Source organism: Vibrio sp. CUB2 (assembly GCF_001557945.1).
Lineage (GTDB): Bacteria > Pseudomonadota > Gammaproteobacteria > Enterobacterales > Vibrionaceae > Vibrio > Vibrio owensii.
This window is the reverse complement of the sequence record NZ_LNRB01000018.1, coordinates 1-115,343: the sequence shown is the minus strand read 5'-3', so window position 1 is coordinate 115,343 and position 115,343 is coordinate 1. Positions and strand designations below refer to the sequence as shown.

The following is a 115,343-nucleotide window of genomic DNA, read 5'->3' as shown; positions in this document are numbered from 1 at the left end:
GTTAGTTCAACAAAGCCAGCATAGCCAATCACCTCAATAGATGGGCTGATACGATTGCTCATACCACGGGCTTCAATATCGCTTTGTAGCGCAAACACTGATGGACCTTTTACCTTGCTGAACGCCTTATGCTGAGGGTTCGCAGCGTACACGGCATCTTCAATCAACAAGACATCATCTTGCTCACTGTACAGTGCCATTGCATCGTCTAACGCAGCTACGGATTTGATGATATGTAACATGGCTTCCTCAGAATGACAGCAGTTTGCCCGCTTGTTGCAGTTTAGCTTTTAGTTGCTCAGTATTTAGAGCCTCTGCATCAATGACTAAATCGGCTTGAGCCACGCCACGCTCGGCAAGCGAATCAGCACAAACAAACACTTGCTCAATGTCGTACAAGTCGAACAACTTCAGCATTGGTGCGTAGTCTTTGCTTAAGATGCCGTTAGGCTCTTGTCCAAGCAGTAACTGATAAACACCATCGCCAACAAATAGGACGGTGATGTCTTCACAGTACGCAGATGCCGCTAGCAGCGCATCCACACCTTCACGTCCTGCATTACTACCATGAGGTGCGCTACGAAATAGGTAAGTTAGCTGACTCAAAACTGCACCACTCTATCTTGGGTTAACATGGCTTCGGCTAAGCTCCCCAAACCGGCTTGCTCGAACCCTGTAGCTAGGTTGTTCTGTTCAATACCGTGTTGATTCGCTTCATCTTCGCTGATGATACCGCGACGCAATGCCGCTGCCACGCACGTTTCCAAGCGAACATCATGCTGCTGTGCGAGTGATTGCCATGCTTTGGTTAGGTCAAACTCGTCGTTGGCAGGCACGCTCAGAGCCGTACCATTGGTGACGCCATCTTGGTAAAAGAACACACTCACCAGAGTATGTCCTTGTTCAATTACCGCTTGTGCGAATTGGTATGCGCTGCGTGCCGATTGACTGCCGTAAACAGGACCATTCACGACCAGCGTGTAAGTTAATCCACTCACGCTTATTCGTCCTCAGTTTTACGCTGACGAATGTATAGGTACACGGTGTGTTTAGAAATGTTCAGACGGTCTGCGACACGGTTGATGGCGTCTTTGATGTCGAAGATGCCTTTGTCGTACAACTCCATGACGATCTGACGGTTTTTGGTGTTGTTCGATACGGATTTGTCGGCGTTGATCTCTTCAATCGTGCGCTCAACCGTTTGGTCTACAAGTTCTTCAACATCGCTTGCGAAGTTAACAGAAGACGCCGCTTCTTTCGCTTCTTGCGTTGGCATGAACGATTGAAGGACTTGAGAGAAAGGTGCATCAAGGTTGACGTTGATACAAAGCAGACCAATCACGCGGTTTTCGCCGTTACGAATAGCGACAGTGATCGACTTCATCAATACGCCGCCTTTTGCGCGGGTAAAGTACGAACGCGAGAAGTTACGCTCAGAGCCTTCGATGTCTTTCAACATCTTAAGCGCTAAATCTGTGATAGGAGAGCCCACCTGACGACCAGTGTTCTCGCCGTTAGCGATTTTGATTGCAGAGGTATTGAGATCTTCGAGTGAGTGAAGAACGATTTCACAGAAAGGACCGATCAGACTGGCAATGCCGTCCACGACCGCTTCGTAAGATCTCAAGATGATTTTATCGTGCTCGGTAAATGGCATCACGTTGACAGATTCCATTTCGAGCAACATTTCCGCATTTATTGTTTCTGTAGTTGTCATAAGCCTTCGAGCGAAAAATCAACAAATTGGTGTAAGTTTATCAGAAAATTTGAAAGGCAACCTAGCAAACTCACCAACTAGTGACCTAGAACAAAAAAGGTCCGCAAAACGGACCTTTTTTCATCAAGTTATCGCTAACTGTAATTATTGAGCAGCGTTGTCGTTCTCAATTTTTAGTAGCTCAACTTCGAATACTAGCGTTGAGTTAGCAGGGATGCTTGGTGTGTCTTGATCACCGTATGCTAGCTCTGGCGGGATAACGAATTTGAACTTAGAACCCACAGGCATTAGCTGAACACCTTCAGTCCAACCTGGGATTACGCGGTTTAGTGGGAATGTTGCTGGTTCGCCACGATCGTATGAGCTGTCGAATTGAGTACCGTCGATCAGAGTACCTTTGTAGTGTACTTGAACAGTATCAGTGTCTTTTGGCTTCTCGCCTTCAGCTGGAGTCTCAACTTGGTATAGAAGACCAGAATCTGTCTTCACTACGCCTTCTTGTTTCTCGAACTCAGCACGGAAGTCATCGCCAGCTTTCTTCGCTTCAGCTGCTTTTTCAGCCGCTTGCTTTTGCATAGTTTCAGCAACGCGCTTGTCTAGAGATTCTAGAGCTGCACGAGTTTCTTCTTCGTTTAGCGCTGCTTTGTCTTTAAATACGTCTTCGATACCTTTAAGAACTAGGTCTTTGTTTAGGTCGATGCCAATCTCGCTTGGTTTCTCAATGCTAGTGCTTAGGTAGTTAGCAAATGAAACACCGATTGCGTAAGCCGCTTTGTCATCGTCGTTTTTAAAGTGAACTGCTTTACCAGTTTCTGCTTGAACTTGTTCTGCTTGAGGTGCTGCTTCTGGTTTTGTTTCTTCTTTTTGACAACCTACCGCTAGCATTACTGTTGCAGCAAGTAGCGACACTTTTAAAACTGATTTCATTAAATTCTCCCAATAATGGCTTAGCCACTGGTTGTTGTGCACAAATCTTCTATGAGACTAGTGAAGACAATCGTTATACCAATATACTAGCTATATGTCTTAAGACACAAACCGGATTATTAGATGTGATGCAAAGAATTTCTCATTTATTCCTATATTTAATTGTCATCACCACGTTAAATGGATGCTTTTTTACCGATCGCGATGTTCAACGTTGGTCACTCGAACCACAAGGTTCCACCAGCTTTGCGCTCAGTCGAGATGGTCGATTCGCGCTGCTGTACTCCAAAGAGCACCAATTGGTTCTTTGGGATTTGGAGCAAAACAAACAACTCGCAAAGCTGGGTGAACTCGATCAAGCCGCCAACGTGGTCTCCCATATTCGCATTTCGGACAATGGTCGTTATGCAGTCACAGCGAGCCAAATGAACTTCGCTGTGTGGGATCTCGGATGGACTCAAGCCGAAGGACTTTGGTCTATCGATGACGCGCTGATTCGAGACGTTGATATCACCAGTAACGGAGAACAAGTGTTGCTTGGCTTGTCCAACGGTAAAGCGATTCACGTCAACTTAGTCACTGGTCGCAGACTAGAGTTCCTTGCGCACCAAGAAAAAGTCAATTCTGTGGCGATATCTCCCAATGGCCGCTTCGCCTTAACGGGGGGTAATGACTACAAAGCGTATCTGTGGGATACCGAAACAGGCCAAGTACTGCGCAGCTTTGAACACGAACAACGCGTGGTAAGAGTCGCACTTCAACGTGATGGGAAACTGGCCATGACATCCGATGGCGGTAATCAAGCCATCATCTGGGACTTAGAAACTGGAGAAGAAGTGACACAGCTCAGCAGTTGGTCTCGTCAGTTGATCTTCTCGACGGCACGATTCTCAGACGATGGCCGCTTATTAGTTACAGGAACGCCTTCAGGGCGCGTGATGGTATGGGATACTCACACGGGTAAACGAGTGGATAGATTTGAAGTCGAGCCGAAAAAAGATACTCGCCCTCCTCGTGCGGTCGTGTATGATGCAGCCTTTGATTCCAAGCAACGTATAATTACTGCCACTTCTGCGGGCATTGCCCAAGCTTGGCAGCTAGAGAACGGATCATGACAGAAAAACTTATTCAGCAATTGGAAGCTCGCATTAATGACTTAGAGTGTCAGCTTGCGTTCCAAGAACAGACGATTGAAGATCTGAACGGTGCCTTGTCACAGCAACAACTGCAAATCACCAAGATGCTCGATCAGATGAAATACGTGGTAGGTAAAGTGAAGAATATGGATTCGTCGAATTTGGCCGATCCATCAGAAGAAACACCGCCACCACACTACTGATTCATCCGAATCCCGGTGCAGTAACTAACACAAAGCCCAGACTCTTATCTGGGCTTTGTTGTCTTTAAGAAAGCGAATCGCTACTCGTCCGAGTATATGTTTACGCTCAACTCACCTTGCGTGTTGATCCCTGCTCGGTACATACCAGAACTGTTCATCGCAAAGTGCAACTCACCTTGTGCATCGATTGCAATTAGACCGCCCTCTCCGCCCATCTCTTTAAGTTCACCTTGGATGATATGTTCACAAGCCGTGTGGACGTTTTCTTGTAAATAACGCATGCGTGCTGCAACGTCTTCCGCCACTCGTTTACGAATAAAGAACTCGCCGACACCTGTAGTGGAAACCGCAACAACGCCATTCTCTGCCACCGTGCCGCACCCAATCAGAGCGGAATCTCCCACTCGCCCGTATTTCTTGTTGGTCACACCACCAGTGCTGGTTGCTGCGGCTAAGTTGCCTTGTTGGTCCAATGCCACAGCGCCGACGGTACCGTGTTTACGATCATCTGGGTAACGGGACTCGGAAAGAGCAAACAAGCCTTTCTCACGCATAGAAATCAGTTGTTCATAACGACGATCAGTGAAGAAGTAATCTTGCTCTGTGTACTCATGGCCTTGTTCGAAAGCAAATTTCTCAGCGCCCTCGCCGACTAACAGCACATGGTGGCTGTTTTTCATTACATCACGAGCGAGCTCGATGGGGTTCTTAATATGACGAACACCGGCAACAGCACCTGCCGCTTGGTTTCTACCATCCATTACAGACGCGTCCATTTCTACCATTTCATTATGGGTAAGAACCGAGCCTTTACCTGCGTTGAAATTAGGAGAGTCTTCAAGAACTTTAACCGCAGCAACCACAGCATCCAACGCTTCGCCGCCTTTTTCTAGAATTTGATGGCCCGCTTTTACCGCGGCCTCTAAATCCGCCAAGATGGATTGTTGCAGTTCATCACTCATCTGTTCACGTAAGATAGTGCCCGCACCACCATGAATCGCAATCGAGAAGGGTTTCGTCATCACTTTGTCCAACTATTATTCCTTGTATGATTTGCACTACACCCTAGATAAACAAAAAGCGCAAGTTGAAACCTCAACTTGCGCTTTCCAAAGCTTTTCTAGATTAGTTTATCTAGTGAAGAGCGTGCGATTAGTGAGAACCGCAACCGCCGCCGCCACAACATTCGTGGTCGTCGCCTTTCTCTTCGCCACCACAGCAGCCGCCTTCTTTGTCGTCACCGCCGCAGCAGCCACCACCTTGGTGGATGTGACCGTGCTCGATCTCTTCAGTTGTTGCTTCACGAGTAGCCATTACTTCTACTTCGAAAGTTAGAGTTTGGCCAGCTAGCATGTGGTTGCCATCTACAACAACTTCGTCGCCGTCTACTTCAGTTACTTCTACAGGGATTGGACCTTGGTCAGTATCTGCTAGGAAACGCATGCCAACTTCGATTTGGTCAACGCCTTGGAATACGTCTGCAGGAACACGTTGCACTAGTGCATCGTTGTGGTCGCCGTACGCATCTTCAGGAGCTACTGTTACTGAGAACTTGTCGCCAGCCACTTTGCCTTCTAGTTCGTTTTCAAGACCAGTGATCAGGTTGTTGTGACCGTGTAGGTAATCAAGAGGCGCGTCAGCTGTTGATTGATCAACAACAACACCGTCTTCCAACATTACTTTGTATGCAAGGCTTGCAACAACGTTCTTTTCAATTTTCATACTAACTCCAGGGAGATTAATTGACCTAACCAGAATGGGGTTAAGTACCGAGATGGTAGTATTATGGGGATCAATTAACGAAGTTCAATTACTCAGGCTTAAAAATCCCAATCATTTCTTGTTCTGAGTGTTTATTTTTTTCTACAGATTGCGGTTTACGCTGCTCGGTAAAATCACAGTCAACACACTCAACCAGTTCGATGTTGTTCTCGATCCACCAGCGTAGGGTATCCTGCTGGCTGCATTTCGGGCAGCTTGCACCCGCGATAAAACGTTTCTTGGCTTTCACTTTTATTCCTTTTCCCGCTTGATGCTGCGCGGGTACTACTTCCAATGATTTGGCGACTGTTGGTCGCTTTCCATTTCGCGACCAAAGATTTCTTCTAGTTCTTTACGTGCTTCTTTCGAGCGTTGAGCAAGTTCTTTGTCCTCATTGTGCTGAGGTAACAAGTCCTTGAGCATAGCATTATCTAACTTACGAAAATGTGCTTCTGCCCGCTTTGCTTGATACGGGTGCATGCCTAATTCTACGAGCGCTTGACGACCTAGATCTAAGGCGCCTAAAAAGGTTTCACGCGAGTAATTTTGTACGCCGTGATTCATCAACTGATACGCTTCCACACGGCTGCGAGCACGGGCGAGGATTTTTAATTTCGGGAAGTATTCACGGCAAATGTCGACAATCGCCATGACCTCATCTGGTGAGTCGGTACAGATCACTAAGGCTTCTGCTTTATCCGCACCTGCGGCACGTAACAAATCAATCTGAGTCGCATCACCATAAAACACCTTATAGCCGTATTTACGCAGCAAGTGGATTTGGCTCGCGTCACTTTCTAGTACCGTTACTTTGATCTTGTTGGCGTACATCAAGCGTCCGACAATCTGACCAAAACGACCAAAGCCTGCGATGATCACTCGTGGTCGACGATCAACAACATTGCTGGCCACGCTCTCTTCTTCTTGGTTCAGAGTATGAGCAAACCATTTTTTCTGTCCCATGAGCAGCAGTGGTGTCGTCACCATCGACAAACTCACCACGACCAGTAAGAAGGAAACTTGCTCTTTAGTTAAGATACCTTCTTGGCTTGCTGCGGTGAAAATCACAAACGCAAACTCACCACCTTGGCTCAAAATCGCCGCCATACGGCTACGTGATTTAGCACGGACTCGAGCAGTGCGAGCTAAGACATACAGCACCAAACCTTTGACGACAACAAGGGCAATCACGGCACTAATTATCGCGAACGGTTGGAGTGCTAATAAGCCCAAATTCACCGCCATACCAACAGCGATAAAGAACAAGCCAAGCAGCAGACCTTTAAAAGGTTCAATCGCGATTTCTAGCTCATGACGGTATTCACTTTCTGCCAACAGCACGCCCGCAAGGAAAGTGCCGAGTGCCATCGATAGCCCCAGCTTTTGCATCGCAACAGAGATACCAAGTACCACTAGAAGAGCGGCAACGGTGAAGAGTTCACGCACGCCACTCATCACAACAAAACGGAACAGAGGACGTAAAAGGAAATGGCCGCCCACTAATAACGCAGCCACACTGCCTAGTACCCAAATGGCATCTAACCAATCGCCACCACCTTGCCCACCAGCAAGTAATGGCAGCATAGCGAGCATAGGGATCACGGCAATGTCTTGGAACAACAGCACCGCAAAGCCAGACTGCCCGGTTTCTGTGCCGGCTTGCCCCTGCTCTTCTATCACTTTTAGTGCAATTGCCGTCGACGAGAGCGCCAAGCCCATACCAATGACGAGGCTGACTTGCATGCTCAACCCAAACAAGCTGACGATACTGCCGATTACTGCCGTGGTCACGATGACTTGAGCGCCACCTAAGCCGAGTATCGGCCCACGCATTTGCCATAATTTTTTGGGGTTCAGTTCCAAGCCAATTAAGAACAGCAGCAACACCACCCCGAGTTCAGCAAAATGGAGAATCGCATCCACATCGCTGATCAACCCCAGCCCCCAAGGGCCAATTAAAACTCCTGCAATCAGGTAACCGAGTACCGATCCCAAACCAAGTCGCTGAGCAATCGGTACGGCAACAACAGCAGCAGAAAGAAAAACGACGCTACTTTGAAGAAACTCACTGGTCATCGCCATGTTGGCCTCCTTGCTCTCCCCACTCTCTCAGGGGATGATTGAGCCATTGACGATACTGCTCTGCATGCTGATAACGCTCGATATCCGAGACATTACGCGACCAATACAACACTAAAGGTTCCATCCAGTGCATCTGACATAGTGCCGCAGTCAACTCGAACGGTTGCAGGATTTGCTCAAGTGGGTACTTGTTGTAACCCATAGGACTAAATGCATCCTCTTTACCGCCAGTAGTAATCACACTGCGCCAATACTTACCTTCTAGTGCGCAACCATCGCCAAACGCAAAGCCTTTGCCTAACACACGATCCATCCACTCTTTTAGCAACGCTGGGCAGGAGTACATATAGAGGGGATGATGAAAAACGATCACATCGTGTTCCGCCAACAAGTGGTGTTCATAGTTAACATCGATAAAGAAATCAGGGTACGCACCATAAAGATCGTGCACCGTGACATGATCAAGCGATTCGATTTTTTTAATCATCACTTGATTAGCAATGGAGTTTTGCGGCTCTGGGTGAGCATAAATAACCAGAACTCTTGGGGGAATAGACGCTGCAACAGCCAAATGGTCGTCCTTGTGTTGATTTCCTAGTAAAAATTATCGTTATCAGATTGTTATACTTTTTTGTATAGCATAATGCAATTAAAGCTCAGAGATCGACTTTTCCCGCCAATACCCCTACTATTCATCGCGAGATCAACGACCAAGAAACGCGCACTGCGCAAAGTGAATTAAAACTCTATGATTACCTTCTCTGATATTCAGTTACTGCGTGGCGGTAAACCTCTTTTAGACCAAGCTTCTGCAACCATTCACCCAGGCGATAAAGTGGGTCTGGTTGGTAAAAATGGCTGTGGTAAATCGACTCTATTCGCACTACTGAAAGACGAATTGTCGATTGATGCAGGCTCATTTAGTCAGCCGCAGCATTGGGAGTTGGCATGGGTAGCACAGGAAACCCCTGCACTAGACCGCAGCGCAATTGAATACGTTATTGATGGTGACCGAGAGTTCCGTGATCTTGAAGCCCAACTGGCGATCGCCGAGGAGAAAGACAACGGCACACTGGTTGCGGAGATCCATGGCAAGATTGAAACCATTGGCGGTTACAGCATTCGCGCACGTGCTGCCGAACTGCTTGACGGCCTAGGCTTTAGCCAAGAGCAAATGGGCTGGAACCTAACTCAGTTCTCGGGTGGTTGGCGTATGCGCCTTAACTTGGCTCAAGCGCTGTTGTGTCGTTCTGATCTACTGCTACTCGACGAACCAACCAACCACTTGGATTTGGACGCGGTAATGTGGCTAGAGCGCTGGCTACAAAACTACCCTGGCACGCTGATTCTAATCTCGCACGACCGTGACTTCTTGGACCCGATCGTTGGTCGTATCATTCACATCGAGAACCAGCAGCTGAACGAATACACGGGTAACTACTCGTCATTCGAAAACCAACGCGCACAAAAAATGGTGCTGCAACAAGCGATGTTTGAGAAGCAACAGAAACAGATGTCGCACATGCAAAGCTACATTGACCGCTTCCGCTACAAAGCATCAAAAGCGCGCCAAGCACAAAGCCGAATTAAAGCGCTGGAGCGTATGGAGAAGGTACTGCCAGCGCAGTTCGATAACCCATTTAGTTTCCAGTTCCGCGATCCTGCAGCGCTGCCAAACCCAATAATGATGATGGATGAAGTATCGGCAGGCTACGGTGACAACCTGATCCTAGAGAAGATCCGCCTTAACCTTGTTCCGGGTAGCCGCATTGGTCTACTTGGTCGTAACGGCGCGGGTAAATCAACCTTGATCAAATTGCTGTCTGGTGAGCTAAAAGCGCAAGGCGGCGATCTGACTTACTCGCAAGGCGTGAAGATCGGTTACTTCGCTCAGCACCAACTAGAAACACTGCACCCAGAAGAAACACCGCTGCAGCACATGATGCAAATCGCACCGGATCAAACCGAACAGCAGCTACGTGATTACCTAGGTAGCTTTGGTTTCCAAGGTGATAAAGCACTTGAGAAAGTTGCACCGTTTTCTGGTGGTGAAAAAGCACGTTTGGTATTGGCATTAATTGTGTGGCAGAAACCGAACCTATTGCTACTCGATGAACCGACCAACCACTTAGACTTGGACATGCGCCAAGCACTGACCATGGCATTGCAAACGTTCGAAGGTGCGATGGTAATTGTTTCGCACGACCGCTACCTATTGCGTGCAACCACAGATGATTTGTACCTTGTGCACGATCGCCAAGTCGCACCATTCGACGGTGACTTGAGTGATTACTACAAGTGGTTGACCGAGCAACAAAAAGCCGAGCGTAAAGAAGCACAAGCGGCTCAGCCAGTTAAAGATAACGCCAACAGTGCAGCGGCGAAAAAAGAGCAAAAGCGACGCGAAGCAGAATTTCGTAAGCAGACCGCACCAATTCGCAAAACGCTGACACAGTTAGAAAACAAAATGGATAAGTTAGGTGAAGCTCTAGCGAAAGCAGAAGAGCAATTAGCGGATAACTCGCTGTATGAAGCCGAAAACAAGGCTAAACTTAACGAAGTGTTGGCGCTTCAAGCTTCTAGCAAAGCAGATCTTGAAGAAGTAGAAATGGAATGGATGTCTGCCCAAGAAACACTCGAGCAGATGGAACTAGAGTTTAATCAATGACAAACGAGCACGCAGAATACACTCTTACCCTAGAACACCTTTGGCAGTTCAGTCTGCAATTTTATGGTGTGCGAGAAGTGAAGGAAGCGTGCTTATCATTGCAAAACAACTACCACGGCAACGTGAACCTATTACTGCTGCTCAGATGGCTCGATGAGCAGCAGGTGATTTTCCAAGAGCAAGACTGGCACTTGGTGCAAGGCTGTCTTGGTCGAAGCGAAACCCTACTCCACTCTTACCGCGAACTTCGTCGCCACCTCAAAGCGCAAGTCAACGACGCACTTTATCGTGAAGCATTGCAGTTCGAATTACAGCTCGAAAAGCAGCAGCAATCAGACTTAGTTGACTGTGTTAACTCACTTCAATTAGTCAAAAACGATGGTGACCCACTGACGCTGAGATATTGCCGCCAATTGGGTGGAGAGCATTTGCAACAGGCGTTCTCAATTCCCGTTCCGAACATTCACCATCCATAAATCCGTCATAAACCAGTAAAATATCTATACTAAAGCTATAAAGGATTATATTAATAAGTTCTTCAGCGAACATTGAAGGACCATATAAGAGCAGTTAGGTATGACACAATTTTTCGCAGCCGCCGGGATTAAGAACCCGCATCTTCAGACGCTATTACCGCGCTTTATCCGCAAAAAAGCGTTGTTTACGCCTATTTGGCAAACACTCGATACACCAGATGGTGACTTCCTCGATTTGGCATGGTCACAACAGCCAGATTCCGAAGCAGCACGCAACAAACCTATCTTCGTTCTATTCCATGGCTTGGAAGGTTGCTTCTATAGCCCGTATGCGAACGGTTTGATGAACGCCTTCTCTAAATCGGGTTGGCTGTCGGTCATGATGCACTTTCGTGGTTGCAGCGGTAAACCAAACAAGAAAGCCCGCGCTTATCATTCTGGCGAAGTGACCGATGCTCGCTTCTTTCTTCAGCAGCTCAATCAGCAGTTTCCCAATAACCCAAAAGTCGCGGTAGGCATTTCTCTCGGTGGGAACATGTTGGCGAACTACTTAGCTGAGTACAAAGATGATCCAATCTTGAGCGCAGCAACCATTGTGTCTGCACCACTGGATTTGGCTGCGTGTGCTAACCGTATTGAGCAAGGCTTCTCCAAGGTCTACAAGCGCTACCTACTCTCTTCGCTCAAACGCAATGCACTGCAGAAACACGACTTAATCCAAGGTGAACTCGCCTTGTCGTATAACTCAATCAAACGCGTGACGCGCTTATACGAATTCGACGATCTGATCACTGCCCCTTTGCATGGTTTTAAAGACGCGCAAGATTATTACGATCAGTGTTCTGGCTTAAGCAAGCTGCAACAGATCACCTTACCAACCCTGATCATCCACGCTAAAGACGATCCGTTTATGACCGAAGAGGTGATCCCAAAATTCGTGTTGCCAGACAACATCGATTACCGACTTTATGAACATGGTGGTCACGTTGGCTTCCTGACAGGCACCGCATTAAAACCTAAATTCTGGTTGGAAGAAGCCTTGCCTTCATATTACGAAAGTATCGCTGCTGACTACCTTTCTGCTGTATCCGTACCGCGAACACAGTAAACTACTGGGCGTGCCAGACATAAGGCTTCTGCACGCACTAAACATCATAAAAGTTTGAGGTATTTATGATCATTCCATGGCAAGACATTGCGCCAGAGACATTAGAAAACCTGATCCGAGAATTCGTGCTACGTGAAGGCACCGACTACGGCTCAGTCGAAGTTTCACTGCAAAGTAAAATCGATCAGGTCAAATCCCAATTAGAGAAAGGCGAAGCGGTCATCGTATTTTCTGAGCTTCATGAAACGGTTGATATCCAACTAAAAGCAAAGTTTTAGACCCTTCACATTTTACCGTATCCCACTCGATGACAAGGGCTTGTTACGTGCTATAGTGGGTTATCGACCGTGCAGCATACGTGTGCTGCACTTTACAGGTAAGTAATTTTCGACAAGGTTTGTCATGTCAGCGAAACACCCAATCATTGCGGTTACTGGTTCGTCCGGTGCCGGCACAACCACCACTTCTGAAGCCTTCCGTAAGATGTTCAATATGATGAACGTCAAACCAGCGTGGGTTGAAGGTGACAGCTTCCACCGCTTTACACGTCCAGAGATGGATGTCGAAATCCGCAAAGCACGTGAGCAAGGCAAACACATCAGCTACTTTGGTCCTCAAGCCAATGACTTTCCGGGCCTAGAAGAGTTCTTCCGTAAGTTTGGTGAAGATGGCACTGGCAGCGTGCGCCGCTATCTGCACACTTTTGATGAAGCCGTTCCATACAACCAAATGCCGGGCACCTTTACGCCTTGGCAAGATCTGCCAGAAAACAGCGATGTACTGTTCTATGAAGGTTTACACGGTGGCGTGGTAGATGGTGATGTCAATGTGGCGCGTCACGTCGATTTTCTGATTGGCATGGTGCCTATTGTGAACTTGGAGTGGATTCAAAAGTTCGTTCGTGACACACGCGATCGTGGTCACTCAAGAGAAGCGGTGATGGATTCGATCGTGCGCTCTATGGACGATTACCTAAACTACATTACCCCGCAATTTTCTCGCACACATATCAACTTCCAGCGCGTACCGACCGTCGATACGTCTAACCCACTTAACGCCAAAGGCATCCCAAGTTTGGATGAGAGTTTTGTGGTGATCCGCCTACGCGGTATCAAGAATGTCGACTTCCCGTATTTGTTGGCGATGATTGATGGCTCATTCATGTCTCGCCATAACACCATTGTGGTTCCTGGCGGCAAGATGAGCTTTGCAATGGAGCTCATAGTAAGGCCGATTCTGCAACAACTCATCGAAACAGGGAAAATTGGCTAAAAACCTCCCTACTGGAGTGTTTACTTTTCATACCGTGATCATGTGCACAGTTTTGCTTACAAAATCTCAATCATGGCACGATTAAAATCAAGAAATCGTTTTCGAAAAAGGATACTATTTCTAACCGAAACACAAGAGAGCTTGCAGCATATAAAAAGTGCTCTTATTCTAGTAGGCCAATTCAGGCTTAGCTAAAATATGGATAGCGCAAGCGTACCCTGCAGAGGAAGTGAGATATTATGGTTCTAGGTAAACCTCAAACCGACCCAACATTAGAGTGGTTTCTTTCACACTGTCATATTCATAAGTACCCATCAAAAAGCACGCTAATTCACGCGGGCGAAAAAGCAGAGACTTTGTACTACATCGTTAAAGGTTCTGTTGCGGTTCTTATCAAAGACGAAGAAGGTAAGGAAATGATCCTTTCTTACCTAAACCAGGGCGACTTCATTGGTGAACTTGGTCTATTCGAAGAAGACCAAGAGCGTACAGCTTGGGTTCGCGCTAAATCTCCTTGTGAAGTGGCTGAGATTTCTTTCAAGAAATTCCGTCAACTTATCCAAGTTAACCCAGACATCCTAATGCGCCTTTCTGCGCAGATGGCTCGTCGTCTACAAGTTACTAGCCAAAAAGTGGGTGACCTAGCGTTCCTAGACGTAACTGGTCGTATCGCTCAGACTCTTCTGAACCTTGCTAAACAGCCAGATGCGATGACGCACCCAGACGGCATGCAAATCAAGATCACTCGCCAAGAAATCGGTCAAATCGTTGGCTGTTCTCGTGAGACAGTAGGTCGTATCTTGAAGATGCTAGAAGAGCAGAACCTAATTTCTGCGCACGGTAAAACTATCGTTGTTTACGGGACTCGTTAATCTCGATTAACGTTTAAAAAATTTAAAAGCCACCAAATGCAAGTTTGGTGGCTTTTTCTTTTTTGGAGTCGGGAACGGAAAGCAAAGAATCGAGAGTCGAGAACACTGCGTTCCGAGAGCGGACTTCGTCCTACGAGATAAAGCCCTCTCAGATTTCGAGTTTTCAACTCTCTCGAAGCAAAGCGTTCCCGCATCTCCAGTGCGTAGCACGTTCTCGATTCTTCTTTAACCGTTAGTACTCTCGAAGATCTTATCTGCCGATGCAGCCACAAATCCTGGGTACAACTCACCGTTATCCATTGGGTAGCGCTTAGCAAACTCGTAGAAGCCTCCAGGAATCACCTCAACGCCTTCAGTAAAGGTCACTGGCACTTTGTCTGCCATAGTCGATGATTGCTCTAGTAACACCTCTGGCGTGCCTTTTACTTCACCGCCATTCTCGTTGATGGTGAACCCTACTGTACGTAGGTGGTCGTTCACTTGCTTTACTTCTTCATGCTGGTTGAGTTGATTCACACTCACTGTGAAGTGGTTCGCTCCGTAACCGTGCGCAGCAAGCCAAGAAGCGTATTCACTCTCTTTCGCCAAAGTTTGGAAGTCAGCATAACTAAGGTCCCACAAACGTCCGCCGTACAAGAAGTCACTGCCTGTCAGTTTAGAAGCATCAACCTGCTCTACCAGTTTATGAACAATGGCTTGTAGCTCTGGTGAGCACTCATCCACTTTCAATTCACTGATGAAGACTTTTGGTTGTTTCGGATCTGGGTGCTCAAAATGTTTTGCCACCAGCTTTTTGCTTTCAAATACGTAGTCACCACAGGCTTTGTAACCCACCGCTAGGAATGGCTTCGCTAACGTTTCAATGCCTAGGGGAGCGACATTAAACGTACGTAGCGCAATATGGTCATTAATCAGAGGCTCATCTTCTTGAAGAAGTTGATGGACTTTAGCAGCGGAAGGGCAAAGACGTTGAATGTAGTCTTGCCATAGCGATTCAAATAACACATCGGGCGTCATAACGACTCCTTGTTATGAAATGTAGAGTTAGGGGTAAGAGGAAGTTGACCGCTCGTTCACAGCCCTAAAGCTGTCCAGAATCACGAACGAGCGGCCATCAACCTGTGACGGTATGTGTGGCATAAGTGCCAGTCAGTCAACACGCTCTGGAGAGTCTTAAGCTCGCCTTTGGCGTTTGCCAGCGCGCTTACCAGAATCCTAACTTGGTAAATAGCTCCGGCAGAGAGAAGCGGCGATACTTTGTCACCGCTTCGTATTTCTCTATTACAGGCTTACACCCGGGCTCAATGTGGCAGGCAAGACCGTCTCTTGTCCTTCCATTGATGCCATTGGGTACGCACAGTAGTCTGCTGCGTAGTAAGCGCTTGGACGTAGGTTACCCGACGCACCCGGACCACCAAATGGTGCATCACCGCTTGCACCTGTTAACTGACGGTTACGGTTCACGATGCCAGCACGAATGTGGTCAACGAAGTATTCCCACTCTTGATCGTCGGTTGAAACCAGACCTGCAGAAAGACCAAAGCGCGTATCGTTCGCCAGTTCTACCGCTTTCTCTAGCCCTTCGTAGCGCACCACTTGCAGAAGTGGACCGAAGTACTCTTCATCTGGCAACTCAGCAATGTTCGTCACATCGATGATGCCTGGAGAAACAAACGCCGCTTCGCCCGCTTTCGCTTCGATCAAGCTTTCACCACCCAGTGCTTGCAAGTTCGCTTGAGCATCGAGGATGAACTTAGCTGCCGCTACCGAAATTTGCGGTCCCATGAAAGGCGCAGGCTCTGCAAATGGTTGGTCTACGCGAATATTGAGTGTCGCTTCCACCAGCTTAGTAATGACGGCATCACCCTTGTCGCCAAACGGAATGTATAGACGACGAGCACAGGTACAGCGTTGTCCTGCACTGATGAAAGCAGATTGGATAATGGTGTAAACCGTTGCGTCTAGGTCGCCATAGTTATCCGAGATAACCATCGGGTTGTTGCCACCCATTTCAAGCGCCAGCATTTTGCCCGGCTGACCAGCAAACTGACGATGGAGAACATGACCTGTGTTTGCACTCCCGGTGAACAGCACGCCATCAATGCCTTTCGCATCCGCTAGCGCAATACCAGTTGCTTTCGCGCCTTGGACTAGGTTAATCACACCTTTTGGTAGACCGACCTCTTCCCACAGCTTCATAGCGAGTTCACCTGTCCATGGCGTTTGCTCAGACGGTTTGAAGACTACGGTGTTACCTGCCAGTAGTGCTGGCACGATGTGACCATTTGGCAAGTGACCTGGGAAGTTATAAGGACCAAACACCGCCATCACACCCAATGGGCGATGACGCAATACAATTTGGTTGCCTGCAGCTTCACGTGTCGCTTCACCCGTACGGTCGTGGTAAGCACGAATAGAAATCGCGATTTTACCCGCCATCGCTGCCGCTTCGGTGCGTGTTTCCCAGATTGGCTTGCCCGTTTCTTTGGCAATTACTTCGGCGATTTTTTCGCTGTTCTCTTTTACTTTCTCGGCAAAAGCCAGCACGATCGCTTCACGCTCTGCAAATGGGCGCTTCTTCCAATCAACAAACGCTTCACGCGCCGCAGATACCGCTTGGTTAACCTGCTCTGCTGTTGCGCCGTTACCTTGCCAGATCACTTCTTGGTTGTAAGGCGACAGAGACGTAAATGCTTCACCCTGACCTTGTACCCATTCACCTGCAATCCAATGTGTCATTGTTTCTATCCTTAAATTCTGTCGTCAGTTACTGCGGAAGAAGGCGAACAAAATCCCCTTCCTCAACCAAGAGTGCATCCGCCAATTCTGGTGCAAGCACTACGCTTTGCGTTTCTGCGTCATACGCTGCTTTTGCTGCGGCGGCACGGAAGTTCTCGAATGACGAGTTACACATCAAGAAGTCTTGTGTGCTGGTGTGCTCCGAGATTTTGACTTGCGCGCGGAATGAGTGGCGTACCGATTCGATATTTCGTAGGTCACATTCTACTGTTGGGCCACCATCGAAAATGTCGACGTATCCACGGTTGGTAAAACCTTCACGCTCAAGCAGTTTCAATGCTGGACGCGTGTTGTCGTGCACTTTACCAATCACAGCTTGTGCTTCTGGGCTCAGTAGGTTGATGTAGATTGGCAACTTCGGCATCAGGTCGGCGATAAAGCCTTTCTTACCGATACCAGTTAGGTAATCCGCAAGCGTAAAATCGATAGAGAAGAAATGCTCTTGAAGCCACTGCCAGAATGGCGAGTTACCGTTCTCGTCTGATACACCACGCATTTCAGCAAAGATGGTTTCCGAGAAACGCTCTGGGTGCTCTGCCATCATTAAGAAACGACACTTGGACATCAGACGTCCGTTCAAGCCACCACGAAATTTCTCACGTAGGAACAAGGTACAGATTTCGCTGTTACCCGTGTAGTTGTTACCAAACGTCAGCAGCTTAACCACGTTGTTTACGCCAAGCTTTGGTGACGAGTGCACCACTTTACTGATGTGGTAAGAATAAAAAGGCACATCCCAGCCAATCGAAGCTTCAATACCTGTGGTACCTGCCACCTCACCAGTTTCAGATTCAAAACCCACCATTAGGTAGCCTTCATCACCGGCTTCCTTCACGTCAGGTTTGCCAAAACTGTATTCTGAGTGTTTGATTCGATTGGTTAACAGTTCTTCGTTAACCGGTAGAGATGTAAATCCATGACCTGACTCAACCGCACAGGTGTGCAGCGCGTCATAATCCGACATTGCGATAGGGCGAACTACTAGCATCAATACTCCCTCCAGATGCAAGAAGATCCTAACTATATTGTAGGAACAATACCCCCATCAGAGATCCTTGATGGGGGTTCTAAGTTGACGATAAGCTGAGATCGCGCTTAAACCAGCGTTGCGATCGCTTTATCTAGCTTCGCCAAACCTTCTTCAATTTCTTGTTGTGTGATAACGAGTGATGGTGTGAAACGTACGACATTGGCACCCGCAACCAATACCATGAGACCTTGTTTACCTGCAGCAACCAGTACGTCACGCGCACGACCTTGCCACTCTTCATTAAGTGCAGCACCAAGCAGTAGACCTTTACCGCGCACTTCAGAGAAGATGTTGTATTTCGCGTTAATCTTCTCCAGACCTTCACGGAACATCGCTTCACGTTCTAATACGCCAGCCAGTACTTCTGGTTTTGTCACTTCTTCAACAACCGCTTCTGCAACCGCACACGCTAGCGGGTTACCGCCGTAAGTTGAACCGTGCGTGCCCACTTTCATGTGCTCAGCCAGTTTTGCCGTCGTTAGCATCGCACCGATAGGGAAACCGCCACCCAGTGATTTCGCTGTGCTTAGAATGTCTGGCGTGATGCCCAGGCCTTGGTATGCATAGAAGTGGCCTGTACGACCGTTACCAGTTTGCACTTCATCAAAGATCAGCAGTGCGTTGTGCTTATCACACAGCTCGCGAACCGCTTGAGCAAACTCAGGTGTTGGTGGAATGATGCCGCCCTCACCTTGCAGAGGCTCCATCATTACCGCACAAGTGCGATCAGACATGTGGGCTTGTAGTGCTTCGATATCGTTGTAAGGAAGGTGTGTCACATCGCCCGGCTTAGGACCGAAACCGTCTGAGTAAGCCGCTTGACCACCAACCGTTACCGTGAAGAAAGTACGACCGTGGAAACCTTGTTTGAATGCGATGATTTCAGATTTCTCTGTACCATGAACGTCTGCTGCGTAACGACGTGCTAGCTTTAGTGCCGCTTCGTTTGCTTCTGCGCCAGAGTTAGCAAAGAACACGCGCTCAGCAAAGCTGACTTCTGTTAGCTTCTTCGCCAATCGCAGTGCTGGCTCGTTAGTCATAACATTACTTAGGTGCCAAAGCTTGTTACCTTGCTCAGTCAATGCGTTCACCATAACTGGGTGACAATGACCAAGACAGCTCACCGCAATACCACCAGCAAAGTCGATGTATTCATTTCCGTTCTGATCCCAAATGCGTGAACCTTCACCTTTTACAGGGATCATTTCCATCGGGTTATAGCAAGGTACCATTACCTCATCGAATAAACCGCGCTCTACTTTGTTTTCCGTTGTCATTGCACATTCCTTCTTGATACCGCATGCCTAGCAGATAAGCGAATTTAACCGGCACTCTTTGCCAGCAAATAATGTTTTGCATTTAAGCTATTGCGGCATTGTATTTACATTTAATTAACCATTTCAATAGTGATTTATTCTTTTCGCTTTGGAGCGCAACCACCCATACTCACTATCTATGATTATTTATGCACTAAGAAACGCAAATAGAGAAGCGATTTTTTATAAAAGTTATGTATGACAAGGGTTAGAAAGAAAGGAGAAAAATGAATAGCCGCCACCAAATAGACGGAACGCATAGTTTTGCATTCCCATTCTTAGGCGAAAAACATGAAGAATTTGTTAAGAAAGGTGATCGCGATCAGATCGCTTTGCGCGCAAGAAAGTTTGCAAGCAGCTCGTGACCTTGTTCTGTCTTAATCGACTCAGGATGAAACTGTACTGCGTCAATTGGCAGGGTTTTATGCTGATAACCCATGATTTCATCCATAGATCCGTCAGGCAGTTCAGTCCAAGCAGTCAATTCAAACACATCAGGTAATGTGCCGTTTTTCACCACCAGAGAGTGGTAGCGGGTTACCGTCAGTGGGTTATTAAGATTTTTAAACACACTGCGACCGTTGTGACGAATTGGTGAGGTCTTACCGTGCATCACTTGTCGAGCACGTACCACTTCCCCTCCAAACACCTGCGCAATCGCCTGATGGCCAAGGCAAACGCCCAAGATAGGTAACTTACCAGCAAAGTGTTCAATGGCTTGTAGAGAGATACCCGCTTCGTTAGGGGTACATGGCCCTGGAGAGATCACCAAATGAGTTGGGTTGAGCGCCTCAATACCTTGGATGTCGATTTCATCGTTACGCACCACCTTTACGTCTGCACCAAGCTCGCAGAAGTATTGGTAAAGGTTGTAGGTAAAAGAGTCGTAGTTATCGATGATCAACAACATAAAGGGTCGGTTGCTCCAATCCGTTTTGGCAATGCTTACGTAGTGAATCGCCACGTTCGTGACAATCAAGGGCGGTATTTTGCTATACCAAGCAAGAAAGGCAAGTTTTTGCTGAATAAAAAGGCCAGCATAGGCTGGCCTTTGGTCTTTACAGCTATTTAGGAACTGTTTGTCAGGAAATAAATTCGTTTAGCGGCGACGGCGGAATAAGCCTAGACCTAGCAGCGCAATTAGCGCGCCAAAGCCAAATGAACCACCATCATCATCGTCTGATGGGTTAGTGCTCGACGGCTCTAGCGTAACATCGCGAGAATCACTGAACTTAACGGTGTTACCGGTAGAGTCTGTCACTTTCTCTTCTAGAACGTACTGGCCTTCCGTTGGTGCTTTGTCGAACTCCACACTCACGCTACGAGCATCAATGTCCGTTTGTGTCAGAGTTGCACTCGCTTCGTAACCATCAGCATCAGACGTTGACGACGCCGCTTGAGTTGCCTCCGTTAGGCTTACTGTCACGATATCACCGACAACTGCGTTTGGTGGCAGACGAACTTCCACTGCTAGGTTTTCACCTGAGCTTGGTAGATCGATGTCTGTATCTGGGAAATCAATCGCGATGATCACAGGATCGTGGTCAGACGCCGAGAACGCATCTTTGTACTTCGGCATATCACCTGTGTACTTGCTGCTGTATTCGAACAAGTTACTTTCTAGTGAGTTGATGTGCCAATCTTCAATCGCCACCACTTTTTGTGCCAAGCTGTTGCTCGCCAACGCGTGGTCTAGGTTACCTAGCTCACCAGAGTAGGTGTATGAGAAGGTGTCTGCGCCGTGAAGTACCGTGTTCAGGTTATGGTAACCGTAGCCTTTTTCAATTTTGGTCTTCTCCACTTGAAGTTCACCACCACCTATGGTTGTGTAAGCTGCTGTGTAAATGTCACGGCCGTATTTCTCTTTCGAGTAATCAGTCAGTGTAAGCAGAGGGTCTTCCATGCCATACGCATTTAGGTCACCCATTACTAGCACGTCACCTTCAATGCCTTTCAGAGCATCACCCACAACGTTGGCTGCAGAAACACGGAAGTTGTTACAGTTGCCTTGCAGATCCGCTGGCTCAGAGTCTTCTACGCCCGCAATCCACTCTTCAATACATTCAGAACCTTTCGATTTGAAGTGGTTAACAACAACAGACAGATCTTTACCTGTCTCTTTCACCGTGAAGGTTTGTAGCAAGCTATGACGTTGGTATTTGTCGTAAGCTGGGTTGCCTTCCGCATCGTCACCACGCGTAATAGTGTTTTCTTCGATGTGCTGCTCTGGCGTCACAATCACTTTCGCCGCTTCTTTTGGCGTCACTTCGTTTGCACGGTATAGGATCGCTACCATGATCGCATCGCTACCAAAGTATTCGTCTTGGTATTTGTCTTGATCCGCGATTTCAACGTAAGTGTAATGATCTTCTGCATCTTCGATTTCAGCATTCAATGCGTCAACCAAGTTCTTCACTGCACTGCTGTCACCAAAGCCGTTGTTCTCGACTTCCATCAAACCAATGATGTCAGCGTCCATCTTGTTCATCGCCGCAACGATTTTCGCTTGTTGGATCAGGAACTCGTCTAGGTTAGTCGCACCGCGGTTTTGTCCGGTTGGGTTTTCATGACCACTGTCAGCCACAGAGTTGAAGTAGTTCAGGACATTGAAGCTGGCGATACGCAAATCTGAATCCGCAATTGCTGGAGCATCTTTACGAGCCACGTCGAAGTCTTCACCTGAAGTCACGAAGTTGGTGTTATCGACTTCATTGGTCGCAATCAGGCGGTATTCATTGTAGCTGTAAGCCACCACGCCCTGCAGACCTTCTACTCGCGAACCAAGGCGAATGTGCTGCTCAGAAGAGCCATCTTGGTCTGCATCTTTCGCAAAATCTGGGTAGTAAGGGATTTGGCCGTTTGGTGCTTTGCCATCAGATTCTAGGTATACGCGGTTCGCTGCGTTGTCTTTTGCTAGCTCAACGGCAGCGTCACTCTCTGCTGCGTGCAATTGAGTCGGCTTAAACAATGGCGCTTCATGAGACAACATCATGTTGTTACGACGTGAATCGTAGTCGTAAGAGAAGTTGCGAGTTACAAACAGGTCACTTGCCGAGGTCAGTTCAACTTGCATGCCTTCATGACGCTCTAGCGCATCACGTAGTGTCTCACCTTCTTTGATAACAAGATCGGTAACTCGAGGAATATCCGATGTGCCAGTTTTCACATAGCTGTTAGCATCAGAAGCTAGCTGAGTATTGCTGTAGTACTCTTGAACTTTACCTTTAACACAAACAACGTCACCAGCTTTTAGCTCCGTGTCTGCCGCATCGGTATGAATGAACAAACCTTCTGAGGTCTTGTCGTTGTTATCACTTTCTAGTGCTTGTAGGTAGAAACCTTTGGTTAGGCCAGTGGTAACAGCAGTCACGACACCAGTTACGAAATGATCTTCGTCAGTAATGTATGGGTAACCATCAATGAATGGAGACGTATCGCCTTCACCTTGAATATCTTGGATGGTAGTGAAGTTAGGTTGCTGACCGTCTACTTCACAAGCGAATGGTGCTGGTGGCTCAGTCGCATTTAGCTCACCAAGGCCGTCAATGTTGTCTTTCTCAAATACCGTCCACTGAGATGCATCATAAGTAGCAGAAGGGGTTAGTGCATCACTGTTACGAACTAATGTGGTGTCTTTACCAAAATCTACGTCACCCATCACACCGATGATGTCGTGTACTTCACCATCTTTAAGCAGTGCGATCGGGTCATCACCGTTAAAGTTCGCGACGCTTTTATCTGTAATATCCGCGATAGCTTTGATGGCATCGCTCGCGTCACCATGCGCCAGTACATACACTTGGTTCGCTTGTAGCGTCACTTGGCTAAGATCGAGTGTGCTACCCCAAGTACCGCTACCGTTTGATGATTTCGCTAGCTCGTAACCGGTTAGCGTTACCGCTGCATCGCCTGTATTCGCGATCTCTACTGCTTTGTTGTATGAACCACCTTCTACATACTGAGAGATGATAATTTCTGCATTAGCGTTAGCACTAAGCGCGCTAGCAATCGTCAGTGCCAGTAAAGAGGGTTTGATTAACGTATCCATTGTCGTACCTGATATTTATTTAAATGCAAACTAAGCCCTAAGCAGAGCCCACCATTTGCGCCTACTATCAGGTTTATTTATGAAATAAATAAGAAAGACCAGTAAAAGCCGTGAAATAAATCACATGTGGATACGTAAAATTATGCCAGGGCTGTTCATTTAAACAGTTTTTGTAACAAATACAGTAACTAAACCAATAAAGGACTAGAATTAGACTTATTACTCAGTTTTATATTTCTCAACATGTTATGTGAATATCTGGCTATTTATTTTGAATTCACTTGATTCTAGTAACCCAAACCAAATATTAATCAATGCTAATTTAGAATAACAAAACTTATTATTTCCTTCCTTTTTACCGTGTGAATCAAAATAAGCTTTCTGGTTATTTAAGCTCGTAGATCTCTAGGCATAAAAAAAGCTCCACCGATGGTGGAGCTCTTAAATTCTGAATGCTTTTTAGCAACTATGGGCGAGCAACAAAACCTACTGCTTCGTACGCTTTCTTCAACGTTTCAGCCGCACGTGCCGATGCTTTCTCAGCGCCTTGCTTCATCACTTCGTTCATGTAAGCGCGGTCAGCACGAATGCGGTGGTATTCAGCTTGAATAGGCTCAAGCATAGTAACTAGAGCTTCACCAACGTCTTTCTTGAATGGACCGTACATTTCAACGCCTTGGTATTTCGCTTCAATCTCTTCAAAGCTCATACCTGTTGCCGCAGAGTACAGACCCATTAGGTTAGAGATACCTGCCTTGTTGTCCCAATCGTGAGCGATACGCGGTGGCGTTTCTGTGTCAGTTTGCGCTTTGTTGATCTTCTTAATGATCGACTTAGGCTCTTCCAATAGCGTGATAACGTTCTTACGGTTGTCATCAGATTTTGACATCTTCTTGGTTGCGTCTTGAAGACTCATTACACGCGCGTTTACCGTCGGAATGTAAGGCTCTGGAACTTGGAAGATTGGCTGCTCTGGTGAGTAGATGTTGTTAAAGCGGTTAGCAATATCACGCGCTAGCTCTAGGTGTTGCTTCTGGTCGCTACCTACAGGCACTTGGTGCGCACCGTACAGCAGGATGTCTGCCGCCATCAGTACTGGGTAGTCAAACAGACCCACGTTTACATCACCAAACTGGCTTGAGCTGTCGTTTGAGTAACGTGCAGATTTGTCTTTAAACTGCGTCATACGACCCAGCTCACCCATTTGGGTGTAACAGTTAAGAAGCCAACCAAGTTGAGCATGCTCTGGTACGTGTGACTGAACAAATAGCGTGCTCTTCTTCGGGTCAACACCAACTGCCAGACAGATCGCCAGTGCGTCTAGAGTCGCTTCATGCAGCGCTTTAGGGTCCTGACGAACCGTAATCGCGTGAAGGTCTACCACACAGTATTGGCAATCATAATCGTCTTGCATCTGCTGCCATTGACGTAGAGCACCCAAGTAGTTACCGATACTTAGTTCACCTGAAGGTTGAACACCACTCAATACAATGGGTTTGCTCATTAGAATGATTCCTTTGACTTCTTAATCTAATTAAATGAAAAAAACCGTGCAGTAATAGGTGCACGGTTTACTCAGTGTACTCATTAACGAGTATTTTGGAAGCTCTTTTGTAGCCGTTATGCAGAAACCGCTACAACGTCCAATAATTCTGCCAAACTGTCAGCGACGAAATCTGGATTTGATACAGAAATAGGTTCACCGTGGTTATAACCATATGTCAGACCAAATGAGGCGCAACCTGCGTTCTTCGCTGCAAGAATGTCGTTTTTCGAGTCGCCAACCATCAGCATTTCACTAGGTTGAATTTGGTGTTTTTCCATCAACCAGTTCAGTGCTACTGGGTTTGGTTTTTTCTCTGGGAATGCATCACCGCCAAGAACATCAACGAAGTATTTTGCGATGTCGTGCTTTTCCAAAACGTCAGGCACAAACTTTGAAGGTTTGTTGGTCACCAACGCCATAACAAAGCCCGCTTTATGCAGCTCTGCTAGTGTCTCTTTTACCGTTGGGTAAAGGTGACTTAGCTTGTGACCGCTTTGCTCGTAGTAATCATCAAACAGTACACGCGCTTTTGCACGAAGCTCTTCGCTCAACTCTGAGTTGATCGTCAGGCTTTGGCTTAGTGAGCGTCCAATCAGTACGTCTGCGCCGTTACCAACATAGTCACGAACTTGTTCTTCTGAAACAGATGGAAAGCCAAGTGCTTGAACGGCTTGGTCTGCCGCAACCGCTAAATCCGGCACGCTATCAAGCAAAGTACCGTCTAGGTCAAAGGCAATGAATTTAATGTCTTGTTGAGTCATAACTTCCCTGAAGATTTTTATTTATAAATCGGTGAAAACGACAAAGGATGGCACCCCATCCTTTGTTTTTATCATTATGTCTGACTTTGCAGTAACTGTTTGTTTATTAAATTTTTTAGCAATTACTTTGCAGCAATACGCTGACGAACCGCTTCAAACAAACAAATACCTGACGCCACTGATACGTTCAAACTAGAAACGCTACCAGCCATTGGGATCTTAATCAAATCGTCACAGGTTTCACGAGTTAGACGACGCATACCGTCACCTTCTGCACCCATTACGATAGCAAGAGGACCCGTCAGTTTTGCTTGGTAAATGTCGTGCGTTGCTTCGCCCGCCGTACCAACAAACCAGATACCTTGCTCTTGCAGTGTACGCATAGTACGAGCCAAGTTGGTCACTCGGATCAATGGCACGACTTCAGCTGCACCACAAGCCACTTTGCTTACGGTTGCGTTCATCGGAGCAGAACGATCTTTCGGTACGATGATCGCCGCTACGCCAGCTGCGTCTGCATTACGTAGGCAAGCACCTAGGTTATGCGGATCCGTCACGCCATCCAATACCAATAGTAGCGGTGATTCATGCTGCGCTAGGATGCCATCAATGTCATTTTCATTAAGCTGTTTCGCAGCTTTAACACGAGCGATGATGCCTTGGTGGTTAGCACCGTGCGCTTTGTCATCTAGCGTTTTACGTGTCATTTGTTGAATCGAAACACCACAAACCTGAAGATCGTTCAGGATTGGCATTAGACGATCGTCTTGGCGGCCTTTTAGGACGTATGCTTCGATAAAACGCTCTGGTTCGCGTTCTAATACCGCTTTCACTGCGTGAATGCCGTAAATAAATTCGTTACTCATTGTTTAACCTGTTGTTCTGGTCGTCTTGCCTTCGCCAATCTACCCCCCTTTAAATCCGGACTAGATTGGCGCTTCAGCCTACTCAGCGTCGCTCTTGGTGCGCTTAGTCTTTCTCGGCTTACTGTGTGGCTTTTTCTTGCGTGCTTTCTTCGGCTTTTTCGTACCTTCAGCGTCACCGCGCTTCGCGCTACCTTTGCGAGCACTGCCTGCTTCCGCAGGTTCTGGGTGCTTGGTCGGTTCAATCATCGGCTTCGCGCGAGTACCGCCTTTGGTTGCCGCACGTTTTTTCTCTTTTGCTTTGCGTTTGGCATCTGCTGCGCGTTTCTTCGCAGTCTTACCTTTGCCGCGTAGCTTACGGCTTGTTTCGATTAATTCAAAGTCAATTTGCTTGTCATTTAAGTTAACCGCAAGCACTTTCACTTTCACCGCATCACCTAGGCGATAGATGTTACCGAAGCTTTCACCGATAAGTCTTTGACCAATAGGATCAAATTGGTAGTAGTCGTTCGCGAGCGTCGAAATGTGCACCAAACCATCGATATGTAGCTCAGTCAGACGAACAAAGAAACCAAAGCTGGTTACATTGGCAATAACACCATCCAGCTCGTCGCCAACATGGTCTTGCATGTATTCACACTTCAACCAATCAGCCACTTCACGAGTTGCGTCGTCTGCACGGCGCTCTGTCATCGAACATTGCTCACCATAGAAGTCCATATCGTCAAACGAGTAGTGGTAACCGCCAGTTGGCGTCCAACGATCTTGGTTGCGACCTTCTTCTTTAGCAATCAGATACTTGATTGCACGGTGCAGTAGCAGGTCTGGGTAACGACGAATTGGCGACGTGAAGTGTGCGTAACGTTTCAGCGCTAGACCAAAGTGACCGGCATTGTCTGCGTTGTAGACCGCTTGCTTCATTGAGCGCAGCAGCATGGTTTGAATCAGTTCTTTATCCTGACGTTCTGCGATCTGTTTTACCAAATCAGCGTAGTCGGTTGGTGATGGCTCTAGACCACCTTTAAGATCCAGACCTAGCTCACTGAGGAAGTCACGGAAACCCTGCAGGCGCAGTTCACCCGGAGATTCGTGAACACGGTACAACGCTGGCTCTTTCGCTTTCTCAACGTAAGACGCTGAAGCGATGTTCGCTAGGATCATACATTCTTCGATGATCTTGTGTGCGTCGTTACGAATCACTGGCTCGATGCTTTCAATCTTACGATCCGCGTTGAAGATGAACTTAGCTTCAACGGTTTCAAATTCAATCGCACCGCGGTTATCACGCGCTTCTTTAAGTACTTTGTACATCGCGTGCAGCTCTTTAAGGTGAGGAACGACAGCGTGATAACGCATGCGTAGCTCTTCATCCCCTTCTAGAATCGCGCCCACTTTGTTGTAAGTCAGACGAGCGTGCGAGTTCATCACGGCTTCGTAGTGCTTGTAGCCCGATAGTTTACCCGTCTCTGAGATGGTCATTTCACACACCATACACAGACGATCAACTTGTGGGTTAAGTGAACATAAGCCGTTTGATAGTACTTCAGGTAGCATTGGCACTACTTGAGATGGGAAGTACACCGAGTTACCACGGTTGATGGCTTCTTTATCCAGCGCAGAGTCTGTACGTACGTAGTAACTTACGTCAGCAATTGCGACCCATAGACGCCAACCGCCGCTCTTTTTCTTCTCACAGTAAACCGCATCATCAAAGTCACGAGCGTCTTCGCCATCAATGGTTACTAGCGGCAAGTCACGTAGATCGACACGACCTTCTTTTGCTTCTTCCGGAACTTCTTCGCCCAGATTTTCGATCTGTTTATCGACGGCTGCTGGCCAATCGTGTGGAATTTGGTGGGTACGGATTGCTATTTGCGTTTCCATGCCCGGCGCCATGTTCTCACCAAGAACTTCAACCACTTTACCCATCATGCCACGTGAGCGAGAGCCGCGATCAGTAATCTCAATAACGACCACGTTACCCATACGAGCACCTGCTTTGTGCTCATTTGGGATCAGAATATCTTGGCTGATGCGAGAGTCATCTGGCACAACGTATGAGTAGCCGTATTCAAGGAAGAAACGTCCCACGCTCTGCGTGTTGCGCTCTTCTAATACGCGAACAAGACGACCTTCACGACGACCACGCTTGCTATTATCAGTTGGTTGCACCAACACGTAGTCACCATGGATGATGTGCTTCATCTGATGGTGTGGCAGTACAATGTCATTATCCTTGCCGACACTGCCTTCAGGACGAACCCAACCATGACCATCTTTGTGGCCAATTACGTAACCTTTCACCATCTCGAGTTTTTCTGGTAGCGCATAGCATTGACGGCGCGTAAACACGAGCTGTCCATCACGCTCCATTGCACGCAGTCGACGGCGTAAGCCTTCGTATTGCTCTTCACCTTCGAGCTTTAATGCTTCGAACAAATCATTGCGATTCATCGGCACACCAGCTTGCTGCAGAAACTCGGTGATGAACTCTCGGCTTGGAATTGGATTTTCGTAATTTTTGGATTCACGATCTGCGAAAGGATCGTTTGGAATATTGTCTGACATAGGCACGCCTATCTAGCAAGGAAGGTATAGAGCTAGTATATCCGAGTCTCTCGATAAGCTACAGAAATTGCTTTAAAAAAGAGTGTCAGTAAGAAGATTTATAAAGCGTTAAGAAGACTAAGGACGAGCAAGTAAGATCAGCAGTTCAGAATTATCACTTAATAGCTCTTCAATCGTGCAACCATCCAATTCAGCCAAAAACGCCATTTTCGCTTTTGCTAACTTTTCTTTTAGACGACAGGCTGGCGTGATGTGACAAAACTCTACGGAGCAATTGACCAAATCTAATGGCTCTAAATCGCGCACCACACCACCAACTGTGATTTCTTTAGGTGCTTTCAGTAATCGAATACCACCATTTTTACCGCGTACCGTATGCACATAACCAAGTTGACCAAGACGGTTGATCACTTTCACCATATGGTTACGTGATACACCAAATAAATCAGTCACTTCGGTAATATTTGTTAGCTCTTCTTTTGGCAATGAAGCCAAGTAAATCAAGGTTCTGAGCGCATAATCGGTAAAGCTAGTTAACTGCATGTTGCTATCCTCTGTAGTAGCAAAATTGTAATTCTTTTCTTGATCGAAAGATACATTTGAGATACAACTTTAAACATGCATTACAAATACAACTTTAAATAGGAAGCCATTATGCTCAGCAACCAAACCATTGATATCGTGAAAGCAACCGCACCACTTCTTGCAGAAACCGGCCCGAAGTTAACGGCGCACTTTTACGATCGCATGTTCACCCATAACCCTGAGTTGAAAGACATTTTCAACATGAGCAACCAGCGTAATGGTGACCAACGTGAAGCTCTATTTAATGCAATCTGCGCTTACGCAACCAACATCGATAACCTACCAGCACTACTTGGTGCTGTAGAGAAAATCGCGCACAAGCACACCAGCTTTATGATCACTAAAGATCAGTACCAAATCGTTGGTACACATCTACTTGCGACGATCGACGAGTTGTTCTCTCCGGGCCAGGAAGTGATTGATGCATGGGCAGAAGCTTATGGTGTGCTGGCCAACGTGTTTATTCAACGAGAAGAGCAAATCTACCAAGAGAACGCAGCGCTTCAAGGTGGCTGGCGTGGCCTACGCGAATTTGAGTTGGTGGGCAAACAGCTTGAGAGCGAAAACATCTGTAGTTTTGTTTTCAAACCAACCGATGGTGAAGTGGTTTCTGAGTACAAGCCGGGTCAATACCTAGGTATCTACATCAACAGTGATAAGTTCGAAAACCAAGAGATTCGCCAATACAGCCTCTCCTCTGCGGTTCAAGAGAACACTTACCGTATCTCTGTGAAACGTGAAGAAGGCGGTAAAGTATCGAACTTCCTTCACGATGAATTGAACATCGGCGATAAAGTGCAACTTGCGGCACCTGCGGGTGATTTCTTTATGGATGTGGACGCAACTACACCGGTTGTTTTGGTGTCAGCGGGCGTAGGTCTAACTCCAACTCTATCGATGCTTGAGAGCCTTTCTGAGCACCAAGCGCCGGTAACCTGGGTGCATGCTGCAGAAAACGGTCAACAACACGCATTCAAACAGCACGTAAACCAGCTCGTGAATGCTAAAGAGAACATGAACTCGTTGGTTTGGTACAACCAACCAACAGCAGAAGACAAGATTGGTGAAGACTTCCACTTCACTGGTTTCGTCAACCTAAATGAAATTGAAGCAGCCCTTAAGCAAGACAACGTACAAGTCTACTTCTGTGGTCCGGTTGGCTTTATGCAGCACGTCGCGAAACAATTGCTTGAGCTTGGCGTAGCGCAAGAGCAGTTCCACTACGAGTGCTTCGGTCCACACAAAGTCGTTTAATCACCTGCGAGTACGCTTCGGGAAAAACAACAAAGCCCACATGATGTGGGCTTTGTTGTATCTATTGGCAGAGCTTTATGAAGTTACTGGTATTTTAAGAGTACACCTACCAGAAGGTGTCGCGGCGTTTGGCGCGCGCAATAATGTTTTGTGGCATACGTTGCTCAAGACCGTTTCTCAGCATCGCAATACGTTTGTGCTTTCTTTGGTCGGCAGTCACCGAGTTATATAACCAACGGTAAGCATCTTCGTAGTCCAACGGACTACCGTAATCACGTAGCAATAGCTCAGCAAGATGAATACGCGCATTCAAGTTACCCATTGCAGCTGCCTCGCGCAGGTATGGGATCGCTCGTTCTTTATCTTGTTGGACTAATGTACCACGAGAGTAATAGCGACCTAGCTGCTCTAGTGCAGCAGGCAAACCTTGGTGTGCTGCGTTTTCCATGTAATAAAGACCAAGTTCGACATCTTGATCAACACAAACGCCCCACGCCAACATATCACCATAAAGGAATTCATAAGACGGCAAGTTAATGCGCGTCGCACGTGCCACGATATCTTCCACTAACTGGCAGTTATCAGCGCGCACGCGTTCTAAATGCTTATTCTGCTCAATAAGCTTTATAAGCTCTGCTTCGGTGTAGATGGGGACAGGCGCCCCTACATCGGCAACATTTGCCTTAGCCGATGTCGCACTCAGCATCAATAACAGTGAAGCAGCCACTGTTCGTAACTTCATAAATGTACTCTTTAAGGTATCTAAGAAACCAAAGATCAGCCAAGGATCTCCTCTGCTTGATAACCTTATCGGCAAAGGTCAGTTAAGCTTTAGGCAATTTTTGCCTCCTACTTAAGCTTAACGGCAAATATTTGCCACAGCGAGTCGCATTTTTCAGCAGTTTTTCCACAGTGAACCCAACTCACAGATACAAAAAAACCGGCTATAAAAGCCGGTTTTTATGATCTCTAACGAGTATCGATTAAGCTTCGAATGGGTGAACCTTAATGATAGTTTCGTTACGGTCAGGACCTGTTGAGATGATGTCTACTGGCACGCCAGTTAGCTCTTCAATGCGCTTGATGTAATCTAGAGCAGCTTGTGGTAGCTCTTCGATTGATTTCGCACCGAATGTGTTCTCAGACCAACCAGGCATTGTTTCGTAGATAGGCGTTGCTTTTTCGAATGCTTCAGCAGCCATCGGAGAAACTTCTAGCGTAGAGCCATCTTCCATCTTGTAACCAGTACAGATTTTTAGCTCTTCTAGACCATCTAGTACGTCTAGTTTAGTTAGACAGAAACCAGATACAGAGTTGATTTGGATTGCACGACGCATAGCAACAGCATCGAACCAACCAGTACGGCGTAGACGACCTGTTGTCGCACCGAACTCGTGACCAACTTCACCTAGGTGTTTACCTACTGGATCTTGCTTATCTAGACCGTCGTATAGCTCAGTCGGGAATGGACCTGCACCAACGCGAGTACAGTAAGCTTTCGCGATACCAAGGATGTAACCGATGTGACGAGGACCGAAACCAGAACCTGCAGCAACACCACCAGCAGTCGTGTTAGAAGAAGTTACGTACGGGTAAGTACCGTGGTCGATATCAAGTAGAGTACCTTGTGCACCTTCGAACATGATCTTATCGCCGCGCTTACGTGCTGCGTCTAGTTCGTCAGTTACGTCGATAACCATTGAAGTTAGTAGATCTGCGTAGCCTTTAGCTTGCTCAAGTACTTCTTCGTAGCTTACTGGTTCAGCTTTGTAGAAGTTAACTAGTTGGAAGTTATGGTATTCCATTACTTCTTTTAGTTTCTCTGCGAAAGCTTCCATATCGAATAGGTCACCAACGCGTAGACCACGACGAGCAACTTTATCTTCGTATGCTGGACCGATACCACGGCCAGTTGTACCGATAGCTTTTTTACCGCGAGCGATTTCGCGAGCTTGGTCCATTGCAACGTGGTAAGGAAGAATTAGAGGACATGCTTCAGAAATGAAAAGACGCTCGCGTACTGGAATGCCGCGCTCTTCAAGAGGTTTCATTTCTTTAATTAGAGCTTCAGGCGATAGTACAACACCGTTACCGATAACGCATTTTACGTTATCGCGAAGGATACCTGATGGAATTAAGTGAAGAACGGTTTTTTCACCGTCAATTACAAGTGTGTGACCTGCGTTGTGACCGCCTTGGTAGCGTACCACGTATTTTGCATCTTCAGTTAAAAGGTCTACAATTTTACCTTTACCTTCGTCACCCCATTGGGTGCCTAGAACGACTACGTTATTTCCCATCTTTCCAAGTCTGATTGCTAGTTAAAAATGGATTCTAGCACCGAATCACTCTTCTTGCAGTCATTTTTGTTCACAGAGTTGATACTAGAATGCAAACATCACCGATGTTGTTCATTTCGAAATCACTACATCACTGATAATATTTACCTTTCTTAAATCCACAAGGAATCGCAATGTCTGAGTCAATTTGGCTAGCGATAGGGCTAGTATTGATTGTTGAAGGGATTGGCCCCTTGGTCGCCCCAAATGGTTGGCGCAACATGGTTGCTCAACTGAGCGAGCAACCCGATAACCATCTGCGTCGTATTGGCGGTTGCTTGGTCGTAGCCGGCGCTGTCATCGCTATCATGATGAGTTAATCACTCTACCGATCCAACTCTGACCTCTCTGGCCGATAGCAATAGGCGCAGCAAGAAATAGATACAAAAAAGGCTCCATAACGGAGCCTTTTCAATTTGCTTGAACGCGGAGCTATTTCGCTTCTGCGCCTTTCGCATTGTTCATGTATTGGAAGAATTCACTCTTCGGATCCAGAACAAGGATGTCACTCTTAGAGCTGAACGATTTCTCGTAAGCTTTTAGAGAACGTAGGAAGCTGAAGAACTCAGGATCTTTGTTGTACGCATCTGCGTAGATCTTCGCTGCTTCTGCATCCGCTTCACCTCGTGTTACACGAGCTGTTTTGTCTGCTTCAGCAAGAATCGTTGCTACTTCAAGCTCAGCTTGTGCGCGGATTACTTCTGCTTTCTCACGACCTTGAGAACGGTGTTTACGAGCTACCGACTCACGCTCTGCACGCATACGACGGTAGATAGATTCACTGATCTCATCTGGTAGGTTGATCTTCTTCATACGGAAGTCAACGATACGAACACCCAAGTCTTTCATTGCGCTGTCGCGCGTGTCTTTCAACACTTCAGACATGATTAGGTCACGTTCGCCATCGATTTCCAATGCTTCACGAGCCGCCTCAGTACTTACTTCATCACTGCTTGCGTCTTCTGGAAGTACGTCGTTATTGCGTGGACCAGATACGATTTGCTTGATTTCACGAGAACCGATTTCCGCACGTAGAACGTCTGTTACTTTACGCTCAAGAAGCGCTTCCGCTGTCAGCGTGTTACCGCCGCCAGTTGCTAGGTAGTAACGACCGAAATCTTCAATACGCCACTTCACGTAGGTATCGATGATTACGTCTTTTTTCTCAGACGTTACGAAACGGTCAGCACGGCCGTCCATTGTTTGGATACGCGCATCAAGTGTTTTCACGCGGTCAAACAAAGGCATTTTGAAGTGCAAGCCCGGCTCGTAAATACGAGTGATGTCGTTGTTGTCTTTCAAGACACGACCAAATCGAACCACAATACCGCGGTCACCTTCAGGAATCACAAACAGTGACATCAGCATTAATGCCAGTGCGATTACCAGTACAGGGATCATTAACTTACGCATTCTTAGTATCTCCCTTGACGTGTACCAGTTGAACGAGACTGCGAGCTCGAAGTGTCTTCTTGCGTACGCTCAGATTCCAATTGGATATGGTCGTACGTTGAAGTCGATTTCGATTTACGTTTAGTGTCTGTTTGACCATCTTGACCAGCCAACTTATCAATTGGAAGGTAAAGAAGGTTGCCGCTAGATTCAGAATCAATCAGCACTTTAGATGTGCTTGAGTAAACTTCTTCCATCGCGTCTAGGTACAGACGGTCACGAGTTACACCCGGTGCCGCTAGGTATTCAGGTAGTAGTTTTTCAAACTGAGCTACTTGACCAAGTGCTTCGTTCGTTACACGCTCGTTGTAACCTTGCGCTTCTTTCTTCAAACGCTCTGCACGACCAGTTGCTTTAGGCAAGATTTCGTTCTTGTAAGCTTCTGCTTCACGGATGAAACGCTCTTCATCCTCACGTGCTGCGATTGCATCATCAAACGCATCTTTAACTTGCTCTGGTGGACGTGCAGACTGGAAGTTCACGTCAACAATCACGATGCCCATATCGTAGCTATCGATGATTTGGTTCAGAGTTTCTTGTGTTGTTTGACGGATTTGCTGACGACCACTTGTTAGGATGCTATCCATCAGTGAGTCCCCGATTACCGCACGTAGCGCAGAATCCGTTGCTTGACGCAAGCTGTCGTCCGCATTGGTTACGCGATATAGGTATTTGTATGGGTCAGCAACACGGTATTGAACGTCCATCGCTACCGTTACTACGTTTTCATCTTTTGTCAGCATTAGACCAGATGCACGTAGCGAACGAATCGCTTGCACGTTAACCGCTTCGTATTCGTCGATAAAACGAGGACGCCAGTTCAGACCTGGGTCTACGATACGGTCGTATTTACCTAAACGCAGCACAACACCACGCTCTGCTTCACCGATGGTGTAAAAGCCAGCGAAGAACCACACCGCAATCGCGATAACTGCAATGACACCAAAGCCAATCGCACTACCACCACCGCCGATAGGTGAACCACCACCGCCGCCTTTTTTACCAAATTTGCCACCCAGCTTTTGACTCAGTTTGCTGAACACTTCATCTAAATCTGGCGGACCTTGATCTCGGCCACCAGGACGCTGGCCACCACGATTATTATTACCCCAAGGGTCATTATCGCGGCCATTGTTGCCGTTGTTATTTCCAGGCTCATTCCACGCCATTAGAAAGCTCCATCATTTGATATGACGTTATACTGTAGCAGTCCTTTAAGTGACTATAAAGTCGACTAAAACTGCCCCTTCTCTTTTTTCAAGTCTAGACCAATCTACCTGTTGCATTCGAATATTGATCAACAAGTTACCTTCCTGGTCATATTCCTCACGTTGAATACACTTCATTTGGAAGAATGTACTACGGAATCGTCCTTGATACTGTGGAGGAATTCGCAACTGATGCTCAACCATTTGCGACGCTAAACGCTCGGTCAGCGCGTCAAACAGAAGATCAATGCCTAATCCGTCCATCGCGGAAACCCAGACCGTACGAGGCACGCCTTCCTCATCACGTTCTATACGTGGTTTCTGCTCTTCTAGATTGTCAATCTTGTTCATTACTACGAGTGTCGGCACTTCATGTGCGTCGATCTCTTCTAAAACTTCATGAACAGCTTGAATATTCTCACGAAAACGCTCGTCACTGGCATCAACAACATGTAACAAAATGTCAGCTTCTTGCGTTTCCTGCAAGGTTGCTTTGAAGGCCGCAACCAAATCGTGAGGCAGGTGTCGGATAAAACCAACGGTATCTGCAAGTATCGCAGGTCCTACGTCTGCTAACTCTATCTTACGTAAAGTTGGGTCAAGAGTAGCAAACAATTGATCTGCCGCGTAAACGCCAGCTTCTGTAATACGGTTGAAGAGTGTCGACTTACCCGCGTTGGTGTAGCCCACGAGAGAAATCGTTGGGATCTCTGCTCTGTTTCGGGCACGGCGCCCTTGTTCACGCTGCTTCGCGACTTTTTCAAGACGACGAAGGATAGCTTTGATTCTGTCACGCAATAAACGACGGTCGGTTTCTAACTGGGTTTCACCTGGCCCACGTAGACCGATGCCGCCTTTCTGCCTTTCAAGGTGCGTCCAACCGCGAATTAAACGAGTAGAAATATGACGAAGTTGGGCTAGCTCTACTTGCAGCTTACCTTCGTGTGTTCGTGCTCGTTGAGCAAAGATATCGAGGATGAGACCGGTGCGGTCGAGGACTCGACATTTGCACAGCGCTTCGAGGTTACGTTCTTGGGCAGGAGAGAGGGAGTGATTAAAAATCACAATTTCAGCACCAGTTAATTGTACCGCAGTAGCAATTTCTTGTGCCTTACCCTCTCCGACATAGTATTTCGGGTGTGGGGATTGACGACTGCCAGTCACAACTTGCAGCGCCTCTACCCCAGCGGAAGAAACCAGCATTTCAAATTCAGCCAGATCTTCCCATTCACCTTCTTGCGTGAAGTTGATATGAACAAGTACGGCTCGCTCACCGGATTCATAACGGTCAAACAAGCAATCAACTCCTTATTTTTGCAATACTAAATGAAGAATTAATCTTCAGATTTCTCTTGTGGACGATCACCTTGAGGACGATCACCACTGTGGTGGCTCACTGGACGAGCCGGAACAACGGTAGAGATTGCGTGCTTGTACACCATTTGATTTACAGTGTTTTTCAGCAGGATCACGAATTGATCGAAAGATTCGATCTGACCTTGTAGTTTAATACCGTTCACAAGGTAGATAGATACCGGGATACGCTCACGACGTAGCGCATTTAGGAATGGGTCTTGTAGAGATTGCCCCTTAGCCATTTTATTTTCCTTATTTAATTTGTAGTTGTAATTATTTAGCTAGTGGTGCAATGCAAAAGATACTGCTTTTGCATCTGAGCTAAACGAATCAAAATGCACCCTAAGTAATTAGCAGCATAGTATATAAACCGCCAATAACAGATCCTTTGAGAGTGCGTTCACGCAAAAACGATCACATTATACACAGCTATCTCAATCAGATGCTATTGCTTCTGACATAGTTTCAAGTGCCTGTTCAATGTTATCGCTATCCAACCAAGTTAAATCATTCCAGCTGCGTAACCAGGTGATTTGACGCTTGGCCAATTGACGAGTTGCACAGATGCCACGAAAAACGGCTTCATCGCGCGTGCAGTCCCCATCTAAGTACTCCCACATCTGTCTGTAGCCCACGCAACGGATAGAAGGAAGATCAGGGTGAAGATCTTTGCGCGCATACAACGCTTTCATTTCTTCTTCAAAACCCGCTTCCATCATCTTATCGAAACGCAGCTCAATTCGACGGTGAAGTTCTGCCCTGTCCTTGGGAGCTATTGCAAACTGTTTGACTCGGTAAGGCAAGCTGTCGCCTTTCGTTTGAGTCAACTCAGTAAGAGTTTTACCTGAAATGCGGAATACTTCCAATGCCCTAGATAAACGTTGAGGATCGTTTGGATGAATTCTCGCAGCTGATACAGGATCAATCTCTTTCAGCTCATCGTGCAACACCGACCAACCTTTAGTCAATGCCTCTTGCTCAATTTGCTGACGAATTTCAGGATTTGCAGCAGGAAGAGGTGATAAGCCTTCAAGTAACGCTTTGTAGTACAGCATTGTTCCGCCGACTAATAACGGAATTTTTCCTTCTGCAACAATGTCATCCATTGCCTGTAGTGCATCACGACGGAAGTCCGCCGCAGAGTATGATTCGCTTGGATCAAGAATATCGATAAGACGATGCGGTGCTAAACTTAGCTCTCGCTCATCTGGCTTTGCTGTGCCGATATTCATGTCTTTGTAGATCAACGCCGAGTCCACGCTGATGATCTCAACTGGGTATCTCTGGCGAAGTCGAATCGCTAGCTCTGTTTTACCTGATGCTGTTGGCCCCATTAGAAATAGCGCCAAAGGTAGTTTGTCTGTCATGGTCTTAATTTGGCAATCGTGGCAGAGAAATCAACAGCAGACACAAACTTTGTATCTTCTAATGGCAATTGACCATGTCTTAGCTGTTCAAGTTCCGCAATAATTTGAATGGCTTCGGAAAGAGTATAGTGGCTCTTAACAGTAGTGACCTGCAAAGCAAGCCAATCTATCAGCTCTGATAGCAGCTGAACCGTTGCCACCTCTCCTCTCACGCGAGTTTGCGCGTAAGATAACAGATCTGGTATCAAATTTTGTAAGTTTTGTTGACGCAATGGTGATGGCACGCCCATGACCATTAAAGCTTTGTCATTTCGAGCTTTCAGTTGAATGCCCAGCTGCGCAAAATCTTGCTGATAATCGCGCGCAAGCTCCACTAATTCCGGCTCCAACTTTACGGATAATGGAACCAACAGTGGCTGAGCTTTTAACGCTCCGTCACTAGGTGTGAGCTGACCTTTGGTTCGATAGAACTCTGCTCTTGGCAGTGCAACCAAAGCAGCGCCACTGTCGCTGCTCATCAAGACAAACTGCTCGTCCACCACAGCCAGCGCTTTGCTTAATGCCGTAACTGGCCGTAAAGCAGCTTCTGCCGATGTGCTAACTGACGCTTTTGGAGCTTCTTTTTTAGGCTCAAAATCTGGTGTTTGAAGCAATTCATGATAAGCGCGCACTTCTTGTTTACTTGGCGCAGGCTCAGCATGACGTTGTTCTCTGTTAGAACTTGGTTTAGGCGCAGGTTTTGATTCAACCCAATCTGTTCGTCTAAAAGAGTCTACCGGACGTGCTTCTCGTACAGAAGAATCACTTGGTGCCCTATCGCGAGGTTTCGATTCATAGTCTGAACGCCCCGGATAAGCTGGAGTGTTATCAATCGCTTGATAGACATGCTCTGGCACAGGAGAATTCGCAGGCTCTGGTGCGCTGACTGGTTCTTGATTTGCCGTGCTCGCCTCAAAAGATTCAACAGGATCGGCATGGTGGAACGCGGATTCGTTGACGTGGGGTTTATCAATCACTGAGCTTTGTGCAAGCGCATCTGCCAAAGCTTGATAGATAAAGTCATGCACTAAACGGGCTTGATGGAAACGCACTTCATGCTTAGCAGGGTGCACGTTAACATCCACTTGGTGCGGGTCGAGCTCAATAAACAAGACATACGCGGCGAACTGATCCGGCTTTAAGCTGGTTTCATAGCTTTGACGAATCGCGTGATTGATCAACTTGTCACGCATCATACGCCCATTCACGTAGCAGTATTGTAAGTCACTCTGTTGTCTCGCTCCTTCTGGCGTGGTGATCCAGCCATGAAGCTTGAGACCCTGATGCTCCAATTCGATGCGCAGCATATTACGCACAAAAGCATTGCCACATACCGCAGCAATGCGTTTTTCAGTTTGAAGTTGGTTCTTTGCCGCACGGTATTGGCGAATCATTTTGCCGTTGTGGCGCACATTGATAGTGACATCAAAGCGACTTAACGCAATGCGCTTTAGCAGCTCATCGATGTGGGCAAATTCGGTTTTCTCAGTGCGGAGGAATTTACGACGTGCGGGCGTATTAAAGAACAGATCTAAGACTTCAACCGAGGTACCAATTGGATGTGCCGTCGGCTGGAGCTTAACCTTCATGTCACGCCCTTCCGAGTAGGCACTCCACGCTTGTTCTTGCGCTGCCGGGCGAGAAGTCATGGTTAAGCGCGACACTGAGCTAATACTCGCTAACGCCTCACCGCGGAATCCCAAACTCATGATGGCTTCTAGATCGTCCAATGTGTGGATCTTAGAAGTAGCATGGCGACTTAACGCTAGGCCTAACTCATCTTTCACAATCCCTTTGCCGTTATCGCGTACGCGGATCAGCTTGGCGCCACCTTTCTCGATATCAATATCAATACGAGTCGCGCCAGAGTCGAGACTGTTCTCTACCAGTTCTTTCACGACAGAGGCGGGTCTTTCAACCACTTCCCCTGCCGCGATTTGGTTTGCCAGTCGAGCTGGCAAAATCTTGATGGTCATGACGAGTTATCAGCTCACTTATTTGTTTGGAATGATCAGCACCTGCCCAACCGCTAGTTCATCAGAACGTAAGTTGTTCGCCTTACGAATACTTGACACGCTAACGCCATACTTCGATGCAATCTTACCTAGGTATTCACCGCGAGCAACCTTGTGCTTACGGATTGGTTTGTCTTTCACTGCGACAGTGATCTTCAACTTCTGGCCAACCCAAAGCGTATCTGATTTCAGATTGTTCTCACGGCGAATATCCGCAATTTTCACTTTGTAGTGACTGGCAATCTTGCCAAGGAACTCTCCGGATTTAACCGTGTGCGTGATCGTCTCAGTTTCAACGGTATTTGGCTTGTTCGGAATAGAAGCCGACGCCGCACCAGAACCAGGAATTTTCAGTTTTTGACCAACCGCCAAACCACTCGATTTAAGCTTGTTCGCGCTCATGATTGCTTTGGTCGACGTACCGTATTTCTGAGCAATCACAGACAGCGATTCACCACGTTTCACAGTATGAATCGATGGCTTGGCAGAAGACGAGAACACCGTGCCTTCTGGCGGGTTATCTTTCAGATATTGTACAACCGCTTTAGTGATAGCTCGTGCTAACTTGTCTTGGTGCGCACGTTGGAACAATAACTTCTCTTCCGTTGGGTTCGAGATAAAACCGGTTTCAACCAGAACTGAAGGGATTTGCGGAGAACGCAGAACCGCCAAGCTGGTATTGATCGGCTTCGAGTTATGCAAACGAGCAACTTTACCCATCTCGCCAAGAATGTTGGTTGCTAGCTTGTAGCCTTCTTTCTGCGAATGGCTGAACTGAAGATCTAACAATGTTTGGTTCACGTTACGATCATTAGTGTTGCTAACAAACGCCGTACCCGACCCACCAAGCAACTCAGATTGTCTCTCGTGGTTTTCAACCCAACGTGAAATTTCTGTGTTTGCACGACGCGTGTTCAATACGAATACCGAACCACCACGAGGTTTTGGAGAGGTGAACGCATCAGCGTGAATCGAAATCAGCAGGTGAGCATTGTTTTCACGCGCAATCGCCACACGACGGTTGAGGTTAACAAAGTAGTCACCGTTACGAGTCATACGAGTTTTGATACCGGGAACCGCATCTAACTGAGCCGAGATCTTACGAGAAATGCTCAGCACCGCATCCTTTTCATATTTACGACGCGATGGACCGATTGAACCAGGGTCTTCACCACCATGACCAGGGTCGATGACGATAAGAATCTCTTGTGCGCGCTTCACCGAGCTCATGTCTTTACTTGGTGTTGCTGGAGTACTTGGTTTCGGTGTACTGGTTGCTGCTGTCGATGTCTTCGCGCCATGTGGCAAGTCAATAACCAAACGGTGGCCATATTGCCCAGCCGGCGTTGGCTTTAGCGTAAAGAGTTCAGCTTTAACGTTCTTTTTGAGCTCAAATACCAAACGGTATGTACCTTTGCTCGGAGGAGAACTCTTGCGAACCCGCTTTAGAACCGGGCTGTCAGTTACTGTGACAGGCAATTTGGCTTGCATCGTGGTGTTTTTAATATCCACGACTAAGCGGTCTGGTCCAGACAGAGAAAAATAGGAATAATCTGCTTCCGAGCTCAAATCGATGACGACACGAGTCTCATCTGGTGAAGGCCAAACTCGGAAACTTTTTACGACGTTAGCAAATGCTAAATTGGGGATGATAAGGAGAAAAGTGGCGACAAACGCCGCCACTACTCTAAATTTAGGAAGACTCAACATAGCTCCAATCGACTGAGTAACTGCACACCATATTCATTGTTCGCCGTTAGTTCGGCTACACGCTGCTCGCCTTGGTAACGAATGTCCACATCAAGATCTGGTTGTGGCAGCATTCCTTGCCCTTTCTCTGGCCATTCCACCAAACAAATCGCATCATCCGTGAAGTAGTCTCGAATCCCCATGAATTCCAACTCTTCCGGATCCGCCAATCGGTAAAGATCAAAATGGTAAACTTGCCACTTATCTAGCTGATAAGGTTCAACCAAAGTATAGGTCGGGCTTTTTACATTTCCTTGATGGCCAAGAGCACGGACAAAACCACGACTGAAGGTTGTTTTACCCGCACCCAGATCACCGTGCAGATAAATGGTGGTTTGTTGAGAACAAAGCTGAGCCAGTGCGGTGCCTAGTGCTACCGTTTCATGCTCATCTTTAAGATTAAATTGTTTCGTGCTCATTGATGTTTCTCTAACTAATGATCGTTGACTATATAAAAATCAAAAGAACAGGAATAGTAAACTGTGTTGGTTTTGAGAGACAAGCTCTCAAATGTCATATATGCGAAAAAATGACCAAAAAAGACAAATCCTAATTACCTGATTCTATTGAATGCATAAGGAAAATTGCTCATGCCCACGTCAACTTTTGCTGACTTTGTTTCAAAATACTTATCTAGACTTTCTGGTAGCACCAATTCATAAGATCCGGTAAGATCCGCCCCCCTTTATCTCGGTGATAAAACATGAACTTCGAACAACTCGCTCAACAAATCAAAATTTGGGGTAAAGAGCTCGGCTTTCAGAAAGTCGGTATCTGCGATGTTGATCTTAGTGAACATGAAGCGGCTCTGCAAAAATGGCTTGATGCTGGCTATCACGGTTCGATGGATTGGATGGCTCGTCACGGCATGATGAGAGCCAGACCCAGTGAACTTCTACCGGAAACCGTACGTGTTATCAGCGTGCGCATGGACTATCTGCCTCCTAAAGCTAAGTTCGCTTCCAATTTGGCAAACAAAAACCATGCTTACATCAGTCGCTATGCGCTTGGTCGTGATTATCACAAGTTGGTGAGAAAGCAGCTTAATAAACTTGGCAAACTTATTGAGCAAGAAGTCGGACAATATGGCTATCGCCCCTTTGTCGACTCAGCCCCAATCCTTGAACGCCCACTCGCTCAAAAAGCCGGGTTAGGCTGGACAGGTAAGCACTCACTCATTTTAGATAAAGACTGTGGTTCATGGTTCTTCCTTGGCGAATTACTTATCGACTTGCCATTACCCGTGGATGAACCAAGCGTCGATCAATGTGACAAGTGTAAAGCATGTATCACATCCTGTCCGACGCAAGCTATCGTTGACGATAAAATCGTAGATGCACGACGCTGTATCTCTTATCTCACTATCGAATTTGATGGTGTTATCCCTGAAGAGTTCCGTAAACCAATGGGTAACCGTATCTACGGATGCGACGATTGTCAGTTAGTTTGTCCATGGAACCGATACGCGGAAGTTACCGTTCAAGAAGACTTTCACCGCCGTGATAGTTTTGAAGACCCAGATCTCATTACTATGTTCAATTGGGATGAAGCAACGTTCCTTAAACAAATGGAAGGGTCTGCGATCCGCCGAATTGGCCACTTACAATGGTTGCGTAATATTTCTGTCGCACTTGGTAATGCAGAATACAGCCAAGAGGCCATTGACGCCCTAGAGAGTCGTCGTGGTGAAAGTGAATTACTAGATGAACATATCAATTGGGCTCTAGAACAGCAATTCAGCCAATTTCCTACCAATGAATCCGACTCTATCGAGACGAAGAAGAAACGCTTAATCAGAATCGTCGAAAAAGGCCTTCCAAGAGACGCCTAACGCGTAGCTCATATGCAAGAGATTGAAAACACTTTTTACATGTTCAATTCATGACCTTGTTCTCAATTCTGGAATGTGGAAAAAAAGTCAAGACTCGAAAGATTTCAGGGAAGAGAAAAAAGTTAAACACAACCTGAAGAAATGATTAGGATCAAAAAAATACAAATTAATGATCCTGATTTAACGCACCCGATCCGCAATAAAAGCAACTTTCCCTATAAATAACATACACTTACGTGATAAAGAGAAATTTTTATTGTTGTCGAATAAAGAAAAGATCTTTCTTTGCAGCCCTTTAAACCCAAGCTGAAAACACTTTATCAACCAACTTATCCACAGAATGATATATGTGGATAACTCTGTTAGTTAAAGAGCAGAAAGCACTCCGAACACCAGATAATTCGTTGCTCAGACAAGTCGTCTCATGTTTAAAACACAAACGAAATCGTCCGGCATCGACTGATGCGGATTAAAATATGATTTTCAGGGGTTCATGCTTCGCAGCATTATGAAAAGAGCGATGTGAATTGGTTGCGGGAGCCGGATTTGAACCGACGACCTTCGGGTTATGAGCCCGACGAGCTACCAAGCTGCTCCATCCCGCGTCCATGTATCACTGCTTTAAGCAGTAATAAGAATTGGAACGACACACGAAGTTCCCTATCCATAACAGAAAGGCGTAACCTCAACCTTGGTAAGTTTGCTCTGTAAACGAGCGAGTGTCGCAATTCACTGTTAAGCACAATGAAAGCTATCAAATTGGAGCGACACACGAGGTTCGAACTCGTGACCTCAACCTTGGCAAGGTTGCGCTCTACCAACTGAGCTAGTGTCGCATGTCACTGTTAAGCACAATGAGGACTATTAAATTGGAGCGACACACGAGGTTCGAACTCGTGACCTCAACCTTGGCAAGGTTGCGCTCTACCAACTGAGCTAGTGTCGCATGTCACTGTTAAGCACAATGAGGACTATTAAATTGGAGCGACACACGAGGTTCGAACTCGTGACCTCAACCTTGGCAAGGTTGCGCTCTACCAACTGAGCTAGTGTCGCATGTCACTGTTAAGCACAATGAGGACTATTAAATTGGAGCGACACACGAGGTTCGAACTCGTGACCTCAACCTTGGCAAGGTTGCGCTCTACCAACTGAGCTAGTGTCGCATATTCTCAAAGAGAATTGGTTGCGGGAGCCGGATTTGAACCGACGACCTTCGGGTTATGAGCCCGACGAGCTACCAAGCTGCTCCATCCCGCGTCCGTATTTCATTGTTAAGCACAATGAGGGCTATCAAACTGGAGCGACACACGAGGTTCGAACTCGTGACCTCAACCTTGGCAAGGTTGCGCTCTACCAACTGAGCTAGTGTCGCATATTCTCAAAGAGAATTGGTTGCGGAGCCGGGATTTGATCCGGGCGGCGCATCCGTCGACGGCCTGAGGGTTATGATAAATAACGATCAAACTGTCTTGGAATTTGGTTGCGGGAGCCGGATTTGAACCGACGACCTTCGGGTTATGAGCCCGACGAGCTACCAGGCTGCTCCATCCCGCGTCCGTATTTCATTGTTAAGCACAATGAGAGCTTTCAAACTGGAGCGACACACGAGGTTCGAACTCGTGACCTCAACCTTGGCAAGGTTGCGCTCTACCAACTGAGCTAGTGTCGCATATTCTCAAAGAGAATTGGTTGCGGGAGCCGGATTTGAACCGACGACCTTCGGGTTATGAGCCCGACGAGCTACCAAGCTGCTCCATCCCGCGTCCGTATTTCATTGTTAAGCACAATGAGAGCTATCAAACTGGAGCGACACACGAGGTTCGAACTCGTGACCTCAACCTTGGCAAGGTTGCGCTCTACCAACTGAGCTAGTGTCGCATATTCTCAAAAGAGAATTGGTTGCGGGGGCCGGATTTGAACCGACGACCTTCGGGTTATGAGCCCGACGAGCTACCAAGCTGCTCCACCCCGCGTCCGTAATTCACCATTTGAGGCATGATGAAAGCCTTTTAATTTGGAGCGACACACGAGGTTCGAACTCGTGACCTCAACCTTGGCAAGGTTGCGCTCTACCAACTGAGCTAGTGTCGCATATTCTCAAAAGAGAATTGGTTGCGGGAGCCGGATTTGAACCGACGACCTTCGGGTTATGAGCCCGACGAGCTACCAAGCTGCTCCATCCCGCGTCCATAGCTCACCATTTAAGGCATGATGAAAGGCCTTTTAATTTGGAGCGACACACGAGGTTCGAACTCGTGACCTCAACCTTGGCAAGGTTGCGCTCTACCAACTGAGCTAGTGTCGCATCAACAACGTTTCCGTCGTTCAGGGCTGCGAATTATAAGAGCATTTTTTTGTGATGCAAGTCCTTCGTTCAAAAAAACTTTATTTTTTTACCAACAGATGAAAAAGCAAGCAAAACGCTCATTAATTACAACAATTTGGATCGCAGCCTTAACAGTTAGATCTTAAAGATCGTTTCGCGGTAGTACTTTAGCTCAGCAATCGACTCACGGATATCATCCAATGCCAGATGCGTGCCCTGCTTCGAAAAACCGTCTAACACTTCTGGTTTCCAACGGCGAGTCAGTTCTTTTAACGTACTCACGTCCAAATAACGGTAGTGGAAGTATTCTTCCAACTCAGGCATATGCTTGTACAAGAATCGACGGTCCTGACCAATACTGTTACCACAAATTGGAGAAACGCCTTTTGGTACCCATTTCTCAAGGAACTCGATGGTCTGCGCAACGGCATCTTGTTCGGAGACGTCACTGTTGCGAACGCGATCAACCAAACCACTTGCAGTGTGCGTATTGGTACACCAGTCATCCATCTTCGCCAACTCTTCTTCTGGCTGATGAACGGCTAAAACTGGACCTTCAGCTAAAATATTTAGCTCACTATCCGTGACGATAGAAGCAATTTCGATGATTTTGTGCGTTTCAGGATCGAGACCTGTCATCTCTAAATCCACCCAAATCAGGTTTTGATCGCTAAAGGACATGGTTACGCCGCCTATTTGTTTATCGATAAAAGAGGTACTATACCTGAAAATACTTGAAACACGATACTCATGAGTTTGAGCCGAAAGCGTGCTCAATCAGTTGAGTTAACTCACATTAAGTACAAGATTGTGGCAAAAAAGAAAAAGTTAACCAAAGGTCAGGTGCGCCGCGTACGCAGCAACCAACAAAAACGCCTAAAGAAGCAAGAAGAGTCTATCCAGTGGGATGAGAACATGCTAGGCGCAAGTAAACAGGGTCTCGTTATCACTCGTTTCGGTCAGCACGCTGACATCGAAGATCTAGAAACCGGTGAGGTGCAGCGTTGTAACCTTCGTCGTGGTATCGAATCACTGGTGTCTGGTGATCGCGTGCTTTGGCGTGAAGGGCTTGAGTCAATGGCAGGTATATCTGGCGTGGTTGAAGCTGTAGAACCTCGCACATCAATGCTAACTCGCCCTGACTACTACGATGGCTTGAAACCTGTCGCCGCTAACATCGACCAAATGGTGATCGTGTCTTCGGTTTTGCCTGAGCTTTCGCTCAATATCATTGACCGCTACTTGGTGGCGTCAGAAACCCTGAACATCGCACCGCTACTAGTACTCAACAAAATAGACCTACTTGCTGATGAAGATCGAGCGATGTACGAAGAGTGGCTAGAAGAATACAAACGTATTGGCTACAAAGTATTGTTTGTAAGTAAGCAATCAGGCGAGGGCATTGCAGAACTTGAAGAACAACTACGCGACCGTATCAACATCTTCGTTGGGCAATCTGGTGTAGGTAAATCAAGTCTAGTGAACGCGTTAATGCCAGAACTTGAGCAAGAAGTTGAAGAAGGTGAGATCTCTGAGAACTCAGGCTTGGGTCAACACACCACTACAGCTGCTCGCTTGTACCACATCCCTACTGGCGGCGACCTGATCGATTCTCCAGGGGTACGTGAGTTTGGCCTGTGGCACTTAGAAGCAGAAGAAGTGACCAAAGCGTTCGTTGAATTCCGTCCTTATCTTGGTGGGTGTAAGTTCCGCGACTGTAAGCACAACGACGATCCTGGCTGTATCTTGCGAGAAGCCGTGGAAAAAGGCGAAGTGAGTGAAGTTCGTTTTGAAAACTACCATCGCATCCTAGAAAGCATGAGTGAAAACAAAGCAAACCGTCAGTACTCACGCAGCAAGAAAGCGGATCTGTAGCTGAGTTAAGACTGCAACTGTGTAAGAAATCATCACCTAATACTGACAAGCAGATTAAATTTCAGTAACATCACGCGCCCTAAAGCGAGAATCAAACAGAAGTATCGGAATTAAAGATGGACAAGATTAAAGTTGGACTGCAGTACTGGATCCCACAACATGGGTTAACACGCCTAGTGGGTAAACTGGCTTCAGCTGAGGCTGGCGGTCTAACAACAGCAATCATTCGCTGGTTTATCAAACAATACAACGTGAACATGGATGAGGCGAAGCACTCCGATCCTAAACACTTCAAAACCTTCAATGAGTTCTTTGTACGTGAGCTAAAGGAAGGCGCACGCCCAATTGCTGAAGGCGATGCCGTGATTACTCACCCTGCGGACGCGTGTGTAAGCCAATTCGGTCCAATTGAAGACGGCCAGCTTATCCAAGCTAAAGGTCATAACTTCTCGGCACAAGAATTACTTGGCGGTGACGCAAAACTAGCGGAAGAGTTCCAAGACGGTTCTTTCGCAACCTTGTACCTATCACCTCGTGATTACCACCGTGTGCACATGCCATGTGACGGTACACTACGTCAGATGATTTACGTACCTGGTGACCTATTCTCGGTAAACCCACTAACCGCAGAGAACGTACCAAACCTGTTCGCACGTAACGAACGCGTGGTATGTATCTTTGATACTGAGTTTGGTCCAATGGCACAAGTACTGGTTGGTGCAACCATTGTAGGTAGCATCGAGCAAGTATGGGCTGGCACTATCACGCCACCACGTGGAAACTCGGTTTACAAATGGGATTACCCAGCAGAGGGCGATAAAGCGGTTATCTTGAAGAAAGGCGAAGAAATGGGTCGCTTCAAGCTTGGCTCAACCGTTATCAACCTGTTCGCAAAAGATGCAATTGCATTCGATGAAAGCATGGAAAATGGTAAGCCAACCGTAATGGGTACTCCTTACGCGCACCAGCAGTAAGCTTTTCCGCTCAAACTGATTTTAAAGCCTCCGCTCGCGGGGGCTTTTTTGTATCTTAAACCCTATCCCTATCCAAATGTACACAATAACAACGTTACAAAAAAGTTAAGATCGAAGATCAAATAATCAACAAACTAAGTATTCATACGGTTGATACAAACCAAATTGCTTTTTAGAGTGGTTGCTCTTTTGCTTGGGAAATCAAGCATCAATGGAGCAAAAGCTTCATGACAAGGAAGACACACTAACAAGGAATATAAAATGCGATTAACCAAAGTTGGCTTAGCAGTGCTCACTGCTCTTTTGGCTAGCGGCTGTAGCGATGACGACTCGACGTCTTCGGCCTCCGCACCCGCGAAACTTAACTTCTCCATTCAAGGCATTGCAACCGATGCTCCTATCGCTAATGCGCTTATAACAGCAAAAATTGGCGATAGAACCGTTACAACGACGGCAAATGAGACAGGAAACTACTCATTAGATTTCGAATATGACGAAGGCTCGCTGGCGGGGACTGAAATGGTTGAAGTGACAGCAAAAGGTGAAGGTCAACAATCACACATCGAACTCATCGGTCAACTGGGCTCTTTTAACATGTTATTAGAGCAAGCAGGTGACGATAACACGCTGCAGCAAGAGGAATCATCCAGAACCGCCATTACTCAAATTAGCACTGCGATGCACTTTTTAAGTCAGCAATCAGGACAAGAACTTTCCACTGACGAAGCTTTAGTGGCTGCAGAATCGCAAGTTGATGTTGAGGAACTATTGGAAATAAGTGCCATCATCAAAGCTCTGGCTGACAACCCAGATTATACGCCTGAGGAAGAAAGCAGTATTCTGGATATTCTGAGTTCATCAGAAGAAGGGGTCGAAAAGGCGCTTGAAGAGTACTTCGCTAACAATCAACTTTTGGATGAATCAGGCGAGCTTATTCCTGAGTTCTCTAAAGCTATTGAAGAAGCAAAACAACAAACCATCGATGACCCTCTCGTGACTCCAAGCTTTGATGCTGTTGGCCTTGAAGGTACTTACCTTCTGCACAGTTCAGTCGCCAATGGATGGGTTGCGGGGTATGGTGAAGTCATTCGCATTGATGACGAAAACCAAGCCTGGCTAAGTGATTCTCAGACACCTTATCAACTCTCATCAGACAAGGATTCGCACTGGAACCTCACTCCAACAGGAAAGCTCTACATATCTACTTTGAACAGCTCTGAAAACGTTAGTGTTATGTCTGGAGAAGACATCGTTCAACTGTTCGGAGATGAGGCGAAAGAGGTGTTACCAAGTCTCGATACATGGCTGGAGGTGAAGCAAACACTAAGAGGCATCACTCTAACCAAGTTAACTAAAGGCACTGAAAGCAAAGTCGCGACGACATTCACTTACCAACACATTCTTGATGTTCCGGGCTCAGCATCGTTAACTGCCACCACTGAGGTGGATTCAACCGCAGTGTTGAGTAAAACCAATAACGAAAGTGAGATTTGGAAAGAAGCCCCTAGTGGTACATGGGCACTGCCTATCATTGCTGACATGAAAGGAGTCTACGATGAACAGGCACAAGATTACCTCGTTCACCAACAAGTGACGTTAGAAGATAACTCAACTGTTTTAGATTCAGGCGGAGACAATCTAGGAACGTGGCACTTTGAGTCAGGTGAGCTATCGATAAAAGCTTCTGAAGGTTGGGAAGTAACATACTTACCGCATCGCTCTGAGGAGGGCTTGATTAGTGCGTTGGTCACGGTAAGTGTCGACAGTAAAGAGCAAAGCACCATCAATTGGTTAGCACCTTTCTCTCAAGAAGAAAGTACCCTTAAAGATGATTTTCTCCAAGAAATGCCTTATGTACTCGGCGCTTGGGTTAACAGTTGGAAGGCCAGCGAGAGTAATGCAGGGTTGCCGGATATCAATACCGTTTATGGTTATACATTTACACAAAGTGGCCAAGCATCCTGGACTTGGACAAGCTATGACGAAGAAGATAACCCTTACTTCATAACGGAATACACTAGCTTCCAACAATGGGCATCACCTGAAGAGCATCAATACATTCTTAAAGGTACCAGTGACATGTATGGCTACATGAGAGAGCGAGAACGCACATGGACGATAATCAGTACTCTAGAAAATGGACGCCACCTTGTTCTGGAGCAATCAAACATGCGCCAAGGTTACACCGATGATCAAGAGAGCTTTGAGGAAGGCTACTGGATTTTCCCTCGCATCAATGTACTAAAGCCTATTGATCTCTCTACCTATGCAGAGGCTTATCAGCGAAGTAAAGATAAGGGATCTATCCTCGAGTAGATTTTCCTCTTCCCCTAGCCTCCGACGTTATTAATCTTCGGAGGCTTTTTTGACAAAAAGCAAAACTCTGTTCGAAATTTCGCCTCTCTTTTTCAAACTCGTACTTGCCTCTAAGTACCTAAAAGCGCAATCAATTATTCTGCGTTGAGGGATGATTATAAAAGGGGCTGCCAATGCCAAAGATGAGTGCGGACACACTGGTCAAGTTACTGGTGTGTTTTTTGATTCCACTCGGTGTCTTAATGATGCCGATAGATGCCATTCCAATTGACGATCTCACTTTAATTCAACATCGCCTTCTGGCTATTTTTCTTCTTGCTGCACTACTTTGGGTTTTAGAACCGGTTCCAGTATTCGCTACTTCGATTCTTATCATCGCACTTGAATTGATCATGATATCGGACAAGGGATTACACCTATTTCGCAATCCACCAGCGGGACATGATTTGGGTGAGTTGATTGCTTACACCGATATTTTCTCCGCCTTCTCCTCTCCCATCATTATCCTTTTCATGGGTGGTTTCGCACTCGCTATTGCTGCCTCTAAATACGAGCTTGATAACAACCTTGCTCGTGTGCTGCTAAAGCCGTTTGGCACTCAACCTAAGTTCATCATGTTAGGCTTAATGCTGATCACCGCCGTGTTCTCGATGTTTATGTCGAACACTGCAACGACCGTTATGATGCTGGCACTCCTTGGCCCCATTGTTGCTTCAGCACCAAAAGGAGACTTGGGGATCAAAGCGCTGGTTTTGTGTATTCCTATTGCCGCTAATACGGGTGGTATCGCAACGCCAATCGGTACCCCGCCTAACGCGATTGCCTTGCAATATTTAACCGGAGAAAACAGCATTGATTTCTTATCTTGGATGATGATGGGCTTGCCTTTTGTCTTAGTGCAATTGACGCTAGCTTGGTTCTTATTGCAAAAGCTCTTCCCTTCTAGCGAACCAGAAATGAAGCTGCGTCTGGATGGCAAGTTCAAGAAGAGCTGGCGTGCGATCGTGGTTTACGTGACCTTCGCCATGACCATTCTGCTATGGATGACAACCAAAGTGCACGGCATGAATACTTATGTCGTAGCCATTATTCCACTCGCCGTATTCACGCTAACAGGCATCATGGGTAAAGAAGAGCTCAAGCTTATCAACTGGGATGTGTTATGGCTGGTTGCCGGTGGTATCGCCATTGGTATTGCGCTAGATAAAACTGGCTTGGCAGAAGCCCTCGCTCACGCAATAGATTATGAGTCCCTGTCTCCATTTGCGGTCGTCGTTGCCCTATCGATCGTGTGTTGGCTAATGGCAAACTTTATGTCCAACACTGCCACCGCGAACTTGTTGATGCCGATTGCTGCAGCGATTGGGGCCTCTATGCCGAGCCTAGTTGCTATCGGAGGCTTACAAGGTTTGTTGGTTGTGGTCGCCTTCTCGGCATCGCTCGGTATGATTTTACCAGTCTCTACACCACCTAACTCACTCGCTTATTCAACAGGCTTAATTGAAAGCAAAGACATGGCAAAAGTCGGGTTGATTATCGGTTTAGTTGGCCTGTTCATCGTCTATGGCGCTGTGATTATCTTGTTCTAACACACTAACTTCGGGGTGGGTCACGCCACCCCAGACTCTTTCCTTCCAGCACTTTCAACCCATAGCGATATTTACGAAATCCATATCGATTTTCGAATCTAGAAAAATCACTTTTATAATCAACATATTGAATAAAAGTCACGCTATTTATCTCAAGTTTCTACGTAAAACGTCGATAATTTAGCTACAACCTTTCATGTAACTTTCAGTGCTTGAATCGTCTCACACCCTTTGAAGTCACGGCTCGTGACATTGATCTTTTTGTCTGTTTTATGAAGGTAAGGCAATGAGAAATACCATCAAACTTAAAATACAGATTGCGATTGCAGTCATTATCGCCATTGTTAGTGGCGTTCAAGCTTGGGTTTCCGTCAATCAATTACGCGAAGAAACCACTTCTACCCTTAATCGAGAAATTCAAAACATCTCTCAATCGACCAACCGCTACATCAGTGACTGGCTTGCGATTCGTAGCGATATGATGCTCGCGAATGAAAACATCATCGCTGGCACTGATAACGCCGATCGCGAGATGCTACTGACCAAGCGTGCTGGTAAGTTTTTATCGGTCTACGCTGGCTTCTCTGACGGCTCAATTGCCTACGGCGATAAATCTGAATCTTGGCCTTCTGACTATGACCCACGCACTCGCCCTTGGTACCAAGATGCGATGGCGAAATCGGGATTGATCATCACAGAGCCATACCAAGATTTCGATGGCAGCATTGTGGTTAGCTTTGCTAAGGCATTCAATCAAGGTAAAAAAGGTGTACTTGCCGCTGACTTAGCAGTAACTGACATCATCAAAGAAGTCCTTAATATTCAGCTTGATAACGATGGCTTTGCGTTCCTAGTTGATGGCAACAACAACTTAGTGGCTTACAAAGATGAAAAGCTTAGCCAAAAACCGCTGACAGAACTCAACCCAGCCTTAACTCATAGCACGATGATGACGCTGGCCGGTGATGCGAAGCTAGACACCATTCAATGGCCGAGCCAAGGCGACAAGCTGATTTACGTGGCTAAAGTGCCGAACACCGATTGGTCTTTAGGTATCGTGCAAGACAAACAAATGGCGTTTGCGTCTGTCTCTGAGCAGGTGACGTTTACGGCTATCGCTTCTATCGTGCTGTACCTGATTATTGCGGCAATCAGTACTTACATCATCACTCGCCTACTGCAGCCACTTCAAACCCTGTCTGATGCGCTTTCAGAGTTATCACAGGGCGAAGGCGACCTTACTCAACGCATCAAGATCGAGCGCATGGATGAGATTGGTGAACTTGCCACTCACGTGAACCAGTTCCTTGCTCAAATGCAGACCATGTTGAAGAGTATTGTTGAAAACAGTGAGCAACTTTCGGAACAAGCTAATCAAGCAAATGAGCTATCTGCGATGGCTGCGGGTCGTGTTGAACATCAGCAAAATGACGTCAACCAAATTGCTACAGCCATTCATGAGATGTCAGCGACAGCAGCAGAAGTAGCGAGCCACGCAGAGCTAACAGCAAGCGCTTCGCAAAACTCCGCATCTGCTTGTATGGAAGGGCAGAACGTGATCCAGAAAAACCGTGAAGCGATTGTCGAACTGGCTGAACAAGTCAGTGATGCTGCCAGCGTGATTTCAGAGCTAGAAGCAAACACGCAAAGCATCAACCAAATCCTATCGACGATCCAAGGCATTGCCGAACAAACTAACTTGTTGGCACTCAACGCAGCAATTGAAGCGGCTCGTGCCGGTGAGCAAGGTCGTGGTTTTGCCGTAGTTGCCGATGAAGTACGCGTACTTAGCCAACGCACTCATGGTTCAACGGAAGAAATCCGCACCATGATCGAAACATTGCAAAACAACACCAAGCTGGCAGTCAATAGCATGCAAACCAGCACCAGTTTGGCAGATACTAGCGTGGATTATGCTCAGCAAGCACACGACAGCTTAACCAGCATCACCAACTCGATCACTGAGATCAACGACATGGCGATGCAAATCGCAAGCGCTGCAGAAGAGCAACGCGCGGTAAGCGAAGACATCAGCCGCAACACACAAGGCATTAAAGACGATGCCGACATGATTGCCGAACAATCGCTTAAGAGCAGTGAAGGTGCACGCCAGATGTACGATACCGCCAATACCATGCGTGAGAACATCAGTCGCTTTAAAGTGTAACCTTCTTCATCAAAAGCAGCTCCACGAGCTGCTTTTTTATTAGCGATAAGATGCTCTTTTACATCTCTATAAATTGATGCATATTAAAGCCTCTCCCCTGCTCTACAAGGATGTCTCGCAATCATGGGTTATGAATGGCTGGCGCTGTGCGCTGCTTTACTATGGGCTGTTTCTAGCTTAATTTCTGTTGTTCCCGCTCAGCATCTTGGGGCGTTTGCCTATAGCCGTTGGCGCATGGGTTGCACCGCGATAATTCTTTCCACGATGGCTTGGATAACGGGTGGTTGGCTGAGTGTCTCGGCGGAACACATTACGCCGATGATGGCGTCCGGTTTGATTGGTATCTTTATTGGCGATACCGCGTTATTCGCTTGTTTGAACCGCATGGGGCCACGCCAAGCAGGCTTGTTGTTTTCTTGTCACGCCGTCTTCTCCGCCATACTGGGTTACTTTCTATTTAGCGAAAGCATGACGGGCATAGAGCTGATTGGTGCAGCCTTAGTTTTTAGCGGTGTCGTCATGGCGATTTTCTACGGCCGACGCGGACAAGCCAGTAACACGCTAGAGGAAATCAAAGGCAACGTTTGGATTGGCGTCGGACTCGGTTTAACTGCCGCTATGTGTCAGGCTCTGGGCGGCATTATTGCTAAACCTGTCATGCAAACCAGTGTCGATCCAGTCGCCGCTTCCGCGATTCGTATGATCAGTGCTTTCGTCGCACATTGCGCACTTTGGTTAATTGGCGCAAAAGTCGCTCGCGCGACTCAGACCATCACATGGAAAGTTTTTGGCATTACCGCATTAAACGGCTTTTTGGCTATGGCGGTGGGTATGACGTTGATTCTATACGCTCTGCGTGAAGGTAATGTCGGGATGGTGGCTCTGCTTTCTTCAACAACACCAATCATGTTGCTGCCATTGTTGTGGGTTTACACTAAGAAACGTCCGAATCGATTCGCTTGGTTTGGTTTGGCGCAGCACTGGCGGTCATAGGTACTGGTATCTTAGTGCAATAGGTCAGATTCAATAAGGGGCAGTTGACCTTAGTAATTGTTGAGCTTCGTAACTCACCGCCTTACCGAACACAGAATTACAGACATAAAAAAGCCCGAGTCGAGCTCGGGCTTTTATCATTCTGAATCGTCAGTTAATTACTTAACTAGCACTTCACCAGACATTTCTGCAGGGATTTCTAGACCTGCTAGAGAAAGCATTGTTGGTGCAAGGTCAGACAGTTTACCGCCTTCTTTGAACTCAACCGCTTTATCACCTACGTAGATTAGAGGTACTGGTAGGTTAGTGTGAGCAGTGTGGATGCCGCCCGTTTCTGGGTCGATCATCATCTCTGCGTTACCGTGGTCCGCAGTGATCAGTAGCTGACCACCCACTTCTTTGATTGCTTCAACCACTTTACCAACGCTTTCGTCTAGTGCTTCGATAGCTTGCTCAGCCGCTTCGTAAACACCAGTGTGACCAACCATATCTGCGTTCGGGTAGTTACAGATGATAGTATCGAACTTACCAGACTTGATAGCAGCAACCATCTTCTCTGTTAGCTCTGGAGAGCTCATTTCTGGCTGCATGTCGTAAGTTGCTACTTTTGGAGAAGCAACAAGTTGACGCTCTTCACCTTCGAATTCGTTCTCAACACCACCGTTGAAGAAGAAGGTTACGTGCGCGTATTTCTCTGTTTCAGAGATACGTAGCTGAGTTTGACCTTGCTTAGATAGCCACTCACCGTAAGTGTTTTCTAGAGACGCAGGTGGGAATGCGATAGCTAGAGGGATATCAGCCGCGTATTGAGTCAGCATCACGAAGTTGATTGCTGGGAATACAGCGCGCTCGAAGCCGTCAAATGCAGGAACGAATGCACGAGTGATTTGACGTGCACGGTCAGCACGGTAGTTCATGAAGATAACCGCATCGCCATCTTGCATGATTGCGTCTTCTTGACCTTCTGCTTTGATAGCTGTTGCTTTAACGAATTCGTCGTTTTCTTCACGAGCGTAAGCCGCTTCTAGACCTGCAACTGCCGTTTCTGCTGTGAACTCAGCTTTCGCTTGAGTTAGAAGATCGTAAGCAACTTGAACGCGATCCCAGTTGTTGTCACGGTCCATTGCGTAGTAACGACCCACTAGAGAAGCAACGCGACCTTTACCTAGTTTCGCAAATAGGTCTTGGAAACGTTGTAGTGAGTTTTCAGCACTACGTGGTGGCGTATCACGGCCGTCTAGGAAGCAGTGTAGGTAGATTTTCTCAGCGCCACGAGCTGCTGCCATTTCAACCGCTGCGTAGATGTGGTCTTCGTGAGAGTGAACACCACCAGGGGACATAAGACCCATGATGTGTACTGCTTTCTCAGCTTTTACTGCAGAGTCGATAGCTTCAACTAGTGCTGCTGTTTCAGCGAATTCACCGTCAGCGATAGACTTAGTGATACGAGTTAGATCTTGGTATACAACGCGACCTGCACCGATGTTGGTGTGACCAACTTCTGAGTTACCCATTTGACCGTCAGGTAGACCAACGTCCATGCCTGAAGCAGAGATTAGAGTGTTAGGGTTGTTCGCAATTAGTGCATCCATTACTGGTGTTTTAGCATTTGCAATTGCGTTACTTGCTGTGTCTTCACGGTAACCGTAACCGTCAAGGATAACTAGAGCCAATGGCTTCTTAGCAGACATAGTGATGACCTCATCAAATTTAAGTAACTTTCGGTGTAGAGCTTCGCTGCTCTATCTAACCTTGAAACAAAACTAGCGTAATTTTACTACACTTTTTAACCAAAACTGTAGGTTAAGATCAAATAATGTTTGCGATTTATTGTTGCTATCTTACAAGTTAGCAAGCAATCCGACTCAGTCAGCAAACGTGTTCCACAAGCATAGTCACTTTCAAGACGCTTTGTACGACCACCGAAATACTTTGGTGAAAAACTTTTTGTTGTGACCCATTGTGCGCTTTTTCGACCAGAAGTGAAGTCAATTACGCCGATTGAATTGATAGGAGGAAGTGATAATAAGATTGCATGAATAGCGCATCAGAAAAGCCTTGGGGCAAGCGCGTAGATCTCAATTATTCGTTAGAAAATTTTAACCCTCTCGCCTAAGACGGCTAACCCCGCTATACTCCTGCTTTATTTTTCCGCCAACATTGCAAGAGCTCAAGACATGCAAGAGTACATTGATTTTTTCCAACAGAACATGATTCTATCTTTGGTTTGGGTAGGTCTTCTTGTCGCATTTATCATGAACCTCGTGAAATCAGCGACAGCCGCATACAAAGAGATTAACGTAAACCAATTGACTCACCTTATGAACCGTGAAAACGGCGTTGTGGTGGATATCCGCTCTAAAGATGAGTTCAAACAAGGTCATATCACCGACGCACTTCACATTTTGCCGTCTGATATTAAAGCAGGTAACTTTGGTAGCCTTGAAAACCGTAAATCAGACCCAATCATTGTGGTATGCAAAACGGGTCAAACCGCTCAAGAAAGTGCAAACCTACTAGCTAAAGCAGGCTTCGAAAACGTAAGCCTACTGAAAAACGGTTTGATTGCATGGAACGAAGCGAACCTTCCACTAGTACGTGGTAAGAAATAAGGTCGCGGTAAAACAATTTTGCCAGCCTCGTTTATATAAACTGAGCAAATTGAAAGCAGTTGAAGCACTAAGTTGTGATGCTTTGCACGTAATAAGCGCTTCATCTAGTCAAGGTAGATTTGCTCAGTTAGTCTCAGGACAAACCATATTTCTGGGTTTAGATAATCCTAGACCCAACAAATGTTTATTAAGGATTTAAAAATGGCTGAAGCAGCACCACAAGACGCACAACAAAACTTTGCAATTCAACGCATCTTCCTAAAAGACGTTTCTTTCGAAGCGCCTAACTCTCCAGTAATCTTCCAAAAAGAGTGGAACCCAGACGTTAAACTAGACCTAGACACTCAAAGCCGTGAGCTTGGTGAAGGTGTTTACGAAGTAATTCTACGTCTAACTGTTACTGTTAAGAACGAAGAAGAAACAGCGTTCCTATGTGAAGTTCAACAAGGTGGTATCTTCACTGCTGAGCAAATGGAAGCAGGTCAACTTGCACATTGCCTAGGCGCATTCTGCCCGAACATCCTATTCCCATACGCTCGTGAAACTATCTCAAGCCTAGTGGTTAAAGGTACGTTCCCTCAACTGAACCTAGCGCCAGTTAACTTCGACGCACTATTCATGAACTACCTACAACAGCAAGCTCAACAAGGCGAAGCTGAAGCGTAATTCACGTTTTGTAAGTGACGTGTTGTCCTTCATAGAGAATGAGCACACGTCACATACCTGAAGAAAATGCACAAAGCGTCCTCTCTGCGATGCAATGTGCATTTTTTATTTCTGATAAAAGTTCCTAGTTCCTAACCCCTTGAGAGCGTAAACTCTAGCGATTATGAACTAGATTCTACTAGTAGAAAGACAATTAGGCGGTAGCATGACACAAGCAAATACAAACAATGCTTACGGTAAAGACATCGCAATGACTGTGATCGGTGCTGGCTCATACGGCACTTCTTTGGCAATCTCCCTTGCTCGTAACGGCGCGAACGTCATCCTTTGGGGTCACGAGCCAGAGCACATGGCACGCCTTGAAGCAGACCGTGCCAACCACGAATTCCTACCTGGTATTGATTTTCCAGAGAGCTTGATCATTGAATCGGATTTAGAAAAAGCCGTTCAAGCAAGCCGTGACTTGTTAGTTGTGGTTCCTAGCCACGTTTTCGGCATCGTACTAAAAAGCTGTCAGCCTTTCCTACGTGAAGATTCTCGCATCTGTTGGGCAACCAAAGGTCTTGAGCCAGAAACCGGTCGTCTGCTAAAAGAGGTGGCGTTCGACATCATCGGTGACAGCTATTCGCTAGCGGTACTGTCTGGCCCTACGTTTGCTAAAGAGCTTGCGATGGGCATGCCTACTGCTATCTCTGTTGCCTCTCCAGACGCAGACTTCGTTGCTGACCTGCAAGAGAAGATTCACTGCAGCAAAACTTTCCGTGTCTACGCAAACAACGACTTTATCGGCATGCAACTTGGCGGTGCGGTGAAGAACGTTATCGCGATTGGCGCAGGTATGTCTGATGGTATCGGCTTTGGTGCCAACGCTCGTACCGCATTGATTACACGTGGTTTGGCAGAAATGAGTCGTCTTGGCGCAGCTCTGGACGCACAACCTGAAACGTTTATGGGCATGGCTGGCTTGGGCGACCTTGTTTTGACTTGTACCGATAACCAATCGCGTAACCGTCGTTTTGGTTTAGCACTAGGTCAAGGTAAAGACGTCGACACTGCGCAAGAAGAAATCGGTCAAGTCGTTGAAGGCTACCGCAACACCAAAGAAGTTTGGATGCTCTCTCAGCGCATGGGCGTAGAGATGCCAATTGTTGACCAAATTTATCAAGTATTGTATCAAGGAAAAGATGCACGCCTGGCAGCGCAAGATTTACTTGCTCGTGACAAAAAAGCCGAAGGAAAGTAGCACCCTAGCTCCCTTTGCACCTCATCTGAGAAGAATAGAAGTTGTCGGGTCACGGAAGAACCACTCAGGATATTGAGAATGAAACACTGCGAAAAACAAAAAGTCTGGAACAAAATCGTTTCAGAAGCCCGTGAGATGTCAGAGCAAGAGCCTATGCTGGCGAGCTTTTATCATGCGACCATTATTAAGCATGACAGCTTGTGTGCCGCATTAAGCTATATTCTGGCCAACAAATTAAACACTGCATCGATGCCTGCTATGGCAGTGCGTGAAGTGGTTGAAGAGGCATTTGCTGCCGATCCTACTATCACGGACGGCGCAGCTTGTGACATTTGTGCCACGGTCAATCGCGACCCTGCGGTTTCTATGTACTCAATGCCATTATTGTACTTAAAGGGCTACCATGCACTGCAAGGCTACCGAGTAGCAAACTGGTTGTGGAAGCAAGGTCGTCACGCTCTTGCGACATATCTACAAAATCAGATTTCTGTGGCGTGTCAGGTCGATATTCACCCTGCAGCGCGCATCGGTAGTGGTATCATGCTAGACCATGCAACTGGCATCGTGATTGGTGAAACGGCTGTCGTGGAAAACGACGTGTCTATTTTGCAGGACGTCACCCTTGGTGGTACCGGCAAAGAATGCGGTGACCGTCACCCGAAAATTCGCGAAGGCGTCATGATCGGCGCAGGTGCAAAGATTCTTGGCAATATTGAAGTTGGTCAAGGGGCGAAAATCGGCTCTTGTTCTGTGGTATTGCAAGCAGTGCCACCCCACACAACTGTGGCTGGTGTGCCTGCAAAAATCGTTGGTCGTCCGAAAACGGACAAACCTTCTCTCGATATGGATCAAGGCTTTAATGGCAAATCGCAAAGCTTTATCCATGGAGATGGTATTTAATCGTCATCTGATCCTTTGACAATAATGTGGTAGGTAACTCTCAAGTGCGAAAACAAAATCACCCAGTGCTACGCTCGGCTATTTTATTAACTTGTGCTTTATCTGCCACATATCCCCTCACCTCTTCCGCTGCCAGTCAGCAAGAGTTAAAAGGCGTTTCTAGCGAAATCAGCCGTCAGCGTAAATCGCTCACTTCTCAAGAAAAACAACTTAACGATCTGCAAAAGTCGCTTAAAGACCAAGAGCTTGGCATCTCGAAACTAGAAAGAGAAATTAAGCAAACTAAGGCGGAATTAGCGCAAGCCGATCAGAACATTAATAAGTTGGAAGAGAAAATTGCACTGCAAGAAGGCCAGCGCCAAGCGCAAGAGGAAGAGCTAAAACAGCTCATTCAAACCTACTACGTGACAGAGCGCGCCAAAGCCAATGGACATCTGCTCAATGAAGGGGTTGAAGAAGATCGTATCAGCCAATATTTCCAACACTTAGCGAAAGCTCGTGCGGAGGTTATTGATGCCATTACTAAAACCACTCAAGAATTGGCGCACAATAAAAACCAACTTGAGTTGGAAAAAGAACAGATAGAAACCTTGCTTAAGCAGCAATCGGAAAAGCGCTCGTCATTGGCAAGCACGCAATCAAAACGTAAAGGCACGCTAAGCAAGATTCAGAAAAGCATCAAAGACGACAAACGTTACCTTTCAGAACTGCAACGCAACGAAACCCGCCTAAAAGCGGAAATTGCGAAAGCCGCGAAACGTAACGCAGTACCGATGGATGGTATTGCGAAACAACGTGGCAAACTGCCTTGGCCACTCAAAGGCCGAGTCTTGCATAACTTCGGAACCAGACAAACTGGCCAAGTAAACTGGAAAGGCATGGTGCTTTCAGCAAGCTACGGTCAACAAGTCAAAGCCGTTTACCCAGGTACCGTTGTATTCGCCGAATACTTGCGTGGTTATGGTCTAGTCGTTCTGCTCGACCATGGTAAAGGTGACATGACGCTCTACGGTTACAACCAAGCATTGACCAAGAAAGAAGGCGATAAGGTAACAGCCGGTGAAGTGATTGCCCTTGCGGGTGATACAGGTGGTCAAGACAGACCTTCACTGTACTTCGAAATTCGCCGTAACAGTGAAGCGCAAAACCCGAAATCGTGGTTAAAGCGTATGTAGCTGTCGTTGGTAACCCCAGTTCAAAACAGCACTATCAACAAATAAAAGCAAAGGAGCCACTCGGCTCCTTTGTTGTATGTCTATTTTGGAAAATGCTATGCGTAGTAGGTTTCAACCGCATCAATAAAGGAACTAACATCATCTTTGCTTAGCGCATTGATACCCGCCGCAGCCTCTCGACCACCACCTGTAGGGAACTGTCCACACACCGCCACGGCACCTTGCTTGTTATTCAGTGGCGCGCGAAGAGAAACCGTGTAAGTACCGTCTGCATTTTCAGTTAACACCGCATGCGCAGAGTCTGGGGTTTGGTTTGCAAGCCAGTTGCCATAAACACCACTAATTCGACGTGATGCTGCATTGTTTGGCAGTTCAAATAGCTTGAGCTTAACGCTTTCGTGAGTAGCAGGAACCGCCTGCGCCGCATCCATATCTTGTTGATAAGCCGACTGCAATTGGTAGTAAGGTGACGCTTTATCTGCAATCGCATCGAATGGTGAAACGTATTGCTTCAACGCTTGGTACAAGTCCGCTGGGTGAAAATGAAGGTCGTCTACTTTAGAGCCATAGCCGTTGTAGTTGATTAAGGTGCCAAGCTCTTTTAGCTGTGCTTTCTGCTCTTGATTAAGTCCGGCTTTGTCCGCCAATGCATCCGCTTTAGCGATCAAGTTATCGCCATAAGCAGCGGTGATCGCCCATGTATGAAAACGGCCATCAAGCAATTTATCGACAATCAACGCAGTACACATGTTGGCATCGAGATCGATGTGCGCGTCCAAATTACCGTGCTGAGGAATCTCGCCTGCTTTGTGGTGATCGGCGTAGAAAACATGCGCGCCTTGAGCCAAAGCTTGCTCTAGACCTACCATGTTCTTTTCCATTGAAATGTCCAACACTGTCAGCTCATCACCGGCTTGCACATCCACTTTTTCCACCAGTTTGATGTCGCGCTTTACGCCTGTCACCAACTCTGCGCTGATAGGATCCGCTAAGCGCAATTGCAGCAATGCAATGATGCCGTCGGCATCGCCATTAAAAATGTCGTAATTCATTGAACGATAGTTCCTTTATCGAGAATCATCTTCCACTAGAAAGTATGGAAGAGCATGAGTTCTATTGTGCGAAATGAGCACAGCAAGTCAACTCAAGGAAGGAGTTGAAAATGAGAGCTGTGCTCTAAACCTTAAGCGTTGAGCCATACTCTCATTTTCTGAAATGAATAAGGAGGGAAAATAGTATTAACTGTGCAGACGACTCACTGCTTCTTCAAGCAAAAGCAACTGCTCCATGCCCTGCTCGGTCGCCACGGGTTTAACCACGTTAAGCATCTGCAACATGCCTTGTTTCACCATTAGCTCGGTAATATCGGTCTTTGATGACATCGCCGATTGGTAAGCTAACCAGCTACACGCAATAAGGTGAAGCGTACAAACCAGTGATTTCAACTGCTCTTGGTCGACATTCAATAGCTTCAGCGACACAAACTCTTGCATGATTGCAATGAGGTTGGCTTGCAGCTTCTCTTGAACATCAATGTATTCATCATGCAGTTGCTCATCTCGAGAAAGGATTTCTGGCAGGTTCGCGTAGAAAAAACGGTACTTCCACATCAGAGTGAAGATTGAATCGAGGTAGCTTTTCAGCATGGTCAGGCTCTCTTGAGAACCTTGAATTGGAGTAAAGCGTTCTAGCAGTTCCGCAGAGTAAAGCGCGAAAATCTCACGCACGATTTCTTGTTTGTTACGGAAGTGGTAGTAAAGATTGCCTGGGCTAATTTCAATATGATCAGCAATGTGGTTAGTTGTAATATTGCGCTCACCATGTTGGTTAAACAACTCCAGTGCGGCATAAACGATTTTGTCGCGCGTTTTCATGGTTATCGTATTCCCTCTTCATTATCGAATCGAGTATAGCGACTTCACCAACCTAGGTCGATAGAGGCTCCAAATACGGTAACATAGCAGACCAGTTAGAATGCCAATCGAGTTCGCAATCAAGTCGTGCCATGAGGTTTGGCGCCCCACATAACCTTGTAAAACTTCAATCACAGCGCTGAATAACAGAATGCTCAGAGCCACCGTCCAACGCTGACGCCAGCTTGCTACACAGAAACAGCCCAAAAAGCCAAAACCACTGTACGCCATCGCGTGCTGCACCTTATCTAAGTACGCAATATCCCCCCAATCTTGCAACTCTCCAGAGCTCAAAGAGAGGTAAGCAATTAATGTCGCGTAACTCAGTAGCACCAAGCGTGCAGCGGTCAGATTCATCGTCAATCCTTAAGCAATTGGGAATGGGAAAGCAGTCACTTGGTCAATATGGTCACAACCAAGAGCCAACATAATCAGGCGATCAACGCCGAGCGCTACGCCCGCACAGTCTGGTAAGCCTGCTTCTAACGCGCCAATCAAATGATAATCGATCGGCTGTGGCTTCAGACTCATTTCAAGACGCTTAGCATTATCTTGTTCAAAGCGCGCCAATTGTTCTTTCGGGTTATCTAGCTCGTGGAAACCGTTCGCCAACTCAATACCTTTGAAGTACACCTCAAAGCGATCAGCAACGCGATTGTCTTGTGGATTAATCTTCGCTAATGCGGCTTGCGATGCAGGGAAATCATAAACAAATGCAGGCACTTGCTGACCAATCTTCGCTTCCACACCGATGCTGAACAGCAGTTGCAGCAAGGTATCGCGATCCTCCTCAGGCTCAGCAATATCACTTAGCCCTAGCTTAGCCGCGACCACTTTTAGCTCTTGCATAGAGCCTTCTAATGGGCACACGCCTAGCACATCAATAAAAGCTTGCTGGTAAGTCATACGTTCTGCCGCACCACACTTCAGCACCAGTTGAAGTAGGTCATCCATTTCATCCATCAGCTTATGGTGATCAAAGCCAATGCGATACCACTCCAACATGGTGAATTCAGGATTGTGGTGACGACCATTCTCTTCATTACGAAACGCTTTGTTGATTTGGTAGATGCAACCACTGCCTGCAGCAAGTAAGCGCTTCATATGGAATTCAGGGCTAGTCATAAAGAACAGCTTGCTGCCATCGGCATAACCTGGGCCAACAAACTCGGTCTGGAAGGTATGCAAATGAATGTCGGTCACGGTGGCGTGACTCATGGCTGGCGTGTCGACTTCCATCACCTGTCGCTCGGCAAAGAATTGACGAATAGCGGTGATCAACGCGGCACGTTGACGAAGTTGTTCCATAGAAGCAGTAGGTTGCCAGGTCGTTTGCATAACAAGACTCTCAATACATAAGTGAGCGAGGAAAATAGCAATTTTGTCACGCTTTGCCTAGCTCGGCGAGGGGGGATTCATCTTAATTGTATTGGTCTAAATACGAATAAAACTCGATCAGAATTGAAGCAAGCATTCCACGTTCTACAGTACAAAAAACACTCACAACTTACCCTATTATCAATGAGGGTAATGTCGTGCAACACCTGTGTAACATTGAGCAGCTTTACGTTTATCCTTCAACTGTTTCGTGCCGTGATAGCAGTCACATAACCTAGAATTTCTATGCTCTCGTGTGCATTACCGGTGAAAAAACCCAAATACATCAATTTTTCTGCCATAAGGCTCCCCTACACTAACCCTACTACTTTTGAGGGATAGCCTAAAAACGGTGCCCTCACACTCACAATAACAAGCGGATTTCCGCAATCACACACTGGAGGATAACTGTGCAAACTATCACCACAGATATCGCAGTCATCGGCGCAGGCGGCGCTGGTCTTCGTACTGCTATTGCAGCGGCTGAAGCAAACCCGGACTTAGAAGTAGCGCTTATTTCTAAAGTTTACCCAATGCGCTCCCATACGGTTGCTGCAGAAGGTGGCTCAGCAGCAGTTATCAAGGATGAAGATAGCTTAGACAACCACTTCAACGACACTGTTGGCGGTGGTGACTGGCTATGTGAACAGGACGTTGTTGAATACTTTGTAGAGAACGCGACTCGCGAAATGATCCAAATGGAGCAATGGGGTTGCCCATGGAGTCGTAAAGAGAACGGTGAAGTCAACGTACGCCGCTTTGGTGGTATGAAGGTTGAACGTACTTGGTTCGCTGCAGATAAAACTGGCTTCCACATGCTTCACACGCTATTCCAGACGTCGATGAAGTACGACAACATCAAGCGCTTTGATGAGTACTTTGTTGTCGACTTGCTTGTTGATGAAGGTGAAGTACAAGGTCTGATTGCAATCCACATGTCTGAAGGTGAACTAGTTACGATCAAGGCGAAGTCTGTCGTACTAGCAACAGGTGGCGCAGGTCGCGTTTACCACTGTAACACCAACGGCGGTATCGTAACGGGCGACGGCATGGCGATGGCTTACCGTCACGGCGTTCCTCTACGTGATATGGAATTCGTTCAGTACCACCCAACGGGTCTTCCTGGCACAGGTATCCTGATGACTGAAGGTTGTCGTGGTGAAGGCGGTATCATCGTCAATAAAGACGGCTACCGTTACCTACAAGACTACGGTATGGGCCCAGAGACTCCAGTGGGTCAACCTAAGAACAAATACATGGAACTTGGTCCACGTGACAAAGTTTCTCAAGCTTTCTGGCACGAACAACAGAAAGGCAACACCATCAAACACCCTCTTGGTGATGTGGTGCATCTAGACCTTCGCCACCTAGGTGAAGAGTACCTACAAGAGCGTCTACCGTTCATCTGTGAGCTAGCGAAAGCTTACGTGAACGTTGACCCTGCAAAAGAGCCAATTCCAATTCGTCCAACAGTTCACTACACCATGGGTGGTATTGAAACCAACGGCGAATGTGAAACTCGCATTAAAGGTCTATTCGCGGTTGGCGAATGTGCGTCTGTTGGTCTTCACGGTGCAAACCGTCTAGGTTCTAACTCGCTGGCTGAGTTCGTAGTATTCGGTCGCGTTGCGGGTGAACAAGCGGTGAAACGCGCGGCAGAATTCAAAGGCTGGAACGAAGAGTCTATCGCGACTCAAGTGAAAGCTGTAGAAGATCGCATTGCTGCTCTAATGAACCAAGAGGGCGATGAAAACTGGGCAGATATCCGTACTGAAATGGGTCACACCATGGAAGCAGGTTGTGGTATCTACCGCCAAGAAGATTTGATGCAAGCAACGATTGATAAGATCACTGAACTTAAAGCTCGTTACAAGAAAATCAGCATCAAAGACAAAGGCAAAGTGTTCAACACTGACCTTCTATACGCTATCGAAGTGGGTTACGGCCTAGAAGTCGCAGAAGCGATGGTTCACTCTGCAATCCTACGTAAAGAATCTCGTGGTGCGCACCAACGTCTAGACGACGGTTGTACAGAGCGTGATGACGTGAACTTCCTGAAACACTCGCTTGCTTTCTTCAAAGAAGATGCAGCACCAAGTATCGACTACAGCGGTGTGAAGATCACTAAATCTCAGCCAAAAGCACGTCTATACGGTGAAGCGGCAGAGAAAGCTGCAGCAGCTGAAAAAGCCGCTGAAGCAGAAGCGAAGAGCACAGAGGAGCAAGCATAATGTCAGCAAACCGCATTCAAAAAGTAGACATTCTGCGTTACGACCCTGAGAAGGACGCGGAACCATACACGCAAACATTCGAAGTTCCATTTGATGAAACCATGTCTGTACTTGATGCACTTGGCTACATCAAAGATCACCTAGATAAAGATCTGTCTTACCGTTGGTCTTGTCGTATGGCGATCTGTGGTTCTTGCGGCATCATGGTAAACAACGTGCCTAAGCTAGCTTGTAAGAGCTTCCTACGTGATTACCCGAATGGCGTAACTATCGAGCCACTAGCAAACTTCCCAATCGAGAAAGACTTGATCGTTGATATGACGCCGTTCATCGAGCGCCTAGAAGCCATCAAGCCTTACATCATTGGTAACGACCGCAAACCAGAAGACGGCACAAACCTACAAACACCAGAGCAAATGGCGAAATACAAGCAGTTTGCTGGCTGTATCAACTGTGGTCTTTGCTACGCAGCATGTCCTCAGTTCGGTTTGAACCCTGAGTTCATCGGCCCTGCAGCACTGACTCTGGCACACCGTTACAACCTAGACAGCCGTGACAACGGTAAAGATGAGCGTATGAAGCTGATCAATGGTGAAAACGGCGCTTGGGGTTGTACATTCGTAGGTTACTGTTCTGAAGTTTGTCCGAAGAACGTTGACCCAGCAGCGGCAGTAAACCAAGGCAAAGTGGAGTCTTCTATGGACTTCGTGATTGCGATGTTGAAACCTGATGGTTCACCAAAGAAAGTGGAGGCATAAGGATGAGCAACCGTAAACCTTACGTTCGTGAAATAAAACGCACATGGTGGAAGAACCATCCTTTCTACCGCTTCTACATGGTACGTGAAGCAACGGTGCTTCCTCTGATCCTATTCACTATCTTCCTGACTTTCGGTCTAGGTTCATTAGTGAAAGGCCCAGAAGCTTGGCAAGGTTGGTTGGAGTTCATGGCAAACCCTATCGTGGTAGCGATCAACATCGTTGCACTGCTAGGTAGCCTATTCCACGCACAAACTTTCTTCAGCATGATGCCACAGGTAATGCCAATTCGTCTGAAAGGCAAACCAGTGGATAAGAAGATCATCGTTCTGACTCAGTGGGCAGCGGTAGCGTTCATCTCACTGATCGTTCTCATCGTGATGTAAGGAGCTTGAGTAATGAAACCGAATTATAGTGTAAATACAGCACCGAAACGTTCTGATGAGCCAATCTGGTGGGGTCTATTTGGTGCCGGTGGTACTTGGTTTGCGATGATCACGCCAATCACGGTACTCGTACTGGGCATCCTAGTTCCACTAGGTGTGATTGATGCAGAAGCAATGAGCTACGAGCGCGTATCTGAATTCGCGACTAGCATCATTGGCGCACTGTTTATCATCGGTACGCTAGCATTGCCAATGTGGCATGCGATGCACCGTGTACACCACGGCATGCACGACCTTAAATTCCACACAGGTGTGGTAGGTAAAATTGCATGTTACGCGTTTGCAGGTCTTATCTCTGCACTAGCCGTTATCTTTATCTTCATGATTTAAGATACCGACGGAAATGAAAAAAGCTGGCACCTCGCCAGCTTTTTTATTGCCTGCTATTTGTGTTTATCGTCAGTGCTATTCGTTTCAGGCACTATTCAATAAAGGTCGCGATTTCATCCAACGACTTTTTGTGCATCGCATGCTCTGGAATGGTCGCATCTTCTTCCGGATAACCGGTCACAATCAACATGTACGGACGGTCAACATCGTTGTCTCGCCCACAAATCTTGCTCAAGAAACTCATCGGCTTTGGCGTGTGAGTCAACGTCCCCAAACCGGCGTTATGTAATGCTTGAAGCAAAAAGCCCGTCGCAATCCCGACTGACTCGTGAACGTAATAATTGGTTTGTTCCCCATCGTTGCTCATACCGCCTTTCTTTTGCGAAAACACCGCGATCAGCCACGGCGCTTTTTCTAAATACGGCTTACTGGCATTCGTGCCAAGTGGCTTCAGTGCATCTAACCATTCTTGCCCTGCTCGACCTTCATAGAAAGAACGTTCTAATTCTTCGGCGGCTTGACGGATCTGCCCTTTCACTTCTGCACTGTTAATCGCAACAAAATGCCAAGGTTGATGGTTTGCCCCACTAGGTGCCGTACCCGCTGCTCGAATGCAGTGCTCAATGACTTCCTTCGCCACTGGGCGATCAGAGAAACTTCGAATCGAATGACGACGCTGAAGTTGCTCAAGATTATGTACAGCTCTTGCTGCCATTTCTTGCGGAGGGTATTCCACATAATCATTGAGTGGATGGTGTTGCTCTTGATTCGACATAGTGCTTCCTTGCGCTTGTTGGGTGTTGATTCACTATAGCCACAAATTTCGTCCTCGCCTTTTTATCTTCATAAAATCAATGTGATATTGAGATAAAGCGCAAATATTCAGCCGTATTTCACCAACAAAAAAGAGAGGCTGATAACACGTATCAGCCTCTGCATTACTCTGGTTTGTACAGCTACCAGAGCTTTTGGTCACCTATGATCTTTTTGCTTTTTGAGCTTTTGACCACCCATGATCTTATTGCTGTGTGACCTTCTTAGTTTGGTCCATTAAGCCCAACGCACCAAAGCCAGTAATCACATCAAGGTTAGTTTTCAGACCCGTTTCGTCACCACCACCGATGTAGTTTTGTGGCATCTGCACTTGGAAGTTTTGCAGGTTGTTATACAGCGAGTTCGCCACATCTCGGTTCAACTCTGCCAAGTACACTTCTCTGTTTGCCCCCAGTGCTGCGTACTTCGCTTTCAAGACTTCCGCTTCTGCACGGCCTTTTTCCAAAATCGCTTTTGCTTCAAATTCTGCTGATAGAGCATTGGCTTTTTGAATCGCTAGGTTAGCTTCTGCAATCGCTAGCTCTTTCTCTTTTTCCACCTCAGCTAATCGCTTGGTTTTCTCAACTTCGACAATTTCACGCTCCGCAATTTGACGTGCAACTTCGACTTCTTTTTGCTGTGCGATGATCGCAAGCTCTTTGCTACGTTGAGCATCTTGTACTTCACGGGTACGTTGAATCTCTTTACGTAACTGCTCAGTCTCTGCTTGTGCTTTCGAGGTCTCTTGCTCCTGAATCGCACGGATGCGGTCTGCTACTAAGCGCTTTTTATCTGCGAGCAATTGATCAAGCTGCTTCTCTGGTTGCGGGTCACCGATGGTCACCTGCGTCACTTGAATACCGTATTGCTGTAGAGGGTTATCCTGTCGGATTGGTTGGCCTGTGTTGTCCACTACCGGCACCGTCTTCCAAACCAGTTGGTTAGTACGTTGCAGCTGGTTCGCGTTCGACTGATTCGCACCAACCGGAGCTAGGTCTAGCTCTTCCACTTCTACCTGACGACGCTCAGTCAGATAAATACCTTCACGCAGTTGGTCACCCAATTTGGATTTGAACTGGTTCAAGCCGCCTTGGAAAAACTCTTCACCTGTGTATTGAGTCGCGGTAATCACTGTCACGTTACGTGCGTTCTTCACCAACAATGCATCAATTAGGTTACTGTTGTTGCGGAACTCTTTATGCATCTTCTTAACCGCTTCTGGGTCATTGCTGAGCTTAAAGCGGAATGTCACCGGAATTTGACCAATGTAGGTATCGGCAAAGCGAACCTGAATCGCATCAAGGCGTTGATAAAAATCTTCGCCCTTGCTGTTACCAAATGACACGGTGATCACTTGGTCATACTTAGTGATCTTGGACAAAAACGGCATACGAAAGTGAATGCCCGGCTCTGTGAATACGTCCAACTCACCAGTGATGTTGTTCTGATGCACATAGCTATAACCCGCATCGGTCATCAGCACTGAGCTGTTAATCGTTAAGCCTATTGCCAGCAGCGGAATACCAAATACGGCTGCTTTCAATCCTTTATGTAGTAACTGACGTCTCTCTTCCACCTTTAAACCTCGTCCTAAGCCTCTGCTTTCCATTTTGTTCTCCTTATTGGATTGTCATTGAGTTAAATCGATAAAAATCAAATTGCTATGCAACTCGCTGACAACGAGGACTAATGTATCAAATTGTTACATTAAGAAATAATCGAAAGATTCATGAAATAAATAAGACTTTTACGAATAATACAAAATCATCAGAGATTTGCGGAGGATATCGATGTTTTGCACAGAGGCATCAAAGAGAGGAAAATAGCGGGCAATAAAAAAGGCCGCCGAAGCGACCTTTTCAATCAGAAAGTCTAAGGTGAATTACTTCACACGACCTACGTATTCACCAGTACGAGTGTCAACTTTGATCACTTCGCCGATTGCGATGAATAGTGGTACACGTACTACAGCGCCAGTTGATAGTGTTGCTGGTTTACCACCTGTACCTTGAGTATCACCTTTCAGACCTGGATCTGTGTCAGTAACTTCTAGTTCAACGAAGTTTGGTGGAGTAACAGTAATTGGGTTACCGTTCCAAAGCGTGATCATACAAGTGTTGTTTTCTACCAACCACTTAGCGTTTTCACCAACCGCTTTCAAGTCAGCAGCGATCTGCTCGAAAGTTTCGTTGTTCATAAAGTGGTAGAATTCGCCGTCTGAATATAGATAATCTAGGTCGATATCCATTACGTCTGCCACTTCACAAGTGTCACCAGACTTGAATGTTTTCTCTAGCACTTTACCAGAAAGAAGTTTACGAATTTTAACGCGGTTGAACGCTTGGCCTTTACCTGGTTTAACGTATTCGTTTTCCAGAATTACACAAGGCTCGTTATCAAGCATTAACTTAAGGCCGCCTTTAAATTCATTGGTGCTAACTGTAGCCATTTTTTCCTCTTACATTCTTAGAGCTAAATTCAATGCCGCACATAATAACCCGAAAAGTCGAATCTGTTGAGCAAAACTGGCTCAAACAGTTAGCGAATGGGATCTCCGATCCTGCAAAATTGCTGGAAATGTTGGAAATCGATCCTTCACCGTGGCAGGACGGGTTCACTGCGCGTAAGCTGTTTGCACAGCGTGTACCGCAAAGTTTTGTCGATAGGATGGAAAAAGGCAATCCTTACGATCCACTTTTGCGCCAAGTATTACCTTTGAGCGAAGAGTTTGAAGTACATGAAGGCTATTCGAATGATCCTTTGGAAGAGCAAGACAACGAGCTGCCTGGATTACTGCACAAATACCGCAATCGCGCATTGATGATCGTGAAAGGTGGTTGTGCGGTGAATTGCCGCTACTGCTTCCGCCGCCACTTCCCTTACCAAGAGAATAAGAGTGGCAAGCAAGCATGGACTAAGTGCTTGGAGTACATGGCACAGCAACCAGAGCTCAATGAAGTGATCTTCTCTGGTGGTGATCCTCTGATGGCCAAAGACGATGAGATCCACTGGCTTCTTGAACACATCGCAAAAATCCCACACATCAAACGCCTGCGTATTCATAGCCGCTTGCCTGTGGTGATCCCTGCACGTATTACCGATGAACTATGCCACCTACTTCGCGCTTCTCGTCTACAGATCGTATTGGTGACGCACATTAACCACGCCAACGAAATCAACGCTGAGTTTGCAGCTCAAATGGCGAAGCTAAAGCAAGCTGGTGTCACTCTGCTTAACCAAGGTGTACTGCTGAAAGACGTTAACAACAGCGTTGAAGCACAAGTTGCACTGAACGAAGCGTTATTTGATGCTGGCATTTTGCCTTACTACTTGCACGTTTTAGATAAAGTCCAAGGCGCGGCGCATTACTTTGTTTCCGACGAAGAAGCCAAAGAAATCATGCGCGGTGTGATCACGCGAGTTTCTGGCTACCTAGTGCCTAAGCTCACCCGTGAAATTGGCGGTCGCCCAAGTAAAACACCACTGGATCTGCATCTAGAATAAGTTGCTTACCGTATAAAGATTGTCGTTACGAGCAAAAGCTTTTGTTCGATCAGGCGGTCTTATCTATGCATACTCCGCAAATTTGGAGGTTAAGATGCAAGCAACTTTTGAACACCTTTTCGATCTTGGCCCTTTTAGTTGGGCTGCGCTGCTTTGTTGTGCCATCAATGGTTTGATGATTGGCATAGAGCGCCAAACTCGCGGTAAACCTGTTGGTATTCGTACCGCAATTTTAGTTATCTCAGGTACTTACCTATTTATGTCGATGGCGGTATCGCTCTCGCCAAATACATTAGATCAAGCCCGTGTACTTGGTCAGATCATTACTGGCGTCGGCTTTTTAGGTGCCGGTGTGATGATGACTCAAGACGGCAAAATTCACGGCGTGACTTCAGCAGCCGTCATTTGGGTGTTGGCGGGGCTAGGCTTGATGATTGGCTTAGGTTACTTATCACAGTCGATCATCATTACTGTATTGGCACTGACCGTTTTACTCGGTGTGGACAAGGCGGAAAACCGCGTCAAAGCATTGCGCCGTGGTGTGCACCAGAAAATGCAGCAACGAAAAACATCAACGCGTTTAGTTAAGTAATCAAGCACAATAAAAAAGACCCCGACATCATGCCGGGGTCTTTTTGTATCTGGCGTTAAGTTAGGAAGGTGACTTAACTTTTGGCGAAGATCGCTGATTATTTAGCGAAGTTCACGATTGGGAAACACTTGAAGAAGCCGTTGTCCGCACAGTTTAGAAGACCAATTTGAACACCGTCGATTTGGTCAGTCATGTTGAAGAAACCTAGCTGGAAGTTAGATTTTTTAGAGATACTTGCCAGACCGATGTCTGCCATTGTGTAACCTTCAGAGTAGTTCACAGCACTCCAGTTTAGACCTTCAACGTTGTTAGTCACGTTTACCGCACCTAGGTTAAGACCCGTTGTTTGGCCTTGGTTCCAGTTGAATAGACCTAGAGAAACACCCTTCATTTCTTGGTTTACTTTAGACGCACCAAAGAAAAGACCGAAGTTCACACCAGTAGTACGATCTGTTTCAGACATACCTAGTAGAGAGAAATCGACACCTTTTACTTCGTTCACTTGACCGTGAAGAACCGCAAGACGAACACCGCCAACAGAAGAGTTAGAAGGCGCGTTAGTGTTGTCGATAGTAGAGAACATAACTGGTGAGCTATCAGCAAGAGCAACAGGTGAAGCGATAACGGCTGCAACAGCCAGTGACGTCATTAGCTTTTTCATTTTTATCTCCATGGGGGAATTTAGTGTTTACAACACACTGTAATGTTCAAAGTTTGCGTCATTTTAACCAAATAAATGTTAGCGGGAAGTCATATTTAACCGCTTGAATAAACAAGCAATTGATTCATCAAACTTATTTTTCTGCATTTTCCCTGACCGTTTGCGCACAATAGCCACACAATTGCGTATTTTTAAACCAATTAACCTGATAAAAATTAAGCGTAATAATTACTCGCTAACTATCAGATTAAAAAGAAAAAGTAAGAATAAACCTACAAACTTACGCACAAAAAGCTCTGTCCCAAAGTAACAGACACAAAAAAGCCGAGGCATTCACCTCGGCTTCCAAGTTTGGTTTGGTCGGTTGTCTTTAAGCTATAACGTCTTAGAGCAAAGAGAAAGCGCGGAGTTTACACACGTAAATGAGCACTTTCGATGCAGCTATAAGGCGTTAGAGCGACAAGACAAGCAGCAAATTACATCATGCCGCCCATACCACCCATACCGCCCATACCACCCATATCAGGCATACCTGCGCCATCTTTTTGTGGTAGGTCAGTAACCATCGCTTCAGTTGTGATCATTAGACCTGCTACTGATGCTGCGAATTGTAGTGCGCTACGAGTTACTTTAGTTGGGTCTAGGATACCCATCTCTAGCATGTCGCCGTATTCGCCTGTTGCTGCGTTGTAGCCGTAAGAACCTTCACCTGCTTTCACGTTGTTCGCTACTACTGACTCTTCGTCACCTGCGTTCTTCGTGATTTGACGGATTGGCGCTTCCATTGCACGTAGTGCAACGCGGATACCAACGTTTTGCTCTTCGTTGTCACCTTCTAGGTCAACAATCTTAGATGCAGCGCGGATTAGTGCAACACCACCACCAGCAACTACGCCTTCTTCAACCGCTGCGCGAGTCGCGTGTAGTGCGTCTTCTACGCGGTCTTTCTTCTCTTTCATTTCAACTTCAGTTGCTGCACCAACTTTGATTACTGCAACACCGCCTGCTAGCTTAGCAACGCGTTCTTGTAGTTTCTCTTTGTCGTAGTCTGAAGTTGCATCTTCGATTTGCTGACGGATTTGAGCAACACGACCTTGGATCATTGCTTCTTCACCCACGCCATCGATGATGGTTGTGTTTTCTTTTGTGATTGCAACGCGCTTCGCTTGACCTAGGTCTTCTAGTGCTACTTTTTCTAGCTCTAGACCGACTTCTTCAGAAATCACGATACCGCCAGTTAGGATAGCGATGTCTTGTAGCATTGCTTTACGACGGTCACCGAAACCAGGCGCTTTCACTGCTGCTACTTTAACGATGCCACGCATGTTGTTCACAACCAGTGTTGCTAGTGCTTCACCTTCTACGTCTTCAGCGATGATCAGTAGTGGGCGAGATGCTTTTGCTACTGCTTCTAGTGCTGGAAGAAGTTCACGGATGTTCGATACTTTCTTATCGATCAGAAGGATGAATGGGTTTTCTAGATCAACGCTGCCTGCTTCTTGGTTGTTGATGAAGTAAGGAGATAGGTAACCGCGGTCGAACTGCATACCTTCTACTACGTCTAGCTCATCTTGTAGCGCTTGACCTTCTTCAACAGTGATAACACCGTCGCGGCCAACTTTTTCCATTGCTTCAGCAATGATGTTACCTACGCTTGAGTCAGAGTTCGCAGAGATAGTACCAACCTGTGCGATTGCTTTAGTGTCGTTACACTCAACAGACAGCTCTTTTAGTTGCTCAACCGCTGCGATAACTGCTTTGTCGATACCGCGCTTAAGATCCATTGGGTTCATACCCGCTGCTACTGCTTTTAGACCTTCGTTTACGATTGCTTGCGCTAGTACGGTTGCTGTTGTTGTACCGTCACCCGCTGCGTCGTTTGCTTTAGACGCAACTTCTTTAACCATTTGTGCGCCCATGTTCTGGAACTTGTCTTCCAGCTCAATTTCACGCGCTACTGATACACCATCTTTAGTGATTGTTGGTGCACCAAAAGATTTGTCTAGAACTACGTTACGACCTTTAGGACCCAGTGTTACTTTCACTGCGTCCGCTAGAACGTTTACGCCTTCTAGCATTTTAACTCGTGCGTCATTACCAAATTTAACGTCTTTAGCAGCCATCTTTGATTTCCTTTCTAAATTCTGTTTTTGATTGCGTTTTGAATCAGAGCAAAAAATTACTCAACGATTGCTATTAGTCGACAATAGCCATGATGTCGTTTTCAGACATGATAAGAACTTCTTTGCCGTCGATCTTCTCAGTCTTAGTGCCGTAACCTTCAGCGAAGATAACGGTATCACCAACTTTAACGTCCAGCGGTAGCACTGTGCCGTTCTCTAGGATGCGGCCTTTACCCACAGCTAGAACAACACCGCGAGTCGATTTTTCCGCAGCAGAACCAGTTAAAACGATGCCACCAGCTGACTTAGATTCAACTTCTTTACGTTCAACGATAACTCGGTCATGTAATGGACGAATGTTCATCGGTCGTCTCTCCTGAAAATTTCCATGATTATTTGATAATTGCCCGCTCAGGGGCACGTGATCTGTATATAAGGGCAAAGCTAAGGATCCCAAGGGGTAGACGTGAAATTTTTGTGACTTAGTTAAAATAACCAGCAGCTAAGCAACGGTTTGCGTGCGAAATGCTCGCTCGCCGAGGCAATGGCTTTCTTGTATCCTTGCCCTTCCCTCACCAGATAGACGTCAAAAATGTTGGAAAAGAATAAGCCGGGCAACCAGGCCGAAGACAAACATGGTTTGTTGACCGCCCCCATTCCCGACACCTTACGCAAAATGACCGTACCCATGACCATGGGCATGATCGCGATTTTGATGTTTAACTTGGTCGATACCTTCTTCATCTCGTTATTAGGTACACAAGCGCTCGCGGCGATCAGTTATACCTTCCCAGTAACCTTTGCGGTGAACTGCATCACCATGGGTATTGGTATGGGATTGTCGACCAATATCGGCCGCCTGCTTGGTCAAGGACATGCATCTCAAGCAGCTCGCTTTACCAGCCATGGTTTATTGCTCGCCGTTGTTTTAGTCACGATCGCCTCGACGCTAGGTTTCTTTACTATTGAGCCGCTGTTCAGCTTACTCGGGGCAAAAGAAGACTCGATTCCACTGATTGAGCAGTACATGCAGGTCTGGTATCTGACCATTCCCCTGCTGGTGATCCCAATGGCAGGCAATAGCGCTATTAGGGCGACAGGTGACACCAAAACCCCAGCCAAGATCATGATGCTCGCAGGGCTTATCAACGGCATTCTCGATCCGCTGCTGATCTTTGGTTACGGACCTTTCCCTGAGCTCGGTATTCAGGGCGCTGCTATCGCCAGTGCATTCAGTTGGTTTGGCGCGCTCTGCGGGTCTTTCTATGTATTGGTGAAACGCGAGAAATTACTTGCCGCACCGCACTGGTCGCTCATCAAACAAGACTGGCAACAAACCTTAAAAATAGGCACGCCAGCTGCTCTGTCGAACGCAATGAACCCATTATCGGGCGCGATTCTGATGATGATACTTTCCAGCCACGGTACTGCAGCGGTTGCGGCTTATGGCGCAGCGCAGCGTATTGAATCGATTTTGATTTTGGTGCTGATGTCGCTGACCTCTGCGCTCACCCCGTTTATGGCGCAAAACTTTGGGGCTAATAACCCTGCTCGTGCGTTCTCTGGCTGGTTCCTGAGCATGCGCTTTGCGGTGGTCTTCCAAGGCTTTATCTTTTTGATGATGGTGCCTCTCAGCATTCCTCTTGCTGCGCTTTTCTCTCAAGAAGCAGCGGTAAAAGACTTGTTGTGGCATTACCTCTTAGTCGTGCCATTTAGCTACGGCTTCCAAGGGATTGTGATGATGTTGGTGAGTGGCTATAACGCGATGCACAAACCGCTGCGAGCCTTCCAGTGGAGCTTTATGCGCTTGTTCGTCTTTACGTTACCAGCGGCATGGATAGGCAGTCAGCTTTATAGCATCGAAGGTTTGTTTATTGGTATTGCTCTGGGTAACACATTGGGCGGCTTGTTAGGCTATCTCTTTGCCCTGCGCGAGCGTCGCCTGACGTTAGCAGAGCACGCAAGTTCTTAACTCGGCACAAAGCCTGTCTCAAGCAAACTTCAGCTCAGACAAATTTCAGATAATAAAAAACCGCGGATAACCGCGGTTTTTTTTTTAGATTTTGACTTTATCAAGCAGGCTTAGAATAGCTCTTCAGCAACTTGGTATAGGTCGTTGCGTACTGGACGCTTCATGTTCTCGATTGCATCGATGATGTCGTGGTGAACCAGTTGCTCTTTCACGATACCAACACAACGGCCGCCGTGGCCTTCCATTAGTAGGTGAACAGCGTAGTTACCCATGCGAGATGCTAGAACACGGTCGAATGCTGTTGGACGACCACCACGTTGGATGTGACCAAGAACCGTTGCGCGAGTTTCACGACCTGTTGCCGCTTCGATCTCTTTCGCTAGTTCGTTTGCATCCATCATCAGCTCAGTTAGCGCGATGATTGCGTGTTTTTTACCTTTAGAGATGCCATCTTGGATGTTGCTGATTAGCTTCTCTTTATCTAGACCAGTTTCTGGAGTGATGATGTACTCACAGCCACCTGCGATTGCAGACATCAGAGTTAGGTCACCACAGTGACGACCCATGATTTCTACGATAGAAATACGCTGGTGAGAAGAAGACGTGTCACGTAGACGGTCGATTGCATCGATAACTGTGTTTAGTGCAGTTAGGTAACCGATTGTGTAATCAGTACCCGCGATGTCGTTATCGATTGTGCCTGGTAGACCGATACATGGGTAACCCATTTCAGTCAGTTTCTTAGCACCCATGTAAGAACCGTCACCACCGATAACAACTAGTGCATCGATACCGTGCTTTTTAAGGTTCTCAATCGCTTGTTCGCGTACTGCCACTTCCTTGAATTCAGGGAAACGTGCAGAGCCTAGGAATGTACCACCCTTGTTGATCACATCAGAAACGCTAGAACGATCTAGCTTTGCGATGCGGTCTTCGTAAAGACCTAGGTAGCCATCGTAAACACCGTAAACTTCCAATCCCTCAGATAGTGCTGTACGAACTACGCCGCGTACTGCAGCGTTCATACCAGGTGCGTCACCGCCACTTGTTAAAACACCGATCTTCTTAATCATGCTCACCCTCGATCTTTGGCAATCAATTTATTTAATTTTCTTTTAGGCCCCTTGTTACCAAGCAACCTGCATAATCCAGAACTGTGCGTTATGTTACATTTCCTCTACAGGAATACCAATGAAAACACACTTTTTTATGTAACTTTTCTACTTATGTAAGAGTATTACAGTTTCTCTTTGCAACTTCGTTGATTCACATCAGGATCACGATTCTTAGCAAGTAGTGATGGAAAGATAGTCAATAAGCGTCTATTTGTCGTCACGCTTGGTCTGATTTTTCGACCGCTACCAATCTTGTGCTTTTTGCTCTTTCTCTGGTCCAAATATCACCGATAACGGATCTTGGTGGATCAGCACATCCGCTTCTGGAAACAAGGCTAACAAATTCGCTTCCACTTCATCTGCAATATGATGGGCTTCTATTAAAGGTAGATGATCATTCAACTCTAAATGCAATTGAATAAAACGCGTTGGTCCAGACATGCGAGTGCGAAGTTGATGTACACCCAACACACCTTCGACCTTCAAACACTCTTGGCGAATTTGCTCCAGCTCTTCATCAGGCAGCTTTCTATCAAGTAATGTTTGAATCGCTTCGCTGACCATCTTGAACGCGCTGTACAAAATAAAGATACCGATACCGACCGCAAACACCGCATCGGCTTGCGTTACCCCAAAATAGCTCAAACCTAGCGCCACCATAATGGCACCGTTCATATAAAGGTCTGTTTGGTAATGCAGAGAATCAGCAGCAATAGCTTGGCTGCCCGTCATGCGCACTACACGCTTTTGGAACATCACAAGTCCAAATGTCATCAGCATAGCAAACAGTGAAACGTAAACGCCTAGCTCTGGCGATTGCAGATCTTGCGGACGGAAGAAACGCTCGATACCGTTTAGGATCAAAAACACCGCTGAGCCCGAGATAAACATCGCTTGTGCCAACGCAGCTAAAGACTCGGCTTTGCCATGCCCGAAGGTGTGTTCTTTATCCGCTGGCTGGAGGGAATAGCGCACCACAATAAGGTTCACTACCGATGCGGCAATATCCAACATGGAGTCAATTAAAGAGGCAAGTAAGCTGACAGAGCCCGTCACCCACCACGTGATGACTTTGACAATCAAAAGAAGCGTCGCCACGATGGTTGCCGTCCAAGCTGCCATCGTCACTAAACGTGCGTATTGCTGTTTCATAATCAAATAGTTAACTCAAACCGTGCTTTGAGTATACCTTGAGAATGATTTAATGAGTATGAAATCGCCAAGATCAAAAAGAGGCAGCACTCTGGCTACCTCTTTCACTTTATCTTTCAGCGATTAGCTGTTGTGGTGCTTTTCCATGCGTTTTTGCATTTTTTCACCACACTTCTGTTGACGCTCTTTTTGCAGCTCAACAAATTTTGTTTTTTGCTCAGGAGTCAGAACACTCAGCATTTGGTGTTTTTTCTCCATCATCTTAACGCGACGCTCAGTTTGCTTCTCAACCATTTCTTTCGCTAGGTCGTTTGCTGCTGCTTCATCGAAGTTATCCGCCAATAGTAGCGCTTGTACTTTGTCGTGGTGTGCTTGACGCTCTGCCATGCGAGCTTCGTGACCGTCGGCGAATTTCGCTTTCATTTCTGCTTTGTTCGCTTCACGCATTTCTTTTAGCTGATCTTTTTGAGCATCAGTTAGGTCTAGTTGACGCATGATGCCGCGGTCCATACCCATACCACACTCACCGCGATGACCTTTGTGGTCTTTACCGCCGAATGCGAATGCACTCGCTGTACCTAGAGTTAGAGGTAGAACAACAGCCGCTAGTACTAATTTCTTTGCAGTTTTCATAATGAGATTCCTTACACAGGTTAGTGATTCTTCTGAGCTGTTCTCACAGCGCTTGAGTGTAGAATACGACCTACTAGGTAAAGCGACGTATAGAGACCGTAAAGAATCGTAAAGAGTGATTTTTACACTCATTCCTCCTCGTCATTACCATGTAATATTAAAGCAACCACGATGATAAATAGGTATTCAAATGGCGAACATTCTTTTGATTGATGACGACACAGAGCTAACCAGCCTACTTAAGGAAGTGCTGAGCTTTGAAGGGTACGAAGTCAGTGAAGCCAATGATGGTGAAGCAGGCTTATTGGCTATTAACAGTGAGATCGATCTTGTGCTGCTTGACGTCATGATGCCAAAACTCAATGGAATGGAGACCCTAAAACGCCTGCGTGAAAACTGGGAGACACCAGTATTGATGCTCACCGCCAAAGGTGAGGAGATCGATCGCGTAATTGGCCTAGAGCTTGGCGCGGATGATTACCTACCGAAGCCTTTTAGCGACCGTGAACTGTTAGCACGTATTCGAGCTATCTTACGCCGCACTAGCAGTACCCAAAAGAACACCAAGAACAGCGATTGCATTGAGTATCGAGAAATCAAACTCTACCCAGGCAAACAAGAAGCGTACTGTGAAGAAGCTCTACTGGATTTAACCACGACTGAATTTGCACTTTTGACGCACTTTGTGCAGAACCCAGGCCAAGTACTGACGAAAGAAACCCTCAGCCTTGATGTGCTTGGTAAGCGCCTTGCTGCCTTTGACCGTGCGATCGATATGCACGTATCCAACCTACGTAAAAAATTGCCAGACCAAAGCAACGGTAAGCCACGCATTAAAACCCTACGAGGGCGCGGCTACATGTTGATTGAGGAGGATTAATGCGAGCACCACGCTTCAAACTGCCGAAGATAAACAGCTTGTACGGACGCATCTTTGCCATCTTTTGGTTCACTATGTTCTTGGTTTTGATGGCAGTGCTGTCATTGCCACACCTTGATCCACGGAAAGCACGCGACATCCCGCAAGACCACTATCAGCGTATGATTGACATACGTGACGGCATTGAGAAGAAGTATCGCAAGCAAGATAACCTCGGCAAGATTTTGTTCAGCATCGAAGGTCAGCGACGCAGCAAGCATGATCCGCGTCCGCGCATCTTCTTTTCCGATCACGAAGGCAATGTGTTAACCACATCGAGCCACAAAGACTTCAAACTGCGTGCGCTGCAAAACTTTGTCACCAGCATTGAAGATCAGTCGCAGCCGAAACAAAAACTCTATGGCCGCTACATGATCGCAGGCCCGGTGCCGATCAAAATCGCTAACTCTGACTTATTGATGTACGTCGGTTTTAAATGGAACGAGCCGCCTCCGATCATGTTGCGCCTGTTCGATCACCCATTGCAATTGCTACTCGCCGTCATGTTGGTAAGTACACCATTATTACTTTGGCTAGCTTGGGCATTGAGCCAACCAGCTCGACGATTGGAAACCGCGGCACAGCGCGTTGCCAAAGGTGAGTTTGTCATCGACCCTAATCTGGAAAAAGGCACTACGGAGTTTCGCCAAGCAGGTACCAGCTTTAACCAAATGGTTGAGGCAGTGAATCAAATGATTTCTGGTCAGCAACGTTTGCTCTCGGATATTTCTCACGAACTGCGCTCCCCGCTCACTCGACTGCGTATGGCAAGTGCGTTGGCGACGCGTAAGCAAGGTGAAAGCCCAGAGCTGACTCGTATTGATACCGAAGCCCAGCGCTTAGAACAGATGATTGCCGAGCTGCTTGAGTTGTCACGCATGCAAGTGAACAGTCACATGACGCGTGAGACTCAGCCAATTGCCAGCTTATGGGAAGAGATCATTAAAGACGCACAGTTCGAAGCCGAGCAGATGGGTAAAGCACTTAGCTACTCTGCTGTGCCAGAGCGCAGTATCTCAGGTAACCCAAAACTGTTGATGAGTGCGGTAGAGAACATCATCCGCAACGCGATTTACTACGGCAAAGACGAAGTGAAAATCAACATTCAGGATTCATTCGATACGCTACGCATTGTGGTGGATGACAACGGCGAAGGCGTACCAGAAGAAGAATTGGAAGCGATTTTCCGTCCGTTCTATCGTGTGTCGACCGCGCGCGACCGCCATTCAGGTGGTACAGGGTTGGGCTTAACCATCACCGAAAGTGCGATTCGTCAGCACAGTGGTTCAATTATCGCAAGTCGCAGCCCATTGGGTGGTTTACGCGTCACCATCACCCTGCCGTTGATCAGTGAGGCGAAATAACCCCACAAAGATCAAAGTTGATAATGATTTTCATTAACATTAAAGTAAATCCTCCATTAAGGAGGATTTACAATGTCGCACACTTTCCCAGAGCTTCCGTACAGCTACGATGCGTTAGAGCCTTACATCGATGCGAAAACCATGGAAGTTCACTACAGCAAACACCACAAAACCTATTACGATAAATTCATGGCTGCCGCCAAAGGCAGCGCTCTCGAGACCCAAAGCCTCGATGACATCTTCGCTAGCATTTCTCAACACAGCCCAGCTATCCGTAACAATGGTGGCGGTTACTACAATCACATCATTTACTGGAACTGCATGTCACCAGATGGTGGCGGTGAGCCTCAAGGAGCACTAGCTCAAGCCATCAACGAGAAGTTTGGTGACTTTGAAAAATTCAAAGAAGAATTTGCCCAAGCGGCTATCAATACCTTCGGCTCAGGCTTTGCTTGGCTAGTCGTAAAAGATGGTGAGATTCACATTACCTCCACCAGCAACCAAGACAACCCTCTGATGGACGTTGCCGCAGTACAAGGTGAACCAATTCTAGCATTGGATGTGTGGGAACACGCTTACTACATCAGCTACCAAAACCGTCGCCCTGAGTACATCGACGCATGGTGGAATGTGGTCAACTGGCGCGCAGTGGAAGAGAACTACACTCGCGCTCTGAGTTAATTTATCGAAATGAGGGCAACACACCGAAGTGGTTGTCCTCTTCTATAACCCGTCATTGTGTTGAATCTCGCTTCTCATGGTGACTTGGGTATATACTGCTCGCCTGTTTTGACCAATCTAATTCAATACCATGTTTGATATCGCTCTATACGAACCAGAAATCGCGCCGAACACCGGCAACATCATTCGCCTGTGTGCTAACTGTGGTGCGAATCTCCACCTGATTGAGCCACTGGGTTTCGATCTAGAAGAGAAGAAAGTCCGCCGCGCAGGTTTGGATTACCATGATTTGGCTCGCGTGACGCGTCATAAAGATTATCAAGCATTCTTGGAATACTTAGAGAAAGAGAAACAAGGCAACTACCGCCTGTTTGCATGCACGACCAAAACCACAGGTCATCATGTGGATGCGAAGTACCAAGAAGGTGACGTGCTAATGTTTGGCCCAGAAACACGTGGCCTGCCAGCAGACGTGATTGATAGCCTACCAATGGAACAACGTATTCGCATTCCGATGATGCCGGATGCGCGCAGCCTGAACCTTTCTAACGCTGTGGCGATTATTGCGTTTGAAGCATGGCGTCAAATGGGCTTTGAAGGCGCGTTGTAAGCACTGCAAATAACAGATACTAAAAAGGGCGCTCAATGCGCCCTTTTGCTTTTCTTACTTACCGATTGAATCAGTTGAGCTTGTTGCGATCATTGTCGTCTTTACGCTCGTATTCACCTTCGAAGGTGTTCCCATTATCCGATTGAGAATCAAATGGGTCACGACGGAATGGGTCTTGCTCAAATGGACCTTGATTTGAGAAGCCACCTTGGAAGCCGCCACCATTCATGGTCTTCACTACCATCTTGCTCATTAGGTATTTCGCAATCGCCGCTCGCGGTGCTGGCAACAACACCAACATACCCAATGCGTCGGTCATGAAACCTGGTGTTAACAGCAATACGCCAGCAACTGCCAGCATCACACCTTCAAAAATCTGTTGAGCCGGAAGCTCACCTTGCTCTAAACGACCTTGCACCGACATCAATGTCTGGATGCCTTGGCTACGCACCAAAGACGCGCCAACAAATGCAGTAATCAAGACTAAAGCAATCGTAGGCCAGAGACCTAAGAAGCCTCCCACCTGAATAAATAGGCCGATTTCGATGATCGGGACGAAAATAAACGCCAATAATAAGATAGGAAACACATGCCCTCCTTTGTTGATTTCAGTGTAATGGCAAAAGCCTACTAAGCTCAAACGAATCGTTGTAAAAAAGCGTGTTCATACTAGGGAGAATGCGTTGTGCAAAAAACGCCCTTTGAATAAAGGTGCATATACAAAAATTGGTCGTTGAAAAGTGCTATTTTCGGACTCTTAATATCCATGTTTGTCGAGGAAAATCGCCTACCCATAAAGGGTTATTAATATCCCGTTCATACTTTGCAAAATATTGACGCATCAAAAGCGAAAAAGGTGATCCACTTACTATTTTTATGCGCTAGGTGCAGTATGATGTGCCACATAAGTCAGGACGGTTTTTCCAGCCAAAAACTCTGATGAATGGATTCTAGATTGCAGAAATGGCTAATAAATAACTTAAATATCAGAATTATTATCTAAGGATCCTGTTATGGCTACACTATCTGATGCTCCAAAGACAGCAAACCAAGCCACTCGTATTGAAGAAGATCTATTAGGCCAACGTCATGTCCCTGCCGATGCTTACTACGGCATCCACACACTTCGCGCTATCGAAAACTTCAACATTTCAAGCACTACCATCTCTGACGTACCTGAATTTGTACGTGGCATGGTAATGACTAAGAAAGCCGCAGCGCTAGCAAACAAAGAGCTAGGCGCAATTCCAAAAGACGTTGCTAACTACATCCTAGAAGCGTGTGATTTGATCCTTGAAACAGGTAAGTGCATGGATCAGTTCCCTTCAGACGTATTCCAAGGCGGTGCAGGCACGTCAGTGAACATGAACACTAACGAAGTTATCGCGAACGTTGCACTTGAACTGATGGGCAAGGAAAAAGGCCAATATGAGTTCATCAACCCGAACGATCACGTTAACAAGAGCCAATCAACAAACTGTGCGTACCCAACGGGTTTCCGTATCGCGGTTTACAACAGTGTTCATCAGTTGATGGAAGCGATCGAATACCTTAAAGGCGCATTCGAGCTTAAAGCACAAGAATTCAAAGACATCTTGAAGATGGGTCGTACTCAGCTGCAAGATGCGGTTCCTATGACTGTGGGTCAAGAGTTCCACGCATGGGCAGTAACACTAAACGAAGAAATTCGTGCTCTAGATTACACGTCTAAGCTACTACTAGAAATCAACCTAGGTGCAACAGCAATCGGTACTGGTCTAAACGCACCTACAGGTTACCAAGCGCTAGCAGTAAAACACCTAGCAGAAGTAACTGGCGTTGAAGTGGTTGCAGCAGAAGACCTAATCGAAGCGACTTCTGACTGTGGTGCTTATGTAATGACGCACGGCGCGTTGAAACGTCTAGCGGTGAAACTATCGAAGATCTGTAACGACCTTCGTCTACTTTCTTCTGGTCCACGTGCTGGTCTTAACGAACTGAACCTACCAGAAATGCAAGCAGGCTCTTCAATCATGCCAGCTAAAGTAAACCCAGTTATCCCAGAAGTAGTAAACCAAGTTTGCTTCAAAGTTCTAGGTAACGACAACACAGTTTCTTTCGCAGCAGAAGGCGGTCAGCTACAGCTAAACGTAATGGAACCAGTTATCGCACAAAGCGTGTTTGAGTCTATCTCTCTACTACACAATGCGTGTGTGAACCTACGCGATAAATGTATCGATGGCATCACTGTGAACAAAGAAGTTTGCGAAAACTACGTTTACAACTCTATCGGTATCGTAACTTACCTAAACCCATACATCGGCCACCACGAAGGCGATATCGTTGGTAAGATCTGTGCAGAAACAGGTAAGAGTGTACGTGATGTAGTTCTAGAACGCGGTTTATTAACTGAAGAAGAGCTAGATGACATCTTATCGGTTGAAAACTTCATGCATCCGACTTATAAAGCGAAACGCTACGAGTAATCGCATGTGAAAGGGGTCCCTAACGGGGCCCTTTTTTAGGCTCGAATACGGTTAACCACAATTTTTATGCGCTTTTTATTGCCGTAAGCCGCTCGGGTTCTGATTTTCTGAACACTTACTCCTGTTCCTGAGTGCTCAAAAAATCAGAATCATTAAAAACTAAAAGAGGTATCAATATGGTAATGGTCGAACTCTTCGTGGTTCTGCTCTTCATTTATTTGGGGGCAAGAATCGGTGGTATCGGCATTGGCTTTGCCGGTGGTGCTGGGGTAATTGCATTGTCTTTAATCCTAGGTGTCCCGACAAGCCAGTCTTTCATCCCTGTCGATGTAATCCTGATCATCATGTCTGTAATTACTGCTATCGCTGCAATGCAGGTAGCGGGTGGTTTGGACTGGATGGTTCAGGTTGCGGAAGACTTTTTGCGTAAACATCCCGAACGCATCACCTTTTACGCACCTATCGTGACATTCCTAATGACACTACTTGCGGGTACTGGTCACACGGCATTCTCAACACTTCCTGTTATTGCAGAAGTAGCGAAAGGCCAAGGTGTTCGTCCTTCTCGTCCACTGTCTATCGCGGTAGTAGCATCGCAAATCGCTATCACAGCGTCGCCAATCTCTGCGGCTGTTGTAGCGTTCGCAGCAATGCTTCACCCATTTGGCGTTGACTACCTAACGCTACTAGCAATCTGTATCCCAACAACGTTCATCGCTTGTATGATCGGTGCATTCGTAGCGAACTTCATGGGTAGCGAGCTTAAAGACGATCCTGAATACCAAGACCGTCTAGCAAAAGGCTTGATCAAGCTAAACACAGAATCTAAGCGTGAAATCCTGCCAACAGCGAAGAAAGCAACTTTCATCTTCCTAGGCGCAATCGCATTCGTAGTGTGTTACGCAGCAGCAATCTCTGGCTCTGTTGGCCTTATCGAGAACCCTGCGCTAGGTCGTAACGAAGCTATCATGACGGTAATGCTAGCAGCTGCGGCAGCTATCGTAATGAGCTGTAAAATCGACGCTGGCAAAATCCCAGCTGCAGCAACATTCCGCTCTGGTATGACAGCGTGTGTGTGTGTTCTTGGTGTGGCATGGCTAGGTTCTACGTTCGTTAACGCGCACGTTGACGGCATCAAAGAAGTGGCTGGTGCGCTACTAGCTGACTACCCATGGATGCTAGCACTTGTTCTATTCTTCGCTTCAATGCTGCTTTACTCGCAAGGTGCAACTACCGTTGCGCTTATGCCAGCAGCACTAGCAATCGGTGTGGCACCTCTTACTGCAGTTGCGTCTTTCGCAGCAGTAAGTGCGCTATTCGTACTGCCAACTTACCCAACGCTTCTAGCAGCGGTTGAGATGGACGACACGGGTTCAACTCGTATCGGTAAGTATGTATTCAACCACCCATTCTTCGTACCAGGTGTGGCGACCATCGCTTCAGCGGTAGCACTTGGCTTCGCATTTGGTGGTCTACTGATCTAGTAGAAACAGAGTCTTACTCGGGGAGCTTCGGCTCCCTTTTTTATTGCCTGTCGCATTGGATAGCGCTTAACAAATCTTCACTTCCATGAAACTTATTGGCTAGCCAGCAGGTCTGATTGAGTTACACTAACGGCAATTATCTAAGATGAATTGAACCTTTTATGCGTGCATTACTCTCCGTCTTACTCTTAGGGCTTATTACCTTTTCTGCGCCTTCTTTTGCGCTGTTTGGCAATGACCAGTTAGGCAATACCCAAAACACCTTTGGCAGCAGCAACGATACCTTTGTGTCTGTCGATCAGGCTTTCCCATTCAACTACTACCAACAAGACGGCAAACTGATGCTGGACTGGCAAGTACGCGATGGTTACTACCTGTATCAAGAACGCCTATCGGTAGCGGGTGAGAAAGTATCGCTAGGCGAGCTGCAAATGGAAGACGGAACGCCGCATAAAGATGAATTCTTTGGTGACGTGCATATCTACACTCAGCCTCTGTTCGTCAACGTACCAATGCATGATTGGCAAGACGGCGCTCGCGTGGTGGTGCAATACCAAGGCTGTGCGAAAGCAGGCTTCTGTTACCCACCAGAAACTCGCGTGATTCCTATCAGCGCGTTTACTTCATCGAACTCAGATTCAACAGCGGCGACGACTGCACCAAAAGCAGAGCAAGCACCAACGGTAACGCCACTAGCGGCGCAATCATCTACGTCTGGCGACACATCATCAGCTTCAGTAACACAGCAAGATAGCCTTGCCGCAAACCTAGCTGATAACTGGTGGACGCCACTTCTGTTCTTGGCGCTTGGTGTGGGCTTGGCGTTTACACCATGTGTGCTGCCGATGTACCCAATTTTGACTAGCATCGTGCTTGGCAGTGGCAAACTGAGCCAACGCCGTGCGCTAGGTTTGTCGTTTGTCTACGTGCAAGGCATGGCGCTGACTTACACCCTACTCGGCCTTGTGGTGGCGTCTGCGGGCATGCAGTTCCAAGCAGCGATGCAACACCCTTATGTGTTGATTGGTTTGAGTGTGCTGTTCGTGACACTCGCCCTGTCTATGTTTGGAGTTTATAACCTGCAACTGCCAAGTGGCGTGCAAACGTGGTTAAACAACCTCAGCAACAAACAACAAGGCGGAAGCAGCGCAGGCGTATTCGCGATGGGTGCGATTTCTGGTCTGGTGTGCTCACCATGTACCACAGCACCTCTGTCTGGTGCGCTACTTTACGTTGCACAAAGCGGTGACTTACTGACAGGTGGTATCGCACTTTACGCACTGGCGATGGGTATGGGTATTCCACTCATTCTTGTTGCAGTATTCGGCAACAAACTTCTGCCAAAAGCTGGAGGTTGGATGGATCGCGTTAAGACGCTGTTCGGCTTCATTCTACTGGCTGCACCTATCTTCCTACTTGAGCGCATCATGCCAGAAATGTGGGCAACGGCATTGTGGTCAGCACTGGGCATCGCGGCTTTTGGTTGGCTATACCACATCAAAAACAGCTTACAGTTTGGCGGTTGGAAGCAAAGCGCAGTAGGCATCATTGCCGTGCTTGGCCTGTTTGCTTCTGCTCAACCAGCACTGAACTACTGGTTTGGCGGTAATACCACTACACAAACTCAGCAAGCAACAGTGAGCTTTACCCGTATCGCTAACGTGGCTGAGCTTGAGGCTGCACTTGCTCAAGCGAAACAAGCCGGCAAACCAGTGATGCTGGATTTCTACGCCGACTGGTGTGTGGCGTGTAAAGAGTTCGAGAAGTACACCTTCCATGACCCAAGCGTCGAAGCCAAACTGCAAGACTTCGTTCTTCTGCAAGCCGATGTGACCAAGAACCAAGTACAAGACATCGAGCTGCTTAAGCATATGAATGTCCTTGGTTTACCAACGATTGAGTTCTGGGATGGCAATGGTGAACACGTTTCAAACGCTCGTTTAACCGGCTTTATGCAAGCCAAGCCTTTCTTAGAGCACATCAACCGATTCTGATGATGAATCTTTCAAACGCCAGTGATTTTTCACTGGCGTTTTTTGTTGTCTCAATAAAACTGAGAAAGTTGCGTTTATATGCAATTTTTCTAATAAAAGTCGATTTAGTTCAGACTTTTAGCGGATAAATATTGTCCACATTCTTAAAGGTGGACAATAATTCCATTAACGAAATAGTCAAAAGTGTTTAACGTCATGGATTCGACCTACACCATTATCATCGCTGATGATCACCCGCTGTTCCGCAATGCCTTGTTCCAATCGGTACACATGGCTGTGAGTGGTGCCAACCTTCTCGAAGCGGATACGCTGGACGCTCTACTCGCGTTGCTGGAAAAAGAAGAAGAGCCAGATTTGGTGTTGTTAGATCTCAAGATGCCAGGAGCAAATGGCATGTCGGGTTTGATTCACCTTCGTGCTGAATACCCAGATCTTCCTGTGGTGGTGGTATCTGCCAGCGAAGAGCCTAGTGTGGTCACACAAGTTAAGAGTCACGGTGCGTTCGGCTTTATTCCAAAATCGAGCGACATGCGTGAGCTAGTCAATGCCCTTAACCAAGTGCTCAACGGCGACCCATACTTCCCAGAAGGCTTGATCACCAATAACGCAGCCTGTAATGACTTGGCAGAGAAAATTGCCGCACTTACCCCTCAGCAATACAAAGTGTTGGGTATGCTTTCCGATGGCTTACTCAACAAGCAAATCGCTTACGAGCTCAATGTCTCAGAGGCCACCATCAAAGCGCACATGACGGCAATTTTCCGCAAGCTGGGCGTGAAGAACCGTACTCAAGCCGTCATCCTACTGCAGCAAATGGAACCCGAGCAGTAATGTGTTAGTAAATATATCTAATTCACATTTATATGACGCAAAAAGAACAACAAACGTTAAAATAAACAGGCTGTCACACACAGCCTTTTTCATCCCTCTGTTAAACCGCTAACTCTGGGAGGTCATACTTTGCTAAGTATTCTCGTCACTCAATTCGTCGTACTCTGGGCCGTCATTGACCCGATTGGTTCAGTACCCGTTTATCTATCACAAACTCAACACCTCACGGCAAAACAGCGTCGTCTCGTAGCGTTGAAAGCCATTGCCATTTCAATGGGTGTGTTGCTGTTCTTCCTTATTGCCGGTCAGTTGTTGCTGGAAGCAATGCAAATCCCATTGCCCGCGTTCCAAGCCGCTGGTGGCTTAGTGTTATTGCTGTTTGCATTGTCGATGATTTTTGGTGAGAGCAAGCCAGAACAAGAACAAAAACTGGGCGAAGAAGTCAGCCACTCCGATCTCGCTGACCTAGCCGTTTACCCTCTTGCGATCCCTTCGATTGCATCGCCGGGTGCAATGATGGCCATCGTGATGCTCACCGATAACAACCGCTACTCTTTCGTCGACCAAGCAATGACCGCAGGCGTCATGATTGCGGTACTTCTGGTTACCCTATTCTTGTTACTGGGTGCAAACACGATTCAAAAAGTGATTGGTAACGTAGGCGCAGCCATCATCAGCCGCGTAATGGGGCTTATCCTTGCTGCTGTTGCACTGAATAATTTGCTGCTTGGTATAAAAGATTTCTATGTTAATTGATAAAACTCTTAGACCTTTGGCTAATTTAACATCAAATCAACATCACACTTTTATTCCCACCTCCTCTCAAACGCCCTAAAAACGGGCGTTTTTGCTTTTTAGCGTCCCGACTAAAGTTGAAAAGAGTTCTTGCCAGTGCCTTGCTAATGTACATGTTGAAACATTTTTTTAACAACAATACCAATCGTAAGGAGACGGCAATGGCATTTGAAAGCGAAGAAAGAGCCAAAGCCTACTGGGACAAGAACGTGAAGCTCATGATTACCCTGATGGTCATCTGGTTCGTAGTGTCTTTCGGCTGCGGCATTTTATTTGTCGACGTACTTAATCAATTTCAATTAGGTGGATACAAACTCGGGTTCTGGTTTGCTCAACAAGGTTCCATCTATGCCTTCCTAGGTATTATTTTCTACTACGCGTGGAAAATGCGCCAAATCGACCGTGAATTCGGCGTAGATGAGTAAGGAGTAACTCAGATGGATTTGAAAACTATTACCTATCTGGTGGTTGGCGCGACGTTCGTCCTCTACATCGGTATTGCGATTTGGGCTCGTGCGGGCTCAACCAAAGAATTCTATGTAGCAGGCGGCGGTGTAAACCCTATCGCTAACGGCATGGCAACCGCAGCAGACTGGATGTCAGCAGCATCGTTCATCTCAATGGCAGGCTTGATTGCCTTCATGGGCTACGGCGGCTCGGTATTCCTGATGGGTTGGACAGGCGGTTACGTACTGCTTGCACTTCTGCTTGCACCATACCTACGTAAATTCGGCAAGTTTACTGTGCCAGAATTCGTAGGTGAACGTTTCTACTCTAACGCAGCACGTATCGTAGCGGTTGTGTGTCTTATCATCGCATCGGTGACTTACGTTATCGGTCAGATGAAAGGCGTGGGCGTGGCGTTCGGTCGTTTCCTAGAAGTGGATTACTCAACAGGTCTACTGATCGGTATGTGTATCGTATTCATGTACGCCGTTATGGGTGGCATGAAAGGCATTACCTACACGCAGATTGCTCAATATTGCGTACTCATTCTTGCTTACACTATTCCTGCAATCTTTATCTCTCTGCAACTTACAGGTAACCCACTACCACAGATCGGCTTAGGCAGTACCATCCAAGGCACCGATGTCTATCTACTCGATAGGCTCGACCAAGTGGTCACCGAGCTCGGCTTTAGTGAATACACTACCCAAGTCCGTGGCGACACACTAAACATGTTCGTGTACACCATGTCATTGATGATCGGTACGGCAGGTCTACCACACGTAATCATTCGCTTCTTTACCGTGCCTAAGGTTCGTGATGCACGTACATCAGCCGGTTGGGCACTAGTTTTCATCGCTATCCTTTACACAACAGCACCTGCAGTATCTGCTATGGCGCGCCTAAACCTAATGGATACCGTTAACCCAGCTCCGGGTCAGCACCTTGCTTATGATGAGCGTCCTGACTGGTTCAAGAACTGGGAGAAAACAGGTCTACTAGGCTTTGATGATAAGAACGGCGACGGTCTGATTGAGTACACGTCAAACCCAGCAACCAATGAGCTGAAAGTTGACCGTGACATCATGGTACTAGCAAACCCAGAGATTGCTAAGCTACCTAACTGGGTTATCGCACTTGTCGCAGCAGGTGGTCTGGCGGCAGCACTATCGACGGCTGCAGGTCTACTACTGGCGATTTCATCCGCAATATCCCATGACTTAATCAAAGGCGTAATAAACCCGAACATATCCGAGAAGAAAGAGCTGCTCGCGAGCCGAATCTCCATGGCAGTTGCCATTGCAGTCGCCGGTTACTTAGGCTTGAATCCGCCTGGGTTTGCAGCCGGTACGGTAGCGCTCGCCTTCGGTCTGGCGGCATCCTCCATCTTCCCTGCGTTGATGATGGGTATCTTCAGTAAGAGCATCAACAAAGAAGGCGCAATCGCAGGTATGATTGCAGGTATCAGTATCACGCTATTCTACGTATTCCAGCACAAAGGCATCCTATTCGTTGCTGACTGGACTTACCTACAAAGCTGGGGTCAGAACTGGTTCCTAGGCATCGAACCAAACGCATTTGGTGCAATTGGCGCTGTGTTCAACTTCATCGTGGCATTCGCTGTATCGAAAGTAACGGCAGAAACACCACAAGAAGTAAAAGACCTAGTCGAGCACGTACGTGTACCAGCAGGCGCTGGCGGTGCGGTAGACCACTAAAATATAACTCAAACCACAAAAGCCCCGCTTGGGGCTTTTTTATTCGCTAGATTAGGTTAATTTAACCTTATGAAGTTGTAGCAAGGAAGCCAACATGTTCAAAAACAAGCACTTTATTATCGCTCTGTTGATCGCCCCAATTCTTTCTTTGATCGCTTATTTCGGTACAGACATGGCTCTGAGTGAAAAGCCTCATGCCGCTAAAGAAGGGGAAAGCTACAAACTGGCCAGCAAGTCGAATTGCCGTTATACCAGTGGGTTGTGTGATATGGAGAATGGCGACTTTAAAGTGAAGTTTCGCTCAGAAAAGCTGACTCAAGATAGCCTAGAACTATCTTTACATGCGGCTTATCCACTGGAAGGGGTGAAGCTTTCAGTCGTGGATAGCCAAGAGCAAAACGCACAGCCAATTGACATGACGCCAGCGGATCAAGCCGGACAAAACTGGACCATCACTTTGCCTAAACCTGCATCAGCAGAGAGTTGGTTGCGTGTTGCGATTCAATCTGAAGGCACGCTCTATTACGGTGAAACGCAAACGGCGTTTGTGAAATACGAAACCCTGTTTACGGACAAATAACTTACCAGCTCCATAAGGCTTGAAGACGCATTTGAGCCGAGCTTATCTCGCGAAAGAATACCGAGCTTAATTGTAGGGATTGAGCTCTCCCACTTCAGCCGATACTGAGTCCGAGTATCGGCTTTTTTTGTTGTGTTATTTCCTTAAAAAAGCTGTGGTTGCTAATCGACAATTAATTGATAATAATTATCATTATCTTAAATATCGAGGTAACTATGGACAGCAGCCAAGCCATCTACAACGCCTTTTTTAAAGCGCAAGACCGATTCCTTCATGTGTATGCGCCAAGCGGATTCGAACCCGATGTGATTCATGATTACATCCATTGGGGTATGGTGCTGTCGTCCATCTACGATCACGATGCAGAGCACGAAAACCTGTTGCTGTGCGAGCTGTATTTGCGCCAAGTCTACTTCCATCTTCTCGACGCGATTCAAGACCCTACTCGTAGTCGTATCTTCCGCCGAGTCTGCCTCGATTCCATTCACACTCCGCTACTTTGTCTCAAACGCTACTACTACCAGTTTGAGGATGGCGACGTGAAATTTCTCTCATTACAACAACAATTACGTCTGATACAGACGCCACTCGATTAAACAAAAGGAACCTACCATGACCACGGAATTCCGTATCGAAGCGGACAGCATGGGCGAAGTCAAAGTCCCTGCGAACGCTTTGTATCAAGCCCAAACTCAACGCGCTGTCGATAACTTCGCTTTCAGCAAACACACCATGCCGGCTGGCTTTATCCAAGCTCTCGCTCACATCAAACAAACTGCAGCGCTCACCAATGCTCAACTTGGCTTGCTAGAAGGTGATATTGCCAATGCTATAGCCGATGCCGCTCAAGCAATCATTGATGGTAAGCACCTCGACCAATTCCCTATCGATGTATTCCAAACCGGCTCGGGCACCAGTTCCAACATGAATGCCAACGAAGTGATTGCAACATTGGCGTCTGAGCACCTAGGCGGAACAGTCAATCCAAATGATCACGTCAACATGGGTCAAAGCAGTAACGACGTAGTGCCTACTGCGATTCAAGTTAGCTCGGCAATTGCGATTGAGAAACAGCTACTGCCTGCACTGTCCCACCTAAGTGAAACACTAGAGACTAAGCAGCAAGCTCTGAAAGATGTGGTGAAAACAGGTCGTACGCACCTCATGGATGCGATGCCAATTACCTTCGCCCAAGAGCTTGGTGGCTGGCAGTTCCAAATCGAGCACGCCAAACAAACCATCGAACAAACACTGCCAGCAGTGAAAGCGTTAGCCCAAGGCGGAACGGCGGTGGGGACAGGGATCAACGCCGATCCACGTTTCGCCGATCTTTTTGCTGATAACCTTACGCAATCAACGCGCATCGAGTTTGCTTCAAGCAAAAACTTCTTCTTCAATCTCAGCAGTCAGGATGCGATCGTCGCCCTATCCGGACAGCTCAAAACAGCAGCAGTTGCGATCATGAAGATCGCAAACGATCTTCGCTGGATGAACTCAGGTCCACTAGCTGGCTTAGGTGAAATCGAACTGCAAGGCTTACAACCGGGCTCTTCTATCATGCCGGGCAAAGTGAACCCTGTGATTCCAGAAGCAGCAGCTATGGCGTCGGCACAGGTGATTGGTAACGACGCAACCATTACCATTGCCGGTCAATCGGGTAACTTCCAACTTAACGTGATGCTGCCAGTGATTGCTCACAATGTACTAGAAAGCATTGAACTGCTGTCGAACAGCGCCGTTGCTTTGGCAGACAAAGCCATCGCGACGTTTGAAGTGCGCCAAGACAGCCTTGATGTGGCACTGGCGAAGAACCCGATTCTGGTCACCGCACTTAACCCTGTGATTGGCTACCTAAAAGCAGCCGAAGTGGCGAAGAAAGCCTACAAACAAGGTCGCGCTATCATTGATGTCGCGGAAGAAGAAACGGACTTAGATCGCGCAACATTAGAAAGACTGCTCGCTCCAGCTAAACTGACTCAAGGCGGCGTTGCAGAATAAGCCACCGACCGATCACCCCCTTAAAGCAAAAGACCTCCAATCGGAGGTCTTTTTTTCTAGGCAACTCGATTGAGAACCGAACGCAGTTTCAAGGGTTTTACAGGTTTGGCGATAAAACTGAATCCATTGGCTTTAATGCCTTCCATCATGTCATCGGTTCGGTCGGCACTAATGATCACCCCTTCAAAACGGTTACCCAGACGCAAACGGCATTGCTGCAACACTTCCAATCCTGTTCGACCATTGTCTAAACGGTAATCGGAGAAAATCACATCCGGAAGCCAATCGTCTTCGATCGCTTTCAGACTCTCAACGATATCGGTCGCAATGCGAATATCACAGCCCCAACGCGAGAGTAGATTTTCCATTCCAACCAGAATATCTGGCTCATTATCGACACACAGCACACGAATATGGCTCAAGTCAGATTGTGCACTCTTCACCGCTTTGACTGCCGGAATGTGCACCTTCTCTGCTTTATCTAGGGTAATCGAGAACACGCTGCCTTGACCAAACCAAGAACGCATCGAGATTTCATGCCCTAGCACTTGAGCAATACCTTTCGAAATAGCCAAACCTAACCCTAAACCTTGGTCAGAACGCACTTGAGTACCGCGATTAAACTCTTCGAAGATCTCTTGTTGCTTCTCTTCTTCGATGCCCATGCCGTTGTCCCATACATCAATACGCACTCGCCCTTGCACGCGACGCACACCGAGCGCCACTTTGCCATTCGGGCTATATCGGAACGCATTGGTAAGGAAGTTCTGCACCACGCGGCGTAGCAATTTCGGATCAGATTTCACCATCAAAGACGATGGGATCATGGTGAACTCAATGCCCTGTTGTTTCGCCAATGCGCTGAATTCCGCATTCAAGTTTGCCAACACATCATTGACTGCAAAGCCATGCACATTGACGTCCAACTTGCCCGATTCCAAACGTGAAATATCCAGCAAATCACCAATCAAATCTTCCGCCGCCCCTAACGCACTCTCGATGTGGGTCGACAACTTTTGGGTTTCACTGTCTTTGGCAACTTCCGACAATGAAGAAGCAAAAAGACGAGCGGCATTCAGCGGCTGCATCAAGTCATGGCTTACCGCGGCTAAGAAGCGCGACTTGGACTGCGACTCATGCTCAGAACGTTGGGTCGCTGCCACCAGCTGTTTGTTCAGTTGTTCCAATTCACGAGTACGAGCACGAACGCGCTCTTCTAGTGTCTCATTAGCATCTTTCAGAGCTTGCTCCGCATCGCGGAACACGGTGATATCGGTAAAGCTCATAACGAAACCGCCACCGGGCATTGGGTTACCTTGCACTTCAATTACGCGACCATCTGGACGCACACGGGAAGAGGTATGTCGCGTGCCTTGCTCAAGGTGATAAACGCGGCGACGAACGTGGTCTTCAGGGTCACCCGGACCACATAAACCTTGCTCAGCATTATGACGAATCACATCCGCAATCGGACGCCCAACTTGAATCAAACCCGGAGGAAAAACAAATAACTCCAGATAACGTTGGTTCCACGCCACCAGCCTTAGTTGCTTGTCGACCACTGCGATACCTTGCCCAATGTGTTCAATCGCACCTTGCAGCAAGCCACGGCTGAAATCGTACAGCTCTGAGGCTTCATCAACGATGGTCGCCACTTCCTCAAGTTGCATGTTTCTGCCCTGTAAAGCAGAAGTAAGTACTAACTTAGCTGAAGAGGCACCAAACACACCGGCAAGTACGCGCTCGGTATGTCGAATCAAGGTAGAGGGAGCTTGTTGGTTGGGAAGCAGCTCCTCGCGTTGCTGACTCCAATAGGTTTGAAAGGCGGATTTCACTCGCGTGCGTCCGACAAATCGTGACGCTAACATCTCCAGTTCACTGACCGTTACACGGCTCTGATACAAGCTGATGTTTTCACTTTCAGGCAACGGCGTACCAACGAATGATGCCGATTGTAAGCGTTCACTTATGCTTGGGCGCGTAGCTAGTGATACCGCGACAAAACACGCGGTATTCGCCACCACGCTGAGGATCATGCCCCAGTCAGAAACAGCAATACCAAAACCTGCCAATAAATCAGGCGGAGTGATCAACCAAATCAGCAAGTTGTTGCTTGCATCACCCGCCAGCATGTCGGTTTGGCTCATTAAAGTAATCAACCAAATGGTGAACCCCACCAGCAAACCAACATACACGCCTTTCTTGTTGCCCTGACGCCAGTACATACCGCCAAGCAGAGACGGAGCGAACTGGGTAATCGCAGCAAACGAGAGAAAACCTATCGCAGAGAGTGAGTGGATACTATCTAAAGCCTGATAAAAGCCCCACGCACCAATCAAAAGAAGCAGAATAAGTCCGCGACGTATACGTAATAACAGCGTAGAAAAATGATGATGATTGCGTTTTGATAACTTCATCCGGCGCAAAATCAGCGGCATCACCAAATCGTTAGATACCATGATCGCTAAAGCAATGGTCGAGACGATGACCATGCCGCTTGCCGCGGAAGTACCGCCCAAAAATGCCAGCAAGGCGATGTCATTCGCGCCCACCGCCATCGGCACACTGATCACGTACGTATCGGCAGGGCTACCACTCAATAGGCTTTGCCCTACCCACGCGATTGGCAGAACGAAAATGCCCATCAGAATCAGATACAACGGGAATAACCAACGGGCGACGTGTAAGTCTTGTGCGCGTTCATTCTCAACCACCATGGTATGGAATTGACGTGGCAAACAGACAATCGCCAGCATGGTTAGAATGGTATGAATCAGCAAGGTCGGAATGTTGGGGGACTCATAGGTTTCAGCGGCGATATCAGCGAGGTGGAAGCTCTCGGTATCCATCGCGAGCCAAACAATAAACACACCCACCACTAAAAACGCCACCAACTTGAGCACTGATTCAAACGCAATCGCCATCATCATGCCGCGGTGATGTTCGGTGTTATCGATATGACGCGTACCAAACAGCATGGTGAAGATCGCCATCGCCCCGACCACAAACCAAGACACACTGTAGTTTTGATAACTGAGATCAGATGCTAAATCTGGCGCGATGATCTCCAACCCCATGGTGATGCCACGCAGTTGCAAAGCGATATATGGAAGGATGCCTGCCACCGCGATTAAGGTGACAACCACCGCCAAGCCTTGCGATTTGCCATAGCGGGCAGCAATGAAATCGGCAATAGAGGTGATGTGCTCGCGTTTGGCAATCAAGATCAGCCGAGCGAGGACGCGCCAGCCGATGGTAAACACGATGATCGGCGCGATATAGATGGGTAGAAAGGACCAAGGATTGTTGCTCGCCTGTCCGACCGTGCCGTAGAAGGTCCACGACGTACAGTACACCGCAATCGACAAACTGTAGATCCATGGTCGCCAACGTGCTAACCATCTCTTTTGTTTGTCACCGTACCAAGCGATTAAAAACAGGATTCCCAAATACGCCAAAGAAACGGGAATCACTAGCCATCCTTGCATCCGATATCCTTTCTTACTTTTCTTGCCTTTCTTGCTGCTTTTAAAGCAAGGAATAAAAAAACCTCTCCATAAGGGAGAGGTTTCATTTAACACTGCTTTCACAACAGAGACAAAGGTTAGTTTTTAATCTCTGTCACAGAAGCTTAATTCTGTGCTTCAGGCGCATTGGCTGAGAGATCAACTACATTACTTTCATCATTTTGAGGCTCAACTTTGATAAACAGTGCAATAAAGCCCATCGCCGCCATCAACCAGAAGATATTCGCACCCCAGTGTTCGTAGCCCCAACCACTGATCACTGTCATCAACGCGATAAACGCACCCAGTGGGATTGCGTTATACAGAGCCTGCAATGCCACCATCTTGTTCTCGGCAGAGTTCTGGATGTATTGAATCGCAGCAATGTGCGCCATGGCAAACGTCACACCGTGAAGCATTTGCACTACCACCAACGCCAAAATAGAGGTCGTAGACGCCGTCATGCCCCAACGTAGCATCACACCACCAGCCGCAACCACAAACAGAGTACGCAAAGACCAGCCAGCGAATAGACGCTTACTCAGAGCAAACACAGCAACTTCAGCGGCCACGCCCAAGCTCCATAAGTAGCCAATCACATCTTCTGAGTGACCAGCCGCTTTCCAGTGAATCGCGCTAAAACCGTAGTATGCCGCATGGCTGCCTTGGATTAACGCCATTAATACAAGGAACTTCACAACTGGTTTATCAGTCAGCAACGCTGAGAGTTTTGGACGCTCAGAATGTTGACCTTCGCGTGTCACTGGCATTGGATTGGTGTTACGCATTGCAAACAAGAGCGAGATAAACACACCGACCATCGCCGTGTACAAAATCATGTCAGAGCCAAACTCTGCCACCAAGTACCCCACCACAGTCGAGCCTGCAATAAATGCAACCGAGCCCCACAAACGGGTACGACCGTAATCGAGCATTTTCAAACGAGCGTAGTAATTAGCCATCGCATCAGACAGAGGCACTACAGGACCACAACACAAGTTGAACAAGACGGTGGCAAGCGCCATTAACCAGAAGTTGCCGCCAGTGAAAAAGTGGAAACCAACAAATATAAGGGCAGCAAAACTCAACCAGCGTAATGCAGGCATAAGGTGTTCGACTTTATGCAAACGTGGGGTAAGTACCATGTTCGCCACACAGCGCGTCGCTAAACCTAGACCCACTAACAGACCAATATCTGTTGGAGAAACGCCCTGCTCTTTAAACCACAACGACCAAAATGGCAGATACACGCCATACGCAAAAAAGAATCCGAGAAAGTACTGGGAAATCCAGCCATACGGAGAGGGTTTCAACATCACTGACATCCTAAAAAACGACAAAAACTAACGACTTCCGCCACGTAAACGTTTGGGACGCGGAATTATGGATCGCAATGCGTAATAGAAAAAGGGAAGAATCGGCAACTTACCGTTTCCTCAATGGCACAGGGTCTCGAAATGCAAAATTAGATTGTGACGATTTAGACCAAAGTCGTCTGGCTTCGGCAGGGAAATTTGTCAGACTTAGAATGTGTTCCCACCAAATTTAGGTGCTCTCATGCCTGACAAATTTAATATGCAATCTCCACCGTTCGACCGCTTGACTGACGCACAGCAAAATCGACTGCGCTCGTCTCTTGATGTGGCGTACTACCGAACGCGAGATGTCATTTTAGCTTGTGGGCAAGACAACCCTCACCTGCACGTGCTGATTAAAGGCGCTGTAGAAGAGCGCTCAAAAGATCAAGACGAAGTGTTTGCTCACTACGCTAACGACGACATGTTTGATGTGCGCTCTCTGTTTGAAGAAAGCGTGCGTCATCAGTACGTGGCACTGGAAGATACCCTCTCGTATTTGCTACCGAAAGAAGTATTTCTTGAGCTGTACAACGAGAACGGACAGTTCGCTGCCTACTTCGATAACAACCTATCGAAACGCCAAGCCCTCATTGAAGCAGCTCAACAGCAACAAAACCTCGCGGAATTCATTCTGACTAAAGTCGATAGCAGCATCTATCATCCACCGATGCTATTGGCGCCCGATATGCCAATTAATCAGGTCACTAAAACACTTAAAGACAATGGCATTGATGCCGCTTTGGTTCAGCTAAACCAAGATGACCCACGCCTAGAGCAATATCCATCGGCGCATCCCTACGCGATAGTGACGCGAACCAATATGCTCCATGCCGTGATGCTTGACGACCACCCACTCGATACGCCAGTGAGTGAGATTGCGACCTTCCCTGTTTATCACGTGGATGATGGTGACTTCTTGTTTAACGCCATGATCACCATGACGCGCAATCGCATGAAACGTCTAATGGTGTGCGAAGGCAATCAAGCGGTCGGCATGTTGGATATGACACAAATCCTCAGTGCGTTTTCCACTCACTCACACGTACTGACACTCAGTATTGCACGAGCAACCAGCGTGGAAGAGTTAGCCCTTGCTTCCAATCGACAGCGTCAGTTGGTGGATAGCTTGCTGACCAACGGCATCCGCACTCGCTTCATCATGGAGCTGATATCTGCTGTAAATGAGCAAATCATCGAAAAAGCATTTGAGCTTGTGGTGCCACCAGCACTGCACGATCACTGCTGTCTGATTGTGCTTGGCTCGGAAGGTCGTGGAGAGCAAATCCTCAAAACCGATCAAGATAACGCACTGATCATCCAAGATGGGCTGGAATGGGAACATTGCACCGAAGTCATGCAAAACCTCACCCACACCTTACAGCAACTGGGCTATCCACTCTGCCCAGGCAAAGTCATGGTCAACAATCCGAAGTGGGTTCGAACGCAGCAAGACTGGATTAAAACGCTCGATGGTTGGATTGCCAAAGCGCAGCCAGAACAAATCATGGATTTAGCCATCTTCAGTGACGCTCATGCGGTCGCAGGCAATCGAGAGTTGCTCACGCCTATCGCCGAGCACCTTAGAGACAGCATGAAAGATCGCATGTTGATTCTGTCCGATTTCACTCGACCTGCGCTGCAGTTTTCCGTGCCTCTTACTCTGTTTGGCAACGTAAAAAGTGCTAAAGACGGGCTGGATATCAAGCGCGGCGGCATCTTCCCAATTGTACATGGCATTCGCACTTTGGCATTGGAATACGCGATTGAAGAGAAGAACACCTTCGAGCGTATCGAAGCACTGAGAAACAAACGTATCTTAGAACCAGAAACCGCCGATAATCTCAATGAGGCGCTGAAGCTGTTCTTCAAGATCCGTTTGAACCAGCAATTGAGTAAGCAAGAAGCACTGAACAACATCGACATCAAACAGCTAGACAGGACAGAACGAGACTTGCTACGCCACAGCTTACATGTGGTGAAGAAGTTTAAGCAGTTCTTAGGCTTCCATTATCAAATCCGTGATTAGAGTCTTTTAGGCAAATAAGACGAGAGGTAACAGGGATGAATTGGCTACAAAGGAAATACTGGCATTACAAGCTGAAGGGCTCACCTTATCAGCCACTGTTTTGTTCGCCGCAAAAAGGCGAATTTGTCTCTCTCGATTGCGAAACCACCAGCTTGGACCCAAATCGAGCCGAGCTGGTCACCATCGCTGCGACCAAAATCATCGACAATCGCATCATCACCAGCAAACCGTTCGAAGTTCGACTTCGCGCCCCGCAATCACTCGATTCAGGCTCGGTAAAAATTCACCATATCCGCCACCAAGATTTGGTGGATGGTATCAGCGAAAAAGAAGCGCTCATCAAGTTACTCGACTTTATCGGCAACCGTCCTTTGGTTGGCTACCACATTCGCTATGACAAAAAGATCCTCGACCTTGCTTGTCTGAGGCATTTAGGCTTCCCACTCCCTAACCCGCTTATCGAAGTGAGCCAGATTTATCACGACAAGCTCGAACGTCATTTGCCTAACGCCTACTTCGACTTAAGTCTTGATGCAATTTGTAAGCACCTCGAGCTACCGATTCAAGACAAACACGATGCCCTGCAAGACGCAAAATCCGCGGCTTTGGTGTATGTGCGTCTAACCAAAGGCGATTTACCAAACCTGAGTGTGCCTTATACCCAATAGGTTCAATACTCAGCTTTCGATCCACCTCCCACATTCGCTTTAAATTCAGCAATATCGCGGCGCATTCCTCACTCTCATCCTAAAGTCTAATTGTGGAAATACGCGCTGTGACTGACAGTTATATGCACAGCAACGTTCTTGATGAATCACAGACTAAAGAACGGAAACAGCCCTACAAAAGACGAAGGTCGAGAATTAAAGGCACAAGGAGAGAAGCCATGAGCGAAGCCCACGTTTATCCGGTAAAAGAAAATATTAAAAACCATACGCATGCGGATAATGACACTTACCTAGCCATGTATCAGCAGTCGGTAAGCGACCCTGAAGGCTTCTGGAGCGAACACGGTAAAGTTGTCGATTGGATTAAGCCATTCACTCAAGTTAAAAACACCTCTTTCGATACTGGTCACGTCGACATTCGCTGGTTCGAAGACGGCACGCTGAACGTATCTGCAAACTGTATTGACCGTCACCTTGCCGAGCGTGGCGATGAAGTCGCGATCATCTGGGAAGGCGATGATCCTGCTGACGACAAAACCCTCACATTCAATGAACTGCACAAAGAAGTGTGTAAGTTCTCTAACGCACTAAAAGAGCAAGGCGTGCACAAAGGCGACGTGGTTTGTCTTTACATGCCAATGGTGCCAGAAGCGGCTATCGCAATGCTGGCATGTACGCGTATTGGTGCGGTTCATACCGTGGTATTTGGTGGTTTCTCGCCAGAAGCCCTGTCCGGTCGTATCATCGATTCAGATGCGAAAATCGTTATCACCGCTGACGAAGGCGTTCGTGGTGGTCGCGCAGTACCACTGAAGAAAAACGTTGATGAAGCACTGACAAACCCAGAAGTAAAAACCATCGACAAAGTTGTCGTTCTAAAACGCACGGGCGGTGACATTGATTGGCACGAGCACCGTGACGTTTGGTGGCACGAAGCAACAGCTGTCGTTTCTGACGTATGTCCACCAGAAGAGATGAAAGCGGAAGACCCTCTGTTCATTCTTTACACTTCAGGCTCAACAGGTAAGCCAAAAGGCGTGCTGCACACCACAGGTGGTTACCTAGTGTACGCGACCATGACCTTCAAGTACGTGTTCGATTACCAAGAAGGTGAAACGTTCTGGTGTACGGCGGATGTGGGTTGGATTACAGGTCACACTTACTTAATTTACGGTCCACTGGCGAACGGTGCGAAAACCATTCTGTTCGAAGGTGTACCAAACTACCCAAGCACGGCTCGCATGAGTGAAGTGGTTGATAAGCATCAAGTAAACATTCTCTACACTGCACCAACAGCGATTCGTGCACTAATGGCAAAAGGTAACGAAGCGGTAGCAGGAACATCTCGTTCAAGCCTGCGTGTAATGGGCTCAGTAGGTGAACCTATCAACCCAGAAGCATGGGAGTGGTACTACAAGACCATTGGTAATGAGAATTCACCGATCGTTGATACTTGGTGGCAAACAGAAACAGGCGGTATCTTGATTGCGCCACTGCCAGGCGCCACCGATCTAAAACCAGGCTCTGCAACTCGCCCATTCTTCGGTGTACAACCAGCACTAGTGGATAACATAGGTAACATCATTGAAGAGACCGCAGCAGAAGGTAACTTAGTGATCCTTGATTCATGGCCAGGTCAGATGCGTACTGTTTACGGCGACCATGAGCGCTTTGAGCAAACCTACTTCTCTACCTTCAAAGGCATGTACTTCACCAGTGATGGTGCTCGTCGTGACGGAGACGGTTATTACTGGATCACAGGTCGTGTAGATGACGTACTGAACGTTTCAGGTCACCGTATGGGTACCGCAGAGATTGAGTCAGCACTGGTTGCACACGATAAAATTGCGGAAGCAGCGATTGTCGGTATCCCTCACGACATCAAAGGTCAGGCAATTTACGCATACGTCACGCTTAATGATGGTGAGTTCCCATCAGCTGAGCTGCACAAAGAGGTGAAAGACTGGGTACGTAAAGAGATTGGTCCAATCGCGACACCAGACGTGCTGCACTGGACTGACTCTCTACCAAAAACTCGCTCCGGTAAAATCATGCGCCGCATCCTACGTAAGATTGCAACAGGTGATACCAGCAACCTAGGTGATACTTCGACACTGGCAGATCCAAGTGTTGTAGACAAGCTAATTGCAGAGAAAGCAGAACTGGCATAACACACAACCCCTGTTTTAAACGCTAGCCCTAAAAGCCACCATTGCATATGGTGGCTTTTTTGTGCGTGGACGCAAAATAAACCACAGAAAGCACATGGCAATTATGTTGTTTTTGTTAACTTGGTTACAGAAACGGCGGGGGTTATTGGGAGATTAGACCAGTAAATTGCTGCTAATTGCTGTGAATTAGCTATAATCTTGGTCGATTTTTTAAAATTTGCTCGGTTTTAACAAAAAAATCGTGCTGAATTATCGTATATTTGGGAATATAAACGTTCCACTCACGATAAAGGAAGATAGCAACATAATGTCTGCAAAGTCACGGATTCTAGTTCTAAACGGACCAAATCTTAACCTATTAGGTCTGCGTGAACCGACACATTACGGTAACAACACCCTAGCACAGATTGTTGATGCATTGACTGAACAAGCTCACAACTCTGGGGTGGAACTTGAACACCTGCAATCGAATCGTGAGTACGAACTGATTGAAGCTATCCACGCTGCGTACGGCAAAGTGGACTTCATCATCATCAACCCAGCAGCTTTCACTCATACCAGTGTTGCGCTGCGTGATGCATTACTTGGCGTAGCCATCCCATTTATCGAAGTGCACCTATCGAACGTTCACGCTCGTGAGCCGTTCCGTCATCACTCTTATCTGTCTGATAAAGCAGAAGGGGTGATTTGTGGCTTGGGCGCACAAGGTTATGAATTCGCTCTGTCTGCAGCAATCGCGAAATTGCAGGCAAAGTAAACCAAACACTCTGCAGCCCTTTGGGGTTGTCTTAATCACAAGATAAAAGAGAAAGAAAAGATGGATATTCGTAAAATCAAGAAGCTAATCGAGTTAGTTGAAGAATCTGGCATTGCTGAGCTAGAAATCTCTGAAGGTGAAGAGTCAGTACGCATCAGCCGTAATGGCCCTGCATCTGCTCCAGCACCAGTTCATTACGCAGCAGCTCCAGTAGCAGCACCTGCGCCAGTGGCAGCTCCAGTAGCAGACGCACCAGCAATGGCAGCAGAAGCACCAGCAGCAGTTCCTGCAGGTCACCAAGTTCTTTCTCCAATGGTTGGTACTTTCTACCGTTCTCCAAGTCCAGACGCGAAATCATTCGTTGAAGTTGGTCAGAGCGTAAATGCTGGCGACACTCTATGTATCGTTGAAGCAATGAAAATGATGAACCAAATCGAAGCGGACAAATCAGGTGTTGTAACTGCAATCCTAGTTGAAGACGGCCAGCCAGTTGAATTCGACCAACCACTAGTTGTAATCGAATAAGCGGGGCTTGCCTTATGCTAGATAAAGTAGTCATCGCGAACCGAGGTGAAATTGCACTTCGTATCCTTCGCGCTTGTAAAGAATTAGGCATTAAGACTGTGGCAGTGCACTCAACAGCTGACCGCGATCTTAAGCACGTACTGCTTGCAGACGAAACAGTATGTATCGGTCCTGCTCGTGGTATCGACAGCTACCTAAACATCCCTCGTATCATTTCTGCAGCAGAAGTGACGGGTGCAATTGCGATTCACCCGGGGTACGGCTTCCTATCTGAGAACGCAGACTTTGCTGAGCAAGTAGAGCGCAGCGGTTTCATCTTCGTTGGTCCTAAAGCAGACACCATCCGCATGATGGGTGACAAAGTGTCAGCAATCAACGCAATGAAAAAAGCAGGTGTTCCTTGTGTACCAGGCTCTGACGGTCCACTAGATAACGACGAAGACAAAAACAAAGCTCACGCTAAACGTATCGGCTACCCAGTAATCATCAAAGCCTCTGGTGGCGGCGGTGGTCGTGGTATGCGTGTTGTACGTTCTGAAGCGGAACTTGTTCAGGCTATCGCTATGACGCGTGCAGAAGCAAAAGCGGCATTCAACAACGATATGGTTTACATGGAGAAATTCCTAGAGAACCCTCGTCACGTTGAAGTTCAAGTAATTGCTGATGGCCAAGGTGGCGCTATCCACCTAGGTGAACGTGACTGTTCTATGCAGCGTCGTCACCAGAAGGTTGTTGAAGAAGCTCCAGCACCAGGTATCACAGAAGAGATGCGTAAGTACATCGGTGAACGTTGTACACGTGCATGTCTAGAAATCGGTTACCGCGGCGCAGGTACGTTCGAATTCCTATACGAGAACGGTGAGTTCTACTTCATCGAAATGAACACTCGTATTCAGGTTGAGCACCCAGTAACAGAAATGGTTACCGGTGTTGACCTAATTAAAGAACAGCTACGCGTAGCAGCAGGTCAACCGCTGTCATTCACTCAGGATGACATCAAGATCCGCGGCCATGCGATTGAGTGTCGTATTAACGCAGAAGACCCAGAGCGTTTCCTACCTTCACCAGGTAAGATTGAACGCTTCCACGCGCCAGGCGGCATGGGTGTTCGTTGGGAATCTCACATTTACACAGGCTACACAGTACCACCTCATTACGATTCAATGATTGGTAAACTGATCACTTACGGTGAGAACCGTGATGTAGCGATTGCACGTATGAAAAACGCACTAGGCGAGATGATCATTGAAGGCATCAAGACTAACGTTACTCTACAAGAGTCAATCATGAATGATGAGAACTTCCAGCACGGTGGTGCGAACATTCACTACCTAGAGAAGAAGCTAGGCCTACAATAAGCCTTCGCTAACCTCATAATAAATGCCCACATCTGTGGGCATTTTTGTTTTGTATAAAGTCTATACTCAAACAAATCGTAGAGTTCTGGTAAACTCTGCGCCACTTCATTCACTTTAAGAGCAAAAACAAATGCCTTGGATTCAAATCAAACTCAACGCGACCAATGAAAACGCTGAGCAAATCGGCGACATGCTAATGGAAGAGACTGGTGCGCTGTCTGTAACATTCCTAGACGCGCAGGATACGCCCGTATTCGAACCTCTACCAGGCGAGACTCGCTTATGGGGCGATACTGACATTCTGGCACTGTACGATGCAGAAGCAGATACAAACTTCATCATCACTCAAATCAAAGCAAGCGGCATGCTAGCGGACGATTTTGCTTACAAAGTAGAACAGCTAGAAGACAAAGACTGGGAACGCGAATGGATGGAAAACTTCCACCCAATGAAGTTCGGCGAACGTCTATGGATTTGTCCAAGTTGGCGTGATGTTCCTGAACCAGACGCAGTTAACGTTATGCTTGATCCTGGTCTGGCTTTCGGTACGGGCACTCACCCTACAACAGCACTTTGTCTTGAATGGCTAGAGAGTTTAGATCTATCTGGTAAAACAGTTATCGACTTTGGTTGTGGCTCAGGCATCCTTGCGATCGCAGCGATCAAACTTGGCGCAGGCAAAGTTATCGGGATCGATATTGATCCTCAAGCTCTTCAAGCTTCTCGCGATAACGCAGAGCGCAATGGTGTTGCTGACCAATTAGAAGTGTACCTTCCTCAAAACCAACCTGAAGGCCTAATCGCTGACGTGGTTGTTGCTAACATTCTTGCTGGTCCATTACGTGAACTTGCACCTATCATCAAAGGTTTGGTTAAACCAAATGGTGACCTAGCGATGTCTGGTGTTTTAGACACTCAAGCAGAAGACGTGGCGAACTATTACCGTGATGAGCTTCACATTGATCCAATCGCAGAGCAAAGCGAATGGTGTCGTATCTCCGGTCGTAAGCAAGGCTAGACAAGGTTTTCAGGGCTAATTGTTTGAATTTCATACAAATTACAAAAACAATTTGTAAATGCTCAAATATTAGTCTTTTCACGCAGTAAAAAAATGCGTAAAATGCGCGCCCTTGCTGGTACAGAACTGTGATGACGTTTTGAAAATCGGAAACTATCAACTTAAGAACAATCTAATCGTAGCCCCTATGGCTGGTGTAACGGATAGACCGTTTCGCGAGTTGTGTCTTCGCTATGGTGCGGGAATGGCCGTCAGTGAAATGATGTCTGCTAATCCGAAACTATGGGGAACGTCAAAGTCGAAACAGCGCATGGTACATGAGGGCGAATCGGGCATTCGCTCTGTACAGATTGCCGGTTCCGATCCACAGCTTATGGCCGATGCGGCTCAATTCAGTGTTGAAAACGGTGCGCAAATCATCGACATCAACATGGGCTGCCCAGCAAAGAAAGTGAATAAGAAGCTGGCGGGTTCTGCCCTGCTTCAGTACCCAGACATCATCAAAGAGATTTTGACTGCGGTAGTGGACGCGGTAGACGTTCCTGTAACGTTAAAAACCCGTACTGGCTGGAATACAGAAAATAAAAACTGTGTTCACATCGCTAAATTAGCCGAAGACTGCGGCATACAGGCTCTTGCACTGCATGGCAGAACAAAAGCGTGTATGTACAAAGGTGAGGCCGAATACGACAGCATTAAAGCGGTTAAACACGCTATATCCATTCCGGTTATCGCAAACGGTGATATCGATAGCCCGGAGAAAGCGAAGTTTGTACTGGAGTACACCGGTGCAGACGCTTTAATGATTGGACGCCCTGCCCAAGGTCGTCCTTGGATTTTCCAGGAAATCCATCACTATTTGGAAAACGGCACCACAATGGATGAGCTTCCAAGTGAGGAAGTGAAAACCATTATGCTTGGTCATGTGAACGCTCTGCATGATTTCTATGGAGAGTTCTTAGGTCCACGTATCGCGCGTAAGCACGTTGGTTGGTACCTAAAAGAGCATGAACAAGCGAGTGAGTTTCGCCGTACCTTCAATGCTATCGATGCAGCTGAGCTGCAGCTTGAGGCATTAGAGGGTTATTTTGATAACGTTGCATCATAATTAAGAGAAGAGCTAGACCGAATATGTTCGAACAAAATCTGACTTCAGAAGCATTAACAGTAACTACAGTAACGTCACAAGACCAGATTACTCAGAAGCCTTTACGTGACTCTGTTAAAGCGTCTCTTAAAAACTACCTAGCTCAACTAAACGGCCAGGAAGTAACTGAACTATACGAATTAGTTCTAGCTGAAGTTGAACAGCCACTATTAGATACCATCATGCAGTACACTCGCGGTAACCAAACTCGCGCAGCAACTATGATGGGCATCAACCGCGGTACTCTTCGCAAAAAACTTAAAAAGTACGGCATGAACTAATATCAGTTCATACAGTAATTTTGTAAAAAAGGCTTAGTCAGCAATGGCTAAGCCTTTTTTATTAGCTTCAAGCTTCTGACACTCCAACTCTTCCAAACGCTTCTCCTTCATCTCTCGTACAAACATTAGTCAAGTCTGATACTTTGAACTGTGATCAGTATTGATTGTGAACTCAATACAAACAGATATAATCAACGACTTACATTGGATAAAGGAACTAACCTCATGATTTACAAAGAAAGGGACGATTGGCTTCATGCCATTTTGAATACCCTCCCTGATCATGTCTTTATCCTCAATGAGCAAGGCCGCTATATCGAAAGTTTCGGTGGCTCTTACCATTCAAAACACTTCAATGCACAAAGCTACACCAACCTCACGTTAAACGATGTTTTATCGCCGAGTAAAGCCGCTGAGTTAATCGGTTATATTGACGATGTGCTTCGCTCTAACGAGCCCAAGGTCGTCAAATACAGTATCGCCCTACAAGACCACCTTTTAATGCCAATAGAAGAACTAGAAGCACTAGAGAACCCTGAAGAAACGTGGTTTGAAGCGATCATTAAACCCGTAGAAAGCTTTCAAGGTGGTGAAAACTTGGTAATTTGGTCCGTGCGCGATGTCACCAAAACGCATCTGCTAGAAAGGCGCCTCAAAGAGCTCTCAGAGACAGATGAGTTAACAGGTGTCTTGAATCGCCGAGCATTCCTAACAAGCCTAGATAGGTCTCTAAGCTCGCATTCGCATCCATCTCAAACCCTAACTTGCGTCATGATTGATATTGATCACTTCAAAGAGATCAACGATCAGGTTGGGCACTTCTCCGGCGATCAAGTGATCAATCATGTGGCCAAGATTTGCCAACGTGCAATCCGTGGAACTGACTTTATTGGTCGTTTAGGAGGGGAAGAATTTGCCGTGATCCTAGCCAACACCAGCGCAATACAAGCCTACGAGGTAGCAGAAAGGATCAGACAAGCGATCCAAAACGCGCCATGCAAAGTAGATGGTATCGAAATCAGTACAACGGTTAGCATTGGTGTCGCGGAATATGACGGGCAGGTATTGAGCGCAAAAGAGTTAATGGTTAACGCAGATAAAGCCATGTATTACTCAAAACACTCCGGACGTAATCAAGTCACTCTGTATCATGGCAATATTCCTGACGTCAAACTGCAGCACTCTACCAACTTAAGAATCCAAAAGGTTTCTTAACCCCTTTGCTTTATCATCCATACTATCCACGTCCCACGTCTCCCTTAAAACGCTCACACTCAGTGCTTATGCCTAAATCTAGTATGAGGCGTGCCCAATATATGTTTTAACAACGAGCTTAAGGCTATTCTGGCGGTGACATTGTGAGAGACTAGGTAGTGCGTTAGCACTATCTCATGATCAATTTACTAAACAGGAAAGCTATACAGACTTTAGAAAGTGCTGTGCCTTTATAGGGGAGTTCTTGGTAACCACAAATTTACTTTGCTTCAAATGCAAAAAAGCCCACTCTTTCGAGTGGGCTTCTTCAAATTTAAAGCCTGGCGATGTCCTACTCTCACATGGGGAAGCCCCACACTACCATCGGCGCTAATTCGTTTCACTTCTGAGTTCGGAATGGAAGTCAGGTGGGTCCAAATCGCTATGGTCGCCAAGCAAATTCTTTAATTCGGAAAGCTGATTTTAAGTTCTATTTACACATTCAATGTTCTTGCATTGAGTCCATCAAAACCCCTTGGGTGTTGTATGGTTAAGCCTCACGGGCAATTAGTACAGGTTAGCTCAACGCCTCACAACGCTTACACACCCTGCCTATCAACGTTCTAGTCTCGAACAACCCT

General features: G+C 47.0%; 101 protein-coding genes, 15 tRNA genes, 2 rRNA genes and 1 pseudogene (1 of these 119 running past the window's edge). 53 read left to right on the top strand and 66 right to left on the bottom strand.

Annotated features, from left to right (window positions below; all coding sequences use genetic code 11):
* The 5 genes from tusB to fkpA all read right to left on the bottom strand — a co-directional run.
* Positions 1-242: the 5' portion of a sulfurtransferase complex subunit TusB gene (gene tusB / locus ATB78_RS23080; protein ID WP_005438388.1), read on the bottom strand. 34 nt of this gene lie to the left of the window's left edge; only the first 242 of its 276 coding nucleotides appear in the window; its start codon is at positions 240-242; its stop codon lies beyond the left edge, outside the window.
* 7 nt (positions 243-249) lie between these two features.
* A complete protein-coding gene (gene tusC / locus ATB78_RS23075) occupies positions 250-606 on the bottom strand; it encodes a sulfurtransferase complex subunit TusC (RefSeq protein ID WP_061010692.1) in 357 nt (118 codons plus the stop codon).
* A complete protein-coding gene (tusD, locus tag ATB78_RS23070) occupies positions 603-998 on the bottom strand; it encodes a sulfurtransferase complex subunit TusD (RefSeq protein WP_061010690.1) in 396 nt (131 codons plus the stop codon). The genes tusC and tusD overlap by 4 nt, the downstream gene beginning before the upstream one ends.
* Positions 999-1,000: 2 nt before the next feature.
* Entirely contained in the window at positions 1,001-1,717 is a 717-nt protein-coding gene (locus ATB78_RS23065) for a transcriptional regulator (RefSeq protein ID WP_005438378.1), read from the bottom strand.
* Between the two features lie 144 nt (positions 1,718-1,861).
* Complete coding sequence (gene fkpA, locus ATB78_RS23060) at positions 1,862-2,644, bottom strand: FKBP-type peptidyl-prolyl cis-trans isomerase (protein ID WP_009705500.1); 783 nt, start codon at positions 2,642-2,644, stop codon at positions 1,862-1,864.
* Between the two features lie 128 nt (positions 2,645-2,772).
* On the opposite strand from fkpA, the gene ATB78_RS23055 reads away from it, so the two are divergent.
* Both ATB78_RS23055 and ATB78_RS23050 read left to right on the top strand, forming a co-directional pair.
* On the top strand, positions 2,773-3,759 hold the full coding sequence (locus ATB78_RS23055; protein WP_039840865.1) for a PQQ-binding-like beta-propeller repeat protein: 987 nt from the start codon (positions 2,773-2,775) through the stop codon (positions 3,757-3,759).
* Complete coding sequence (locus ATB78_RS23050) at positions 3,756-3,983, top strand: SlyX family protein (RefSeq protein WP_005438375.1); 228 nt, start codon at positions 3,756-3,758, stop codon at positions 3,981-3,983. Before ATB78_RS23055 ends, ATB78_RS23050 begins: the two co-directional genes overlap by 4 nt.
* A gap of 80 nt (positions 3,984-4,063) precedes the next feature.
* Here ATB78_RS23050 and ATB78_RS23045 read toward each other — a convergent pair whose 3' ends face one another.
* The 5 genes from ATB78_RS23045 to kefG form a co-directional block, all read right to left on the bottom strand.
* Positions 4,064-5,005, bottom strand: a complete 942-nt coding sequence (locus ATB78_RS23045; RefSeq protein WP_061010694.1) for an isoaspartyl peptidase/L-asparaginase — start codon at positions 5,003-5,005, stop codon at positions 4,064-4,066.
* Positions 5,006-5,135: 130 nt separating this feature from the next.
* Complete coding sequence (gene slyD, locus ATB78_RS23040; protein WP_061010689.1) at positions 5,136-5,705, bottom strand: peptidylprolyl isomerase; 570 nt, start codon at positions 5,703-5,705, stop codon at positions 5,136-5,138.
* Between the two features lie 88 nt (positions 5,706-5,793).
* Positions 5,794-5,994 (bottom strand): YheV family putative zinc ribbon protein, encoded by a 201-nt coding sequence (locus ATB78_RS23035; protein ID WP_033005797.1) that lies wholly within the window; start codon positions 5,992-5,994, stop codon positions 5,794-5,796.
* A gap of 35 nt (positions 5,995-6,029) precedes the next feature.
* A complete protein-coding gene (kefB, locus tag ATB78_RS23030; RefSeq protein ID WP_009705496.1) occupies positions 6,030-7,826 on the bottom strand; it encodes a glutathione-regulated potassium-efflux system protein KefB in 1,797 nt (598 codons plus the stop codon).
* Positions 7,810-8,397: a glutathione-regulated potassium-efflux system ancillary protein KefG gene (gene kefG / locus ATB78_RS23025; RefSeq protein ID WP_005438364.1), complete on the bottom strand. Its 588-nt coding sequence runs from the start codon at positions 8,395-8,397 to the stop codon at positions 7,810-7,812. Before kefG ends, kefB begins: the two co-directional genes overlap by 17 nt.
* Before the next feature lie 177 nt (positions 8,398-8,574).
* On the opposite strand from kefG, the gene ATB78_RS23020 reads away from it, so the two are divergent.
* From ATB78_RS23020 to crp, 6 genes are all read left to right on the top strand, one after another.
* Entirely contained in the window at positions 8,575-10,494 is a 1,920-nt protein-coding gene (locus ATB78_RS23020) for an ABC transporter ATP-binding protein (protein ID WP_039840864.1), read from the top strand.
* A complete protein-coding gene (locus ATB78_RS23015) occupies positions 10,491-10,970 on the top strand; it encodes a TIGR02444 family protein (protein WP_009705493.1) in 480 nt (159 codons plus the stop codon). Before ATB78_RS23020 ends, ATB78_RS23015 begins: the two co-directional genes overlap by 4 nt.
* 100 nt (positions 10,971-11,070) lie before the next feature.
* On the top strand, positions 11,071-12,078 hold the full coding sequence (locus tag ATB78_RS23010) for a hydrolase (RefSeq protein WP_039985039.1): 1,008 nt from the start codon (positions 11,071-11,073) through the stop codon (positions 12,076-12,078).
* A gap of 65 nt (positions 12,079-12,143) precedes the next feature.
* The gene (locus ATB78_RS23005) at positions 12,144-12,356 is read left to right on the top strand and encodes a YheU family protein (RefSeq protein ID WP_005432763.1); all 213 of its coding nucleotides are present in this window, start codon (positions 12,144-12,146) and stop codon (positions 12,354-12,356) included.
* A 124-nt stretch (positions 12,357-12,480) separates the two neighbouring features.
* The gene (locus ATB78_RS23000; protein WP_005438358.1) at positions 12,481-13,350 is read left to right on the top strand and encodes a phosphoribulokinase; all 870 of its coding nucleotides are present in this window, start codon (positions 12,481-12,483) and stop codon (positions 13,348-13,350) included.
* A 239-nt stretch (positions 13,351-13,589) separates the two neighbouring features.
* Positions 13,590-14,222 carry a cAMP-activated global transcriptional regulator CRP gene (gene crp, locus ATB78_RS22995; protein ID WP_005381432.1) on the top strand — a complete coding sequence of 211 codons (633 nt, stop codon included), beginning with the start codon at positions 13,590-13,592 and terminating at the stop codon, positions 14,220-14,222.
* A 225-nt stretch (positions 14,223-14,447) separates the two neighbouring features.
* On the opposite strand, the gene ATB78_RS22990 is transcribed toward crp, so the two are convergent.
* From ATB78_RS22990 to nsrR, 11 genes are all read right to left on the bottom strand, one after another.
* A complete protein-coding gene (locus ATB78_RS22990) occupies positions 14,448-15,239 on the bottom strand; it encodes a DUF1338 domain-containing protein (protein WP_038892627.1) in 792 nt (263 codons plus the stop codon).
* Positions 15,240-15,503: 264 nt separating this feature from the next.
* On the bottom strand, positions 15,504-16,961 hold the full coding sequence (gene astD, locus ATB78_RS22985) for a succinylglutamate-semialdehyde dehydrogenase (protein WP_061010687.1): 1,458 nt from the start codon (positions 16,959-16,961) through the stop codon (positions 15,504-15,506).
* Positions 16,962-16,989: 28 nt separating this feature from the next.
* Positions 16,990-18,009: an arginine N-succinyltransferase gene (astA, locus tag ATB78_RS22980; RefSeq protein ID WP_005438349.1), complete on the bottom strand. Its 1,020-nt coding sequence runs from the start codon at positions 18,007-18,009 to the stop codon at positions 16,990-16,992.
* Positions 18,010-18,116: 107 nt separating this feature from the next.
* On the bottom strand, positions 18,117-19,328 hold the full coding sequence (locus tag ATB78_RS22975; RefSeq protein ID WP_005438347.1) for an aspartate aminotransferase family protein: 1,212 nt from the start codon (positions 19,326-19,328) through the stop codon (positions 18,117-18,119).
* A 361-nt stretch (positions 19,329-19,689) separates the two neighbouring features.
* Entirely contained in the window at positions 19,690-20,277 is a 588-nt protein-coding gene (locus tag ATB78_RS22970; RefSeq protein ID WP_039840860.1) for an aminodeoxychorismate/anthranilate synthase component II, read from the bottom strand.
* 189 nt (positions 20,278-20,466) lie between these two features.
* Positions 20,467-23,415 carry an ExeM/NucH family extracellular endonuclease gene (locus tag ATB78_RS22965; RefSeq protein ID WP_061010685.1) on the bottom strand — a complete coding sequence of 983 codons (2,949 nt, stop codon included), beginning with the start codon at positions 23,413-23,415 and terminating at the stop codon, positions 20,467-20,469.
* Positions 23,416-23,881: 466 nt separating this feature from the next.
* Positions 23,882-24,919 carry a tryptophan--tRNA ligase gene (gene trpS / locus ATB78_RS22960; RefSeq protein WP_005432761.1) on the bottom strand — a complete coding sequence of 346 codons (1,038 nt, stop codon included), beginning with the start codon at positions 24,917-24,919 and terminating at the stop codon, positions 23,882-23,884.
* A gap of 116 nt (positions 24,920-25,035) precedes the next feature.
* Positions 25,036-25,722: a phosphoglycolate phosphatase gene (locus ATB78_RS22955; protein WP_061010683.1), complete on the bottom strand. Its 687-nt coding sequence runs from the start codon at positions 25,720-25,722 to the stop codon at positions 25,036-25,038.
* A 122-nt stretch (positions 25,723-25,844) separates the two neighbouring features.
* Positions 25,845-26,588, bottom strand: a complete 744-nt coding sequence (gene rlmB / locus ATB78_RS22950) for a 23S rRNA (guanosine(2251)-2'-O)-methyltransferase RlmB (protein ID WP_005438340.1) — start codon at positions 26,586-26,588, stop codon at positions 25,845-25,847.
* A 78-nt stretch (positions 26,589-26,666) separates the two neighbouring features.
* Positions 26,667-29,153 carry a ribonuclease R gene (gene rnr / locus ATB78_RS22945; RefSeq protein ID WP_061010681.1) on the bottom strand — a complete coding sequence of 829 codons (2,487 nt, stop codon included), beginning with the start codon at positions 29,151-29,153 and terminating at the stop codon, positions 26,667-26,669.
* A gap of 117 nt (positions 29,154-29,270) precedes the next feature.
* Positions 29,271-29,696: a nitric oxide-sensing transcriptional repressor NsrR gene (gene nsrR, locus ATB78_RS22940; RefSeq protein WP_005438338.1), complete on the bottom strand. Its 426-nt coding sequence runs from the start codon at positions 29,694-29,696 to the stop codon at positions 29,271-29,273.
* Between the two features lie 111 nt (positions 29,697-29,807).
* Here nsrR and hmpA point away from each other — a divergent pair, with 111 nt between their 5' ends.
* Positions 29,808-30,992: an NO-inducible flavohemoprotein gene (hmpA, locus tag ATB78_RS22935; RefSeq protein ID WP_061010679.1), complete on the top strand. Its 1,185-nt coding sequence runs from the start codon at positions 29,808-29,810 to the stop codon at positions 30,990-30,992.
* Between the two features lie 106 nt (positions 30,993-31,098).
* On the opposite strand, the gene ATB78_RS22930 is transcribed toward hmpA, so the two are convergent.
* Positions 31,099-31,734 (bottom strand): tetratricopeptide repeat protein, encoded by a 636-nt coding sequence (locus ATB78_RS22930; protein WP_005432781.1) that lies wholly within the window; start codon positions 31,732-31,734, stop codon positions 31,099-31,101.
* 241 nt (positions 31,735-31,975) lie between these two features.
* Positions 31,976-33,292, bottom strand: coding sequence for an adenylosuccinate synthase (locus ATB78_RS22925; protein WP_005438335.1), 1,317 nt, complete (start codon positions 33,290-33,292; stop codon positions 31,976-31,978).
* A gap of 173 nt (positions 33,293-33,465) precedes the next feature.
* Here ATB78_RS22925 and ATB78_RS22920 point away from each other — a divergent pair, with 173 nt between their 5' ends.
* Positions 33,466-33,651 carry a DUF2065 domain-containing protein gene (locus ATB78_RS22920; protein ID WP_005432777.1) on the top strand — a complete coding sequence of 62 codons (186 nt, stop codon included), beginning with the start codon at positions 33,466-33,468 and terminating at the stop codon, positions 33,649-33,651.
* Between the two features lie 112 nt (positions 33,652-33,763).
* Here ATB78_RS22920 and hflC read toward each other — a convergent pair whose 3' ends face one another.
* The 8 genes from hflC to tsaE all read right to left on the bottom strand — a co-directional run bounded on the left by hflC (position 33,764) and on the right by tsaE (position 42,936).
* On the bottom strand, positions 33,764-34,744 hold the full coding sequence (gene hflC, locus ATB78_RS22915; RefSeq protein WP_005438334.1) for a protease modulator HflC: 981 nt from the start codon (positions 34,742-34,744) through the stop codon (positions 33,764-33,766).
* Positions 34,745-34,746: 2 nt separating this feature from the next.
* Positions 34,747-35,952, bottom strand: a complete 1,206-nt coding sequence (gene hflK, locus ATB78_RS22910; RefSeq protein WP_005438333.1) for an FtsH protease activity modulator HflK — start codon at positions 35,950-35,952, stop codon at positions 34,747-34,749.
* 45 nt (positions 35,953-35,997) lie between these two features.
* Positions 35,998-37,287, bottom strand: a complete 1,290-nt coding sequence (gene hflX / locus ATB78_RS22905; protein ID WP_005438331.1) for a ribosome rescue GTPase HflX — start codon at positions 37,285-37,287, stop codon at positions 35,998-36,000.
* 38 nt (positions 37,288-37,325) lie between these two features.
* A complete protein-coding gene (gene hfq, locus ATB78_RS22900) occupies positions 37,326-37,589 on the bottom strand; it encodes an RNA chaperone Hfq (protein ID WP_005438329.1) in 264 nt (87 codons plus the stop codon).
* Between the two features lie 192 nt (positions 37,590-37,781).
* Positions 37,782-38,714, bottom strand: coding sequence for a tRNA (adenosine(37)-N6)-dimethylallyltransferase MiaA (gene miaA / locus ATB78_RS22895; protein ID WP_005438326.1), 933 nt, complete (start codon positions 38,712-38,714; stop codon positions 37,782-37,784).
* Positions 38,711-40,729, bottom strand: coding sequence for a DNA mismatch repair endonuclease MutL (gene mutL, locus ATB78_RS22890; protein WP_061010677.1), 2,019 nt, complete (start codon positions 40,727-40,729; stop codon positions 38,711-38,713). The genes miaA and mutL overlap by 4 nt, the downstream gene beginning before the upstream one ends.
* Positions 40,730-40,747: 18 nt before the next feature.
* Complete coding sequence (locus ATB78_RS22885; protein WP_061010675.1) at positions 40,748-42,478, bottom strand: LysM peptidoglycan-binding domain-containing protein; 1,731 nt, start codon at positions 42,476-42,478, stop codon at positions 40,748-40,750.
* A complete protein-coding gene (tsaE, locus tag ATB78_RS22880) occupies positions 42,472-42,936 on the bottom strand; it encodes a tRNA (adenosine(37)-N6)-threonylcarbamoyltransferase complex ATPase subunit type 1 TsaE (RefSeq protein ID WP_005438321.1) in 465 nt (154 codons plus the stop codon). Before tsaE ends, ATB78_RS22885 begins: the two co-directional genes overlap by 7 nt.
* 284 nt (positions 42,937-43,220) lie before the next feature.
* Here tsaE and queG point away from each other — a divergent pair, with 284 nt between their 5' ends.
* Positions 43,221-44,348 (top strand): tRNA epoxyqueuosine(34) reductase QueG, encoded by a 1,128-nt coding sequence (gene queG, locus ATB78_RS22875; RefSeq protein WP_061010672.1) that lies wholly within the window; start codon positions 43,221-43,223, stop codon positions 44,346-44,348.
* Positions 44,349-44,876: 528 nt separating this feature from the next.
* Here queG and ATB78_RS22870 read toward each other — a convergent pair.
* The 16 genes from ATB78_RS22870 to orn form a co-directional block, all read right to left on the bottom strand.
* Positions 44,877-44,953: transfer RNA gene (locus ATB78_RS22870), tRNA-Met, on the bottom strand.
* Positions 44,954-45,108: 155 nt separating this feature from the next.
* Positions 45,109-45,184 (bottom strand) — tRNA-Gly (locus tag ATB78_RS22865).
* Positions 45,185-45,218: 34 nt separating this feature from the next.
* Positions 45,219-45,294 (bottom strand) — tRNA-Gly (locus tag ATB78_RS22860).
* 34 nt (positions 45,295-45,328) lie between these two features.
* Positions 45,329-45,404, bottom strand: a tRNA-Gly gene (locus ATB78_RS22855).
* 34 nt (positions 45,405-45,438) lie between these two features.
* Positions 45,439-45,514 (bottom strand) — tRNA-Gly (locus ATB78_RS22850).
* A 17-nt stretch (positions 45,515-45,531) separates the two neighbouring features.
* Positions 45,532-45,608 (bottom strand) — tRNA-Met (locus tag ATB78_RS22845).
* 39 nt (positions 45,609-45,647) lie between these two features.
* Positions 45,648-45,723, bottom strand: a tRNA-Gly gene (locus ATB78_RS22840).
* A 105-nt stretch (positions 45,724-45,828) separates the two neighbouring features.
* Positions 45,829-45,905, bottom strand: a tRNA-Met gene (locus tag ATB78_RS22835).
* 39 nt (positions 45,906-45,944) lie between these two features.
* Positions 45,945-46,020: transfer RNA gene (locus ATB78_RS22830), tRNA-Gly, on the bottom strand.
* A 17-nt stretch (positions 46,021-46,037) separates the two neighbouring features.
* Positions 46,038-46,114: transfer RNA gene (locus tag ATB78_RS22825), tRNA-Met, on the bottom strand.
* A 39-nt stretch (positions 46,115-46,153) separates the two neighbouring features.
* Positions 46,154-46,229 (bottom strand) — tRNA-Gly (locus ATB78_RS22820).
* Between the two features lie 18 nt (positions 46,230-46,247).
* A tRNA-Met gene (locus ATB78_RS22815) sits at positions 46,248-46,324 on the bottom strand.
* Positions 46,325-46,366: 42 nt separating this feature from the next.
* Positions 46,367-46,442, bottom strand: a tRNA-Gly gene (locus tag ATB78_RS22810).
* Between the two features lie 18 nt (positions 46,443-46,460).
* A tRNA-Met gene (locus ATB78_RS22805) sits at positions 46,461-46,537 on the bottom strand.
* Positions 46,538-46,580: 43 nt separating this feature from the next.
* Positions 46,581-46,656 (bottom strand) — tRNA-Gly (locus ATB78_RS22800).
* A gap of 156 nt (positions 46,657-46,812) precedes the next feature.
* Complete coding sequence (orn, locus tag ATB78_RS22795; protein ID WP_005448335.1) at positions 46,813-47,358, bottom strand: oligoribonuclease; 546 nt, start codon at positions 47,356-47,358, stop codon at positions 46,813-46,815.
* A gap of 129 nt (positions 47,359-47,487) precedes the next feature.
* On the opposite strand from orn, the gene rsgA reads away from it, so the two are divergent.
* From rsgA to ATB78_RS22765, 6 genes and pseudogenes are all read left to right on the top strand, one after another.
* Positions 47,488-48,552 carry a small ribosomal subunit biogenesis GTPase RsgA gene (rsgA, locus tag ATB78_RS22790; protein WP_009707840.1) on the top strand — a complete coding sequence of 355 codons (1,065 nt, stop codon included), beginning with the start codon at positions 47,488-47,490 and terminating at the stop codon, positions 48,550-48,552.
* Positions 48,553-48,668: 116 nt separating this feature from the next.
* Positions 48,669-49,526 (top strand): archaetidylserine decarboxylase, encoded by an 858-nt coding sequence (gene asd, locus ATB78_RS22785; protein WP_005443754.1) that lies wholly within the window; start codon positions 48,669-48,671, stop codon positions 49,524-49,526.
* 261 nt (positions 49,527-49,787) lie between these two features.
* Positions 49,788-51,842: a carboxypeptidase-like regulatory domain-containing protein gene (locus ATB78_RS22780; protein WP_061010670.1), complete on the top strand. Its 2,055-nt coding sequence runs from the start codon at positions 49,788-49,790 to the stop codon at positions 51,840-51,842.
* A gap of 173 nt (positions 51,843-52,015) precedes the next feature.
* Positions 52,016-53,431, top strand: a complete 1,416-nt coding sequence (locus tag ATB78_RS22775) for an SLC13 family permease (RefSeq protein ID WP_005425060.1) — start codon at positions 52,016-52,018, stop codon at positions 53,429-53,431.
* 286 nt (positions 53,432-53,717) lie between these two features.
* On the top strand, positions 53,718-55,598 hold the full coding sequence (locus ATB78_RS22770) for a methyl-accepting chemotaxis protein (protein ID WP_041060860.1): 1,881 nt from the start codon (positions 53,718-53,720) through the stop codon (positions 55,596-55,598).
* Between the two features lie 123 nt (positions 55,599-55,721).
* A pseudogene (locus tag ATB78_RS22765) lies at positions 55,722-56,614 on the top strand (DMT family transporter).
* A gap of 135 nt (positions 56,615-56,749) precedes the next feature.
* Here ATB78_RS22765 and gpmM read toward each other — a convergent pair.
* Positions 56,750-58,282, bottom strand: coding sequence for a 2,3-bisphosphoglycerate-independent phosphoglycerate mutase (gpmM, locus tag ATB78_RS22760; protein ID WP_045417434.1), 1,533 nt, complete (start codon positions 58,280-58,282; stop codon positions 56,750-56,752).
* Between the two features lie 486 nt (positions 58,283-58,768).
* Here gpmM and ATB78_RS22755 point away from each other — a divergent pair, with 486 nt between their 5' ends.
* The 5 genes from ATB78_RS22755 to ATB78_RS22735 all read left to right on the top strand — a co-directional run bounded on the left by ATB78_RS22755 (position 58,769) and on the right by ATB78_RS22735 (position 63,187).
* Positions 58,769-59,203, top strand: a complete 435-nt coding sequence (locus tag ATB78_RS22755) for a rhodanese-like domain-containing protein (RefSeq protein ID WP_005425033.1) — start codon at positions 58,769-58,771, stop codon at positions 59,201-59,203.
* Between the two features lie 201 nt (positions 59,204-59,404).
* Positions 59,405-59,869, top strand: coding sequence for a protein-export chaperone SecB (gene secB / locus ATB78_RS22750; RefSeq protein ID WP_005440506.1), 465 nt, complete (start codon positions 59,405-59,407; stop codon positions 59,867-59,869).
* Between the two features lie 205 nt (positions 59,870-60,074).
* Complete coding sequence (gene gpsA / locus ATB78_RS22745) at positions 60,075-61,112, top strand: NAD(P)H-dependent glycerol-3-phosphate dehydrogenase (RefSeq protein ID WP_061010668.1); 1,038 nt, start codon at positions 60,075-60,077, stop codon at positions 61,110-61,112.
* A 78-nt stretch (positions 61,113-61,190) separates the two neighbouring features.
* Positions 61,191-62,012 carry a serine O-acetyltransferase gene (gene cysE, locus ATB78_RS22740; protein ID WP_005440502.1) on the top strand — a complete coding sequence of 274 codons (822 nt, stop codon included), beginning with the start codon at positions 61,191-61,193 and terminating at the stop codon, positions 62,010-62,012.
* 26 nt (positions 62,013-62,038) lie between these two features.
* On the top strand, positions 62,039-63,187 hold the full coding sequence (locus ATB78_RS22735; protein WP_032803124.1) for a murein hydrolase activator EnvC: 1,149 nt from the start codon (positions 62,039-62,041) through the stop codon (positions 63,185-63,187).
* Positions 63,188-63,282: 95 nt separating this feature from the next.
* Here ATB78_RS22735 and ATB78_RS22730 read toward each other — a convergent pair whose 3' ends face one another.
* From ATB78_RS22730 to epmA, 4 genes are all read right to left on the bottom strand, one after another.
* Entirely contained in the window at positions 63,283-64,239 is a 957-nt protein-coding gene (locus ATB78_RS22730) for an acetyltransferase (RefSeq protein ID WP_061010666.1), read from the bottom strand.
* Positions 64,240-64,425: 186 nt separating this feature from the next.
* On the bottom strand, positions 64,426-65,061 hold the full coding sequence (locus ATB78_RS22725) for a TetR/AcrR family transcriptional regulator (RefSeq protein WP_005440488.1): 636 nt from the start codon (positions 65,059-65,061) through the stop codon (positions 64,426-64,428).
* Between the two features lie 21 nt (positions 65,062-65,082).
* Positions 65,083-65,457 (bottom strand): VanZ family protein, encoded by a 375-nt coding sequence (locus ATB78_RS22720; protein ID WP_061010664.1) that lies wholly within the window; start codon positions 65,455-65,457, stop codon positions 65,083-65,085.
* 9 nt (positions 65,458-65,466) lie between these two features.
* A complete protein-coding gene (gene epmA / locus ATB78_RS22715) occupies positions 65,467-66,438 on the bottom strand; it encodes an elongation factor P--(R)-beta-lysine ligase (protein ID WP_061010662.1) in 972 nt (323 codons plus the stop codon).
* Positions 66,439-66,887: 449 nt separating this feature from the next.
* Here epmA and frdA point away from each other — a divergent pair, with 449 nt between their 5' ends.
* Genes frdA through frdD form a run of 4 tightly spaced genes read left to right on the top strand, consistent with a single transcriptional unit; the run spans position 66,888 to position 70,242 of the window.
* Complete coding sequence (gene frdA / locus ATB78_RS22710) at positions 66,888-68,708, top strand: fumarate reductase (quinol) flavoprotein subunit (RefSeq protein WP_061010659.1); 1,821 nt, start codon at positions 66,888-66,890, stop codon at positions 68,706-68,708.
* Positions 68,708-69,466, top strand: a complete 759-nt coding sequence (locus ATB78_RS22705; RefSeq protein ID WP_005440483.1) for a succinate dehydrogenase/fumarate reductase iron-sulfur subunit — start codon at positions 68,708-68,710, stop codon at positions 69,464-69,466. The genes frdA and ATB78_RS22705 overlap by 1 nt, the downstream gene beginning before the upstream one ends.
* Positions 69,467-69,468: 2 nt before the next feature.
* Positions 69,469-69,852, top strand: coding sequence for a fumarate reductase subunit FrdC (gene frdC / locus ATB78_RS22700; protein ID WP_005440480.1), 384 nt, complete (start codon positions 69,469-69,471; stop codon positions 69,850-69,852).
* Positions 69,853-69,864: 12 nt separating this feature from the next.
* Positions 69,865-70,242, top strand: a complete 378-nt coding sequence (frdD, locus tag ATB78_RS22695) for a fumarate reductase subunit FrdD (protein ID WP_005440479.1) — start codon at positions 69,865-69,867, stop codon at positions 70,240-70,242.
* 91 nt (positions 70,243-70,333) lie between these two features.
* Here the strand turns inward: frdD and ATB78_RS22690 are convergent, their stop codons facing one another.
* The 3 genes from ATB78_RS22690 to efp form a co-directional block, all read right to left on the bottom strand.
* Positions 70,334-71,017 (bottom strand): nitroreductase family protein, encoded by a 684-nt coding sequence (locus ATB78_RS22690; RefSeq protein ID WP_061010657.1) that lies wholly within the window; start codon positions 71,015-71,017, stop codon positions 70,334-70,336.
* 243 nt (positions 71,018-71,260) lie between these two features.
* Positions 71,261-72,664, bottom strand: a complete 1,404-nt coding sequence (locus tag ATB78_RS22685; RefSeq protein WP_041060873.1) for an SPFH domain-containing protein — start codon at positions 72,662-72,664, stop codon at positions 71,261-71,263.
* Between the two features lie 273 nt (positions 72,665-72,937).
* Positions 72,938-73,504 carry an elongation factor P gene (gene efp, locus ATB78_RS22680; protein ID WP_005440472.1) on the bottom strand — a complete coding sequence of 189 codons (567 nt, stop codon included), beginning with the start codon at positions 73,502-73,504 and terminating at the stop codon, positions 72,938-72,940.
* Between the two features lie 32 nt (positions 73,505-73,536).
* Here efp and epmB point away from each other — a divergent pair, with 32 nt between their 5' ends.
* Together epmB and ATB78_RS22670 are read left to right on the top strand one after the other, a co-directional pair.
* Positions 73,537-74,559, top strand: coding sequence for an EF-P beta-lysylation protein EpmB (gene epmB, locus ATB78_RS22675; RefSeq protein ID WP_061010655.1), 1,023 nt, complete (start codon positions 73,537-73,539; stop codon positions 74,557-74,559).
* A 94-nt stretch (positions 74,560-74,653) separates the two neighbouring features.
* Positions 74,654-75,151: an MgtC/SapB family protein gene (locus ATB78_RS22670; RefSeq protein WP_005440468.1), complete on the top strand. Its 498-nt coding sequence runs from the start codon at positions 74,654-74,656 to the stop codon at positions 75,149-75,151.
* A 97-nt stretch (positions 75,152-75,248) separates the two neighbouring features.
* Here the strand turns inward: ATB78_RS22670 and ATB78_RS22665 are convergent, their stop codons facing one another.
* From ATB78_RS22665 to ATB78_RS22655, 3 genes are all read right to left on the bottom strand, one after another.
* Complete coding sequence (locus ATB78_RS22665; RefSeq protein ID WP_033006223.1) at positions 75,249-75,812, bottom strand: hypothetical protein; 564 nt, start codon at positions 75,810-75,812, stop codon at positions 75,249-75,251.
* 476 nt (positions 75,813-76,288) lie between these two features.
* Positions 76,289-77,935 (bottom strand): chaperonin GroEL, encoded by a 1,647-nt coding sequence (groL, locus tag ATB78_RS22660; protein WP_005440463.1) that lies wholly within the window; start codon positions 77,933-77,935, stop codon positions 76,289-76,291.
* 73 nt (positions 77,936-78,008) lie between these two features.
* Positions 78,009-78,299, bottom strand: coding sequence for a co-chaperone GroES (locus tag ATB78_RS22655; protein WP_005440461.1), 291 nt, complete (start codon positions 78,297-78,299; stop codon positions 78,009-78,011).
* A 228-nt stretch (positions 78,300-78,527) separates the two neighbouring features.
* Here ATB78_RS22655 and ATB78_RS22650 point away from each other — a divergent pair, with 228 nt between their 5' ends.
* Complete coding sequence (locus ATB78_RS22650; RefSeq protein ID WP_039840837.1) at positions 78,528-79,907, top strand: MATE family efflux transporter; 1,380 nt, start codon at positions 78,528-78,530, stop codon at positions 79,905-79,907.
* A gap of 110 nt (positions 79,908-80,017) precedes the next feature.
* On the opposite strand, the gene pfkA is transcribed toward ATB78_RS22650, so the two are convergent.
* The 3 genes from pfkA to ATB78_RS22635 form a co-directional block, all read right to left on the bottom strand.
* Positions 80,018-80,980, bottom strand: coding sequence for a 6-phosphofructokinase (gene pfkA / locus ATB78_RS22645; protein WP_005440457.1), 963 nt, complete (start codon positions 80,978-80,980; stop codon positions 80,018-80,020).
* A gap of 285 nt (positions 80,981-81,265) precedes the next feature.
* A complete protein-coding gene (gene fieF / locus ATB78_RS22640; RefSeq protein ID WP_061010653.1) occupies positions 81,266-82,174 on the bottom strand; it encodes a CDF family cation-efflux transporter FieF in 909 nt (302 codons plus the stop codon).
* Between the two features lie 123 nt (positions 82,175-82,297).
* On the bottom strand, positions 82,298-82,807 hold the full coding sequence (locus ATB78_RS22635; protein WP_005440450.1) for a CpxP family protein: 510 nt from the start codon (positions 82,805-82,807) through the stop codon (positions 82,298-82,300).
* 190 nt (positions 82,808-82,997) lie between these two features.
* Between ATB78_RS22635 and ATB78_RS22630 the strand changes: the two genes are divergently transcribed.
* The 4 genes from ATB78_RS22630 (at position 82,998) to trmL (ending at position 86,381) form a co-directional block, all read left to right on the top strand.
* The gene (locus ATB78_RS22630; RefSeq protein WP_005440448.1) at positions 82,998-83,687 is read left to right on the top strand and encodes a response regulator; all 690 of its coding nucleotides are present in this window, start codon (positions 82,998-83,000) and stop codon (positions 83,685-83,687) included.
* Positions 83,687-85,090, top strand: a complete 1,404-nt coding sequence (cpxA, locus tag ATB78_RS22625) for an envelope stress sensor histidine kinase CpxA (RefSeq protein ID WP_061010650.1) — start codon at positions 83,687-83,689, stop codon at positions 85,088-85,090. The genes ATB78_RS22630 and cpxA overlap by 1 nt, the downstream gene beginning before the upstream one ends.
* A 72-nt stretch (positions 85,091-85,162) precedes the next feature.
* Positions 85,163-85,771, top strand: coding sequence for a superoxide dismutase (locus tag ATB78_RS22620; RefSeq protein WP_061010649.1), 609 nt, complete (start codon positions 85,163-85,165; stop codon positions 85,769-85,771).
* 130 nt (positions 85,772-85,901) lie between these two features.
* On the top strand, positions 85,902-86,381 hold the full coding sequence (gene trmL / locus ATB78_RS22615) for a tRNA (uridine(34)/cytosine(34)/5-carboxymethylaminomethyluridine(34)-2'-O)-methyltransferase TrmL (RefSeq protein WP_005440442.1): 480 nt from the start codon (positions 85,902-85,904) through the stop codon (positions 86,379-86,381).
* A 70-nt stretch (positions 86,382-86,451) separates the two neighbouring features.
* Here trmL and ATB78_RS22610 read toward each other — a convergent pair whose 3' ends face one another.
* Positions 86,452-86,970, bottom strand: coding sequence for an FxsA family protein (locus ATB78_RS22610; RefSeq protein ID WP_005448278.1), 519 nt, complete (start codon positions 86,968-86,970; stop codon positions 86,452-86,454).
* Positions 86,971-87,394: 424 nt separating this feature from the next.
* Here ATB78_RS22610 and aspA point away from each other — a divergent pair, with 424 nt between their 5' ends.
* The 10 genes from aspA (at position 87,395) to ATB78_RS22560 (ending at position 98,693) form a co-directional block, all read left to right on the top strand.
* Positions 87,395-88,846, top strand: coding sequence for an aspartate ammonia-lyase (gene aspA / locus ATB78_RS22605; protein ID WP_005440436.1), 1,452 nt, complete (start codon positions 87,395-87,397; stop codon positions 88,844-88,846).
* 176 nt (positions 88,847-89,022) lie between these two features.
* Positions 89,023-90,330 (top strand): anaerobic C4-dicarboxylate transporter, encoded by a 1,308-nt coding sequence (locus ATB78_RS22600; RefSeq protein WP_005440434.1) that lies wholly within the window; start codon positions 89,023-89,025, stop codon positions 90,328-90,330.
* A 161-nt stretch (positions 90,331-90,491) separates the two neighbouring features.
* Positions 90,492-92,324, top strand: a complete 1,833-nt coding sequence (locus ATB78_RS22595; protein ID WP_061010647.1) for a protein-disulfide reductase DsbD — start codon at positions 90,492-90,494, stop codon at positions 92,322-92,324.
* A 195-nt stretch (positions 92,325-92,519) separates the two neighbouring features.
* On the top strand, positions 92,520-93,155 hold the full coding sequence (locus tag ATB78_RS22590) for a response regulator transcription factor (RefSeq protein WP_005440424.1): 636 nt from the start codon (positions 92,520-92,522) through the stop codon (positions 93,153-93,155).
* A gap of 129 nt (positions 93,156-93,284) precedes the next feature.
* A complete protein-coding gene (locus tag ATB78_RS22585; RefSeq protein ID WP_005448274.1) occupies positions 93,285-93,911 on the top strand; it encodes a MarC family protein in 627 nt (208 codons plus the stop codon).
* A gap of 200 nt (positions 93,912-94,111) precedes the next feature.
* Positions 94,112-94,375, top strand: coding sequence for a DUF4212 domain-containing protein (locus ATB78_RS22580; protein ID WP_005448273.1), 264 nt, complete (start codon positions 94,112-94,114; stop codon positions 94,373-94,375).
* Positions 94,376-94,387: 12 nt separating this feature from the next.
* Positions 94,388-96,115, top strand: a complete 1,728-nt coding sequence (locus ATB78_RS22575) for a sodium:solute symporter family protein (RefSeq protein ID WP_005448271.1) — start codon at positions 94,388-94,390, stop codon at positions 96,113-96,115.
* Positions 96,116-96,209: 94 nt separating this feature from the next.
* The gene (locus ATB78_RS22570; RefSeq protein ID WP_038896825.1) at positions 96,210-96,695 is read left to right on the top strand and encodes a hypothetical protein; all 486 of its coding nucleotides are present in this window, start codon (positions 96,210-96,212) and stop codon (positions 96,693-96,695) included.
* A 215-nt stretch (positions 96,696-96,910) separates the two neighbouring features.
* Positions 96,911-97,291, top strand: coding sequence for a hypothetical protein (locus ATB78_RS22565; RefSeq protein ID WP_005440416.1), 381 nt, complete (start codon positions 96,911-96,913; stop codon positions 97,289-97,291).
* Between the two features lie 16 nt (positions 97,292-97,307).
* The gene (locus tag ATB78_RS22560; protein ID WP_061010644.1) at positions 97,308-98,693 is read left to right on the top strand and encodes a class II fumarate hydratase; all 1,386 of its coding nucleotides are present in this window, start codon (positions 97,308-97,310) and stop codon (positions 98,691-98,693) included.
* A gap of 56 nt (positions 98,694-98,749) precedes the next feature.
* Here the strand turns inward: ATB78_RS22560 and ATB78_RS22555 are convergent, their stop codons facing one another.
* Together ATB78_RS22555 and ATB78_RS22550 are read right to left on the bottom strand one after the other, a co-directional pair.
* Positions 98,750-102,181 (bottom strand): PAS domain-containing hybrid sensor histidine kinase/response regulator, encoded by a 3,432-nt coding sequence (locus ATB78_RS22555; RefSeq protein WP_009698905.1) that lies wholly within the window; start codon positions 102,179-102,181, stop codon positions 98,750-98,752.
* Positions 102,182-102,324: 143 nt separating this feature from the next.
* Entirely contained in the window at positions 102,325-103,515 is a 1,191-nt protein-coding gene (locus tag ATB78_RS22550) for a 3-phenylpropionate MFS transporter (protein ID WP_061010643.1), read from the bottom strand.
* 241 nt (positions 103,516-103,756) lie between these two features.
* On the opposite strand from ATB78_RS22550, the gene ATB78_RS22545 reads away from it, so the two are divergent.
* The 10 genes from ATB78_RS22545 (at position 103,757) to ATB78_RS22500 (ending at position 114,723) form a co-directional block, all read left to right on the top strand.
* Complete coding sequence (locus ATB78_RS22545) at positions 103,757-105,583, top strand: DUF294 nucleotidyltransferase-like domain-containing protein (protein ID WP_061010641.1); 1,827 nt, start codon at positions 103,757-103,759, stop codon at positions 105,581-105,583.
* Positions 105,584-105,618: 35 nt separating this feature from the next.
* Positions 105,619-106,251 (top strand): 3'-5' exonuclease, encoded by a 633-nt coding sequence (locus tag ATB78_RS22540; protein ID WP_005440406.1) that lies wholly within the window; start codon positions 105,619-105,621, stop codon positions 106,249-106,251.
* Between the two features lie 218 nt (positions 106,252-106,469).
* Entirely contained in the window at positions 106,470-108,422 is a 1,953-nt protein-coding gene (gene acs, locus ATB78_RS22535) for an acetate--CoA ligase (RefSeq protein ID WP_061010639.1), read from the top strand.
* Positions 108,423-108,729: 307 nt separating this feature from the next.
* Positions 108,730-109,179 (top strand): type II 3-dehydroquinate dehydratase, encoded by a 450-nt coding sequence (aroQ, locus tag ATB78_RS22530; RefSeq protein ID WP_005428757.1) that lies wholly within the window; start codon positions 108,730-108,732, stop codon positions 109,177-109,179.
* A 60-nt stretch (positions 109,180-109,239) separates the two neighbouring features.
* On the top strand, positions 109,240-109,704 hold the full coding sequence (accB, locus tag ATB78_RS22525) for an acetyl-CoA carboxylase biotin carboxyl carrier protein (protein WP_045482542.1): 465 nt from the start codon (positions 109,240-109,242) through the stop codon (positions 109,702-109,704).
* A gap of 14 nt (positions 109,705-109,718) precedes the next feature.
* Complete coding sequence (gene accC / locus ATB78_RS22520) at positions 109,719-111,062, top strand: acetyl-CoA carboxylase biotin carboxylase subunit (protein WP_005440401.1); 1,344 nt, start codon at positions 109,719-109,721, stop codon at positions 111,060-111,062.
* 130 nt (positions 111,063-111,192) lie between these two features.
* Complete coding sequence (gene prmA / locus ATB78_RS22515; RefSeq protein ID WP_005440399.1) at positions 111,193-112,080, top strand: 50S ribosomal protein L11 methyltransferase; 888 nt, start codon at positions 111,193-111,195, stop codon at positions 112,078-112,080.
* Positions 112,081-112,219: 139 nt separating this feature from the next.
* The gene (gene dusB, locus ATB78_RS22510; RefSeq protein ID WP_032803127.1) at positions 112,220-113,188 is read left to right on the top strand and encodes a tRNA dihydrouridine synthase DusB; all 969 of its coding nucleotides are present in this window, start codon (positions 112,220-112,222) and stop codon (positions 113,186-113,188) included.
* A gap of 23 nt (positions 113,189-113,211) precedes the next feature.
* Positions 113,212-113,508 carry a DNA-binding transcriptional regulator Fis gene (gene fis, locus ATB78_RS22505; RefSeq protein ID WP_000462885.1) on the top strand — a complete coding sequence of 99 codons (297 nt, stop codon included), beginning with the start codon at positions 113,212-113,214 and terminating at the stop codon, positions 113,506-113,508.
* Between the two features lie 225 nt (positions 113,509-113,733).
* A complete protein-coding gene (locus tag ATB78_RS22500; protein ID WP_061010637.1) occupies positions 113,734-114,723 on the top strand; it encodes a sensor domain-containing diguanylate cyclase in 990 nt (329 codons plus the stop codon).
* A gap of 318 nt (positions 114,724-115,041) precedes the next feature.
* On the opposite strand, the gene rrf is transcribed toward ATB78_RS22500, so the two are convergent.
* Both rrf and ATB78_RS22490 read right to left on the bottom strand, forming a co-directional pair.
* Positions 115,042-115,158, bottom strand: a 5S ribosomal RNA gene (rrf, locus tag ATB78_RS22495).
* A 90-nt stretch (positions 115,159-115,248) separates the two neighbouring features.
* Positions 115,249-115,343 (bottom strand): 23S ribosomal RNA (locus ATB78_RS22490); the annotation flags it as partial.

Bases quoted from the DNA above. Each gene is read 5' to 3' on its own strand.
- ATB78_RS23065 (WP_005438378.1), bottom strand. From the start codon at position 1,717: ATGACAACTACAGAAACAATAAATGCGGAAATGTTGCTCGAAATGGAA.
- fkpA (WP_009705500.1), bottom strand. From the start codon at position 2,644: ATGAAATCAGTTTTAAAAGTGTCGCTACTTGCTGCAACAGTAATGCTA.
- ATB78_RS23055 (WP_039840865.1), top strand. From the start codon at position 2,773: ATGCAAAGAATTTCTCATTTATTCCTATATTTAATTGTCATCACCACG.
- ATB78_RS23050 (WP_005438375.1), top strand. From the start codon at position 3,756: ATGACAGAAAAACTTATTCAGCAATTGGAAGCTCGCATTAATGACTTA.
- ATB78_RS23045 (WP_061010694.1), bottom strand. From the start codon at position 5,005: ATGACGAAACCCTTCTCGATTGCGATTCATGGTGGTGCGGGCACTATC.
- slyD (WP_061010689.1), bottom strand. From the start codon at position 5,705: ATGAAAATTGAAAAGAACGTTGTTGCAAGCCTTGCATACAAAGTAATG.
- kefB (WP_009705496.1), bottom strand. From the start codon at position 7,826: ATGGCGATGACCAGTGAGTTTCTTCAAAGTAGCGTCGTTTTTCTTTCT.
- ATB78_RS23020 (WP_039840864.1), top strand. From the start codon at position 8,575: ATGATTACCTTCTCTGATATTCAGTTACTGCGTGGCGGTAAACCTCTT.
- ATB78_RS23015 (WP_009705493.1), top strand. From the start codon at position 10,491: ATGACAAACGAGCACGCAGAATACACTCTTACCCTAGAACACCTTTGG.
- ATB78_RS23010 (WP_039985039.1), top strand. From the start codon at position 11,071: ATGACACAATTTTTCGCAGCCGCCGGGATTAAGAACCCGCATCTTCAG.
- ATB78_RS23005 (WP_005432763.1), top strand. From the start codon at position 12,144: ATGATCATTCCATGGCAAGACATTGCGCCAGAGACATTAGAAAACCTG.
- ATB78_RS23000 (WP_005438358.1), top strand. From the start codon at position 12,481: ATGTCAGCGAAACACCCAATCATTGCGGTTACTGGTTCGTCCGGTGCC.
- crp (WP_005381432.1), top strand. From the start codon at position 13,590: ATGGTTCTAGGTAAACCTCAAACCGACCCAACATTAGAGTGGTTTCTT.
- ATB78_RS22990 (WP_038892627.1), bottom strand. From the start codon at position 15,239: ATGACGCCCGATGTGTTATTTGAATCGCTATGGCAAGACTACATTCAA.
- astD (WP_061010687.1), bottom strand. From the start codon at position 16,961: ATGACACATTGGATTGCAGGTGAATGGGTACAAGGTCAGGGTGAAGCA.
- astA (WP_005438349.1), bottom strand. From the start codon at position 18,009: ATGCTAGTAGTTCGCCCTATCGCAATGTCGGATTATGACGCGCTGCAC.
- ATB78_RS22975 (WP_005438347.1), bottom strand. From the start codon at position 19,328: ATGACAACGGAAAACAAAGTAGAGCGCGGTTTATTCGATGAGGTAATG.
- ATB78_RS22970 (WP_039840860.1), bottom strand. From the start codon at position 20,277: ATGTTGTTGATCATCGATAACTACGACTCTTTTACCTACAACCTTTAC.
- ATB78_RS22965 (WP_061010685.1), bottom strand. From the start codon at position 23,415: ATGGATACGTTAATCAAACCCTCTTTACTGGCACTGACGATTGCTAGC.
- trpS (WP_005432761.1), bottom strand. From the start codon at position 24,919: ATGAGCAAACCCATTGTATTGAGTGGTGTTCAACCTTCAGGTGAACTA.
- ATB78_RS22955 (WP_061010683.1), bottom strand. From the start codon at position 25,722: ATGACTCAACAAGACATTAAATTCATTGCCTTTGACCTAGACGGTACT.
- rlmB (WP_005438340.1), bottom strand. From the start codon at position 26,588: ATGAGTAACGAATTTATTTACGGCATTCACGCAGTGAAAGCGGTATTA.
- rnr (WP_061010681.1), bottom strand. From the start codon at position 29,153: ATGTCAGACAATATTCCAAACGATCCTTTCGCAGATCGTGAATCCAAA.
- nsrR (WP_005438338.1), bottom strand. From the start codon at position 29,696: ATGCAGTTAACTAGCTTTACCGATTATGCGCTCAGAACCTTGATTTAC.
- hmpA (WP_061010679.1), top strand. From the start codon at position 29,808: ATGCTCAGCAACCAAACCATTGATATCGTGAAAGCAACCGCACCACTT.
- ATB78_RS22930 (WP_005432781.1), bottom strand. From the start codon at position 31,734: ATGAAGTTACGAACAGTGGCTGCTTCACTGTTATTGATGCTGAGTGCG.
- ATB78_RS22925 (WP_005438335.1), bottom strand. From the start codon at position 33,292: ATGGGAAATAACGTAGTCGTTCTAGGCACCCAATGGGGTGACGAAGGT.
- ATB78_RS22920 (WP_005432777.1), top strand. From the start codon at position 33,466: ATGTCTGAGTCAATTTGGCTAGCGATAGGGCTAGTATTGATTGTTGAA.
- hflC (WP_005438334.1), bottom strand. From the start codon at position 34,744: ATGCGTAAGTTAATGATCCCTGTACTGGTAATCGCACTGGCATTAATG.
- hflK (WP_005438333.1), bottom strand. From the start codon at position 35,952: ATGGCGTGGAATGAGCCTGGAAATAACAACGGCAACAATGGCCGCGAT.
- hfq (WP_005438329.1), bottom strand. From the start codon at position 37,589: ATGGCTAAGGGGCAATCTCTACAAGACCCATTCCTAAATGCGCTACGT.
- miaA (WP_005438326.1), bottom strand. From the start codon at position 38,714: ATGACAGACAAACTACCTTTGGCGCTATTTCTAATGGGGCCAACAGCA.
- mutL (WP_061010677.1), bottom strand. From the start codon at position 40,729: ATGACCATCAAGATTTTGCCAGCTCGACTGGCAAACCAAATCGCGGCA.
- ATB78_RS22885 (WP_061010675.1), bottom strand. From the start codon at position 42,478: ATGTTGAGTCTTCCTAAATTTAGAGTAGTGGCGGCGTTTGTCGCCACT.
- tsaE (WP_005438321.1), bottom strand. From the start codon at position 42,936: ATGAGCACGAAACAATTTAATCTTAAAGATGAGCATGAAACGGTAGCA.
- queG (WP_061010672.1), top strand. From the start codon at position 43,221: ATGAACTTCGAACAACTCGCTCAACAAATCAAAATTTGGGGTAAAGAG.
- orn (WP_005448335.1), bottom strand. From the start codon at position 47,358: ATGTCCTTTAGCGATCAAAACCTGATTTGGGTGGATTTAGAGATGACA.
- asd (WP_005443754.1), top strand. From the start codon at position 48,669: ATGGACAAGATTAAAGTTGGACTGCAGTACTGGATCCCACAACATGGG.
- ATB78_RS22780 (WP_061010670.1), top strand. From the start codon at position 49,788: ATGCGATTAACCAAAGTTGGCTTAGCAGTGCTCACTGCTCTTTTGGCT.
- ATB78_RS22775 (WP_005425060.1), top strand. From the start codon at position 52,016: ATGCCAAAGATGAGTGCGGACACACTGGTCAAGTTACTGGTGTGTTTT.
- ATB78_RS22770 (WP_041060860.1), top strand. From the start codon at position 53,718: ATGAGAAATACCATCAAACTTAAAATACAGATTGCGATTGCAGTCATT.
- gpmM (WP_045417434.1), bottom strand. From the start codon at position 58,282: ATGTCTGCTAAGAAGCCATTGGCTCTAGTTATCCTTGACGGTTACGGT.
- ATB78_RS22755 (WP_005425033.1), top strand. From the start codon at position 58,769: ATGCAAGAGTACATTGATTTTTTCCAACAGAACATGATTCTATCTTTG.
- secB (WP_005440506.1), top strand. From the start codon at position 59,405: ATGGCTGAAGCAGCACCACAAGACGCACAACAAAACTTTGCAATTCAA.
- gpsA (WP_061010668.1), top strand. From the start codon at position 60,075: ATGACACAAGCAAATACAAACAATGCTTACGGTAAAGACATCGCAATG.
- cysE (WP_005440502.1), top strand. From the start codon at position 61,191: ATGAAACACTGCGAAAAACAAAAAGTCTGGAACAAAATCGTTTCAGAA.
- ATB78_RS22730 (WP_061010666.1), bottom strand. From the start codon at position 64,239: ATGAATTACGACATTTTTAATGGCGATGCCGACGGCATCATTGCATTG.
- ATB78_RS22725 (WP_005440488.1), bottom strand. From the start codon at position 65,061: ATGAAAACGCGCGACAAAATCGTTTATGCCGCACTGGAGTTGTTTAAC.
- ATB78_RS22720 (WP_061010664.1), bottom strand. From the start codon at position 65,457: ATGAATCTGACCGCTGCACGCTTGGTGCTACTGAGTTACGCGACATTA.
- epmA (WP_061010662.1), bottom strand. From the start codon at position 66,438: ATGCAAACGACCTGGCAACCTACTGCTTCTATGGAACAACTTCGTCAA.
- ATB78_RS22705 (WP_005440483.1), top strand. From the start codon at position 68,708: ATGTCAGCAAACCGCATTCAAAAAGTAGACATTCTGCGTTACGACCCT.
- frdC (WP_005440480.1), top strand. From the start codon at position 69,469: ATGAGCAACCGTAAACCTTACGTTCGTGAAATAAAACGCACATGGTGG.
- frdD (WP_005440479.1), top strand. From the start codon at position 69,865: ATGAAACCGAATTATAGTGTAAATACAGCACCGAAACGTTCTGATGAG.
- ATB78_RS22690 (WP_061010657.1), bottom strand. From the start codon at position 71,017: ATGTCGAATCAAGAGCAACACCATCCACTCAATGATTATGTGGAATAC.
- ATB78_RS22685 (WP_041060873.1), bottom strand. From the start codon at position 72,664: ATGGAAAGCAGAGGCTTAGGACGAGGTTTAAAGGTGGAAGAGAGACGT.
- efp (WP_005440472.1), bottom strand. From the start codon at position 73,504: ATGGCTACAGTTAGCACCAATGAATTTAAAGGCGGCCTTAAGTTAATG.
- epmB (WP_061010655.1), top strand. From the start codon at position 73,537: ATGCCGCACATAATAACCCGAAAAGTCGAATCTGTTGAGCAAAACTGG.
- ATB78_RS22670 (WP_005440468.1), top strand. From the start codon at position 74,654: ATGCAAGCAACTTTTGAACACCTTTTCGATCTTGGCCCTTTTAGTTGG.
- ATB78_RS22665 (WP_033006223.1), bottom strand. From the start codon at position 75,812: ATGAAAAAGCTAATGACGTCACTGGCTGTTGCAGCCGTTATCGCTTCA.
- groL (WP_005440463.1), bottom strand. From the start codon at position 77,935: ATGGCTGCTAAAGACGTTAAATTTGGTAATGACGCACGAGTTAAAATG.
- ATB78_RS22655 (WP_005440461.1), bottom strand. From the start codon at position 78,299: ATGAACATTCGTCCATTACATGACCGAGTTATCGTTGAACGTAAAGAA.
- ATB78_RS22650 (WP_039840837.1), top strand. From the start codon at position 78,528: ATGTTGGAAAAGAATAAGCCGGGCAACCAGGCCGAAGACAAACATGGT.
- pfkA (WP_005440457.1), bottom strand. From the start codon at position 80,980: ATGATTAAGAAGATCGGTGTTTTAACAAGTGGCGGTGACGCACCTGGT.
- fieF (WP_061010653.1), bottom strand. From the start codon at position 82,174: ATGAAACAGCAATACGCACGTTTAGTGACGATGGCAGCTTGGACGGCA.
- ATB78_RS22635 (WP_005440450.1), bottom strand. From the start codon at position 82,807: ATGAAAACTGCAAAGAAATTAGTACTAGCGGCTGTTGTTCTACCTCTA.
- ATB78_RS22630 (WP_005440448.1), top strand. From the start codon at position 82,998: ATGGCGAACATTCTTTTGATTGATGACGACACAGAGCTAACCAGCCTA.
- cpxA (WP_061010650.1), top strand. From the start codon at position 83,687: ATGCGAGCACCACGCTTCAAACTGCCGAAGATAAACAGCTTGTACGGA.
- ATB78_RS22620 (WP_061010649.1), top strand. From the start codon at position 85,163: ATGTCGCACACTTTCCCAGAGCTTCCGTACAGCTACGATGCGTTAGAG.
- trmL (WP_005440442.1), top strand. From the start codon at position 85,902: ATGTTTGATATCGCTCTATACGAACCAGAAATCGCGCCGAACACCGGC.
- aspA (WP_005440436.1), top strand. From the start codon at position 87,395: ATGGCTACACTATCTGATGCTCCAAAGACAGCAAACCAAGCCACTCGT.
- ATB78_RS22600 (WP_005440434.1), top strand. From the start codon at position 89,023: ATGGTAATGGTCGAACTCTTCGTGGTTCTGCTCTTCATTTATTTGGGG.
- ATB78_RS22595 (WP_061010647.1), top strand. From the start codon at position 90,492: ATGCGTGCATTACTCTCCGTCTTACTCTTAGGGCTTATTACCTTTTCT.
- ATB78_RS22590 (WP_005440424.1), top strand. From the start codon at position 92,520: ATGGATTCGACCTACACCATTATCATCGCTGATGATCACCCGCTGTTC.
- ATB78_RS22580 (WP_005448273.1), top strand. From the start codon at position 94,112: ATGGCATTTGAAAGCGAAGAAAGAGCCAAAGCCTACTGGGACAAGAAC.
- ATB78_RS22575 (WP_005448271.1), top strand. From the start codon at position 94,388: ATGGATTTGAAAACTATTACCTATCTGGTGGTTGGCGCGACGTTCGTC.
- ATB78_RS22570 (WP_038896825.1), top strand. From the start codon at position 96,210: ATGTTCAAAAACAAGCACTTTATTATCGCTCTGTTGATCGCCCCAATT.
- ATB78_RS22565 (WP_005440416.1), top strand. From the start codon at position 96,911: ATGGACAGCAGCCAAGCCATCTACAACGCCTTTTTTAAAGCGCAAGAC.
- ATB78_RS22560 (WP_061010644.1), top strand. From the start codon at position 97,308: ATGACCACGGAATTCCGTATCGAAGCGGACAGCATGGGCGAAGTCAAA.
- ATB78_RS22555 (WP_009698905.1), bottom strand. From the start codon at position 102,181: ATGCAAGGATGGCTAGTGATTCCCGTTTCTTTGGCGTATTTGGGAATC.
- ATB78_RS22550 (WP_061010643.1), bottom strand. From the start codon at position 103,515: ATGTTGAAACCCTCTCCGTATGGCTGGATTTCCCAGTACTTTCTCGGA.
- ATB78_RS22545 (WP_061010641.1), top strand. From the start codon at position 103,757: ATGCCTGACAAATTTAATATGCAATCTCCACCGTTCGACCGCTTGACT.
- ATB78_RS22540 (WP_005440406.1), top strand. From the start codon at position 105,619: ATGAATTGGCTACAAAGGAAATACTGGCATTACAAGCTGAAGGGCTCA.
- acs (WP_061010639.1), top strand. From the start codon at position 106,470: ATGAGCGAAGCCCACGTTTATCCGGTAAAAGAAAATATTAAAAACCAT.
- aroQ (WP_005428757.1), top strand. From the start codon at position 108,730: ATGTCTGCAAAGTCACGGATTCTAGTTCTAAACGGACCAAATCTTAAC.
- accB (WP_045482542.1), top strand. From the start codon at position 109,240: ATGGATATTCGTAAAATCAAGAAGCTAATCGAGTTAGTTGAAGAATCT.
- accC (WP_005440401.1), top strand. From the start codon at position 109,719: ATGCTAGATAAAGTAGTCATCGCGAACCGAGGTGAAATTGCACTTCGT.
- prmA (WP_005440399.1), top strand. From the start codon at position 111,193: ATGCCTTGGATTCAAATCAAACTCAACGCGACCAATGAAAACGCTGAG.
- fis (WP_000462885.1), top strand. From the start codon at position 113,212: ATGTTCGAACAAAATCTGACTTCAGAAGCATTAACAGTAACTACAGTA.
- ATB78_RS22500 (WP_061010637.1), top strand. From the start codon at position 113,734: ATGATTTACAAAGAAAGGGACGATTGGCTTCATGCCATTTTGAATACC.